This is a genomic window from Halocatena marina (genome assembly GCF_023276375.1).
Lineage (GTDB): Archaea > Halobacteriota > Halobacteria > Halobacteriales > Haloarculaceae > Halocatena > Halocatena marina.
Genome location: NZ_JALLPK010000001.1, coordinates 1267004 through 1382346 on the forward strand (window position 1 = coordinate 1267004; position 115343 = coordinate 1382346).

Annotated in this window: 101 protein-coding genes (2 of these 101 running past the window's edge); 54 read left to right on the forward strand and 47 right to left on the reverse strand. The window is 51.5% G+C overall.

The window, feature by feature from the left end; translation table 11 throughout:
• Positions 1-749, forward strand: partial view of a dipeptide ABC transporter ATP-binding protein gene (locus MW898_RS05870; RefSeq protein WP_248905423.1) — the 3' end only. Its footprint begins 1336 nt before the window's first position; only the last 749 of its 2085 coding nucleotides appear in the window; its start codon lies beyond the left edge, outside the window; it ends in the stop codon at positions 747-749.
• Positions 750-876: 127 nt separating this feature from the next.
• Here the strand turns inward: MW898_RS05870 and MW898_RS05875 are convergent, their stop codons facing one another.
• Entirely contained in the window at positions 877-1431 is a 555-nt protein-coding gene (locus tag MW898_RS05875; protein WP_248905425.1) for a PH domain-containing protein, read from the reverse strand.
• A gap of 632 nt (positions 1432-2063) precedes the next feature.
• On the opposite strand from MW898_RS05875, the gene MW898_RS05880 reads away from it, so the two are divergent.
• Positions 2064-3515 carry a sulfatase-like hydrolase/transferase gene (locus tag MW898_RS05880; RefSeq protein ID WP_248905427.1) on the forward strand — a complete coding sequence of 484 codons (1452 nt, stop codon included), beginning with the start codon at positions 2064-2066 and terminating at the stop codon, positions 3513-3515.
• A 54-nt stretch (positions 3516-3569) separates the two neighbouring features.
• On the opposite strand, the gene MW898_RS05885 is transcribed toward MW898_RS05880, so the two are convergent.
• Positions 3570-5816 (reverse strand): ArnT family glycosyltransferase, encoded by a 2247-nt coding sequence (locus MW898_RS05885; RefSeq protein ID WP_248905429.1) that lies wholly within the window; start codon positions 5814-5816, stop codon positions 3570-3572.
• Between the two features lie 2877 nt (positions 5817-8693).
• On the opposite strand from MW898_RS05885, the gene MW898_RS05890 reads away from it, so the two are divergent.
• Positions 8694-9104: a universal stress protein gene (locus MW898_RS05890; protein WP_248905431.1), complete on the forward strand. Its 411-nt coding sequence runs from the start codon at positions 8694-8696 to the stop codon at positions 9102-9104.
• A 212-nt stretch (positions 9105-9316) separates the two neighbouring features.
• Here the strand turns inward: MW898_RS05890 and MW898_RS05895 are convergent, their stop codons facing one another.
• A complete protein-coding gene (locus tag MW898_RS05895; protein ID WP_248905433.1) occupies positions 9317-9631 on the reverse strand; it encodes a VanZ family protein in 315 nt (104 codons plus the stop codon).
• A 287-nt stretch (positions 9632-9918) separates the two neighbouring features.
• On the reverse strand, positions 9919-10419 hold the full coding sequence (locus tag MW898_RS05900) for a DUF6789 family protein (RefSeq protein WP_248905435.1): 501 nt from the start codon (positions 10417-10419) through the stop codon (positions 9919-9921).
• Positions 10420-10637: 218 nt separating this feature from the next.
• On the opposite strand from MW898_RS05900, the gene MW898_RS05905 reads away from it, so the two are divergent.
• From MW898_RS05905 to MW898_RS05920, 4 genes are all read left to right on the forward strand, one after another.
• The gene (locus MW898_RS05905) at positions 10638-11057 is read left to right on the forward strand and encodes a universal stress protein (protein WP_248905437.1); all 420 of its coding nucleotides are present in this window, start codon (positions 10638-10640) and stop codon (positions 11055-11057) included.
• A 693-nt stretch (positions 11058-11750) separates the two neighbouring features.
• Positions 11751-12197 carry a universal stress protein gene (locus MW898_RS05910; RefSeq protein ID WP_248905438.1) on the forward strand — a complete coding sequence of 149 codons (447 nt, stop codon included), beginning with the start codon at positions 11751-11753 and terminating at the stop codon, positions 12195-12197.
• Positions 12198-12520: 323 nt separating this feature from the next.
• Positions 12521-13684: a CBS domain-containing protein gene (locus MW898_RS05915; protein ID WP_248905440.1), complete on the forward strand. Its 1164-nt coding sequence runs from the start codon at positions 12521-12523 to the stop codon at positions 13682-13684.
• Between the two features lie 252 nt (positions 13685-13936).
• Positions 13937-14467 carry a phosphopantetheine adenylyltransferase gene (locus tag MW898_RS05920; protein ID WP_248905441.1) on the forward strand — a complete coding sequence of 177 codons (531 nt, stop codon included), beginning with the start codon at positions 13937-13939 and terminating at the stop codon, positions 14465-14467.
• A gap of 598 nt (positions 14468-15065) precedes the next feature.
• Here the strand turns inward: MW898_RS05920 and MW898_RS05925 are convergent.
• Positions 15066-16235 carry a mechanosensitive ion channel family protein gene (locus MW898_RS05925; RefSeq protein WP_248905442.1) on the reverse strand — a complete coding sequence of 390 codons (1170 nt, stop codon included), beginning with the start codon at positions 16233-16235 and terminating at the stop codon, positions 15066-15068.
• Between the two features lie 803 nt (positions 16236-17038).
• Between MW898_RS05925 and MW898_RS05930 the strand changes: the two genes are divergently transcribed.
• The 4 genes from MW898_RS05930 to MW898_RS05945 all read left to right on the forward strand — a co-directional run bounded on the left by MW898_RS05930 (position 17039) and on the right by MW898_RS05945 (position 21760).
• Positions 17039-17818 carry an Lrp/AsnC family transcriptional regulator gene (locus MW898_RS05930; protein ID WP_248905443.1) on the forward strand — a complete coding sequence of 260 codons (780 nt, stop codon included), beginning with the start codon at positions 17039-17041 and terminating at the stop codon, positions 17816-17818.
• A 163-nt stretch (positions 17819-17981) separates the two neighbouring features.
• Positions 17982-18398, forward strand: a complete 417-nt coding sequence (locus MW898_RS05935; protein ID WP_248905444.1) for a universal stress protein — start codon at positions 17982-17984, stop codon at positions 18396-18398.
• Positions 18398-20662 carry an amino acid permease gene (locus MW898_RS05940; RefSeq protein WP_248905445.1) on the forward strand — a complete coding sequence of 755 codons (2265 nt, stop codon included), beginning with the start codon at positions 18398-18400 and terminating at the stop codon, positions 20660-20662. The genes MW898_RS05935 and MW898_RS05940 overlap by 1 nt, the downstream gene beginning before the upstream one ends.
• Positions 20663-20935: 273 nt before the next feature.
• On the forward strand, positions 20936-21760 hold the full coding sequence (locus MW898_RS05945; protein WP_248905446.1) for a nucleotidyltransferase domain-containing protein: 825 nt from the start codon (positions 20936-20938) through the stop codon (positions 21758-21760).
• 598 nt (positions 21761-22358) lie between these two features.
• Here MW898_RS05945 and MW898_RS05950 read toward each other — a convergent pair.
• Positions 22359-23216 carry an MBL fold metallo-hydrolase gene (locus MW898_RS05950; protein ID WP_248905447.1) on the reverse strand — a complete coding sequence of 286 codons (858 nt, stop codon included), beginning with the start codon at positions 23214-23216 and terminating at the stop codon, positions 22359-22361.
• Positions 23217-23630: 414 nt separating this feature from the next.
• On the opposite strand from MW898_RS05950, the gene pdhA reads away from it, so the two are divergent.
• Positions 23631-24734 carry a pyruvate dehydrogenase (acetyl-transferring) E1 component subunit alpha gene (pdhA, locus tag MW898_RS05955; RefSeq protein WP_248905449.1) on the forward strand — a complete coding sequence of 368 codons (1104 nt, stop codon included), beginning with the start codon at positions 23631-23633 and terminating at the stop codon, positions 24732-24734.
• A 560-nt stretch (positions 24735-25294) separates the two neighbouring features.
• On the opposite strand, the gene MW898_RS05960 is transcribed toward pdhA, so the two are convergent.
• Positions 25295-26047: an IclR family transcriptional regulator gene (locus MW898_RS05960; RefSeq protein WP_248905452.1), complete on the reverse strand. Its 753-nt coding sequence runs from the start codon at positions 26045-26047 to the stop codon at positions 25295-25297.
• A gap of 157 nt (positions 26048-26204) precedes the next feature.
• Between MW898_RS05960 and dgoD the strand changes: the two genes are divergently transcribed.
• Complete coding sequence (dgoD, locus tag MW898_RS05965) at positions 26205-27356, forward strand: galactonate dehydratase (protein ID WP_248905455.1); 1152 nt, start codon at positions 26205-26207, stop codon at positions 27354-27356.
• Between the two features lie 37 nt (positions 27357-27393).
• Here dgoD and MW898_RS05970 read toward each other — a convergent pair whose 3' ends face one another.
• The 4 genes from MW898_RS05970 to MW898_RS05990 form a co-directional block, all read right to left on the reverse strand.
• Positions 27394-28797, reverse strand: a complete 1404-nt coding sequence (locus MW898_RS05970; protein WP_248905456.1) for a PKD domain-containing protein — start codon at positions 28795-28797, stop codon at positions 27394-27396.
• 202 nt (positions 28798-28999) lie between these two features.
• The gene (locus tag MW898_RS25520) at positions 29000-30433 is read right to left on the reverse strand and encodes a PKD domain-containing protein (protein WP_277999761.1); all 1434 of its coding nucleotides are present in this window, start codon (positions 30431-30433) and stop codon (positions 29000-29002) included.
• Between the two features lie 198 nt (positions 30434-30631).
• On the reverse strand, positions 30632-32374 hold the full coding sequence (locus MW898_RS05985) for a glycosyl hydrolase family 18 protein (RefSeq protein ID WP_248905457.1): 1743 nt from the start codon (positions 32372-32374) through the stop codon (positions 30632-30634).
• A gap of 605 nt (positions 32375-32979) precedes the next feature.
• Entirely contained in the window at positions 32980-34911 is a 1932-nt protein-coding gene (locus MW898_RS05990; protein ID WP_248905458.1) for an alkaline phosphatase D family protein, read from the reverse strand.
• Positions 34912-35481: 570 nt separating this feature from the next.
• Here MW898_RS05990 and MW898_RS05995 point away from each other — a divergent pair.
• Complete coding sequence (locus tag MW898_RS05995) at positions 35482-36723, forward strand: carboxylate--amine ligase (protein WP_248905459.1); 1242 nt, start codon at positions 35482-35484, stop codon at positions 36721-36723.
• Between the two features lie 1235 nt (positions 36724-37958).
• On the opposite strand, the gene MW898_RS06000 is transcribed toward MW898_RS05995, so the two are convergent.
• On the reverse strand, positions 37959-38126 hold the full coding sequence (locus MW898_RS06000) for a hypothetical protein (RefSeq protein ID WP_248905460.1): 168 nt from the start codon (positions 38124-38126) through the stop codon (positions 37959-37961).
• A gap of 74 nt (positions 38127-38200) precedes the next feature.
• Positions 38201-38890, reverse strand: coding sequence for an SDR family NAD(P)-dependent oxidoreductase (locus MW898_RS06005; protein WP_248905461.1), 690 nt, complete (start codon positions 38888-38890; stop codon positions 38201-38203).
• 186 nt (positions 38891-39076) lie between these two features.
• Here MW898_RS06005 and MW898_RS06010 point away from each other — a divergent pair, with 186 nt between their 5' ends.
• Together MW898_RS06010 and MW898_RS06015 are read left to right on the forward strand one after the other, a co-directional pair.
• Positions 39077-39853 (forward strand): IclR family transcriptional regulator, encoded by a 777-nt coding sequence (locus MW898_RS06010; protein ID WP_248905462.1) that lies wholly within the window; start codon positions 39077-39079, stop codon positions 39851-39853.
• A 1523-nt stretch (positions 39854-41376) separates the two neighbouring features.
• Positions 41377-42198 (forward strand): IS5 family transposase, encoded by an 822-nt coding sequence (locus MW898_RS06015; protein WP_248905464.1) that lies wholly within the window; start codon positions 41377-41379, stop codon positions 42196-42198.
• 41 nt (positions 42199-42239) lie between these two features.
• Here MW898_RS06015 and MW898_RS06020 read toward each other — a convergent pair whose 3' ends face one another.
• The 5 genes from MW898_RS06020 to MW898_RS06040 all read right to left on the reverse strand — a co-directional run bounded on the left by MW898_RS06020 (position 42240) and on the right by MW898_RS06040 (position 48275).
• Positions 42240-42503: a thioredoxin domain-containing protein gene (locus MW898_RS06020; RefSeq protein WP_248905466.1), complete on the reverse strand. Its 264-nt coding sequence runs from the start codon at positions 42501-42503 to the stop codon at positions 42240-42242.
• 160 nt (positions 42504-42663) lie between these two features.
• Positions 42664-44250, reverse strand: coding sequence for a N,N-dimethylformamidase beta subunit family domain-containing protein (locus MW898_RS06025; protein ID WP_248905468.1), 1587 nt, complete (start codon positions 44248-44250; stop codon positions 42664-42666).
• A gap of 461 nt (positions 44251-44711) precedes the next feature.
• Positions 44712-45491: an SDR family NAD(P)-dependent oxidoreductase gene (locus MW898_RS06030; protein ID WP_248905469.1), complete on the reverse strand. Its 780-nt coding sequence runs from the start codon at positions 45489-45491 to the stop codon at positions 44712-44714.
• Positions 45492-45869: 378 nt separating this feature from the next.
• Complete coding sequence (locus MW898_RS06035) at positions 45870-46772, reverse strand: thermonuclease family protein (protein ID WP_248905470.1); 903 nt, start codon at positions 46770-46772, stop codon at positions 45870-45872.
• Positions 46773-46997: 225 nt separating this feature from the next.
• Positions 46998-48275 (reverse strand): L-lactate MFS transporter, encoded by a 1278-nt coding sequence (locus tag MW898_RS06040; RefSeq protein WP_248905471.1) that lies wholly within the window; start codon positions 48273-48275, stop codon positions 46998-47000.
• A gap of 365 nt (positions 48276-48640) precedes the next feature.
• Here MW898_RS06040 and MW898_RS06045 point away from each other — a divergent pair, with 365 nt between their 5' ends.
• The 3 genes from MW898_RS06045 to MW898_RS06055 all read left to right on the forward strand — a co-directional run bounded on the left by MW898_RS06045 (position 48641) and on the right by MW898_RS06055 (position 51435).
• A complete protein-coding gene (locus MW898_RS06045; protein ID WP_248905472.1) occupies positions 48641-49327 on the forward strand; it encodes a TenA family protein in 687 nt (228 codons plus the stop codon).
• A gap of 192 nt (positions 49328-49519) precedes the next feature.
• Entirely contained in the window at positions 49520-50884 is a 1365-nt protein-coding gene (locus MW898_RS06050; RefSeq protein WP_248905473.1) for an NRAMP family divalent metal transporter, read from the forward strand.
• A complete protein-coding gene (locus MW898_RS06055) occupies positions 50881-51435 on the forward strand; it encodes a P-loop NTPase family protein (RefSeq protein ID WP_248905474.1) in 555 nt (184 codons plus the stop codon). Before MW898_RS06050 ends, MW898_RS06055 begins: the two co-directional genes overlap by 4 nt.
• 93 nt (positions 51436-51528) lie before the next feature.
• On the opposite strand, the gene MW898_RS06060 is transcribed toward MW898_RS06055, so the two are convergent.
• Entirely contained in the window at positions 51529-52428 is a 900-nt protein-coding gene (locus MW898_RS06060; protein ID WP_248905477.1) for a VOC family protein, read from the reverse strand.
• A 1026-nt stretch (positions 52429-53454) separates the two neighbouring features.
• Between MW898_RS06060 and MW898_RS06065 the strand changes: the two genes are divergently transcribed.
• Complete coding sequence (locus MW898_RS06065; protein ID WP_248905479.1) at positions 53455-54150, forward strand: hypothetical protein; 696 nt, start codon at positions 53455-53457, stop codon at positions 54148-54150.
• A 481-nt stretch (positions 54151-54631) separates the two neighbouring features.
• Here the strand turns inward: MW898_RS06065 and MW898_RS06070 are convergent, their stop codons facing one another.
• From MW898_RS06070 to MW898_RS06080, 3 genes are read right to left on the reverse strand one after another with little or no spacing between them, the layout of a single operon-like run.
• Entirely contained in the window at positions 54632-55240 is a 609-nt protein-coding gene (locus MW898_RS06070) for a J domain-containing protein (protein ID WP_248905481.1), read from the reverse strand.
• Complete coding sequence (locus tag MW898_RS06075; protein WP_248905483.1) at positions 55230-55847, reverse strand: hypothetical protein; 618 nt, start codon at positions 55845-55847, stop codon at positions 55230-55232. Before MW898_RS06075 ends, MW898_RS06070 begins: the two co-directional genes overlap by 11 nt.
• 46 nt (positions 55848-55893) lie before the next feature.
• Positions 55894-56226 (reverse strand): helix-turn-helix domain-containing protein, encoded by a 333-nt coding sequence (locus MW898_RS06080; RefSeq protein ID WP_248905485.1) that lies wholly within the window; start codon positions 56224-56226, stop codon positions 55894-55896.
• 390 nt (positions 56227-56616) lie between these two features.
• On the opposite strand from MW898_RS06080, the gene MW898_RS06085 reads away from it, so the two are divergent.
• Positions 56617-56940: a hypothetical protein gene (locus tag MW898_RS06085; RefSeq protein WP_248905487.1), complete on the forward strand. Its 324-nt coding sequence runs from the start codon at positions 56617-56619 to the stop codon at positions 56938-56940.
• A gap of 321 nt (positions 56941-57261) precedes the next feature.
• On the opposite strand, the gene MW898_RS06090 is transcribed toward MW898_RS06085, so the two are convergent.
• Positions 57262-57789, reverse strand: coding sequence for a hypothetical protein (locus tag MW898_RS06090; protein ID WP_248905488.1), 528 nt, complete (start codon positions 57787-57789; stop codon positions 57262-57264).
• A 136-nt stretch (positions 57790-57925) separates the two neighbouring features.
• Here MW898_RS06090 and MW898_RS06095 point away from each other — a divergent pair, with 136 nt between their 5' ends.
• From MW898_RS06095 to MW898_RS06105, 3 genes are all read left to right on the forward strand, one after another.
• Complete coding sequence (locus tag MW898_RS06095) at positions 57926-58318, forward strand: hypothetical protein (RefSeq protein ID WP_248905489.1); 393 nt, start codon at positions 57926-57928, stop codon at positions 58316-58318.
• Between the two features lie 93 nt (positions 58319-58411).
• Positions 58412-58645, forward strand: coding sequence for a DUF4177 domain-containing protein (locus MW898_RS06100; RefSeq protein ID WP_248905490.1), 234 nt, complete (start codon positions 58412-58414; stop codon positions 58643-58645).
• Complete coding sequence (locus MW898_RS06105; RefSeq protein ID WP_248905491.1) at positions 58642-59685, forward strand: DUF7972 family membrane protein; 1044 nt, start codon at positions 58642-58644, stop codon at positions 59683-59685. Before MW898_RS06100 ends, MW898_RS06105 begins: the two co-directional genes overlap by 4 nt.
• Before the next feature lie 215 nt (positions 59686-59900).
• Here MW898_RS06105 and gvpO read toward each other — a convergent pair whose 3' ends face one another.
• Both gvpO and gvpA read right to left on the reverse strand, forming a co-directional pair.
• Complete coding sequence (gene gvpO / locus MW898_RS06110) at positions 59901-60434, reverse strand: gas vesicle protein GvpO (RefSeq protein WP_248905492.1); 534 nt, start codon at positions 60432-60434, stop codon at positions 59901-59903.
• A 172-nt stretch (positions 60435-60606) separates the two neighbouring features.
• The gene (gvpA, locus tag MW898_RS06115; RefSeq protein ID WP_248905493.1) at positions 60607-60885 is read right to left on the reverse strand and encodes a gas vesicle protein GvpA; all 279 of its coding nucleotides are present in this window, start codon (positions 60883-60885) and stop codon (positions 60607-60609) included.
• 182 nt (positions 60886-61067) lie between these two features.
• Between gvpA and MW898_RS06120 the strand changes: the two genes are divergently transcribed.
• Genes MW898_RS06120 through gvpM form a run of 10 tightly spaced genes read left to right on the forward strand, consistent with a single transcriptional unit; the run spans position 61068 to position 66287 of the window.
• On the forward strand, positions 61068-61697 hold the full coding sequence (locus MW898_RS06120; protein ID WP_248905494.1) for a GvpL/GvpF family gas vesicle protein: 630 nt from the start codon (positions 61068-61070) through the stop codon (positions 61695-61697).
• Positions 61697-61948 (forward strand): gas vesicle protein GvpG, encoded by a 252-nt coding sequence (gene gvpG / locus MW898_RS06125; RefSeq protein ID WP_248905495.1) that lies wholly within the window; start codon positions 61697-61699, stop codon positions 61946-61948. The genes MW898_RS06120 and gvpG overlap by 1 nt, the downstream gene beginning before the upstream one ends.
• On the forward strand, positions 61945-62397 hold the full coding sequence (gene gvpH, locus MW898_RS06130; protein WP_248905496.1) for a gas vesicle protein GvpH: 453 nt from the start codon (positions 61945-61947) through the stop codon (positions 62395-62397). Before gvpG ends, gvpH begins: the two co-directional genes overlap by 4 nt.
• Positions 62394-62975 carry a hypothetical protein gene (locus tag MW898_RS06135; protein WP_248905498.1) on the forward strand — a complete coding sequence of 194 codons (582 nt, stop codon included), beginning with the start codon at positions 62394-62396 and terminating at the stop codon, positions 62973-62975. The genes gvpH and MW898_RS06135 overlap by 4 nt, the downstream gene beginning before the upstream one ends.
• A gap of 2 nt (positions 62976-62977) precedes the next feature.
• Positions 62978-63442, forward strand: coding sequence for a hypothetical protein (locus MW898_RS06140; RefSeq protein ID WP_248905500.1), 465 nt, complete (start codon positions 62978-62980; stop codon positions 63440-63442).
• Between the two features lie 5 nt (positions 63443-63447).
• Positions 63448-64437, forward strand: coding sequence for a hypothetical protein (locus MW898_RS06145; RefSeq protein WP_248905501.1), 990 nt, complete (start codon positions 63448-63450; stop codon positions 64435-64437).
• Positions 64427-64900 (forward strand): gas vesicle protein GvpJ, encoded by a 474-nt coding sequence (gene gvpJ, locus MW898_RS06150; RefSeq protein WP_373689876.1) that lies wholly within the window; start codon positions 64427-64429, stop codon positions 64898-64900. Before MW898_RS06145 ends, gvpJ begins: the two co-directional genes overlap by 11 nt.
• Complete coding sequence (locus tag MW898_RS06155; protein WP_248905505.1) at positions 64887-65216, forward strand: gas vesicle protein K; 330 nt, start codon at positions 64887-64889, stop codon at positions 65214-65216. The genes gvpJ and MW898_RS06155 overlap by 14 nt, the downstream gene beginning before the upstream one ends.
• Positions 65209-66027 carry a gas vesicle protein GvpL gene (gene gvpL, locus MW898_RS06160; RefSeq protein ID WP_248905507.1) on the forward strand — a complete coding sequence of 273 codons (819 nt, stop codon included), beginning with the start codon at positions 65209-65211 and terminating at the stop codon, positions 66025-66027. Before MW898_RS06155 ends, gvpL begins: the two co-directional genes overlap by 8 nt.
• A 17-nt stretch (positions 66028-66044) precedes the next feature.
• Positions 66045-66287, forward strand: coding sequence for a gas vesicle protein GvpM (gene gvpM, locus MW898_RS06165; protein WP_248905509.1), 243 nt, complete (start codon positions 66045-66047; stop codon positions 66285-66287).
• Between the two features lie 910 nt (positions 66288-67197).
• Here gvpM and MW898_RS06170 read toward each other — a convergent pair.
• Positions 67198-68040: a DUF2071 domain-containing protein gene (locus MW898_RS06170; protein ID WP_248905510.1), complete on the reverse strand. Its 843-nt coding sequence runs from the start codon at positions 68038-68040 to the stop codon at positions 67198-67200.
• Between the two features lie 328 nt (positions 68041-68368).
• On the opposite strand from MW898_RS06170, the gene MW898_RS06175 reads away from it, so the two are divergent.
• Both MW898_RS06175 and MW898_RS06180 read left to right on the forward strand, forming a co-directional pair.
• A complete protein-coding gene (locus tag MW898_RS06175; protein ID WP_248905511.1) occupies positions 68369-69919 on the forward strand; it encodes an oligosaccharide flippase family protein in 1551 nt (516 codons plus the stop codon).
• A gap of 283 nt (positions 69920-70202) precedes the next feature.
• Positions 70203-71468 (forward strand): MFS transporter, encoded by a 1266-nt coding sequence (locus tag MW898_RS06180; RefSeq protein ID WP_248905512.1) that lies wholly within the window; start codon positions 70203-70205, stop codon positions 71466-71468.
• Between the two features lie 247 nt (positions 71469-71715).
• Here the strand turns inward: MW898_RS06180 and MW898_RS06185 are convergent, their stop codons facing one another.
• Positions 71716-72057: a hypothetical protein gene (locus MW898_RS06185; RefSeq protein ID WP_248905513.1), complete on the reverse strand. Its 342-nt coding sequence runs from the start codon at positions 72055-72057 to the stop codon at positions 71716-71718.
• 437 nt (positions 72058-72494) lie between these two features.
• On the opposite strand from MW898_RS06185, the gene MW898_RS06190 reads away from it, so the two are divergent.
• The 3 genes from MW898_RS06190 to MW898_RS06200 all read left to right on the forward strand — a co-directional run bounded on the left by MW898_RS06190 (position 72495) and on the right by MW898_RS06200 (position 74209).
• The gene (locus MW898_RS06190; protein WP_248905514.1) at positions 72495-73154 is read left to right on the forward strand and encodes a TetR/AcrR family transcriptional regulator; all 660 of its coding nucleotides are present in this window, start codon (positions 72495-72497) and stop codon (positions 73152-73154) included.
• A gap of 396 nt (positions 73155-73550) precedes the next feature.
• Positions 73551-73937: a VOC family protein gene (locus MW898_RS06195; protein ID WP_248905515.1), complete on the forward strand. Its 387-nt coding sequence runs from the start codon at positions 73551-73553 to the stop codon at positions 73935-73937.
• A gap of 11 nt (positions 73938-73948) precedes the next feature.
• On the forward strand, positions 73949-74209 hold the full coding sequence (locus tag MW898_RS06200) for an amidohydrolase family protein (protein ID WP_248905516.1): 261 nt from the start codon (positions 73949-73951) through the stop codon (positions 74207-74209).
• A gap of 538 nt (positions 74210-74747) precedes the next feature.
• Here the strand turns inward: MW898_RS06200 and MW898_RS06205 are convergent.
• Positions 74748-75299 carry a hypothetical protein gene (locus MW898_RS06205; protein WP_248905517.1) on the reverse strand — a complete coding sequence of 184 codons (552 nt, stop codon included), beginning with the start codon at positions 75297-75299 and terminating at the stop codon, positions 74748-74750.
• Positions 75274-75456: a hypothetical protein gene (locus tag MW898_RS06210; protein ID WP_248905518.1), complete on the reverse strand. Its 183-nt coding sequence runs from the start codon at positions 75454-75456 to the stop codon at positions 75274-75276. Before MW898_RS06210 ends, MW898_RS06205 begins: the two co-directional genes overlap by 26 nt.
• 582 nt (positions 75457-76038) lie before the next feature.
• Between MW898_RS06210 and MW898_RS06215 the strand changes: the two genes are divergently transcribed.
• The 8 genes from MW898_RS06215 (at position 76039) to MW898_RS06250 (ending at position 86142) form a co-directional block, all read left to right on the forward strand.
• Positions 76039-77358 (forward strand): polysaccharide deacetylase family protein, encoded by a 1320-nt coding sequence (locus MW898_RS06215; RefSeq protein WP_248905519.1) that lies wholly within the window; start codon positions 76039-76041, stop codon positions 77356-77358.
• Positions 77359-77947: 589 nt separating this feature from the next.
• Positions 77948-78307, forward strand: coding sequence for a PadR family transcriptional regulator (locus tag MW898_RS06220; RefSeq protein ID WP_248909719.1), 360 nt, complete (start codon positions 77948-77950; stop codon positions 78305-78307).
• Positions 78308-78761: 454 nt separating this feature from the next.
• The gene (locus tag MW898_RS06225) at positions 78762-80099 is read left to right on the forward strand and encodes a polysaccharide deacetylase family protein (RefSeq protein WP_248905520.1); all 1338 of its coding nucleotides are present in this window, start codon (positions 78762-78764) and stop codon (positions 80097-80099) included.
• Between the two features lie 314 nt (positions 80100-80413).
• Complete coding sequence (locus tag MW898_RS06230) at positions 80414-80983, forward strand: metal-dependent hydrolase (RefSeq protein WP_248905521.1); 570 nt, start codon at positions 80414-80416, stop codon at positions 80981-80983.
• Positions 80984-81044: 61 nt separating this feature from the next.
• Positions 81045-81932, forward strand: coding sequence for an isocitrate lyase/PEP mutase family protein (locus MW898_RS06235; RefSeq protein ID WP_248905522.1), 888 nt, complete (start codon positions 81045-81047; stop codon positions 81930-81932).
• 114 nt (positions 81933-82046) lie between these two features.
• Entirely contained in the window at positions 82047-82346 is a 300-nt protein-coding gene (locus MW898_RS06240; RefSeq protein ID WP_248905524.1) for a DUF7968 family protein, read from the forward strand.
• A gap of 802 nt (positions 82347-83148) precedes the next feature.
• On the forward strand, positions 83149-83778 hold the full coding sequence (locus tag MW898_RS06245; protein ID WP_248905525.1) for a DUF8127 domain-containing protein: 630 nt from the start codon (positions 83149-83151) through the stop codon (positions 83776-83778).
• A 405-nt stretch (positions 83779-84183) separates the two neighbouring features.
• Complete coding sequence (locus MW898_RS06250; protein WP_373689877.1) at positions 84184-86142, forward strand: AMP-dependent synthetase/ligase; 1959 nt, start codon at positions 84184-84186, stop codon at positions 86140-86142.
• 132 nt (positions 86143-86274) lie between these two features.
• On the opposite strand, the gene MW898_RS06255 is transcribed toward MW898_RS06250, so the two are convergent.
• The 5 genes from MW898_RS06255 to MW898_RS06275 all read right to left on the reverse strand — a co-directional run bounded on the left by MW898_RS06255 (position 86275) and on the right by MW898_RS06275 (position 92976).
• Positions 86275-87633: a bifunctional metallophosphatase/5'-nucleotidase gene (locus MW898_RS06255; RefSeq protein WP_248905527.1), complete on the reverse strand. Its 1359-nt coding sequence runs from the start codon at positions 87631-87633 to the stop codon at positions 86275-86277.
• A 237-nt stretch (positions 87634-87870) separates the two neighbouring features.
• The gene (locus MW898_RS06260; RefSeq protein ID WP_248905528.1) at positions 87871-88245 is read right to left on the reverse strand and encodes a CBS domain-containing protein; all 375 of its coding nucleotides are present in this window, start codon (positions 88243-88245) and stop codon (positions 87871-87873) included.
• Between the two features lie 207 nt (positions 88246-88452).
• Positions 88453-88590 carry a hypothetical protein gene (locus tag MW898_RS25975; protein ID WP_248905529.1) on the reverse strand — a complete coding sequence of 46 codons (138 nt, stop codon included), beginning with the start codon at positions 88588-88590 and terminating at the stop codon, positions 88453-88455.
• A gap of 265 nt (positions 88591-88855) precedes the next feature.
• Positions 88856-89176, reverse strand: a complete 321-nt coding sequence (locus MW898_RS06270) for an alcohol dehydrogenase catalytic domain-containing protein (RefSeq protein ID WP_248905530.1) — start codon at positions 89174-89176, stop codon at positions 88856-88858.
• 2411 nt (positions 89177-91587) lie between these two features.
• Complete coding sequence (locus MW898_RS06275; RefSeq protein WP_248905531.1) at positions 91588-92976, reverse strand: hypothetical protein; 1389 nt, start codon at positions 92974-92976, stop codon at positions 91588-91590.
• 826 nt (positions 92977-93802) lie between these two features.
• Between MW898_RS06275 and MW898_RS06280 the strand changes: the two genes are divergently transcribed.
• Positions 93803-94162: a PadR family transcriptional regulator gene (locus MW898_RS06280; RefSeq protein ID WP_248905532.1), complete on the forward strand. Its 360-nt coding sequence runs from the start codon at positions 93803-93805 to the stop codon at positions 94160-94162.
• 317 nt (positions 94163-94479) lie between these two features.
• Here MW898_RS06280 and MW898_RS06285 read toward each other — a convergent pair whose 3' ends face one another.
• Complete coding sequence (locus MW898_RS06285) at positions 94480-94788, reverse strand: helix-turn-helix transcriptional regulator (RefSeq protein WP_248905533.1); 309 nt, start codon at positions 94786-94788, stop codon at positions 94480-94482.
• Between the two features lie 349 nt (positions 94789-95137).
• Here MW898_RS06285 and MW898_RS06290 point away from each other — a divergent pair, with 349 nt between their 5' ends.
• Positions 95138-96649 carry a carboxypeptidase M32 gene (locus MW898_RS06290; RefSeq protein WP_248905534.1) on the forward strand — a complete coding sequence of 504 codons (1512 nt, stop codon included), beginning with the start codon at positions 95138-95140 and terminating at the stop codon, positions 96647-96649.
• A gap of 43 nt (positions 96650-96692) precedes the next feature.
• On the opposite strand, the gene MW898_RS06295 is transcribed toward MW898_RS06290, so the two are convergent.
• Entirely contained in the window at positions 96693-97520 is an 828-nt protein-coding gene (locus MW898_RS06295) for a class I SAM-dependent methyltransferase (protein WP_248905535.1), read from the reverse strand.
• 355 nt (positions 97521-97875) lie between these two features.
• Entirely contained in the window at positions 97876-98598 is a 723-nt protein-coding gene (locus tag MW898_RS06300) for a glycosyltransferase family 2 protein (RefSeq protein WP_248905536.1), read from the reverse strand.
• 131 nt (positions 98599-98729) lie between these two features.
• Here MW898_RS06300 and MW898_RS06305 point away from each other — a divergent pair, with 131 nt between their 5' ends.
• Positions 98730-99089, forward strand: a complete 360-nt coding sequence (locus tag MW898_RS06305; RefSeq protein ID WP_248905537.1) for a DUF7475 family protein — start codon at positions 98730-98732, stop codon at positions 99087-99089.
• Positions 99090-99150: 61 nt separating this feature from the next.
• On the opposite strand, the gene MW898_RS06310 is transcribed toward MW898_RS06305, so the two are convergent.
• The 6 genes from MW898_RS06310 to MW898_RS06335 all read right to left on the reverse strand — a co-directional run bounded on the left by MW898_RS06310 (position 99151) and on the right by MW898_RS06335 (position 105191).
• On the reverse strand, positions 99151-99702 hold the full coding sequence (locus MW898_RS06310) for a metal-dependent hydrolase (protein ID WP_248905538.1): 552 nt from the start codon (positions 99700-99702) through the stop codon (positions 99151-99153).
• A complete protein-coding gene (locus MW898_RS06315) occupies positions 99702-100559 on the reverse strand; it encodes a class I SAM-dependent methyltransferase (RefSeq protein ID WP_248905540.1) in 858 nt (285 codons plus the stop codon). Before MW898_RS06315 ends, MW898_RS06310 begins: the two co-directional genes overlap by 1 nt.
• On the reverse strand, positions 100526-100945 hold the full coding sequence (locus tag MW898_RS06320) for a 6-pyruvoyl trahydropterin synthase family protein (RefSeq protein ID WP_248905541.1): 420 nt from the start codon (positions 100943-100945) through the stop codon (positions 100526-100528). The genes MW898_RS06315 and MW898_RS06320 overlap by 34 nt, the downstream gene beginning before the upstream one ends.
• Positions 100942-101943, reverse strand: coding sequence for a zinc-dependent alcohol dehydrogenase (locus MW898_RS06325; protein WP_248905542.1), 1002 nt, complete (start codon positions 101941-101943; stop codon positions 100942-100944). The genes MW898_RS06320 and MW898_RS06325 overlap by 4 nt, the downstream gene beginning before the upstream one ends.
• A 513-nt stretch (positions 101944-102456) precedes the next feature.
• The gene (locus MW898_RS06330) at positions 102457-103215 is read right to left on the reverse strand and encodes a CDP-alcohol phosphatidyltransferase family protein (RefSeq protein WP_248905543.1); all 759 of its coding nucleotides are present in this window, start codon (positions 103213-103215) and stop codon (positions 102457-102459) included.
• A 2-nt stretch (positions 103216-103217) separates the two neighbouring features.
• On the reverse strand, positions 103218-105191 hold the full coding sequence (locus MW898_RS06335; protein ID WP_248909720.1) for an aldo/keto reductase: 1974 nt from the start codon (positions 105189-105191) through the stop codon (positions 103218-103220).
• 74 nt (positions 105192-105265) lie between these two features.
• On the opposite strand from MW898_RS06335, the gene MW898_RS06340 reads away from it, so the two are divergent.
• Together MW898_RS06340 and MW898_RS25530 are read left to right on the forward strand one after the other, a co-directional pair.
• Entirely contained in the window at positions 105266-106381 is a 1116-nt protein-coding gene (locus tag MW898_RS06340; protein WP_248905544.1) for a glycosyltransferase, read from the forward strand.
• 283 nt (positions 106382-106664) lie between these two features.
• On the forward strand, positions 106665-106796 hold the full coding sequence (locus tag MW898_RS25530; protein ID WP_264383120.1) for a DUF7503 family protein: 132 nt from the start codon (positions 106665-106667) through the stop codon (positions 106794-106796).
• Between the two features lie 19 nt (positions 106797-106815).
• Here the strand turns inward: MW898_RS25530 and MW898_RS06345 are convergent, their stop codons facing one another.
• Together MW898_RS06345 and MW898_RS06350 are read right to left on the reverse strand one after the other, a co-directional pair.
• Positions 106816-109011, reverse strand: coding sequence for a CHAT domain-containing protein (locus MW898_RS06345; protein WP_248905545.1), 2196 nt, complete (start codon positions 109009-109011; stop codon positions 106816-106818).
• Positions 109008-109724 carry a DUF7504 family protein gene (locus MW898_RS06350; RefSeq protein WP_248905546.1) on the reverse strand — a complete coding sequence of 239 codons (717 nt, stop codon included), beginning with the start codon at positions 109722-109724 and terminating at the stop codon, positions 109008-109010. The genes MW898_RS06345 and MW898_RS06350 overlap by 4 nt, the downstream gene beginning before the upstream one ends.
• A gap of 322 nt (positions 109725-110046) precedes the next feature.
• On the opposite strand from MW898_RS06350, the gene MW898_RS06355 reads away from it, so the two are divergent.
• Together MW898_RS06355 and MW898_RS06360 are read left to right on the forward strand one after the other, a co-directional pair.
• Positions 110047-111501 (forward strand): ribonuclease H-like domain-containing protein, encoded by a 1455-nt coding sequence (locus MW898_RS06355; protein WP_248905547.1) that lies wholly within the window; start codon positions 110047-110049, stop codon positions 111499-111501.
• A gap of 11 nt (positions 111502-111512) precedes the next feature.
• Positions 111513-114122 (forward strand): DEAD/DEAH box helicase, encoded by a 2610-nt coding sequence (locus MW898_RS06360; protein ID WP_248905548.1) that lies wholly within the window; start codon positions 111513-111515, stop codon positions 114120-114122.
• A gap of 377 nt (positions 114123-114499) precedes the next feature.
• Here MW898_RS06360 and MW898_RS06365 read toward each other — a convergent pair whose 3' ends face one another.
• Together MW898_RS06365 and MW898_RS06370 are read right to left on the reverse strand one after the other, a co-directional pair.
• Positions 114500-114802: a hypothetical protein gene (locus MW898_RS06365; RefSeq protein WP_248905550.1), complete on the reverse strand. Its 303-nt coding sequence runs from the start codon at positions 114800-114802 to the stop codon at positions 114500-114502.
• 539 nt (positions 114803-115341) lie between these two features.
• A protein-coding gene (locus MW898_RS06370) for a helix-turn-helix domain-containing protein (protein ID WP_248905552.1) crosses the window boundary here: on the reverse strand, positions 115342-115343 show a 2-nt sliver of it. It continues 643 nt past the right edge of the window; just 2 of its 645 coding nucleotides fall inside the window; its start codon lies beyond the right edge, outside the window; the stop codon is cut by the window's right edge — 2 of its three bases fall inside, at positions 115342-115343.

The window sequence follows — 115343 nt, forward strand, 5'->3', positions numbered from 1 at the left end:
TCTTCCAGGATCCCTACGACTCGCTGAACCCCAGACAGAAGGTCCGTGATCTTGTCGGCGAGCCGCTCGTGATTCACGACTATCGAACTGAAAAGCGTGAACAGACCGTTATCAATACCCTCGAACAGGTCGGACTCACACCCGGCACGGCGTTTCTCGATGCGTACCCTCACGAGCTCTCAGGCGGTCAGCGTCAACGCGTCGCCATCGCCCGCGCGCTTGTACTCGATCCAGACTTCTTGATCTGTGACGAGCCAGCATCGATGCTCGACGTCTCGCTGAAAGTCAACCTCCTCAACCTCCTGCGAAATCTCGCAAACGAAACCGACATCGGCATCATCTACATCTCTCACGACCTTGCCAGTCTCACGCAGGTCTCGGACCGTCTTGCTATCATGTATCTTGGACGAATTGTAGAGATGGGTGAGACCGCTTCAGTTGTCGCGGATCCGAAACACCCGTACACGAACTCGCTGCTGGCGGCATCTCCGGAGAAGGATCCGTCTGTCGACCGTAATCGGATTCTTCTCGACGGTGAACCACCGGACCCGGTTGCGCTTCCCTCGGGCTGCAAATTCGAACCTCGGTGTCCGAAAGCTCGCGAACAATGCCATCAATCAGAACCAACGCTGGAGGAAGCTACTGAGGAGGGGCAGGCGGCGGCCTGTTACTTCCCGGAAGACGAAGCACAGTATTCGTCTGTCGATGACGAAGCTTCCGCTGAGCACGGGGAATCAGCCAGCGACTAATCCCTCTCTGCCCGAGGATATTATCCGATTCAGTGTCATAGCGGCCATCTGTACGAAAAATCTTCCCGTTGCTTGCTGTCAATCAGCAACGTTCTGATGAGGGCACAGAAAAGAACCACTTCGCGTGTTAGTACGCGTGTGGTTGTGCGGTAACCGTTCTATTTGAGGTTCGCTCGTTGGTTCTTGGCTTCGTAGCTCCGTGCTCGGTGAGGAGGGCGCTCGTATACTCGGGGTCCGAGACGTTTGCAAGACGAAAGCCAGACGCGTTTCCACCAGCTGTCTCGATATCAATTGTCCCGTACGACAGGATGCGCTCTCGGACGGTTTGGGTGATGGTGGTGTGCTGGATTCGGGAAAGCCAAATCGTACGGACTGTACAGGAGAGCAATCCTGATTTCTTGTATACTTTTTCGGACGTGAGGACATATTGGACGCTCCTGCGGTGGAGAAGCAACCCGACGATACCGACGGTTCCGATTCCGATTAACACGACCGAGAGTGCGTTGATGAGCGCCTCTCCTCGGCTGAATGCAATCATGATTCCTCCAACCCCAAATCCTACGAGGAGCAGACTTATCACGAGTGATCCGGCGGCTGCTCGGAGGCTCGGGGACCCGTTCCATACGACCCGTTCGTTCGACGCGAGTGTTACCCACGATGGGCCGCTAGTCGTTTCCGACATATTTGAGCATTTATTCTGAAACGGTATATACTTTGTCGTGTTATTCAGATTTTATCGGTTATTATTGGGCAATCTAGGTGAAAGAAGCTCACTTATGTGCAAAGGTTGTTTTGTCGTACTCCACCTGTTCTGGTTGTTGCTCCCGACGTTTGCTTCTTGAAGACGCTCAGTTCTACTGACGACTCGTGTATGTGAACGAAAAACGATCGGCCTCCCGCGAGCAATAAAGCTGATGTGAATGAGTGTGTTAGAAGATTACGTTTAGATGTTGTTGGAGGATAAAAAGTGAAAAAGTAACATTCGAAGCAGATCTGGTTGTGCAGAGCACAGGCGAAGAAATGTTAATATAAAATACAAAATTCATCGGACTATCATAGAATATATTGGAAAATAGAAATATAATTGTAGTATAATACCTATTGGAAATAGGTCTCATGCCGGCTAAAGGTGCCAATGTCGCTGATTCAGCAATGGTATAAAAATTGTTATTAAATAAATACTCGTGATTTGCATTACTCATAAGTAACCTCTTGCCATATGTCATTCTGATGGATTCGTTCCATAACATGTCAGTCAAATTTATCTCGATAGGCAGAGATCGAGTGAGAGTCACTGAAGGAGGGCTGTAACGAATGCGGAATGTTGTACTTATCGTTCTCGACACGGTTCGAAAGGACACGTTCGACGAGAGCGCACCACGACTCCGGGAGGCGTCGGGAACCTCGTTCGAGCAGGCTCGTGCTGCAAGCTCGTGGAGTGTGCCGAGCCATACGAGTATTTTCACTGGGCAATTGCCCCACCAGCACGGTATCCACGCAGAGAGCTTCGACTCGTCATTTAGCTTCTCGACGATCGATGAGAACGACACGTTCCTCGGCGATCTTTCAGGTTATCGAAAGATCGGATTAAGTGCGAACTCGTATCTGAATCGGGTGTTCGGCTTCGACTCGTTCTTCGACGAGTACGAAGATTTCTCGATCGGTTCGCATGTTCACGAAAGTCTGTTCACAGATGGGTTGGTGATTCGGGAGTTCTTGGCAGAGTCCGACGAGCCAAACGCCGCAAAACGATATTTGGATTTTCTTCGAGCTTGCTTCGACCACGACAAACCGCTGAAGAGCGTCGCTAACGGTGTTTGGTCACAGATCGGTCCAACGGTGAAACGGCTGCCCGTCCCCGAGGTTGTCGACGACGGTGCAAAGAACATCGCGCGCACAGCACACGATCGAGCGACAGAAGACAGCGAGCCATTCTTCCTATTTGCGAACATGATGGACGCCCATACGCCGCTTCGGAATCTGATCCAGTTCGATCAATCGCTGCACTCGGTTCCGAACGACTGGAGTTCGAACGAGTTCGACAAATGGGAGTTGAACAAGGATGGCGCGGCGACAGATGAGTACACACGCAATTACCGACAGCTGTACGCTGCTGCCGTTGAGTATCTCGATCGTGTGATATCCGGATTAATCGACGATATTCAACGATCTACGGCCCGCGAAACAACGTTCGTTATCATCTCCGATCACGGACACAATCTCGGTTACGACAGCGACGATGAGCTCTTTCATCACACTGGGAGCATGACCGAAGGCATCATGCACACGCCGTGTGAGATTATTAACCCACCGGATGGGTATCCAGAAACCGTCACCGAGTACTTCTCGCATCTTCAACTGAGCGAGCTCATCGTTAGACTCGCTCACGAAGAGCCATTCGATGACGCGCTCACGGCCGAGTGGATTCCCGCCGAAACGATCGGATTGCTTGGGACGGATCCCACGTGGGGGAAAGAATTCACCGATGATGAGTTCACGTACTGGAACCGAATGATCCGGTGTGTCTACCACGACGATACGAAAATTGAGTGGAACTCACTGGGTGAGTGCTATGAGTACGAACTCGATTCGAACCGACCATCACGCCAGCAGTTACTCACGGACGATATAGCACCGAAATCGGAAGCGACAGCACTCTTCGAGGAAAGTCTGGTGGAGTACAAACAACAGGCGGCTGCTGACGAACAAGACCTCGCGTTCGATGAATCGGTCGAAAATCAGCTTCGTGAACTGGGATACCTCTGACCAGTTTTACACACAAAGACCAACGACAGCGGGCCGATAGGCGAACGATATCGACTACGCTGTAATGGCCGACGCCCGTTCTTTCGGTTCTAATTCAGACTCTGACTCTGGGCTAACACTATTGGTGCCTTGTTTCCCCTCTGTTTGTATGGTTGTATTCATACTGACTTCTGGAGGATACGTCCCCCCTGGCACGTACATTCCTTCACGCCCACACGAGTGCGAGCCTCTACAGACCTTCGTCGGGCCAGGCCAGAGGAATCGGGCACTCTCGTTGTTCGCATCAATAGCGAGTCCCTGACTGTACGTAACGGGATCACCGTCGTCTTTTCTGAAGGTGATCGCTAACGTGGCGTAGACTGGTCCTTCGACGGCAATTGCATCGGCATGTGTCTGTTCTGCAGTTGGGTGTGGAGTGACACGACCGGTTGGCAGAGTCCGCTGGGTGGTGTTGGTAGTGTTACTCATTGCTCCTTGCGCCCCTTGAATATCCGCTAGCCTTACGTGCGTTCCATTGACATCCCAGCGTACCGTGACCGGTTTCTCTTTGCTCGCGTCTGAACCACGATGATAACTAACGATCTCTGTTTTATTTACCGAGAGGCGAACCGATGATAGTCGTCCGAGATCACCAACGGTTGTCGTGAATCGGTGATGAGAGCCGTTGCGGATATCGAGTGATTGTAGATGTGGGGTGATTTGCTGTCCTTTCCCACTATCCCACAGCCCCCTGTACGTGAATCGGTAGGGTGTTCGATTGGGGTACGCATCGATGGTAGCGAATTGCTTGGTTGGACCGAGATTTTGTGCATAAAGGGTTGAGCCCTCATTGAGCGAGCCGCCGTTGCGGAGCGACTGGAACGGGTGACCCAACCACTCCTCGTGCGGCGTTGGCAGGAAGACAAGCGCGTGATCGAACGTCTGTTTCTCGAATGGGGCGTATACCTCTGCATACTGGTCGGTATACTCCATATTTCGCTCAACCACTGGTTCAATCCTGTTGTATTCTGCGCCTGCAATAATTGGTGCCGAGACGATAATGAGCACGATAACGACTAGTCGTGCTGTCTCCGCTGAGGTGTGTTTCGCGGCCGTCGATCTGATCGTTCGTCCGAGCCAAAGCGCGCCTGCACTAGCGAACACGGACAGTGGGAGTATGAGATCGAGATGATAGTACGGACCAAGTTTCGAGATGAAGCCGTCTGTGGTATCTGTGACCGCTCCAAGAATGTTGAACGTTCCCCAGAAGTAAATATTTCCAACGATGACGGAAACGAACACTGCTGAAAGAATCATTCGAAGCTCCCAATCAGGAAGTGACGTTTCATTGTTACTTTCATGCTGGTGGAGTACGACTGGAATGAGGCCGAGTACAGCGAGTATCGAACCAATCGGTGCAGCAAATGTCCATTGAGAGAGGAGTTCGATGACGAGCTGTGTGTTCGCTTGCAGCGCGAGGTCAATCGTATACCAGAGTCCCGGCCCGGTGAGTCTCCGAAATCCGAATCCTAGTCCATCCAACGGCGCGAATACCTGATAGGGAAAGAGGAACGGGTTACCTGTCACGATACCGTTGTACGCGAGGGCGAGGCTAACTCCGCCCAGTCCGAAGAGGGCGACGACTGCCTCTCGTTCCATCAGTGGTTGCCAGTCGTTCTGATTGCGGATGGCAACAAACGCCACACTGAGTGCGTGAACAACGAACGGGGTCGCAAAGAGAACGGCTGAATACGGGCGGGAGAAAAACGACAGCCCAATCGCTCCTCCGGCGAGCATAGCATATCGCCGACGCCGCTGTCGATGCATCCGGATGTATCCGAACGCAAACATGAGGTTCAACAGCATCGTTGGTGCATACGACATGAATGTCGCGGAGATAAACAGGAAAAACGGTGTCAAAAGAGTAATCCCGGCGGCGAGGACACCTGTCGGTCGGTCGAACACCTCACGCCCGATAAGACCGACGAACGCGACGTTGCCAGCCGCGATCACCGAGAGCGCCAACCGAGGAATGCCAAGCGCAAGCCCAGGGGTGAACAGCCCCGCAGCCACCGGCGTATACTTCGGATAGAGACGCTTTCCATCCCGTATGAAGAACCACGGCTGAAAGACCTTTGAAAGATCAGCCGTGAGCCATAGTTTCCCTTGAAGAAGTAGATTCGCCTGCTGGAGATATACCCCTTCATCGTGATTTACCGAGAGATACGGAAACACTTCGTGGCCAATAACGTACACCACGATTCCAGCGAGCACCGCGAAAACGGCGATTGCAGTTCGAAATCGATTCTCAGTCCAGCTCATTTTCCTCGTTATTGGAATACTCTCTCTGAGTGTAGTCGTGATTGTCGATCCGTTCTCGAACGTGATTGTGTGAGCAGGTGATCACGTTGCAACTGTCACGTTCGCGCCTCGATTGTGGCTGTGTACTCGTTTTTTCTTCTATTAGATCTGATTGCCTTGTTAGAACCATATCTCTCCGAATTTTTCCATACAGTATGAATGCGCCCACACGCTCACAGACTCATTCTCAATGCTGTCTGCACTCTTTCCGTGATCTCTCGGCTCTGTCATTTCTGTACTGCCAGCCATAACGCCATCGCTGATAGAACGACTTTCATTTCGTGCCGATTGCAAGCCAACCTCAGTATAGTGGTGAAGAAAGATAGCGATCAAGAAGTCACTACGACTTCTTGTGATTCTGTAACCTGTCGTCGGTTCCATGACCGAGCAAGAACTAGCATAAGGGATAGTGTTTGTGTCCTACGATGGATTTCACAATGATTACCACACAACTCTTGGGTATTTGGTCTCATTCTACAGATTTTTCCTGCTCGTGTCTACTGCTCTCTGTTTGGATTCGTTGTAAATCCTAAAATCGATTGGGAAATGCTTGATATAGACTGAACAGAGTGTATCGGCCGGTGAATTGTGTGATGAATGCGATAAATTATATGCCGATATACGAAGGCCGGATAGTGGACGTTGGGAACGTTAGCTCCAACACAGGGATTTCCCTGGTTATTCTAGCGCTGCTGGCCTCCTTCGTCTACTACTATAATTTCCAGTGACTGAATCAGGCGCTCAACAACTGCATTCCTCTCAAGAGGGATACAAACAACTGACTAGACAATGCTTCATGATTTATTCGGTCGAAAAATTGAAACAAGGTTGATCGAATCTGACCAAATATTTCTATTAGTCAGCTTTGAACTCGTCACAGTCTTCGTATCGAAAGAAGACCTTTCGCTCTCGTTCCTTGGCACAGTATTTGCACCGATAGATCGTCTTGGGTCGTCCTTCATACACTTTTCTAATTGGCATAATCACATGGGGACCAACCGTCTGAGTTTGGTTTTGTCTCATATATCGACTTATTTTGCCAAGTATGTACACACCTCCAAAAATGGTTGTTAAAATCAGAACTATACCAAGGACGACGTCTCCAGGCACATCAACCTCAGATGCCAACACTAGGCTACACTGGCGTGGACAATGGAACTGGATCATTCATAGTAAGTTACTGATATGTATCTAATTACTGTGTCGGTTGATAATACTCGCCGTGATCGCTGTTATTGTGGGGACCGATTATTTCTGGGCTTACGGTGTTTACTAATGTATGACGACAGTGTTATCCACAAGAGCGTATGCAGGTATCCCTCGGGTCAGGCATCCGCGATCATCACCAACAGATGAATAGATTGCATTTTTCTAAAATTTAGGTACACAATACGAACCCTTCGTCTATGACACTGAGACTGAGCACTATCAGCAATTAACTGATGGTGAGCCACATTGGAGTCCAAATGCACCAGCTATCTGGGGTTCGGCTAGCGAGGCGTTGTATTTCCAGACTGGTGAGCACGGATACGATCTTCAAGAGATTCATCGCCTCGGCCTCGACGGAACGATCGAACGTATCACAACACTGGGAGATGGTTGGGGACTCCTGTGGGTGTTTTCCCGACTGGAACGTGGTTATTATAAACACATCGTTGACAATACACAGCGTGTGTTTGGGCACGATATTACAACTGACAAGCGCATTCAACTGAGTGGTCCGGTCCCTCTCGTTTCGATTCAGGAATAGAATCTGAGTACGAAGAACTGGATACTGGGAACTCACGGTAATATCGATGAACAAACAACTTCAAAACGATGGGAGTTGATCACAGCATTCCTCAATTGACGGTTCTGACAAACGAATATCCAGCAGCAGCTGAACCTAACTAAACACATTATATCAAAAATATAGTATTAATATTTACTAGATATAATTTCGGCCCTCGGCGTCTCAACATCTTGTTGAAATTTTCATATCAAATATTCAATATAATGGTATTACTGTTACATATGTATAAATGATGTCGAAGCTGTTTGTGGATGTTGGACTAGAGTAACTGCATCGTAGTTCCAGCTTCTCGGTAAAGATTCGCGCCGGATAACTTCATTTTAGATAATGCATGAGATGTATCATTTATTCTAAGTGAAAAAAGGTTTTTCATCCCCAATATTCATAGTATATAACTGACTTGTTCGAATTATCACCTCTAGTTATCATTCTCTAGTGGTGCTAAACAGCACTCCAACCACACGTCAGAAATAATCCATTCTCGATAAATATCGAACTTATTATGTATTTCTGAAAGGACCGTTGATAGGACCAATGGTGTAAGATAGGTTTGAGTAGCGCTCTATACACGGTAGACACGTTAACTGACTGTCATGATATCTTCGAAGAGAAGCGTGGTTACTAAAAATCGATATATGAGTCAACAGGCGTGACAATCAGAGAATTACTTGATTTGAGCATCGTGGATCAGTCTAACTTCTTGTATTTCGAAAGCGAACGTGATCTGAGTTCGTACACTTGTTTGGAATACGTGATTATATGAGTGGAGAAAATCGCCTGTTCGATACTGATAACACGGGACCAGTCCACTGAGTCGTTATCTATCGATCTGTATTCTGTTAAGACGGACCGCATACGACAACCGGATCGGTACAGCGGGCTGTCACCACGGTCTGTGATGAACGAGCTGATGTCGAGAGTTGGCTACATTCTGAAAGAGGGTCAGCAACCGCTTGATACTATCATTCGGCGACTACTGATAGACGACGATCGCTGCTGTTGGCGAGCCGGAAAGAAATAAGTCAGCCACCGTCTGACTAGACTTCATGGTGGGGATACTGCTTGCCACGGATGGGAGTGAGTGTGCGAAACGAGCGGGTGATCACGCCATCAATATTGCAAATGACAGAGAGGTGCCACTCCACGTACTCTGTGTCGTTGACTGTCGAGAGTTCGATGAGACGGCACTCAGCTCAAGCGAATTGGCGTGTATTCAAGCTGAAGATCATGGTCACGAATGTGTTGCTGATGTCGCTGACGAAGCAAGAGCCGCTGGTCTCAATGTTGTAACTGACGTTCGCCATGGTATCCCAGAACAATCAATCATCGCGTACGCTGATAAAATCAGCGCAAATATCATCGTCATGGGCGAACACGGGGATCACACCGAACACCTTAGTGGCGTTGGGCGTCGTGTGAAAGCTGATAGTGGACGGAAAACGATTGTCATCACATAGGAACGTTACTCCAAGATCGTGATCTCTGCTCTTCTCTCAACGCCTTCATGAGGTCGAGAGACTCCACCAGCGCAGACTACGATAGTGAACGCCTATCGAGTCGAGGTAAGGACCGTCACCGCCAGACTTTGTACTGATCGACACTGACGAAACAGGTAACCGCGATCCTCGTGATCTTCAAGGTCATCGCTCTTGCACTCTGTTCGTGTGGCTTATCCCGTCTGTCTGGGATGAGGACGAGCCAATATGTACTGCCAGAACCAGACTCCTGCCACTGATCCGAGAAAGCCAGCAACGACATCGGCGTACTCGGGTTTCCGTCCTGGAATCCACTGCTGAAGGGAGTTGGTGATAACACCGTGGATGGTCGAACTGCCGACGGCAAGGACTGGCGCAGTACGTCTGCTACATTTGGCTTCGAGTGCCTTCACGAGCGTTGTCGAAAGCCCAGCGTGACCTACAAAATGAAGGAATTTGTCCGGACCGAAGCGCCCGAACTTTCGATAGCGGAAGGGGGATGGCACCATTGACCCGACGAATAGAATAACAGCAATGATTATTACTGGAATCCAACAGGATTGTGACGGGCTGTTCAGTGGTTTTTTCATGAGTATCCTACAATCGGTAGCAACTTGGTGTTCTGGCCTCATTGCAGTTTGTGAAAATAATTTCTAATCAACACATCATATGCCGCGCTGACCGGCGCTGTCGTCTGTCGCCAACACCAAGAATTCACTCGGAGAATGGCACAGTGGTGTCTCTACCTGATTGGAGTCAAAAGAGCACTCTTCCCCCGAAAGAGTGCTGTTGTCGATCATCCCATCGTTTCTCTGTCTGTTCGACGTGTTAGGAACGTTCGGTGTCCAGCAAAGTGATCGTAGACGCCACCGAGGACAAGTCCATAGACTAGATACGCGAACAGCGTGATGATCAAGAGCGGAAGATCTTCAGCAAATGTCTCACCACCGGCCCAAATACCGTAGAGAACAGTGACGACGTATCCTATCCAGAGAATGAAACCAAAGACGGCTCCATGAGTAAGCCCCGACTCACCAGGAAGTCCCCACGTAAAGCCTCCAAAGAGGAGTGGCCATCCGAGAGCGAACAAGATAATAAACCAAAAAAATGTCAACCCCGCCGCTGTGAGGCTTCCCGCTTCACAGTATGGTGGACCTCCAATGGCACACAAACTCGTGAACGTGGCAAAGACGAAGATTTTGGTGCCGCTGAGAAGGAAGTCCGTGATGAGCAAAAACACCGCCAGAACGACTGTGGCAACGATTCCGCCGCCGATACTACTTCGGGCGGGGTTCATACGCTGTCTACGGTTTCAACGATGAAAAAACTAGCACAAATGCCTCATAATTGGAATCAACGTAAGTGTATGACCGATCAATCCCTTCTGAATACAGATCGAGGTAAAATGTATGGGTTGTGCGTGCCACAGGCGGGTTCAGGTGCTATACTCGATGACAATGACTTTTGAACCAAACTTTTTGACGCTTGATGACGTATCAAAGCGAGTGGTGCAACATGTACGACACCGTACTTGTTCCGGTGGACGGAAGTAATTCAGCGAACCGGGCAGTCGAACGAGCACTCGGAATCGCACAGAAGTTCGACGCAACTGTGCACACAATATTTGTTGTTGATACGACGAGGTATGGCGAATCAACACTCAGTAGCTCAGACCTCGTACTCAACGATTTAGAGACCCACGGTGCTTCGCTGCTCGAAGAGGTTGTAGATTCTGGTGACGATATGGGCATCGAGATAGTTCAACAGATCCGTCACGGTGCTCCCCATCAGGAGATCATTACCTATGCTGACGAAATCGGCGCTGACGCCATTGTCCTTGGATATCAAGGACAGTCACACGAGCTTGCGGGCCATATCGGTAGCGTTGCTGACCGCGTCGTCAGGACTGCAGGCCGACCGGTGATGATCGTATGATGGCGTCTGTGTATCTGGAAAGGCTTTTTCAGTGGATCCATCATTGGTTGGGAAGACGGAAATCACGCCCACCTCAAACAATATCAAAGGAACAAACGATCAACCACAGTTAGAGTCCACCGGCATAAGCGATGTTTGATCACCAATGACCTGTTCGGTTATTCACAACCAACATTACACAATTACAGCTGTAAATGCAAGGGTTTCCCTCAAACCAGATTGAATCCGTGCGTGGAATAGTGTGTTTTTTGTTGAACTGAATGTTGTAAGTATTATCGCTATTACAGGATCTGGACAGCGTAGTCGCCCCACGAGCCATCTCGGGTGTGTCATTGGAAATATGGCTACTATTATATATTAAAATCGAGCTTGCCAGAGTAAGCCTATCAATGTCTACTCTGATCGTGTAATGAGCTGTTGGCGTTCCTCGTCGTCTGCCGCGCATATCGTCAGCTTACGGATGAAGGTGTTGGCATGGCCTTGCCGAGATTCAGCCGTCACACAAGGACGTAGCGGCCGAGACGATACGAAGTATGCTGCAATCGATCGTGGAAGTCCCGTTCATACAATTGACAGGAGGACTTATTCTATTCGGCACTAATTAATGAGTGGTGGAAGCAGAGATAAGGATCTCAGGTTTCCACGGACAAACAGAGACATAGTAGAACACAGCTTGATTAGGTAATTACAACAATGACAGAAAACGTTCTCATTCCAGTCGATGGGTCGCCACTGTCGTTCAGAGCGCTTCGTCACGCATTGCGAGAGTATCCAGACGCCTCGATCACTGTGCTACACGTAGTCGATCTCTTCGAACCCGGCTACGGAGCACAATTTGACTTTGAGTCTGCCTACGAACCTTTGACTGGCTCTGAAGAGTGGTACAAACGATCTGAAGAGATCACAGAACAGCTCTTCGATGAAGTCAAAGAACACGCGGACGAGTACGGTCGTGACGTTTCCACCGTGTCTGAAATCGGCGATCCGAAACGAATCATCGTCGACTACGCCGATGAAACAGAGATTGATCATATTGTCATTGGGGCCCACGGGCGCTCCGACGAAGAGCGACCCCTATTTGGAAGTGTCGCTGAATTGGTCGCGCGACGCGCAGCGGTCCCCGTGACACTCATTCGATAACAGTGTGATCTTTCTTTGAATGGCCTCGCAGTGCTCATAAACTGATTTGGTAGACGAGTGATTGATTGTCAAATATACAATCGCTATCGGTCGAGTACCTGTGATCAGCCCAATATAGGACATACCCTAACGCAAATTCTCATCGATATCCATCAATTCGTGGTACGTTACGGTGGTGTAAATCAGTTAATCACCTCTTGTAGACAGTCTTCATTCACTGACACAGCTACGCTTGCCTCGGACGGCTACTCTATGCGCGGTGAATAGTTCTGTCGAGAGAAAGCTTTGATAAACGTTGTATGATTGGCTGTGCTAGATCAGTTATGCGACGATTTCGACTGGGATCGGTATTCGGCATTCCGATTGAACTCGATATTACGTTTTTACTCATCATTCCGATCTTCGCCTACCTTATCGGATCGCAAGTAGTACCGACAGCCAACCTTCTCAATATGGTTTGGGACGCTCAGATTGCCCCTCAAGCGTTAGCATCGGGTTCAACACCGTGGATTCTCGGCACCATAGCAGCGCTTGGATTGTTCGTCGGCGTCGTTCTTCACGAACTTGGCCACTCTCTCGTCGCGCTTCATTTCGGCTACGCGATTGAGTCAATCACACTGTGGATCCTCGGCGGCATCGCCTCCATCACCGATATGCCCGAGGATTGGCGTCAAGAACTCTTGATCGCTGTTGCCGGACCGTTCGTGAGCATCCTTCTCGGAGTTGGTTGTTATCTTATCTTTCTTGTACTCCCCGAGACCTTCTATGCCGGTCGTTTCGTCCTCGGGTATTTGGCAATTCTGAACGTCGCGCTCGCTGCATTCAATTTGCTACCGGGATTTCCAATGGACGGCGGACGGGTCCTGCGCGCGCTCCTCGCTCGCACACGGTCGCACCGGCGCGCCACCCAGATCGCTGTGACCGTCGGTAAGGGATTTGCCCTCTTCCTCGGATTTATCGGTCTCCTTGGATTCAATATCATCCTTATCGGAATTGCTTTATTTATTTATGTTGGTGCATCGAGTGAAATGCAACAACAGTTACTCGAGGATGCGTTCAAAGGCGTTTCTGTACGAAAGATTATGACGCCAGCGGAAGATCTCGATACTGTTGCCGCAGGAACGAGCATTTCAGAGCTACTCGAACAGATGTTTAGACAGCGCCACGTCGGCTATCCTGTCGTTGATGATGGCACTGTTGTCGGCATGATTACGTTAGACGACATCAGTTCTGTGCCCCCCGTCGAACGCGACGCTATTACTGCCGCCGATATGATGGAAACCGATCTCAAGACGATTGCAACCACGGCCGACATCATTGATGCACTGTCTGAACTCCAGCGCAACAAAATCGGCCGGCTACTCGTTATGGATACTGATGACGAACTCACCGGTATGATCACTCGAACAGATCTCACACGAGCGCTATCGATTGCTAATCAGATTGAATCAACTGACTATGCGAATAGCAGACAGAGAAACTCTTGAGCCGTCTCTCAGATGCACCGGCGAGAGTCGCGCCACAATCGCAGACCGGAATTCACGCAAATGATCGTATCTACATGAATCGGCGCACGGACGATCACAGCCAGATCTCCGATGAAACGTGAAACTGGACTCCAGCAGCACGACCGGGATCATGTGATTTTCTGTTTATATGGCGCACGGAAATGTTACAGAAACGAGCGTACTTGTGCAGACTCCGGTACACATAGGACGTTCGAACTCAATTGTGCACGTATGGCTCATTCCGAACGGATTGCTATTCTCGGTGGTACGTTCACACCAATTCATAGTGGTCACCGTGCCCTCTTACACAAAGCTTTCCAAACCGCAGATCGTCTTGAGGGGAGCGACGGCCACGTTATCGTTGGTCTCGTTTCGACTACTCTTGCCAAGCAGACACGAAGTGATCCATCCCACGCCGAACTGCTCGGTTCCTTTCAAGACCGACGGGAAAATCTCGATGCCGAACTTAATCGGATGTCCGATGCTTACACTGCAACCTACGAGATCATTCAGTTAGAAGATACTTTGGGCCCTGCTGCAACACGTGAAGATGTGGATGCGCTTGTCATTTCTCCAGAGACAAAAGCTCAACGTCGTGCTCACGAACTCAACCAACGCCGCATTGATACCGGCCTCCAGCCGCTTGAAGTTCATACATCTCCATTTGTTATCGCAGAAGACGGCGTCCGAATCAGCAGTACCCGCATTCGAAATGGAGAAATCGATGTTCACGGACGTGTGTTGGATTCCTCTGAAGAATAGTTAAGGCTGATAAACACATCATGTCGTGTATCGATTCTATAACATTGTTTATTTATTATGTACTAGAATTTTATATGTGGGAGATAATCTAATGATTATCGATGATCTTTGAATAACAACTATAGTCACATTTTCTGAGTAAGATGTGATCGCACGTACGCACCATCAATTCACTATCATTATATGGGCGATACTCTTTGGACAATCCTTTTAGTGGCCGCTATACAAATTCGGCGGCAAACGCTATCAAAGCTAGAATAAACAGTATATTCATTCGGAGCTAGTCCAAGTAATAACATAAAAATTACAGACATATTATTTGTACTGTCAAATCATTTCTTATTTATGACTGAACATTCTACCGCGTGTATAGTTCAGCGTATACAAAACCGTAGAGTTCATTAAGTATTGATTGCTGATACATCATCGAATATATTGTATTCTAAATAATAGGCTCGACCACTGATCGAACGATGAATGGAGAAGTGGTACACAAGTGAATCAAAATTTCACTCCGTATCGTCGTCCCCGAATCGATTTTTGAACCATCCACTGTCGATGATCTCCAAACACGGGAATATACGGCGTCGCTATCAGATTAGACGGTATCGTTGTTCTCAACCGCTTTCACTCCGGAATCGCTGTCTCCATTCGAAGAAATGCTCTCGTCGGTTGAGGTTGACACAGCTTTTGCGTCGGTCGAATCCTCCGTTGTCACACGCACATCTCGTTGCGGGAACGGGATTTCGATACCGACATCCATCAGTCGCTTGTAGATCGTCCGATTGAGTTTGTGGTGGACTTTGACAGCCTGCGTCGGTGCGCGCACCCAACAAAAGAGTTCGTATTGGAGCGCCGAGTCTCCAAACTGACGGAACCGCATACGTGGCTTCGGGTTGTCGAGGACAAGCGTTTCATCGCTTGCTATCTCTATAATAAGCTCTTCAAATGTGTCGATGTTAGTGCCGTACGCAACCCCAATTGGAACTCGAAGCCGCTTTCTCGTCTCTGGTGCTGACTGATTGATCACTTTCGCAGCGTTGAGAATCGAATTCGGAACGGTGATGAGTACCTCATCACGCGTCATAAGCGTCGTCGATCGCACCCCGACGTTGACAACGGTCCCCGCCTCTCCGGTGTCCAATTTAATGTAATCGCCAAGCTTGTACGTGTCGTCGAAGTAGAGCGCTATACCGCCGAAGAAGTTTGCGACGGTATCTCTTGCAGCGAAACCAACTGCCATGCCAGCGATTCCCGCAGCGCCCAACAGTGGTGAGATGCTGTAACCCCACACAGAGAGTAACGTCGCTATAGTGCCAGCAGAGACAACGAGCGTCCAGATATTCGAAAAAATGGGAGCAAAGTCGAACCGAGAATCTTTTCCTTTCACCTCGTCGACAATTCGATTGACGATGCGATTTGCCGCGAAGGCCCATGCAAGCAAGATGACCGACAACGATGGTCTCCCGAAGAAATTATTTATTTGTCCATCTGTTAGAATTACATTATCAACTACTGATGGAATCTGTGTCAGCAAAAACACTCCTGTCAGTGCGGCTGTGAGGACGATCGGAATCCGGAGTTCCTCGACGAGAATATGATCGTACTTTGTCTCCGTACGCTTTGTGTATCGCAACAGCGACCTGAGCACGATAAATTCGAGAACCACTGCAACACCAATAGAAATTCCAAGCAATAGCACCGTCGCCTGCCACACACCAATTTCTCCAAGCAACTCGGTCAAACTTCTGCTAACGACATTACCCATTACTCGCTACAGGAATAGCCCCAAATTAAGAGTTCCTACCCTGGTGCAGTCGATCGATTTTTCCAATAACCACGCCGATTACCACTCAAGTCTATCCGTGCCATGGGTGGGAAAATCGTTTCTACCATCTGTTCGATCACTTTGTGAACCTCGACAATGTGGAGCAAAGAATGGCACCTGTACCACTCGCGAAACGTATTAGATGGTTCAGAAGGGATAATATCTATAGTCTTAAGTGCACTGAATTATTGGTCTCTGGGGTAGAATTGATTAGTTTAGTATTCGCTGTTGCACTCGGATATATGGCAATCTCTGATGAAGTAGTCACTCTAAACCTATTTAGTTGTCCTCAGTGTTGTACTGTTGCCCGGTTTGGCGTTCGAACGTCGCCATATTGATTGGACGTAGCGGAGAGAACTGTTTGGACACATTCTATAAGAGTATTGGTATTTAGTACTAGTGTGGTCGTTGTCGAGCACTGATCGTGCTTTCGGTACCCTGCACTGTGAACTTCCCTCCTCTCAATGTAGTCTATACACGCGTGAGCACGTCTATTATGAGCTCCGTGTAGAGTGAATTTCCTATACGAGACGAGAGAAAAGGGCGCTGAACAGGTCTAGATAGTTGTGGGTGACAAGAAAGAGAGCTTTCTGTTACGTTCACGACGGCAATCGGGTGTACGGACTCCATTCGAACAGATATGTACTACTGGAAATTTTTACAATCGAAATTTAGAGCCACTATAGAAACTATTAAGTGAGTAATGAACGGTTCTATTTGTATATTCGAAATCAACCGTGACCATGCCAGAACCAGAAACTGACTATCGGCTCGACGACATTGATCGTCGTATCCTTTATGCACTCATGCAAGACGGGCGTAATACGACCGCCGCCTCGATTGCTGATACAGTTAATGTGTCGGGGGCGACCGTTCGAAACAGGATCCAGAACCTCGAAGAACGGGGCATCCTCCGTGGGTACACCGCACACGTTGACTTCGAACGGGCCGGTGGAAAGCTCGTGAATCTCTACTTGTGTAACGTTCCAATTCCAGAACGCGAAGCACTCGCTCACAGATCCCGCGCGATTCCCGGTGTCGTCAACGTCCGAACGCTGATGACAGGTCGTGAAAATCTTCATGTCGTTGCGATTGGTGAGCATACCAAAGATCTGCAACGAGTCTCTCGAAATCTCTCGCAACTCGGCATCGAAATCGAGGATGAAGATTTGATTGAAGACGAATTCTTCAGCCCGTATACACCGTTTGGCCCGGATGACGACCAACAAACCGATGAACCAGACGACTTCATCAGCCTCACGGGGCAAGCTAACATCATTCAACTGACCGTCCGATCGAAGGCTCCGATCGCAGGCCATAGCCTCGAAGAAGCGAGTGATCAAGGTATTCTCGACAACAATACGCTCGTCATCGGTATCGAGCGAGATGACCAAGAACTCACACCTCACGGCAACACGGTCGTTCATCCAGATGACATCGTTACCGTGCTCTCACGGAAGAACACTGACGGAACAGCACTAGAGATCTTCCGCGGATCCAACGCTGAGCCAGCTGAGCGATGACACGACTACCGTGGAACGGAACTCATGTTCGACGCTGGTTCGTTCGTAATACAGTTTACCACGAGTATCAGAACCGCGGAATCAATTTCATCTCCGACCCCGAGATCGAGTCGCGTCCAAACGACACTGTGGACAAACAGCAGCTCCGGTCTACTATAAATCGATGAGCAAGTCACTTACCGAATCGATAATCGTTCCGATCGCTAACCAAGAAGACGCCCAAGCAACGGCGACAGCCCTCGAACCGTACGATGTCGGTGATATTACCATCTTGTATGTCGTCGAGAAAGGCGAAGGAGTCCCCGATAAAACTCCGGTTGAACAGTCCAAACAAGTTGCTAGTGAGTCGTTCGATATCTTCAAAGAGACGTTCCCCGAGGCCAAAACGGAAACCACATATCAACGTAACGTAGTCGCGGGAATCATTGAGGCTGCACGAGACGTTGATGCGAGCGCGATCGCTTTCCGACCTCGGGGTGGTGCCCGAATCCGCCAGTTCCTCGCTGGGGACCGCTCTCTCCGTCTGATTACCGAGGCGGAACGACCAGTTATTGCCCTCTCCGTGGAGGTGGATGAGTAATGACTGAAACCAACGAAGAACTTGCGAAAGATCTCGGGCTACTCTCGGTACTGACGATCGGTGTCGGGACGATGGTCGGTGCAGGCATCTTCGTGCTGCCGGGTGAAGCGGCTGTGGCAGCCGGGCCGGCCGTTGCACTCTCGTTCATTGTTGGAGGTGTTATTTCGCTGTTCACAGCGCTCTCTGCCTCTGAACTGGGAACAGCGATGCCAAAGGCCGGTGGAAGCTATTACTACGTAAACCACGCCTTAGGACCACTGTTCGGCTCGGTTGCTGGCTGGGGCAACTGGATGGGACTTGCCTTCGCCTCTGCGTTCTACACCCTCGGGTTCGGCGAGTATCTGGCCACGTTCCTTCCACTCCCTAACCTTATGTTCGGGTCTGTCGGTTTGACTTCGTTTCAGGTTGGTGCGCTCTTAGCAGGTGCTGCGTTCATCGCCATCAACTACATCGGCGCGAAAGAGACCGGCAGTGTCCAGATCGTAATTGTTACGATCCTTGTCGCTATCCTTACAGTCTTCTCGATTCTCGGTCTCTTTCAGGCGGATATCTCGACACTTCGGCCGTTTTTCCCGGCAGAAGCGGGAGGCGCTGCCGCTATCCTCCCCGCAACAGGTCTCGTATTCGTCTCATTCCTCGGATTCGCAAAAATCACGACTGTCGCCGAGGAGCTGAAAAATCCTGGACGGAACCTACCGCTGGCCGTCGTCGGCAGCGTGGTGATTGTGACGGTGATGTACGGTATCATCATGGTGGTACTGATGGGTGTGGTTAACTGGCAGCAGCTTGGCCCATCGTTCACTACAACCCCCGTTTTGGATGTCGCCGAAATCGCCTTCGGAACGTTCGGTCTCGCGGGTATCGGTGTTGGCATGTTGACGTTTGCGGGACTGTTAGCAACCGCCTCCAGCGCGAATGCGAGTATCCTCGCTTCTTCGAGAATTAACTTTGCGATGGGACGAGACAAGCTCATCTCAGACAAACTCAACGCGATCCATCCCAATTTCGCTACCCCGTATCGGAGCATCGCGGTTACGGGTGCGCTCATCCTCCTGTTCATTATTGTGGGTGACGTGAAGACGCTCGCAAAAGCCGGTAGCGTCCTCCACCTCATCGTCTACGGACTACTCAACATCGCACTCATCGTGATGCGTCAGGCCGACGTCGAGGAGTACCAGCCCGAATTCGAGGTGCCGTTATACCCGGTGGTGCCGATCGTCGGCGCTGTTACATCGTTTGGACTAATCGCGTTCATGGAACCGATTGAGATTGCGCTTTCACTGGTGTTCGTCGCCGGCGGACTCATTTGGTATTTCGTCTATGCTCGAGGGATAGCCGAAAAGAAAGGGATCCTGAGCCAGTATATTCTCGACCGATCGGAGGAAATGCCGCCGGCTGCGGTTTCGGCTGCGAGTACGGTTCAACCCGATGGTGGCGAGTTTCGGGTAATGGTTCCACTTGCAAACCCACAGACAGAGAAAGATCTCATCACGCTAGCGAGCGCTGCCGCAAAGCAGCGAGGTGGAACCGTCGATGCGGTCCATGTCGTCACAGCGCCCGACCAAACTGCGCTTCAATACGCCGCCGATCACGTCGATGAGCTTGAAGAAGATTATCACGCGATACTCGACGAAGCGAAACAGGACGCCGAAACATTCGGCGTCGACGTTGAAACCCACACGGTCCTCTCACACCGGCTGTTCAAAGGGATCTTCGACGCAGCCGAGTCACATCAAGCGTCGCTCGTTGTCATGGGATGGAATGAAGAGACGCATGGCCTCTCAGGACGGGTTGAAGGCACTTTCGACGAGCTGACCGATGAGTTGCCGTGTGATTTCTTGGTTCTCAAAGATCGTGGGTTTGACCCTGATAAGATTCTCGTGCCGACAGCAGGCGGACCGGATTCGGACCTCTCTGCTGAAGTTGCAAAACTGTTACAGACTGAGTACGATTCAGATGTCACGCTCCTTCACGTCGCTGACTCGAAGGAAGAGGGAACCGTCTTCCTTGAGGACTGGGCAGACACTCACGGCTTCGCGGACGCGACGTTACAAGTCGAAACCGGAGATATCGAGTCCGAAATTGAGCGAGCAGCTGACAGCAGCACGATGGTGATCATCGGTGCGACTGAGCGCGGACTTCTCTCGCGGTTAGTCCGTGGCAGCTTGGTGTTGGATGTCGTCGACGATGTCGAGTGTTCTGTGCTCCTCGCCGAACGACCACGAACAAAGACACTGATCGATCGACTAATCGGAGATAAATAACAGACCGTACGCGTCTGCTGCTAACTGCGGCTATTATCTATCTCGTTTGCGCTCGTGATTGTCGATAATTCCATCATCCAATGGGCGGACGAGTCGGTAACAGTAGCAATTCACGATGACCTGTTTGGTGGGACCATGCTGGCTGCTCGGACGGGCTCTTGTCTCTCCGCACACGAGCCGCCGATTGGATCCCGTGACTCTCGATTACCGACACGAGTGTCAGCAGATTCAAACGAAACTATGAGATATGCTCGATCACGGAGGAAACAACACATGACAACAGATGATCTAGATCTGCAGTACAGTGACGAAGAGATCAGGGATTTCATCGGGAAAGCGGTCGCTCAAGCCAGCACTCACCAGCAGCAACCGCGTTTTTATGCGGTGACAGGCAGTCACGTCTACGGCTTTGAGAGTCCCAATAGCGATATCGACGTTCGTGGCGTTCACGTCACCCCGGCTGAGAAGTACGCGTATCTTCAGACACCAGTTGACGAAGTGACTGTCAACATGGACGGGACAACCGAAGGTTTTGAAGCCTACGCCGAGATAGACCTCCGTAGTTACGAACTCAAAAAATTTGGATCCTTACTAGCGAAAGCTAACTACAATGTCATCGAGCTGGTGTTCGAAGCGCCGACGGTGATGAACGGACTATCATTAGAGATGGATGCCCTAGAAGCGCTCATCCGGAAGCATCTCCCGATGAATGTTTCTCATGCCTATCTTGGGATGGCAAAATCGAACTATTATAAGCATCTAGATCCCGAAAAAGCGAAGAGCTACGATCCGCGGCCGAAGAAATTTCTCTACGTCTACCGAGGACTTCTCGGCGCACAGTACGTCCTTGGGCATGAGGACATCGAGGCGAATATCCACACGTTGGCCACCGAGGTCGACGGTGGTGACCCGGCGCTTGTCACAGATCTGATCGATCACAAACGGGAGGCAAACGATCCGTTCGTCTCCGATGCGCTCGAAGAGCGAGCACGAACAGCCATCGTCGAGCAGTTCAACGCACTCGATGCGTTGCCTAAGCCCCAGAAAGTTGGTTACAGAGAGGAGATCGACAAATGGATGCACAACGTTAGGATCTGAATCTGTTGATGGATCATCTCTGTCCATTGATTGCTCCTGTCGGCTGCTTTTGCTACCTAGTCAAAAATTAAAACATACTATTTGACTACATCCACACATTGATATTTAGATACGAATGCAAAAATCTGGGTGACATCACCAAATATATCTGAAAACAATATTAATATAATATGAGCCATTATCTTTGAGAGTCAAAAACAGGTGTCTCGTATGATAATCTAGAAAATAGAGAATTTCAAAGCAGATAGCACGTCGTCAGAGGTTCTCTAACTGATCAGATCGCGCATCTACATTCCTTACTACTGTTATGATATTTACTACGGACAATCATAGAACGCAATCGTTGTTATATCCATCTTTAGTATTTTTGTTCAGTATTCACGCACGTATCTTTGAATCTATTGGAGAGGATATTTCAGAAAATAATATAGCATACACTGTATATCACTATACTGTTAGGTATTAGAAAGTAACAAAATTGTATTACTCAAAACCGTCTATCGAAACAGATTAATAAAACGTATATTGAGTGTTTGTCATCCCTTGATACTATACAACTCGAAAGAGTATCCTCGACCGCTTTCGTCGAGAAAAACCATCATTCGGCCCACTCAGGTGGAACGATGCCTGGCTGTTTGATATCGAGTCGATCTCCAACACGCACCATTTCGATAACGTTCGGATACCGAAAGGAAACCGCGTGGTCATGGAGGACTTTCGGGTCAGTTTCGAAACCCTTCCAGAGGTTGTAATGGGTGGGAACGAGCCGTTCGACGCCCAGCGCAACTGCCGCTTTAATCATCTCATTTCCGTCCATGTACCATCGGGTCGGCTTGACCCTCACCTCGTCAGGTGGAGTGAACGGCCCAACAGTACCGAACGCAAACGCAGCGAGTGTGATATCAAATCGCTCACCGATAGCGATGAATTGATCAGTATACTTCGTATCTCCACCGTGGTAGAACGTCCCCGATGCGTGTTCGATGACGAATGAGACCGGTTCGACCGCATCAGTATCGTTCGCGGCGAACACGTACATGGTGAGGTCACCGACCTCGAATGTGTCACCGGGTTTCACCGTCGATCGCTGGGGTGGCGGGATCCGGAGTGGTCCATCGTAATCCGGATTTATGAAACACGTCTCCGGAGCATGTATCGTAGCGTCGAGGCTCTCTCCCAGAGGAATATACGACGGAGGGTGCATGTGGTCGACGTGCTCGTGAGTAATGAGGATTGCATCGCACAGCGTCGCGTCGCTTGGATCCATAGGTATTGGGCATATTCGAACTGCATCCGAGCGGTGTTCTCCGATTCCGAAATATGGATCGATATACATGGTTGTGGTTGCGGTTCGGATAATGAAGCCTGTCGCGCCGAGATACCAGATTGATAGTCCACCAATCACTGCGTTCTCTACCTCCTCGATGAACCATTCATCCCACGTCGACCGAATCATGGCTTGAAGTACACCCTATCGCTACATCAAATTATTGCCCTTCTGTAAATTGAAATTCGATGTTACTCTGATTGAGATCCATAAGCTACGAACAGCAGACACAGAATGTCTACTCCCGTCGTCTGTGGGTGTAATCTCGGAGGTATTTCCTATTGAATTTCCAACAAAGCAAGCCAAATGATTTGGTATTTAGCCCACATGCTTCAGGGCTGAATCAACTAGCAGTGGAAGATAGTAGGTGGTAATCCGCTTTGATACTAAAGCCAGTGATTCAGTATACCCTAAGGGAAGGATCGATACCTCCATCTGAATCGTGTGCATCTTCTTGCGACTAGCGCTGTAGTTTCTCGTCTGCTCTTTGTCGTTGGATGGCGGCAGCGTTTTTACACCCCTCATCCATTGTACTGGTAGCATATGTCATATGATGTATTCGATTGGGGACGTGACGATCCTGTGCAGGTGCTTGATCCAGACGGTCGCGTCGTCTCCTCAGAACTACTTCCAGAACTCGAAGACGAGACGTTAACAGCAATGTACCGTGACATGCGCTTTTGCCGACGGTTCGACGAGCGCATGATCAGTCTGCAGCGTCAGGGGCGGATCGGGACGTACTCCTCACTGGCTGGTCAGGAGGGATCGCAGATCGGATCAACGTACGCCCTGCGCGATGAGGATACGCTCTTCTATCAGTACCGCGAACACGGTGCTCTCGTCGCTCGTGAACTTCCGTGGGAGTATCTGATATACTGGATGGGAAACGAAGATGGCAACGCGGCCCTAGCGGATGTAAACGTCTTTCCACTCAATATCACGATTGGAGACCATCTTCCCCACGCTGTCGGATGGGCGTGGGCATCAAAACTGAACGGCGACGATCGGGCGACTGTCGTCCATTTCGGTGACGGTGCCACCTCCGAAGGAGATTTTCACGAAGGAATGAACTTCGCCGGGGTATTCGACACACCCACAATATTCATTTGTAACAACAATCAGTGGGCAATCTCGGTACCGCGCCATCGACAGACAGCGTCCAAAACACTGTCTCAGAAGGCAACAGCGTATGGATTTGAAGGAATTCAGGTCGACGGAATGGACCCACTCGCAATGTACGTGGTGACGAAGGCCGCTCGTGAGAAGGCTGTTGAAGGTAACGGATCCCGGCCCACACTGATTGAGGCGATCCAATACCGCTTTGGTGCCCACACGACTGCTGATGATCCTTCAGCGTATCGCGACGAGGAAGAAGTCGAACGGTGGCGCGAGCGTGACCCACTCGATCGATTTGAGGCTTTTCTTTCCCATCAAGGAATCATCGATACTGAGTGGCTTGCGAAAATGGAGGACGAAATAGAGGAGACAATCACTGCACTCGTAGATCGGGCCGAGGAGTACAGGGCTGATCCAGACAGTATTTTCACGGATGTCTACGCCGAACGACCCGATCGACTCGAAGAGCAACGGAAGTATCTGTATCGACTCCGTGAACAGTATGGTGACGATGCGTTGTTGACAGATTAGCGTTCTTTTGCCTAAATGAGGAATATGTATGCATTATAGATTTTCAAAGAGGTAGGACACGGACACATCGCCATCTGTGTAGGTACCAAAGATCATCAACCTCGTGTGATTGCTCTCGTGTTCGTGCTCAAGGATATCATGGGAATTGCCAAGGACAAATGACCACTCAGGAATTGAGTTCGTCATCGATCATCGTTGGAGTCCACAACGATGTAGGATATCGTATCAGTACCTTTCGATCACGTATTTTTATTCCAGGTGATATTTTCCTCATCTCACTAAACCAGCTCCCACCAAAACGTCGATAGCAGAGCTGTAAACCTCTACGACTGGGTATTACACGTGTACCGTTGTAATTATCGGTGCCAATCGCTGCTGTCGATCGGGGTATATTCAAGCTTTGATTGACAGCTCTGGACATCATTCCAACCGGTGAGTCTCAAATCTGAGCACTACTATGAGCCAGAATCATTCGAACACGCCACTAAATCATGTAGTATTCATCTACGGTAATAAGAATATATCCGTTGCCTTCGTGTTCACAACATCGAAACAGTGGGTCACATATCAGTGACGAATCGGTTGACCGTGCTAATAATGATTCCGGGAATATCTTCTTCGAATCGTTTGCTCTTCATTCGATTGCCGTTCCCTGCGACGTAAACGGCACCGATCACACGTTCATCATGTTTGATAGGGACTGCCACAGCTCGGTGACCGAGCCGTTGTTCACCACGTTCGAACGCAATTCCCCGATCTGCGATTTGGGTGAGTCGCTCCTGTAGCTTCGTTCGGGTTGTTAACGTTCGATCTGTCTTCGGAGGAAGGCCGGTTTGTTCGATTATCTTGTCAACTCTATCATCGGGTAACTCTGCGAGGATCGCCTTTCCAGGTGCACTACAGTGTAGATACCGAGAATTCGTACGGTCGTCTGTAGGACGGTTGGAGGGCCACGCACGGTAGAGGTCAATAGCGTATCCCTTCCTTTCGATCAGTATTCCCGCTGTCTGGTCAGTCACTTCTGCGAGGATATCAATATGTGGCTTTGCCATAACGTACTCAGTGTTACCGATCCGGGCGGCTTCACCGAGACCGGCGAAACTAATTCCTAATTCGTATTTACGATTCTTTTTGCGTACATAACCGAGCTCACACAGCGTATTGAGGTGCTTGTGCGTTGTGCTTTTCGGAAGATCAAGGCTGTTGGCTAACTCTGTAACCCCAATGGGACTCTCACCCTCTGCGAGTGCCTCGACGATTGTAAAACTTGTTTGTGTTGCGTTTACCGTCTGTTGATGGTCTGAATCAGTCATTGTAATTATCATTACTCTTGGAAACTAAAAGTTTTGTTCATATGTGATGAACGGAGTGTAGATGACATCGAACACGGTCCGTCTGCGGGCCAACAAAAGCAACAACGCAGGTTGCAGTGCCCGATAGATATATTTGAGTACAGGAAATTCACTCTATATGAACATCACGGACTTTGAACTGTATGAAGTCCCACCACGCTGGGTATTTTTGGCAATCCGAACCGACACCGGTCTCACGGGCTGGGGAGAGCCTATCATCGAGGGTCGGGCCAAAACGGTGTGTACTGCGGTGACAGAACTGATGGAGAACTACTTCCTCGGAAAAGATCCACTTCGGATCAAGGACCACTGGGAAGCAATGTACCGAAACAACTTCTACCGGGGTGGGCCGATCCTGATGAGTGCCATTGCAGGGGTCGATCAGGCGTTGTGGGACATCAAGGGTCAACACTATGATGTACCGGTATACGAGCTGTTGGGTGGACGCTGCCGCGATCAAGTCCAAGTGTATCAGTGGATCGGAGGGGACCGGCCCTCTGAAATCGCTGACGAGGCCAAACAGTTGGTTGAGGCTGGTTATTCAGCTATCAAGATGGACGCCGTCGAGCGAATGCGGCCGATCGACTCCCCCGAAACAGTCACAACAGTCGCAAATCGAGTCGAGAACGTCCGCCAAGCGGTCGGCGAGAATGTCGACATCATCGTCGATTTCAGGGGTCGAGCTTCGACACCAATGGCAACGCGGCTCATCCACGCGATCGAACCGTTCGAACCGATGTTCATCGAAGAGCCGGTGTTACCGGAGTACAACGATAATCTCGGATCGATTGCCAATACGACAACCACTCCGTTGGCGACCGGTGAACGAATGTATTCTCGATGGGATTTCAAGACACTGCTCGAATCGGGTTCTGTCGACGTCGTTCAGCCGGATATTTCACACGCAGGCGGCATCACAGAGGTCACGAGGATCGCGTCTATGGCCCACCCATACGACGTGTCGGTGGCGCTCAACTGCCCGATCGGACCGATTGCGCTTGCTGCTTCCATGCAGGTGTGCGCCTCGATCCCGAATCTTCTCATTCAAGATCATGGATTTGCCTTCTCCGAAGCGACCACTGGGCAACCATACGAATATCTCTGTGATCCAGACGTGTTCGAGTTCGAATCAGGATTCTTGTCATTGCTCTCTGAACCAGGACTTGGTCTCACGATTGACGAGGACGCTGTTAGAGAGAAAGCTGGACAGAATATCGACTGGCACAATCCAGTCTGGCGACACGATGACGGAAGTATTGCCGAATGGTAACGGTACTATCGGGTGGGTAGCGAGCTACTCGAATCTTCTACTCATCATCCTCGAACTGATAGAAGACCTCTGATTGTGCCACGGAGCTGGACTTGTACAGCGCCCAGAACGTGAGAAGGCCAACGTCCTGCTGTTCGGCCCAGTCGACGACGGCCTGAGCCGTATCAGTTGTGAATCCGGATTCACCGACGTTCGGTGTGATCCCAAGCATTTCCCAGCGCTCCTGAACTGATTTATTCGGGTAAATCTGGCCGAGCCACTCGACAGTGCCTTCACCCGCAGAACGGATGATATCGGCTGTCGTCGGGTTGAAGTTCATAGTCATTATGTTTACGTACTCGAGGTCGACGCCTGCATCGACAGCATCGCTGACCATGTCTCTGGCAGGCGAGTAGTTCCGGTTCTCGATACCGTTTCGGCCAGCCGGAACAGTGTAGGAAACCTTGATCTCCGGACGCTCCGCTTGGAGCATTGCGAGAGCTTCGTTCCGAATCTGGTAGACGCTAGCGGGTCGTCCGTTTTGTGCGTTCTCGTCGTCAATATCGATGTGCGTGACGCCAAGCGTATCGATGATCTCCTCGTAACCCTGTTTCGCCTCGGCTGCGGTGCTCGCATCACGGGCGACGGTCCGTCCGTGCCAGCCACCGATGGCGACCCACACGTCGATCCCCTGATTCTGTAGCGTCTGGATCTCGTCTGTGAAATCAGTGAGTGGACGCTGGCCGGCCGAGGTGAGCCAGCCAGGATTCACACCATCCCCGGACGTTGCATCCCCAACGAACGAGGCGATCACGCGGTCGGTGCTCGCGGCTTGTGTGTTTCCGACGAGATCGCCCCACGTCCCCTCATACGGTGCGAATACGTCGTCTTCTTTGGCACTACCACCGGTGCCGACGGAAACGGTCGTAGCACCGGTCGCAGTCGCGCCTGCGTCGTCGGTGACGGTGAGCGTCGCTGTGTAGTCCCCGACAGTAGCGTAGGTATGGGTGGCCGTCCGGCCCGTCGCTGTTGTCTCGTCACCGAACGCCCACTCGTAAGACTGGAGCGTTCCATCAGCGTCCGACGAACTCGATGCGTCGAATGTCACTTGTTGACCTGGTTCGGGCGAGGAGGGAGAAAGGGTGAATGCTGCGGTCGGTGACTCGTTGCCTCCACCGCTCCCACAATCGCCGATCTTCACCCAGACGCTATCGCTTTCTTCCGGTTCGTTGGCCTGTGTCCACCACTGCGCTTCCCAGAGTGCGTCGTTGTACACAACCTGTTCGCCCTCCGTGTAGGCGACGTCCGATTGCCACTGCGTGATTCCGCTGCAGTCTGCTGCCGCTGCGAATCCACTCGTTCCGAGTGTCAATGCTGGAAGTGTCGATGCCTTGCGTAGTATGCTGCGTCGTGTGAATCTCATCGCTTTTAGTTTCTTCTCTTCGTTTTCTATTTTCTCCACATTCTTCGTCCCTGACTACTTCGGCTCTCTTCGGGGGTGGAATACCCAACTGATCCGGTGGCAGAGACTGTGTGGGAAGCCTGTCGGAGCAATTCGTGGACAGCCCGACTATCGCCGGGAACGGCTTCATTGAATTTCTCATCGCCCCATAGTAGCTTCCTCTGTTGCTCTGATTGTATTTCTCCAAACGCTCAACTCTACTCTACTGTACTTGGTTGTAGATGTGCGAGAACTCGTAGGGGTCCTGTGAGATTCCACTACAGGTGGCAGATACGGAACCGTCCGGACAGCCGCCGTTGTCCCGATCGAGGGACCAGAGCGATACAAACCCGATGCCCTTGTTCTGGGCGAACGAAGCGACTTCCTGTGCGTCCGCCAGCTCGTGGGTCCCTCCGACATTATTGACACCAATCATCGGCGTAATTCCGATCATGCCCCAGATCTCGGACGATGATTTGTTCGGAAAGATAGACGTTAGATCTGAGTGAGTCCCGGTAGCTGAGTCTTTGATCGTGCTCGCATTTGGCGGGACCCAACCGTAGTTCATTGTCATGATATTGATTGTTTCGAGATCGACTCCGTGGCTCTTTGCGTTTTCGACGACATACTGGCCGTGACTGGTGAGTCCAGTTGTCTGACATCGTAAGGTGTAGGAGACGTGTACTGTGTTTTCGGCTTGAAGTTCAGCTAACGCCTGATTGCGCCGATCGACCGCTGCTTCGTCGGCTGATTCGATGTCGAAATCGAGATGAGTTACGCCGTAGGTGTCGATGACCCTCTGGTACTCACGTTTGATCTTCGCGATGTCAGTCGTGTCCTGGGCGATCATCGTCCCGACTGCACCGCCGAAAGAAACGATGACGCTGCCACCCTGATCTTGATAGGCCTGAATCTCCGACACCAATCCAGCCTCCCCAACGAGCATATCTGCTGCACCGTCCCATGCAGCGTTGCCGTTACCGTCAGAGAGGACGAACGCTGCCGCAACAGCGTCGTTGCCAGCTTGTTGATAGTGATCGATTAGGTTGGTCTCTGGATTCGTCGTCATGTGATCGAACGGTGCGAACATCGAATCACCAGTAGTGCCGCCACCGTCAGCCTGAACGGTGATTGTGGTGGAACTCGCTGCGGTTGCGCCTGCGTCGTCCGTGACAGTGAGCGTCACCAGATAGTCGCCAGCGGTGGTGTAGGTGTGGGTGGCCGTCTGTTCGGTGGCGTCGGTAGTGCCGTCGCTGGTGAAATCCCATTCGTAGCTGTTGATCGAGCCGTCGGCATCAGAGGAGCCTGATGCGTCGAATGATACCTGTTGCTCCGGTGCTGGTGTTGCTGGTGAGGTAGTAAACGATGCAGTTGGGGCTTCATTATCTCCACCTCCACTGCCACAGTCGCCGACGTAGTTCCAGTAGGCGCTGTCCCGAGACGGTTCTGCGTTTCGGGACTCAAGTTCGGCCTCCCAGAGCACTTCGATTCCATTCTGATCTGAGTGGTGGACTCGATCACCTACGGCATAGAGCGTCGCGGCATCCCATGTCGGGGACGAACTACAGTCCGCTGCCGCTGCGAATCCACTCGCTCCGAGTGTCAGTGCTGGAAGTGTCGATGCCTTGCGTAGTATGCTGCGTCGTGTGAGCTTCATTGATGTGTTGTATTCGTATTCGCTGTTTGCTGAGCGATGCTGCTGCGAAACAGCACCGGTGGATGATCTAGATACCCGCCAGTTCTCTCACGATTCGATCGTTCTTGCCCGCTCAGTGTGTCTATCGAATTTCCATCCCATCTCGACCTCTGATTTCGATCGGCACGCGTGGAGTGATTTTCTGTCGCGCGTCACCGATCACAGCAGTGTGTTGTTGAGCCTCGTCAGTAGGGTGTGATCGACCGTATCGTGTGAGAGTGCCCAGATCATCGTGCCGCCGTAGTTGCTGTCCGAGAGCCATGTCATCTTCTCCTCGATCGTTTGGGGTGTCTCGTGACTGAGCACGAGAGACTGATCCGTGTTGTAACTCCACGCGCTAACGGCAGTGTCGTCGTACATGGTCTCCCACCCTGGCTGTGAGAGATCAACCTGACTCGTTGCGCGCTCTCCACCAGATGTTGCGATGTCCCAGTAGTCGTAGATACCGCTCGTTTCCGTGTCCGGGGGGAACGACCCGCTCCCAGTTCCACTAAACGGTTGGTACAGTCCGTCGTTGGTGCTATTCCCCGAGCCGTCTGGAGCTTGGACGCTAGCAAAGCTTCGGCCGTAGAACGGCGTGGCCATGTTGAGTTGAGATGGATCCCAGCCGTTGTCGACGTAGTACTGTAAACCAGACTCGATGTTCCAATCCGCAGCGTTCTCGTTCGGATTGTTCGGGTTCTGGTGCAGTGGTGACTGATGGGCCGAATAGTCGTCCCATGCGCCCGCGTAATCGAACGTCATGATGGAGGCAAAATCGAGCAGGTTCGAGAGCTGCCCGTGTTCGAGTCCGTCGTTCCCCTCGTGGATCCCCTCAGCAGTCAAAGGATCTGCCGTCAGGGCCACACTGAGATGATAGTCTTTTCCATCGTCTGCACCGGCCGCATCTAGCGCAGAGCGACACTCTTCGAGCAAGAGCGTAAAGCGGTGCTGATCACCAGCTCTCACTGTATTGCCTGATTTGCCACCTCCCCCAGGGTACTCCCAATCGATATCGACTCCGTCGACACCGGCCTCTCGGATGATGCGAACGCACTCATCAGCGAACGTTTTGCGGCTCGATTGGGTGTTTGCGGCGTCAGAGAAGTTCCCCGAATCGTTCCATCCACCGATTGAGATGAGACACGTGACGTCCGTGTTTGAGGCGATGTCTCCAAAGGATGTCACGTCATGGTAGGACTGTGGAAACAAGAATCGCTGAGCGTAGGTATCGCCCAATCCCGAGATGCTCCCATCTGATTCGGGTTTCATGAACGCATACTGCAGGTGGGTGACCTTGTCTGTTGGAATATCCGCCGGTACGTAGTCACGCGCGTATTGTGCCCACTGCATCCAGTAGCCCACGACCCGGTTACTAGTTGTCCCCCCACCGCCGTCGGTCTGCACGGAGACCGTGGCTGAGTTCGATGCAGTTGCGCCTGCATCGTCCGTGACAGTGAGCGTCACCAGATAGTCGCCGGCAGTGGTGTAGGTGTGGGTGGCCGTCTGTCCGGTGGTGTCGGTAGTGCCGTCACTGGTGAAATCCCATTCGTAGCTGTTGACCAAGCCGTCGGCATCAGAGGAGCCTGATGCGTCGAATGATACCTGTTGCTCCGGTGCTGGTGATGCTGGCGAGGTAGTGAACGATGCAGTTGGGGCTTCATTATCTCCACCTCCACTGCCACAATCGCCGATCTTCACCCAAACACTATCACTGGTGTCCGGTTCGTTGGCCTGTGTCCACCACTGCGCTTCCCAGAGTGCGTCGTTGTACACAACCTGTTCGCCCTCCGTGTAGGCGACGTCTGACTGCCACTGCGTGATTCCGCTGCAGTCTGCTGCCGCTGCGAATCCACTCGTTCCGAGTGTCAATGCTGGAAGTGTCGATGCCTTGCGTAGTATGCTGCGTCGTGTGAGCTTCATTGTGTTTTGTTTGTCTGTCGTCGGGCACTGATCTCTGTTAGTGCGTGCCTCATACGTCGTCTCTCGACTGCTGATAGCGGTTGCTACGGCTGACCGCTATTGATGGCGGTGGTTGTCGTTTCACTACGACTTTTGCTGAATTGCGTACGATACTCTCTCTTCTAGAGAGTTACTCTAATACAATATATTACCACCATATAATAATTTCTGAAGTTTATAGACTATTTTCTAAGAGGCAGTTTTAGGAACAAAACTCAACGCACCGATATCGTCGTGGATCGTACCCCCATCAATAATTTCCGTGTCGTTCCACCAGTGGTGCGGGGAGTAGATCGAATCTCTCTGGTCGTCGTTGATTCGATTACTGTCAGTAACCATTATTTACATGTGGTAGTTAGTATGAATATGATGCAGATTTCAATGTCAGATACAACAGACAGAGAGGTTGCAGACGGAGCGTATCTAACTGATGAGATGGATGGTGGTAAAATGACAACGGCAGGTTGACAGCGGCAGCACGTCTGTGTGCTGGTTAGCAGCCAGACGTATCGAGTCTGGCGACACAGCCAGTGGCTTGCGACGGACAACTATTGGAACGTGTGAATTCAGCTCGGTGGGTACGTCTCCTGATCGAGGATAACTTTCTCATCATTGGCGATGACAACTGTATCCGGATTGCTATTGTTGAGAACTGCGCCGGTAAATCCGGTGTAGACGGTTGTGTGGGTGTCTTCGCCGCTTCCATTTCGGACAGTGATTGTCGCATCCGGCCCGAGAGCAATGTCGCTGAATGTGTAGTTCTGTCCATGTCCTCCTTCGAAGCTGAGAATGAACTCCGAAAGATCGATTTCTGTATCACCAGTGTTCTGTAGTGTGATGAACTCTCCGTTGAGATTCTCTCCGTCACTTCCTGGTGCGTTTGCTTGAATTTCAGTGATTTCGATGGCTTCCCCTTCGGGTCGTTCGGAAATCAGTTGCGCCCCCGGATTTCCGGCTTCAGTCATAAAGGACGCAAGGGTGTTCACCGGGGCATTTGGATACGTGACAGCAGAGACAACGCGGTAGTCGGTCTGCCACTGCTCTGGTGTGAGCGTACAGCGCACGTATCCTCGATTGTTGTTGAAGAACCGACGATGCGGCTCGTTTGGAGTACCACCATAGTCGGTTATCCCGGAGCCGTCCCCAGAGGAGCTGATTGAGGTGCCAACGTACTCGGTACCGACGATTTCTGAGTCAGGATTCGAGAAGTCGGCTTTGATATTATACACGTAGTTCCGGTGGACATCGCCGGTGATCACGATGGGATTCAGATCTGACTGTTGGGCCATGAAATCACGAACAGTGTCTCGATCGGCTCGATAGCCATCCCATTTATCTCCAGCTCCGAAATTCTCAACGTCCGGGTCGGGATTTTCATCCGTTGCCGAGAACGGGACCTGTTGTGCCAGGACATTCCATTGAGACTCGGAACGAGCGAGTCCATCAATCAACCAGTCCTCTTGAACATTTCCAAGAAGTGTCCGATTTGGATCGCTCGCTTCCTCAGTGGATGACGTTTGATCGGAGCGGTACTGGCGAGTGTCAAGGACATTGAATTCGACGAGATCTCCGAACGTGAATCGCCGATAGAGTGGGAGATCGGGTCCCGTCGGCATTCTCGAAGGACGTAGCGGCATGTGTTCGAAGTACGCTTGGTAGGCGTTTGCACGCCGCTCTAGAAAATGCTCTGGTGGAACGTCGTTCTCTGAAACCTCATCAGCGTAGTTGTTTTCGACTTCGTGATCGTCCCACGTGACGAGCCACGGGAACGCGGCGTGAGCATCTTGAAGGTTTTCATCGGTCTTATAGAGCGCGTGGCGGAGACGATACTGTTCGAGTGTATTGGTCTCTGTATTGAATCGACGAGGAATCTCTGTGCTGCGCTCGCCAGTGCTCGGTGAAATCGGATACTCGTAGATGTAGTCTCCGAGATGAATCACCAGATCGAGGTCGTCTGCTGCCATGTGCTCATAGGCAGTGTAGTAGCCGGACGGCCACGACTGACACGACGCGAATGCGAAACTAAAACTATCTGGACTCGTTTCAGGTGCGGGTGCAGTCTTCGTTTGTCCGATAGGGCTGTATTTATTTCCGGCTTGGAATTGATAGTAATACTCTGTGTTATCTTCGAGTCCTTCAACGTCGACGTGGACCGAATGCGCCCATTGTGGGGTGGCGAACGTCACTCCACGCGTGACGACATTGTTCATCCCCTCGTCGGTAGCGATCTCATAGAGTACCGGTACAGGGAGATCGGGCATCCCTCCATTGGGTTCGAGCGGTTCTGGCGCGAGTCGAGTCCAGAGGACGACTGAATCAGGGAGCGGATCTCCCGAGGCGATTCCCAGTGTAAACGGGTCATCACTAAACCGCTTTGGTGCCCGATTAGCTGCTTTCGCTCGGTCACTGAGTGCGATCCCAGAAGCGCCGAGTGTGGCCATTCCACCGAGTGCACGGAGGAAGGTGCGTCGTTTCGTAGTTGGCAGATCTGTTGTCATGCTGTTTGCTTCACTAGTTGACTGGGCGCTAACAACATAATTTCATCCTCTGTAGAATATATTAGTTAATGTATTGCATTTAGATTGATATACTGGATCTGGATGATTGGTTTTTATACTTCTGTGACGAAAGGGGAATAATCACTCCGAGAGAAACAGGCAGATCAATGGTATCGGATCAGATCAAATCAATTAGTTATTCGTCTGCGTTCGAAAAATGATGCGTACATAACACAGCCCGTGATTGACGTGGGAGCACGCTCGAAACACCATCCGGTCAAGTCCCATTCTGGTGGATGCGGATACACACTCATCTGATTCTTCGTCGGCTGTGTGTCTCCTACGGTCGGCTTTCGATTGGTCATCAGCGTCGGTAGGGTGAATCAATAATTCCTTGCTCAAGGTCGTTTCTTCGTGCGGTATGCTATGTCCAGTCAGGAGTAATCTCTCTATTACAAAGTTGCATCCCGGACAACACATTGCGTTACCAGGAGAGGTCGTACCGAGAGTAATTCACGAGCGAACAGCGAGTGATCGCGGCCAAATCCGGAAAAATAAGGGTTACCACTCATGAATGGTGTTCTTGTCCTCGACAGCAATGGGCAGTCGGCCCTCAGTATCGTTCGGTCGCTTGGCAGACACGGCGTCCGTGTCACTGCCGGAGCGGATCGGCGGTTTGCGCTCGGGCCGATGTCGAAGTATGCGACGGACGTGTACATCCACCCAGACCCGGATGACGACTGTTATGCCTTTATCGACCATCTCCGAGCGTACTTGGCTGATAATGACTACTTCGCAGTCGTTCCGGTCACGGACAAAACGACGGCGCTATTGTCTCGGCATAAAGCCGAACTCGAACGAACGGGCACAATTGTTGCCGCCGAGGACTGGGAGACGTTCTCGCTTGTGTATAACAAGGCGAACACGTTCGATCTTGCTGCGGAGCTCGATGTTCCGACCCCCACGACATTCACGCTGGAGTCGCCGGCTAAGATCGATCACATTAGGGATGATCTGACGTATCCTGCGGTGATTAAATCACGGAGCAAGAGCATATGGACTGCAAATGGGACCCACAAGCTGAGTCGCGTCGGTGAGTCCCATTACGTCCGCTCGCCGGATGAACTTCTATCGACCTACAAGACACTCCACGCATCGAACGACGCGTTTGAGGAGAATCCACCGATAGTTCAAGAATATGTCCCTGGGGAGACTCAGACGACTGTTGTCTTGGCTGACGAGGGCGAAATCCTTGCACATTTCCAGGAACGACGGCTGCGGACTGATCCGCCAAGCGGGGGGAACTCGACGCTTCTCGATGGAGTCCAGAACCAGCGAATGTACGGATATGCACAATCACTAATTGAGTTACTGGGATGGACCGGGCCAGCACAGGTCGAGTTCATGAAACAACCTGATGGCGAATTCCAGCTCATTGAAATAAATGGTCGCTACTGGGGATCGCTCCCACTCGCGATGAACAGCGGCGTTGACTTCCCGTGGCTTCACTACCGACTGTTGCGTGGCGAGCGCCCAGAGCCGGTGGAAAGCTATCGAACGGATATTGTTCAGCGTCGCCTGCTGTACGGGGATCTTAACTGGCTCCATCACCGGCTCGTGGAAGGTGACTTTCGTGCGTTCGGGCCATTTTTCCGGTCATTTATTGGCCCAAAGCACACGTTCGTTTCCATTGATGACCCGCAACCTACCGCTGTCGCGCTCTTGCAAGCAGTCGAGCTTGGAGCTGGACAACTGATCGATACACTTCGACTGAAGACACGAATACGGCGGAACCTAATAAATCCGACGTGACCACCACACAGAAGACAAAACAACGCATTGTGTGCAACTGATTTCACGGTATCCATCTGCAAGGGAGATGATGACCGTCCATATGTCTGTACGGATGTCCTACTCGGACTGTATTTTATATTGTGAGCAGTCGTTTTGACCGGTCAATCAGAGCCCTGTCGGTCACAGAGTGTCAGGGAAGATATTTTCATCGTCTAATTACCGAAACTCGAGAGTCGTCGCCTTGATACCACCTATTGATCATTTCTATCGACATGGTTCACACTGACGGTAAGCATCCAACTGTTACACTCGATTATGTTGTCGATGAATAAGATAAGCCTATTTTCGACGTACGAAGAGCACATTCTTTTCATACACTAGAAACACATGTGAATGAGTACTGTGGTTACTGATTGCGTGTTCAGGATGCCGAGACTGAACAATATCTCGACGATGCAACAACATCTCGAATCAGATTTACAAGAGCCGACACGCATGCCGAAGTATGGGTTGTAAACTGTAAGTCAGATTTCCAACTTACATCTGAAATGGAAATATATAGAAGTAAATACTCATTACTGCTGAAAATCGACCACATTGGCATTAATTCTGTGTTCTAGCGTAGTCGCTTCTGCGAGCAATCCAATACTCTCAAGACTCCTATAGACGACGAACTCCCATACCTTCTGATGTGTGGAAATCACCACACTCCGCAATCATCGAAGCGATTCATCGATGAAACAAGCAGTATCAACATCAACTGGAATCGTCTCCGTTTAGTCTTGTTTTGATGGTGGTCTCTAAATGTGTCCGTACGAACCGTGCCAACTGCTTGTAACAGCCCAGTATGACACATCCGTCGTCAAACCTCTTGAATACGGCTGTTTTCCGATCTCAGGTGGTGACTCGTAGTGATTTGGACTCACCGATTACGAACGAACGTTAGTAGAGCTACCCTTGAGTTGTTATGGACCAACAATAATGAGCGGATATTTCTGCTCTATTACCAATACTATTGAACATTTGATATGATGTATGGTTTCATAGACACGAGGTTTGTAGTGGCCAACTCCAATCTTGACTTTGGTCAAAATACGGTGAATCTCGCTATTGCGATGTTTGGAACTGACGATCAGCCATTTTGGTATCTATGACGATGGTATCAATTCACAGCAACTGTGTTGTGGTGTCTCAGAGGAGACGCTCGTCTCGGGTCCCGTTACGGTGTTCTGCTGAGTGATTGCAATCAACTTCTAACCGTTCGCCGTAAGGTGGACAGCGTCGTGGGCGCCGTGTGGTTCGATGAGCACAACCTCTGCCTCGAACGGTGGATCATCGCTCCCGATAACAAAGTGGTCAGGATGTTTCAGGGCACAATGGATGCCAGTGGAGTTTGCACGAAAGCGGCCAAAGCGATTCACAATTAGAACGTCACGAAATATTCAGCACCCCCGCTGAAAGGATAGTGGTTCGTAATGGAAGTGTGACTGTTCTCTCAGGCTGTCGCTCCTCCATCAATATGGATAATCTCTCCAGATACATATTCCGACACGTCCGATGCGAGAAACAACGCCACGTTACTCACATCATCCAAGGTTCCCAATCGATCGAGTGGGATGTTCTCCGCCCGATCCGTGACCCACGATGGGTCCTCTTCTCGGACCGTCTCGTTCATCGATGTTTTCGTCGTCCCTGGAGCGATCGCGTTTACGGACACACCGTGAGGTCCATACTCGACGGCGAGTTGCTTAACGAGCGTGTTAACGCCACCTTTGCTTGCACAGTACGCGGGTAGATTCTCAACCCCACGAGATCCTGCTTCTGATGTAATGTGGACGAGCGAACCCCCAGTTTCCATCAGAGACGGAAGCACTGCCTTGCTCAGGCGAAGTGACCCGAGGAGATTGACGTCGACGACGGCCTTCAAGTCCCGCTCGGACGCTTTGTGAAGTGGTCCTCGCGTGAGTACTCCTGCGCTGTTTACCACGACATCAAGATCGTCGAACTCACCGGTCGCAGTAGCGACGGCCTCTTCAATCGAGTCTATATCACGGACATCGCACTCAATTGGAAGGCAGTTCTCGCCTCGGTTCGTGGCGATTTCTTCGAGATCATCCTTCGAGCGCGCCGCGATAGCGACATCAGCGCCGTTATCGAGGTAGGTGTTGGCGATCGAGCGTCCCATACCTCTGCTTGCACCCACGATCAGTGCATGCGTATTCGATAAGTTACACTGCATTACAGTCGGGTTGACTGTACCGACGCTCATAACTGTGGGTGGTCGTCATCACGACACCTCACTCGCACACTGTGTGACGATGAGTGAGTCGAGAGCCTACCAATATATTATTCAGCAGTAGCATTCACAAACATGGACAAAATTTCAACAAATGACGATTCAGGGAATTCGATCAAATCTGTTGAAACAGGATTCAAAATAATTGAATACCTCCATGACGTCGAAGTGGCAACCGCGACAGAGGTAAGCAACGAGCTTGACCTACCTCTCAGCACAGCTCACGTTTATCTGAAAACATTAGAGCAAATCGGATACGTCGTCTGCGAGAGCCAGAACTACCGAATTGGACTTCGATTTCTGCATCACGGCGGAGTCGCCCGACACAAACTCCGGATCTACCAAATAGCAAAGCACGAAATCTCTGATCTCTCTGAAAAAACACAAGAAGTCGCCAATCTGGGAGTCGAGGAGAATGGACAACGGGTCCTTTTACAGAAAGCCGAAGCTCCCGAGGGGGTATACGACAACCCACCGATCGGACAATTTACGAATATGCACTGGACAGCCCTCGGAAAAGCGATGTTGTCGACGATGTCGCCTGAACAAGTGGAGAAGATCGTAAGCGTACACGGTCTTCCCAAAGCGACAGAAAACACAATCACGACACTCGATACCCTCGTTGAGGAGCTGGATAGAACTCGTGAGCGTGGATACTCGATCGAGGACGAAGAGCGACGGCGAAGAATTCGGGCTATTGGCATCCCGATAGAGATATCTGACGGCGTGTCATCCACAAGCGCTATATCGGTTTCAGGACCTCGCAGTCGAATCCAGAAGAAAGAAGACGAGATAATTGATGCGTTGTACAACACTGCTAACGTGATAGGACTCAAATGCAATCATTATTGAGGTAAGTTCAATGCTTTTGGAGTCAACGAATGGGTTGTCTAAATTACGAATGTACGCCTGTAATCGACATTTGCAGTTTCAGCAGGAGAGACGTCAGAACAGCCCACCGAAGCAGCAGTACAGAACGGATGGATTGTATTGTTGATAACGTTTGCGTGCTCGCCACGTGAACAATCATTAATTACTATGTTTTGGTAGGCCCACATGCATCGCAAGTGGCGTATATCCACACATGATTAGAAGCAGTGAACTTCTAATTGTTTTCATCTATTGGAAGAATACAGTTCGACGACACTGAGTGATTTCCCTTGATTCAGTCCTCGTTCGATAGACTCTGAATCGATATCAAAGAGTTTTAACAGTCAACGAGGACAGATATTACAATCGTACCTTCGTAATGGTTCGGAAAACTGGAACTCTTCACGAAGAGACAGTTGTCGCCACGACAGCTGTTTCTATCAATCTGACTATATCATTCACACGCTCTATTGTAGATAATAAGTAAAAGTATCTACTCGACACGGGAGAAACCACGACTAACACCACAATGGAAATTCTACTGCGCAGAGTTTCCTCTGTCAGCGAAAGCGCTCACTGTACCAACTATTAGCGTCGGTTTCGACCACTGACAATGACTCAACTCCGGCTGCTGCATGGCACTTTCACGGAGGATACGTGGTCGATCGATATCCATCTCCCTCGAAGTAATTTTCCGTGTGAGCAGACGTAGTAATGTATGAATCAGTCCGAATCCCAGTCTATTGCTATTCTTGATCGTTAGCTGTAAGATACGAGTTTGATATAAGTCCAGATCCGACTAATTCGTCATCGGGTGGTTGTCGGTGGATTCGTATCTAATGGATTTCTTGAGAATATTGTGACTGAACGACGCGTACGATAATCGATTTATCGAACCATGCTAGACACGAGAATAGATGGAGAGAAGGGTAGTTGCCTGCCTGAAGATGAGTGATCACTTCTATCCCTCACGATACTAATGATTAGATATTTTCATTCTATACTTCGATCTACCATCTCATATTTTTCTATTCGGGATTAAAAGAACAGACTATAATCATTAATGAGGCGTCACGAAGGTTGTAGATCTTGTGCTAGAGCCTTGTTCCGTGTGAACTCGTGAATTCTCAAGGAAGATCGGACGCTGCTGATCGATCAGGCGATAAACGGTCTGTATCCCCTGTGAGTACCGGGAACGTAGTTGAAAGTAGTTTAAATGAATCTTGATATAGTGAACGGAATTCACAAATGGTCTCACTGTGCAACATCACTCGAAACACTGAGTGAACGCTATAGCACCGGCGAGATTATAGCAAGTGACTGGGCAGAGAGATGTACTCGTGACCGAACGTACTCTGACAGCGTCGCCAACAAGACTATGTTAGCCACCGCTCTCGCGGGAGCTTCTTTTGAGTACAGCGGTCGAGCCTATCGACAGCTTTTGATTATAGTAGACTCTGTTGAAATCCTTAGTGAGTTACAGGTTCAGTCGGTAGTTTGAGTAGATGCAGACCCTCCCAAAGTCTCGGTTGCTCCGGTTTGTCGAGGAAGCATTTCAGTTAGCGCAACGTGCCGTAGCTCGATACTCCTCGAAGTTCTCGAAGCAACGCTACACGCTCCATCAGCACATCGTTCTCCTCTGTCTCAAGGTTCGGAAGAACACGACCTATCGTATACTCCTCGACGAACTCATTGAAATGCCCCGTATTCGGAACGCGATCAATCTCACTGAACTGCCTGCCCCATCAACACTGTGCAAAGCGTTCGATAGACTCGATATGGCTGTCTGGCGAGTGCTGCTCAAACTCTCTGTTTCACTGCTCCCGACCAACGGCGTTGCGGGGATTGATGCTTCGGGATTCGACCGCAGTCACGCCTCGAAACACTACACGAAACGAGCCAAACTCACGATTCAGCAACTCAAAGTAACACTGTTAGTCGATTCCAAAGTGAATGCTGTCCTTGATTTACACGTGACGACGACACGAAAACACGATAGCCAGATCGCTCCGTCGTTGATCAAACGAAACCCTGAGACTATCGACATCCTGCTCGGGGACAAAGGGTACGACGACCAGAAAATCAGACGGCTTGCCCGTCAACACGAGATACGTCCACTAATTAAGCATCGTGAGTTCACATCGCTTCACAAGGCATGGAACGCACGCTTAGACGCCGACCTCTACGGCCAACGGAGTCAATCAGAGACAGTCAACTCAACGCTCAAGCGGAAGTACGGCGCGTTCGTCCGTTCACGACGCTGGTGGAAACAGTTCCGTGAACTCGCTCTTGCGTGTATCGTCCACAATCTTGACCAAGCAATCTAACGACCAGTGCAGGTGGTGGAGGTAGCGTTCTATGTGGTCCGTTAAACGAGAGCACTCAACTGTTCCTCTATGGTTTCTTTTTGCTGGAATCCAGTCATCTGTGTCTGTACTTCACCATTACCCAGAATGACCAGTGTCGGGACGGCCTGTACGCTATACTCGTTCACAGTTTCAGTCTCCTCTTCTATATCGACGTGCGAGAACTCTACATCCTCGTATTCTTCATCAAGTTCGTCCAAAATTGGACGCAGTTGTTTGCACGGGCCACACCACTCTGCACGGAAACCAATTACTTCGACAGACATTCAGATTACACCTTTTACAGCGAGTCCGAAGTACTTTTTCAATTGTAACACTGGTACGTCAACTGAATGATTGCTAAGTTCGCACGTGGAGTGTACAGTAGATTCACGTGAATAAATCTCTAAAGAAGAGGATTTCAACAGAGCCTTATAGTATTATTCTTCAGTTCGGCTTCTGAAGGTCGTTAAGGACGTTTCGGGTGAACGCTTGGAGCCGCTTATCTGGTGTGAGCACTTCCGGCTTGTATTCCTTGATGTCTGAGAGTGGCCAGATTGTACTCGCCCACGAGGGATCTGGATCAAGTCGCCAGTTATAGCCGAGTGATCCTGTGCTGAATACGTGCGCGCCCGATGATGCCTCGTACGCCACCGCGTCGGCATTGGCGTCGCGGTGAACAGATGTCGGCAGAAGATCCTCGTCAGCAGTCCCTTCCTCGTAGTGGAAAAACGTCGTCAGTTCGCTCGGGGCACAATCCTCACGGATGTAGTCCCATTCGTGGCCAATGCAGCCAACGACTGTGTCGCCGGCTTTGAATCCTGTGTTGCGCATCCACGGGTGATCGAGCGCATCCTCAACGACAGTGTAATTAGGAGCCGCCTCACGTCCCGCCCCGGTCCCCATGACCCCAAGCAGTTCACACTCGGGCCGTGGATCAGGAAGATCTCGGAACAAGCCCGTTTCATCTTGCGTGTCAGCCATTGGATCGTCCTCTACGTTCTCTTTGTAACCAACGATCGTCCGATCGTCCTCGTAGCGAATCTGCCAGAGGGCAGTGTTTGCTGCAAGAAACGCAACGTTTGTTCCCGCATCCCGAGCTGCCTCGAACCCGTCGCGTTGGGCCCTGCTCCAGTACTCGTCGTGGCCTGAACTGATGATAAGATCGTGCCTTTGGAGCATCTCTGGATTGCGGTGGACATCGCTGTCCATGACGTACGAGACGTCATACCCCTCACGTTCGAGAAATCGAAGCGCGTGGATAGCGTAGCTCATGTGGAGTCTCGGTGCCTGTCGCGGACGGTCGTACGAAACGACATCCGCCGATTCCGTCCCGTTGTCGGTGTCCTCGTCAGTACTCGTGAATCCGTAGAGACTCTTTCCACCCCATCCATTGTACGCCTGTGAGGTGGCGTAGGGTAACTGAACGAGCAGCTTCGAGGGCTGTGCATCGTCCCGGGGACGGACTGCAAACGCGTGTGCCGTTGAGTCGCCTTTGTGTTTGCCACCAGTGCGAACGAACTTCGCCAAGTACAGTCCCGTCGTCCATTGCTTCGTCGTCTCAGCTCTGTCTGTGACCGGCCAGTTGCATTGAACTTTCCCCAATTGATCGGGATCAGGGATCGGCTGGACCGTGCCCCTCGACTCGGGAAGGCAGGCTACTAACCGTCCACCATCGCCGCCGTACCAGCCCAATCGATAGATCTCAACGCGGTACGATGACGGTGGGTCCGTGCTGACGTGAAATTCGACGGCTTCGCCAGATGTGATACTCGTCTGTGAGGTGTATCCCTCTATCCGGTGGGTTATTCGCCACGGCCGCGATCGAATCGGTAACGACGGAAACCAACGAGCGTCACCAGACTTTCTGTTCTCCACTGTGATAGGGTTCGCTTTCACTGTCCCAGCGGACGCCGTTGCACCAGCCACTGAAAGGGCCGCTGCCCCGGCAACTGTTCGCAGATAGCCCCGTCGGGAGACGTTCCCGTCTGATACACCGTCGCCGGTGCTATCCGCAAACTTGTCGTCGGACATGACACTCCCCAAGATGGCTCAATCAATAAAGATTTCTATTGTGAATGTCGGAAATCGCCCTGCTTAGGCCTTCATTCCCGTGAATTCGGCATGGTATACTGCTGCACTGTATCGCTTTCTTCGTGTAATTTCTCATGGAGGTATGAGTACTGATCCCCTCATTTCTTGAACAATCGTCATCTAATTCCACATATTCTACATCAAACACAATTAGTTTGTAATAAAACTTACAGTAGATAAAAACCGAACCTACGCATCATACTTCTTATACAATTTCTTGTTCAAGATGAATTGTCTGGTGAGAAATTGGGTGTTTTGGATGGACTCGGCGTTGATTACAGCGACTTCGAAAGATATGTTGTGGTCTGCACGATTGGTCAATCAAGCTCGCTCCAAACGGGTCGTCGTTGACACTCTGTCGTAGTGCAATTAGCAGTCGTCGATCGAGCCTGCATTCGGCATCACTCTCGGAACGTACTCGCCGAGAACCCGCCGTCGACAGTGAGTATCTCTCCTGTGGTGTAACTGGCTGCGTCACTAGCGAGATAGATGACTGCGCCCGCTATCTCTTCGGGACCTCCCATCCGCCCACCGACCGTTCGCTGCTCGATCGTCTCGTGGCGTGGTGTTCCTTCGGTGTAGGTTCCTGTGGTCTGCTCAGAGACGATGAATCCTGGTCTGACTGCATTCACTCGAATTTCGGGACCGAGTTCCTCAGCGGCGACTCGGGTGAACGCATCGATACTTCCCTTAGCTGCAGAATACGCTGCAAGGTTCGGGATAGCCAGTCTCGCCGACAACGATGCAATATTGATAACAGATCCAGTGTCCATCGCATTGGCGAACACCTGCGTCGCCCGGTACGTGCCGTCTATCTGGAGATCAAACACGTCCGCCCAGTCCTCCTCAGAGGCTTCAAGGACGTCTGTGCGTGCGATGTAGCTCGCAGAGTTGACAAGTATATCGACCCCACCGAACACGTCGAACGCATCGTGCTGTAGTCGCTCGACGGACTCCCGATCGGTCACATCGCAAGTCAGCTCGGCCGTGTCGGCTCCGAGTTCTCGGAGCGACGCTGCCGTGTTCGCTACCTTCTCTTCGGTCCGACTCGCGGCGATCACGTCGGCTCCATCGGCCGCGAATGCCTTGGCGACTGCTTGTCCAATGCCGCTCGTACCGCCAATCACGACAGCTCGCTTGTTCTCGACGGTCACTGGTGTATGCGTAAAATCGTCATTCATGACAGGATAACCGCAAAGCACCGACTTAGTGATTGTGGTGAGCCAAGCGTCGTTCGGAGAATGGTTTGAGTGCTTCTTTTCGACGATCGATCGACGCGGCGCGGGAGGTACATAAGAGACGGTGTCGATTGTCATCTGATTCGTCGAACTACTAACTGGGTCAGCTCCTATTGCTCTCGAATTCGAGTCTCGTTCAGTGCGCTCCCGTGCGTACAGGTGCGTACTGTGCTCGATATTCGATAGAGGCTACGTGAAGACGAACCATGAAACAGTATCGTTCATAGCCCATTCGTAGGTTAGCAGTATCGAACCGATGGAAATCATCCGACGGGTTATTTTTTAAAACGCTCTCTGACTTTTCATCACTGTTGAGATAGTCTAATCGAGATCACTACGTGGCGAATGGGACTGTGTCTGGGCAGATGTCGATCGGTTCTCAAAGCCCCACAAGCCGCGGCTATCTACTCGTGCGTCGGCTTCGATCGTTCCGAACGTCTCCCGAAGAGTGAACTCCGAATCGTCATACCGACGGGCGTACCCCCGCTCAAGCAACGCACGATTGAAATTCGTCTCGCCCTTGTAGACGTACACGACGAGTCGCCCGTGGGTGTCGCGTCTATCAGTGTCTGGGTCCGTAACAATGCGAACCTGCTCTCCAACCAGTTCGGTACGGGTGAATGTAGTTGCTCTATCTCCCCACAGCAAGAGCCAATTGCGACCCCGGGGTGTGTCAGGAATCCCGTATTCGTCGGGGGTCTCATAGGCGGTGTTGGTTTCCGGGGTGTCGACTCCAAGCAGGCGAACAAGATCGATCTTGCCATCCGAATACGCAACTTCAACTGTATCTCCATCGATGGCGCGCGTGACTGTTACCGATCGTTCTATCCCATCGTCAGTCGGGTTATCTGGTCTCGGAATGGGCGTCGGTGGTGGCTCAGATGTCAGTGTCGCTGTCGAAGTGACTGTGGGCGTCGCTGGTTGTGTTGTGGATGGTGAGGCTGTTCGTTCGGGGCCGACCGTGGAGGGGGATAAAGTGTCTGTCGCTGTTCCTGTCTGTATCTGTGTCTGTGTCTGTGTCCCCGAACTAGTTGCGATCAAGTGAATCGGTGTCGATGCTGGAGTCGACGCACGCGTGGTGGATGTCTGTGATACTGTTGCTGTCGGAGAGGACGTTTCCGTGGATTCGGGCGTCAATGAGGCTGGCTCATTATTGCTCCCGCATCCAGCAAGGGGGACGACAAGCAAGAGCACAAGTAACAGCACACGTATCTTGCTGGTCATTGCTGCTCCGCTAGCGGAGGTAATATGAAATAAGCTTTCTGTGTCTGCGGCCATTGGACACAATCAGAGTAACTGGGAGTCTATCCTCCATGCTTAGTGTTTTCTCCTGTGTGGTGAGGTGGTTTCTAACCGTTTCGTCACGTTGTTCATCACGTCTGGAACCACCGCGTCGTGTGTCTGAATTCAGGTTTCTCCCGATTTTGTTCGCTGAGCTGATCAGCCGATTCAATCGAGTGGGCTGGTTGTTGGGGTCTCCTGTGCCGATCGTACACTCTGAATCCGCCACCGCAAGAGACCAACGCAGACCAACCCAACAATCAATGCAATATTAATAATATAGAGCGCGGTCGTGTAACTCCCCGTCGTCTCAAGAATTGTCGACGCCAATGTCGGTCCTGCAACACCTGCAACACCCCAGGCAGTAAGGCTGTAGCCGTGAATCGCTCCGAGTTCCTTCGTGCCGAACAGATCACCGATGTATGCAGGAAGACAGGCGAATCCCCCGCCATAGCACGTGATAATCAAGAATAGGAGTCCTGCGAGAATCCACGCTCCCGAGATCTGTGGCATGAGGAAAAAGACGAGGATTTGAATAGCGAAGAAGATTGCGTACGTCGTTGTTCGACCAATATAATCCGATATACTGGCCCAAAAGATCCGGCCACCACCATTGAAGAGGCCAATATAACCAACAATAAACGCTGCAGTTGTCGCAGTCGCACCGCCGATCGACTGGAGCATCGGTGACGCGAAGGCTAGTAACATAATTCCTGCAGATACGTTTATGAAAATGATGAGCCAGAGCAGATAAAATCGTGGTGTTTTCCGTGCTTCCCTCGCTGTCAACTCTTCGAGGTCAGTCGAGGCACTGACGCCATCTGAACTCTCTTCTTCGAGATCTGTTTCATCCATACTATCCGGAAGCCATCCGTCGGGCGGCTTCTGAAGATAACTCGCGCCCGCAGACATCAAGACGAAGTATCCGATTCCGAGGACGTAGAAGGCGACAGGGATACTGAACGTCTGTATCAGATAGTTCCCGACAGGGCCAGTCACCAATGCCCCAGCACCAAAGCCCATGACAGCCAATCCTGTTGCCATTCCACGCCGATCAGGAAACCACTCAACGAGGGTGGAAATTGGGGAGATATACCCAATCCCGAGACCCATTCCTCCAATTACACCATAGGTCCCAAGGAACAGAACGAGGCTTTCCATCTGTACACTAATGCCAGCTCCAACCGTTCCGAGCCCATACAAACTGGCTGCTGTGAGGCCAGATCGTCTTGGACCGTACTTCTCAACGAAAATTCCCAGAAAGGCAGCAGTTAGCCCGAGAACGAAAATCGCAATTGTGAATGCGAGCGTTACATCGGATACTGCCCATCCGACAGTTGAGTGTAGTGGATTCTGGTAAATACTGTACGCGTACACTCCACCAATTGAAAGGTGGATTGCAACAGCCGAAAGCGCGATTAGCCAACGATTTTTATCGGTTTCCATAAGTTACATTCCCTAACAACAAGCGCTATCCGATATAATAAATTATTGTTGTAGGAAGATATTTCTTAATCTAAACTATATTATATGAATTGTCGAGTGAGATGATCAAATATTCGATGATGGCTGATGTTGGTTGTTGGGGGACGTATTCGTGAACAACCGCTAAATCGCCTCGTGGATGATTGAATCTCTCCTCATTCTACGAATCATCGTTTGACACCACTGATCACATACTGGAAGCGATACCTTATCATCGATATCCCAACTAAACACGAACGTGACCATTACTACGAACTGTTGCACACGTCAGCACGTTACGACCACCCGGTTTATAATGTCGCGCGGCGACAGGAGAGGTGGGATGTATGACAGCTGAGACGTTTGAAACGTATGCGGCTGCCCGAACGGACGCACGCTTTACCGAGTGGCTGCGTGAACGCTCCGAACCGGACTGGGCCGATGCCACTGAGCACCGGTTCGTGCGTGAACTCGGTGACGGGACCCTCGATGACGCACTCTTCCGGCGCTATCTCGTGCAGGATTATGCATTCGTCGGAACTCTTACGAGCGCCTTCGGCTATGCAGTCGGTCAGGCACCGACAATGGAAGCAAAAGGGAGATTGTCGGAATTTCTAGGGATACTAACCGACGAGGAGGACAACTACTTCGAGCGCTCGTTCGACGAGTTAGACGTTCCTGACAGCGACAGAATAGATCCATCGAAGGCAGACGTCACCGAAGCGTTTGAGGATCTATTGATTCGAGCCGCAGTTCAGGGAGGCTACGAGGAGGCACTCGCAGTGCTCGTTCCCGCGGAGTGGGTTTATCTGACGTGGGCGACTGCACCATCAAAACCTCCTGAGACGTTCTATTTTCGAGAATGGATCGAGATCCACAACACGCCAGCGTTCGAGACGTTTGTCGAGTGGCTACGATGCGAACTCGATAAGTACGGACCGAGTCTCAGCGAGCATCGACAGCGTCGCATCGAGCGTCTCTTCTGCCGGACCGTAGCGCTCGAAGTTGAGTTCTTCGATGCGGCTTACGAATAAGGTGAAACAGTGATCAGGGGTGGTACTCATTCGTGTATTGCTCGTTGGTCGTTATCAGTTCAGCCGTGTGTTCTCCGACTTCGATTATGTCCTTCCATGGATCAAATGACATCGATAGTATCACAAAGAAAATTATCCAGTGATATTATAATGTGGTAAGACTTTTGCACACTGACCCAAGAGCACGGTGATATGTGTCCGAACGAGACGAGATTCGATGTATCGTCGGTGACGGAAGGTAGCTGGCGGACGTATCTTTCCAAGATGGGTCCTTCGTGGATCGCTGGTGCTATCGCCGCCGGCCCTGCAACGATGGCGAGTGTGATCACAGCCGGTGCAACGTTCGGCTATACCCTACTGTGGGTCGTGATTCTCTCCGCGATACTCGGGGCAACCGCTCAGTATCTTGCAATGCGACTCGGCCTGCTAACCGAATCAGGAATCGTCTCTGTTGTCGAACAGCATCTCGGTGAGGGGTGGGCATGGGTGCTGGTTATTGACACCGTTCTCGCAGCGGGACTCGCCCAGCTGGTGATCATGAAAGGCGTGGCGGATATCAGTGCAACCGTCACGGGGAGTGATGCACGGATTTGGGGCGTCACGTGGGCCATCATTCTTGCTCTTGGATTGGCTGGTCACGGCTACAGGTTCATCGAACTCTTAGCAAAATTCCTCGTCATCGCTGTCGTCATCGCTTTCTTCGCATCCCTATTTTTCGTCCCTATCGACGCGTCTGGTGTTGCAGCGGGACTCATCCCTCAGATTCCAGCAGGCGTCGACGGTGCGCTCGTTGCGGCTGGAATCCTTGGTGGTGCCGTCCACATCACACTCATCACGATGCACTCCTACACGATGCACTCTAAGGGCTGGACGTCACGCGAGTATGGACTTGCAACGTTCGATGTCGGCACATCGATGCTTATTGCCTTTGGCATCTACAGCTTTGCAATCTTTATCGTTGCTGCGGGCGTCCTGCACTCGCCTACTGTGGCTGCGGCGGAACTCTCCGCAGTGGCTGCTGCTCAGGCGCTTGGCCCATTAGTCGGAACAAACGCCAAGTGGCTATTTCTCCTCGGGTTGTGGGGTGCAGCCGTCTCTACACTTGGCGGTAACACCATCGTTCCTCCGTATCTGATCGCCGATAAGCTAGGGTGGCGAACAGAGGTCTCCGACATTCGATACCGTGTGCTCTTGGCCGTCGTGGCACTGCTCTCGGGGCTAGGCGCGTTCGTCGGAGGATCCTTTTTTCCGCTACTGGTGCTTGTGCTGGCGTTCGGTCTTATCGGAACACCATTTGCCATCGTCGTCGTACTGTATCTTCTCAATAGCGAGGCGGTCCCGGAATCGAACTCGACGCTCGCAAATCTCGGCGGGATTATTCTCCTTGCAGTCACTACTATTCTCGCCGCTAACTTCGTCCGCACCCGAGTGCTTGGAAACCTCTCTGAACCTGTACCCTTGTTCGTCGCAGTCTTCGCTGCGGTGCTCGGAATCATCACCGTCGCTCTGATCGGTAAGTTTGTTCGTGAAGCTCTCGCTAGCTCCGTAATACAATGACGGATTTCCCATTCGAGCTGTCGGGGTCAACGCTCATCACAGGACCCTCAAACGTCGGCAAGACTCGACTGACGGCCCGTGCTCTCGACACGTGGGTGATGCGCCACGGGCCTGACGGTGTCGTTGTCTTCGAATTTGGACCCGAGTTCGAACACGAGGGACGTATCCTCGGCCGACACCTCTCGCGGTTTGGAACACTCCCAGACGATGTGTGGCTGGGCGGTTTTGATGCTTATGCGCCTCGTGCTGAGGGAGCGACGAATGAGGAATCTCAAAAGCTTGCTGCGGAAAACGCCGACCGAGCAAAGCGCATCATCGAGTCTGCACCAACCGATCCACAAGCAGTGTTTGTCAATGATGCATCAATACCGTTTCAACACGAACGGAGTCTCCCGAAGAGCCTCATCGAGTACTGTGATGGCTCAGATGCAGTAGTGGTGAACGCGTTTGAAAGCGACGAACTCGGGTCAGAGGATGACGTCTCTCAGCAAGAACGTGAGGCGCTTTCTGTCTTTCAAGCGTGGGCCGATCGAGTGATACGACTGGAGTGAGACCGACCTCGTGTTTTCATCAACGGAGAACAGCGCTGTGAGCCGCTCGAATCAAAAACTGCTTCTATTCAGTAGCACAGCTCGAGTAACTCTCTACTGTGCGTGGGCCTCGCGCAATCCGTTGATATCGATTTTCTCCATCTGGAGCAGTGCTTCCGTGACTTGTGCTGAGGTTTCGGCGTCTTCTTCTAAGATGTCGGAGAGGACTGCTGGCACAATTTGCCACGATACGCCGTACGGGTCCTCCAGCCAGCCGCACTGTCCTTTCACCCCACCATTTTCTGTGAGGCCGTCCCAGAAGTAGTCAACTTCTTCCTGATCCTGACAGTCGACAATGAAGGAAATTGCCTCGCTGAAGCCGTAGTCGTGTTCTCTTGCGCTATCCATTGTCACAAAACGCTGTCCTTCGATCGTAATATCGGCAAACATGACCGTTCCTTCCTCGTCAGGTCCTTCATTTGGGCCGTACCGGGTGATTTCTCCGACGTCTGATTCACTGAATATCGACGTGTAGAAGGAAATCGCTTCCGCTGCGTTACCACACTGATCGCCGACGAACATCAGTGACGGGACGATCTTCTGCTCAGGTCTGTCGTCATCGAACATCAACTGCCATGAGACGCCATACTTGTCTTCGGTCCAGCCGTATCTATCGCTAAATGGGTATGTATCGAGTGGCATATGCTCTCTCCCCCCATCCGACAATTCTGCCCAGAGTTGGTCTACTTCTTCTTTCGTGTGGCAGTTAACGATGAATGACACAGCGGGCGTAAATCTGAACTGTGGTCCGCCATTGAGAGCCACAAATTCCTGCCCTTCCAGCTCAAATGCCACAGTCATGACGCTCCCTTCTGGTTGGTCGGAGACAGCGGCTGATGCTGGATCGTACTGAGTGACTGTCCCAAGAGTCGAATTGTCAAAGACTGAGACGTAAAACTTCGCAGCTTCTTCGGCTTCTGTATCGAACCACAAGTTTGGTGTGAGTTTTTGCATGGTTTTGCTCTGTTCCATCTTCTACTGACTGGAATCGTTCCGCTCGCATTTTTGCTTCTGCATCTATTCGATATTTGATACCACTTCCATCGTGATTTGGCTCTTCCTGTTGCTTACGTTTCATCGGCTCTATTCAGAGCATTCCACAGAACGGTATGATGCTATCAAATCTCCCTAGTGTATGATTTTTCAGAGGTGAGTTATCCAGTGGGGTATAGGCCTTCAAAGAAGAAATAGACATGCCGAGTGGGGTGAAAGTGTAACTAACTCACAGATATTCATACGATACCTGTGATGGAAATGAGTGTACAATCAAGGGTCTCGTCAGTGGTCATTTCCGGCTCTGAAATAGTGAGTTGTACCCATTGACGGTTCTTTGATCAATATGGTGACTGTTTGAAGCAACAATGAGTACCCACTATTGGCTGAAGCACGTTGTGGCGACGGATCTGAAGTACGTCGTTGGTGAGATATTCAGCGTTTTTAGCAGATCATGGTGAGCCAACATTTCCTTTAAGTGGTTCTGGCGACAAGGTGAAGATATAGACGAGGTTCTGAACGGAGCTATATTTCTCTACACCTTCCAAGTGAGATCTATCGGTGATTCACTGGTTAATGGACATTACCAGATTGTTTAGTAAATCTACTCTGATCCCAGTATTTTATATTATTCACCACCGAATATTAGGGTAATAAGCGACTCTAATGCTGATCATAAACCCTGTCTGCTGGCACGCATCTCGGTCATGGAGAGATGACTCATTCGTACCCTTGCTTCACGAGTCGCAACCGAGGCGTTGGCTCACTCATAAAGCGCCACCAACATTCTGGAACGACCTCTTGCTATACAGTGGAAGATCGATCAATTCCCAATCACCGAAGTCCAGTATCAACGCCTATGTCCGATATTTGCAGTGCGCAGTTTTGCCTGAGAATTGCTATCCGCTCTCCTGTGCGCACCGACCGTCTGATCACTCACGACGAGACCGTCAACAATGAGCGACGTCAACCGCGGGGATAATCGAAATGCCTGATCGGCGCACCCGTCGTGGGGACCGCTCTCGTCCCCGAGATAGTCGCCGTCAACAGCCACCTGCTCATCATCCGTGGATTGAAAGCATTCTCATTTGTCACTCTTATCTCATTCTCACCGTGACCTGTGTCGGTCAAATTCTCCACGAATACGCCCATAAACGTGCGTGTGAGTACCTAGATGTCACGGTAGAGGATGTCTGCTACTTTCGGTTTGCCGTCCCACCTGGCTACGTCAGCTATCGGACACCACGATACTACAGGGACCGAGTCGGCATTGCTCTGGCCCCGATTTTCAGTAACACGTTGATCGCGGCTGTCCTGCTCTGTGGCATGATCGGTGGGCTTGATCGGTGGGGAATTCCGCCGCTTTCAGCGGACTTCTTCAGAGCTTGGATTGGATTTATTGGCACTGGCTGGCTCGGATTCGCCTGTGCGATGCATGCCGTCCCAAGTCGCGATGACGCCAATCTAGCATGGGAGGCCACCGTCGAACAGTTCCCCGCGATCGGCACAGTTCTTGCGCTCCCACTCGTCGTACTTGTGTACACGCTCTCACGGCTCGATTGGATTGGTATCGACTATCTCTACACGGCTGCGCTCTTTTCTGGGGTGTTTTCGCTCTATCACTCTGTGCCACTTCTCCAAATGACTGTTCAGACTTTACTTCAACTTCTGAGTGGCGTGTGACCGCTTTCGCCGTGCTACTTCAATAAGACAGAACAGTTCTTTCACTCAGATGACGGAAATGATACTTCGGTGAATATACAATCAAAAGATAATCGGGCGCTCTTGTCAAATAGCCCAAGTAGCGACGCGAGAAGAGACACAGGAGAGATCTATCACCGATTTACCAATAGGAGTTCTCGTCATTCACGCAGAGCCAGAGAGAAGGTGGGCCGTCATGTGAGCGAGGGCCCAGTCGAGGGTCCTCGCCCGGAGACCGACGGACAGCACCACCCGAGACCGAATGCGTTCCCCCATGCTCACCGACCATGAATGGGTAGCATGCCCTCCAAATAACTACCCATATTGACCACTTGTGGTGACATTATTGAGGCCCTGGCTTGCACTAGCAGGCATATCCTCAATTGTACAACTCTGTTGCCAGATCAGCCAGCGAGTCTCTGTGTCTCCTCTTCGTCGTTGGATCCGCTAGTAATCCTGAAAATCACGTCAACAGTGCTTCCTTTGCCTCACAGACACGCCGAAACTCCTCTTCGGAACCACCGTTGTCCGGATGGGCGGCTTTTACTAGCCGTCGGAACGCATCCCGAACAGTTGATGGATCAGCATCCGGCGGAATGCCGAGAATCACATGCGGTGGATGATCTGGCGAAGAATCACTCACATCCTCTGCCGGTGGAAGTCGGACGTTGGCGAATTCGCTTTCTCCGGTTTGTACCGGCTGGTTCTCCATCTTCCGCTTTTCACGGATGTAAAGAGACAGCGTCCGGATATTGTCTCGAAGACGTGCGTACGAATCACACGCTACAGCGTACTGGTCTTCATCTCGTGACCACCGAACCACTGCGCCAGGATCTGCGGGATTGGCGTCCGTATACGGGTACTGCGGGTTCGCCTTCTGATGTTCTGCAGCCGTCGAGAGATGCCACTCATCGACACCGATGCGCTCTAGCTCACCTGCCAAGGTGTCGATTGACTGCCGGATCGACGTCTCAAATGGAGTGTCCTGTGTCCGTTCGTGCGACGGCGTTCGGTCCCAGCCAACTGGCCAGTCGAGAGTGTTGCTGTCCGTTCTCGAAGACTTACTCGGCATCGTCACCAGCCCTGGGATGTGCATCCATGTAGTGCTGCCACTGTCTGCAGGCAGTCGCACCGTCCATTCCTTCTGCTAGTAGCGTGACGTTCTGCTCTTCGGTGAGTACAAGCGCATACGGCTCAGTTTCCTCCGAGAGCTCGTCCCACGCTGCTGAATCTTTGAGGATACTCAGACGGGTATCGTCAGCCGAGTTCGATGCATCGACGCTTCGATTTGAAACGGTGTTCGGAGAGAGCTTCCAGCCCGCACCGAGCAACGCGTGTACGTCTCGGAACGAATTCTCTGACGGATTCGGTGGCACTGAGGCGACGTGCTCGAATCCCACATGTTCGAACACGCGCAGGCTCTTCTCAATGTCGTCTGTCGAAATCAGGTATTCGGACGGTGTTCTGTTTCCAGTCGCTTCACCTGGAACGAGGCCCAGAAAATCACCGTCAGCAATGGACGTGATAGTAACACGGCAGCTATCCGACCCACCCATCTCTCGACGTAGTTCGTACAGCGGCCGGTCGCCGTCGTATAATTCCATATACGTCGCGTACTCGAGTTCCTCGTAGGCAGGGTGGGTGGCAAGCTTTGAAGACAAACTCTGACACTTACTCATCAGGACCCTCCACAGAACCTATCTCCGAACCTATTGTCGTATTTAATCATGTATACAGATAATCCTCTTTGTACACTACGTCACCCACGATAATCGTTGCATCAAGCTCTTGGCTCAGTCGCTTGCGGGTCCTCGCAGTATCAGTTGTTTCGTCGGTCCGCCACCAGACGATTCGTCCCGCTGACTTGCGCCGCTCAATCCGACCCCCCCGGTGTAACTCGGTGAGTTTCTCTCGTGCCGTCTCGGGCGTACAACCGAGCGAATCAGCCACATCTGAGGATGTGATCGCCGGCCCAGCCATGGTATCAAAGACGCCAACCACAGCATCAAGGGTAACTGTCTCAATAAAGTCTCCCGTTTCACCATGCTTTCGAGGCATATCGATACGACAAAACACACCGAAATAAGACTTTTCTGTATCGCGATATGTCGTGACAATATGCTAAGAACTATCGCAGTAATGATTATACCGATGGCTGAAATCACGATGGACTGTTTTTAACTGATAGTTGTTTTCATGATAGGAGGATATTTATTCTGTATAAATTATAGTATGTTCACAATATCCGTCTACAATGGCAGAAGTTATCGCAATTGGAGTTCTATTATATCTATATTATTACTGCTATTTCGAGTTATACCTAAGTGTAGAGATAGCCTTTATACGCTGGGTGTGCACGTGTAGAAATGTGCTGGGATGGTGCCACCTCAACCGTCGACATGATGTCATGGGGAAGGTGAGTTCGCACCCAGTGAATGACAACTAACAATGAGACGAACTATTCAGCTTTCAGTGACCGCACTCATGCTCGTGAGTCTACTCGCAGGGGCCTGCGCTGGGTCTGCCGGCGCAACGTCGTATGCCAAAAAAGTCGATGTCGATAAACGAGTAAACGATAACGCGGATAATAACGCGGATACGACAACGAACAATCCTGTGATTGGGATTAATAACGAGAACAACAACACGAACGGCAACAATCTCGAGAACACCAACACCAACAGCAACGCGAATAGCGCTAACGCGAACGCGGACGCCAACAGTAGCGGTCTCGGTCTCGACGTGAGTGTTGGTGGACTTACGGATGGATAACGCTGCTATTCACAGCAAGACACACAAGCGATTGCTCGATCGCTTCAGACAGCAGTGATCGCCAGCGGAGCGCTGTCGAACGCCACAGCGCTCGGCAATAATCAATATATAATCTTCCACGCATCTAACACATTGGATAGTGACAACAACAAGAGGGAGTGTCATTTGATATATGGCCAACAGAACATCCAATGAAGCGCAGCAGACGCGCGATTCGAAACGCGTCGAGTTCACGAACACCACTGTCCTCGCCACAAGTAATATCTGAATTAATCGTCCCGAACGACGGAAGTCGAGATCAAATCACAGAAGAATATACGATTAGTAATCAGTTGATTCCTCCGTGACTTCGATAGCTGTATCTGTGTCCATATTCCAGGTCTCAGTCGCTTCGCTGCCGATGCCAGGAAGGTAGTCGCGGAGACCGCTCTCTTGTGCTGCTGTGGTAATCTCGGTTGCCAGTCGGTCGAGTTCTTCACCATCAGTGAGTGTGCTCACCCGATCGGCGACGGCGTCGGGATCACCGTATTCGATGAACGCCTCCACTGCTGCCTCTCCGAGTTTCTCACCGATGACGTTCCCGACTGCTGTTTCGATGAGCTGGCCGAGTGGGAGATAGCTCGTCAGTTCAGTCGCAACACGTCGGCCGATAAGCCGACCGATAACTTTACCAGCTTCTTCAGTATCGACGGCCTCATCCTCTATGTCCTCAAACTCACCGTCAAGTAGCTCTTCTATCTCGATGGCTTCGAGCAGACTATGGACGGCATCTGCTGTGAAGTACGTCTCTAGCCCTGTCGCTATCGCATCGCGTGTACTATCTGGAATTGTCTCTGATTCAGTGTCCATCATCTAAAATATCAGTCGCGCATCGGATAAGGCTGATCCATGATACATCCAGTGACGGTTCAACGTTGGGATGTGGACCTGTATTTGTAGAGTATGAATAGAACCATTTTTTATGCTAGTACTTGGATGTGAATATATGGCTGCGATATCCTCACGAAACGTTCTTTTGACCATCGTCGTCTTCGGGCTGATGTTCAGTGGTTGTCTTACACTCAGTCCGTCAGTTACGACAGAGACGAGCGAATCTTCCGTGTTCAAAAGCCTTTCAACCGATGAGCCGTGGGCTGGCCAACACGTCAGAGTAACTGCAACCCTCCGGTCAACTCCAGCAGCAGGGAACGTAACAACGATTACTATCATCGATGACAGCGGACAACCGTACGACACAATCAGTGTCGAATCTGGACAAACTACTGTCATTCTCTGGGTGCCCACCGATCAGACGTCGACGCTCGTCGCAAGTAATAGTGTCAATTCAACATCTATTGGTACGCTGAATGTCACTAGTAGCGGGAACCGCGTGTTATAATAGGTGACTGTCCAGTGTATCAAGAGAGCTAGAACGTTCTTGGACGCAAATAGTATGGAGTGGATTTTTACTGCTATTGAATGTGGGTAGTATATGGAGAAATCTGAACCCACCGATTCGAGCTGGGAGTACACGACGCTGCGGCCACCCAGAGGCGATACGAAAAAAGAAGCAGAGGATCCAACGGACGAGATGAACGAGCTAGCTGCTAAGGGATGGCGACTTATCGAGACCATCGATTATACGGGTGGTGGAACCAAATTTCTCGTGTTTGAGCGTCCCGCCTCGTCGGCTGCCGACCGGTCCCAAAATAAGAGACAATCATGAGCTCCGAGATCGATGAATCAACCGTTGATACCGACGTTGACGTCAGCACGGCGAATACGATGCGTGAACGGGCCGGTGAAAGTCGGCTCAAACTCTGGTTACTATTGCGTGCCAATCGTCTCGTCGTCACTGCTGTGTTGGCACTTGCAATCTTCGTCGTCTTCATCGTATCCGTGACGGTACTTCCACCACCGCTTGTTCCACAGCTCAACGCCGACGATACGATCGAGACGATGTTTTCGACGATGATCAGCGCAGTCATCACCGGTACCACGCTCGTCGTCACCATTGGGCAACTGGTACTCTCGCAGGAAAATGGTCCACTCGGCGACCAACGCGCACGGATGGAGGATTCGATGGATTTTCGAGATTACACAGAAGAACTCGTCGGAACGCCAAGTCCCGCGGATCCGTCTGCATTTCTCCGGAGTCTCGTCGATGTCTCACAAGACCGAGCTGAGGCAGTACGGGATGGACTCAGTGAGATCGACAGCGACCAACTGCAATGGGAAGTTGATGAATTCACGAACAGTCTCATTGGGAACTCTGAAACGGTAAGCGAGCAACTCGATGGCGCGAAATTCGGTACGTTCGATGTCCTATTTGCTGCCCTGAACTACAACTACGGTTGGAAGATCTTTCAGGTCGAACGGCTCCTGCACGACCATCAGGAGGACCTCGGTCAGCCCGAAAACGAGCTCTTAAACGAGTTGAAAATAGCGTTGTCGATGTTCGGGCCAGCACGCGAGCACGTGAAAACGCTGTATTTCGAGTGGGCCCTCGTCACACTCTCACAGTTGATTCTCTATGCGTCGATTCCAGCGCTCGCCGTCGCGGGCATCATGCTCACCGTCGTTGATGCAGGCACGCTCTCTGGGAGTACACTTGGTATTGAGAATATGACGTGGATGATTGGGGCTGCCTTTACTGTGACGCTGATTCCGTTCTTGCTGTTCGCGTCGTATGTTTTGCGGATTGTGACAGTCGCCAAGCGGACACTCGCAATTGAGCCCCTCATTCTCCGGGATTCACAACGCTAAAGCTCAGGTAACTCTGTGAATGGATACACGACCACGACTTTCGATCACTAATCAGCACCTGCCGAGAAAATCATACGCGACTATATAATCATATCTTGATCGTTATAGCCACTGTCTGTGTTTTTGTGGATAAAGCGAGATCTACCCCAGTTTTTAATAACGCATCCACGACTTACCAGATGTTATCGCTTTGTTTCAGATACCGCTTTGCCTATTCACTCCATCGAGGTCGTATCACCCCGTCGATAACGTTTGAGACATCGGTAGCCATGAATCTGACCGCTCGTATCGAGGAGTATCTCGTATCGTCCAAGAATGTCCTGCGTATCCGGAATCGCGCGGCGTTCAACGAACTCCCCAACTGCTTTCCACCCATCATCAGTCTGTTCCACTTCGGTAATACCATCGAGAGGACGGTTGATCAGTTCCGGCGTATGTTCATGGATCTGTTTTTGAATCTCTACGATGGAACTGCTCCCGTCGTTGGTTTCTGATTCCTCCATCCCTTCGAGACTGCGTTCGATCGCTTCCCGTGTCTCTTTGAGCGAATCGTCATCCTCATCGCTGTCAGTACTGTTCTCAAGCTCTTCGAATCGAACTTCGATGGCCTCTTTTGCCCCTTTTCGGTCCTGGCTCTCAGTCTCGGCCTCGTAAATCTCCTCGAGCGTTTCGGGATCGTCGATCGATTCGATTTCGTCCGTTAGCTCATCTATCGTACGAGTGCTTGGGTCTACGTCTGACTCAGCCATAGAGGTGTCTTCCAGCGATCGATTTCGAATTGTCCGATGGCGGTGCGGGCGACGTATCTATCGTCAAAACAGAACAACGGTCCGCAAACGCTCTCCGTTCATAGGGACAGCGATGCGGACTGTACTCTACAGACGAATCCCTGAATTGGGTCATTGTATTGTGTTGGAGTGTTCATGCCCCCGAATCTGGTTCTACCATCGGAGAAGTACCGATATCAAGCTCTTTGAGGTCTTGTAGGTCCTCCGATTGACTTGCTTGCTCAAGCTTCGTTATTGCTTCGGCATAATGCAAGAATGTATCGACGGACGCGACGACGATGCGTGCCTCGATGGTGAGAACTTCGATTCCGACGACCGATACCCGTGCCCAGATATCGATAACGATCCCTTTGTCTAGGATCCGATCCAGTACCTCTGCAAGACTGGCTGTGCTTGGACGTTCATTTGCCATTGGATATACAAACTAGCCAAGTCGGTGTTAGTGTCTTGCCTGCCCATGCAAGGCAAATAGACAAACACACTAGAAGTCTTCTTATTACACACGGTAGTAATGTGTATCCATAGGCGCAACGCCAATGACACTGCGCACAGGGGACGAACCACGTCACGTCCACTATCCGGTGTGTGATTCTAATGAGTGATGAGTATCTGTACGCGTACGGGATAATCGAAAACGAAGAGATAGATGCCAGCATCGAGGGCGTCGAAGGAGCAACACGAGCCTACACGATCGATCACCGGACCCTCTCGGCAGTCGTTTCGGATATAGAGACGATGGACCCAGAGCAAACGGACGAAAACGTTCGAGCACACGACGATGTTCTTCAGACAATTATGTTCTGGGAGGGAGGTCGAACCGTCGTCCCGATGCAGTTTGGGATGACATTCAAAAGTGCACGTCCACTGAAAAGCATCCTGAGAGGCGGACGACGGGCGTTTGTGCGCGCACTTCAAGACATGGATGGAATGATCGAACTCGGGGTGAAACTCCTCATCGATGAGGATGCAACGGTTGATCGGGACGCTGTACGCGAGTTCACGGTGGAACAGCTCGCCGCTGCGAGTGAACAGGAAGCAAAAAACGATCTATTCAGTGATCGACTCATCATCAACCGTTCGTACCTCGTTGATCGGGAAGAGCAGGCTGCGTTCGAGACGGCTGTCGACGCCATCACCGAAGAATACGGTGACACTGTAACCGTCCAGTATACCGGTCCCTGGGCACCGTACAATTTCATCGACATCGAAATCAGCTCCCAATAATGTTCCTGCTCGATGACCTCCTCTTCAGGCCGTTCGTGTCTGTGATCTCGGTTATTCAGACGCTGGCAGTCGAGGAGATCTATGATCGAACAGAGATCAAAAACGACCTGAAAGAAAATCGTCTCCTGTTCGAGATCGGGGACCGATCTCGCGCGGAGTACGAACGTCGTCAAGAGGAATTACAGACACAACTCGATGTGGCAGAGCAGGCCCACGAAACACTGAGCGGCAAGATACAGGTAAAACGATGACGAACAAGAGCAACAGAGAAAATGGTGGAATCGTCCAGACCCTTCGAGAGATTCTCGAAACGATCGTTGCTGCCGAAGAGGAACGCCAACGCCACGGGAAAGGATCGACCACCCTCGGTAAAACACGACTCGGCTATGAGTTCTCGATCGATACTGGAACTCTCTCTGACCTCGGTCCCGATTCCCGTACAACAAACTCGTCGGATCGGGCAACAGCCGTCCGGTATGTAGACGGAAACGTGCTAGTCACGATAGATATCCCCGAAGTGGATCCGGAAACAGTGTCTGCTGGCGTCGATAATAGAACGGGCGAACTCCTGCTCGGTATCGATGGGACGATTGAAGAACGTATCCCGCTCCGACAGAAAGGGCTCAAGATCGTTACCGCCTCCGTCACCAACGGCATCCTCGAATTTCACCTGCAGCCAATTGAGGCGATCAAAGAATGATCGACGTGACCAATCTGAAAAAGGTACGTGAGCAAAGGCAAAGACAGACGACTCACACGGGAGAGATGCCTCACGATGATGCGAGTTCAGTCATACTCCTAACTGATGGTGGTGATGAAGCTGAGAACAATGAGAACGACAGAACTGAAGACAACGAGAGCGATGGAACTGAGAATACTACTGAGGATAACGGAACTGAGAGCGATGGCGAGACGCAGGTTCTCTATCTCGACCTAGAGGGTCTGTTTCTCGATCTTCTCGGTCTTGAAGTTGACCTCAACGAGGTCATTCTCGATGTTTCAGCTGTTCGGGGGTCGGGGAATCTTCTCGGGAATCTTCTGTCGGAGGTCGCTGGGTTGCTCGATACCGATCTATCTGATATACTTGACGGAATCCTGCCGGATGACATACTCTCAGGCGTCCTTCCGGACGAGTTGCTCAGTGAGATGGATCTTGACGATCGAATACCATCACTTTCCGACGTTATGTTTGGAGTAGTGAATCTATTGCTGGATATGGTTCTGGATGCTCTCGAAGACGGGGAATCGACCGACGAATCATCGTCCGACACCCAATAATCATGAGCCAAAAAGAAGAAACAGTACAGAAGCTCTCACAGTTGCGATCGAAGCTGACCAGTGAGACGGACAGCGGAGGTCTCCGTGAGAAAATCGAGCCCGATCTCGATCAAGAGGCACTGCCATACAAGAACAGTATCGGTGAGATAGTCGGACGGCAACTCGGAGAGATGCTTGGTCGCCGAGTGGGTGAACAACTCGGTCGTGGCTTCGATGAGCGCTTCGGTAGTGAGACGATTCTATCGTCGATCAGTGATGGACTTTCGAACGAGATTGAGAACAACAAAGAGACGGAGACAGAAGAGTCCGAGGAATCAACGCAATCAGATGACTCGACAGAGGATGACTCGACCGGTTCCGACGATGATGACTCCGAAGAAGACCTCGATGAGATGTCGACAGAAGAACTCCAATCGTTGGCCAATCAGTTGATGGACGAACTTCAGCAACGGAGCGAAACAGAGTAATCGTTATGAGTAATTTCGAACACAGCACAGACTCGATCGAACCTATTGAAGAAACAGTTGGACGGCTGTCAGAGATCGTCGGGGAAACGAATATCAGTAAAAGCGAACAATCTGGTGGAACGGTAACAGACGATGCCCCAGCTAACGCAGAAGCACTGAACACGAGTGTGACTGAGTTATTAGAGCGAGCTGATGGGGCGGTCGAATCATTGCTCGTGGCGTTCAGCAGAGGGGCTGTAGAGAATGCCCTCGATGATTTCAACGATCTACGAGGTGTTATCGAAGAGACCGTCGAACTGCTCGAGACGGTCGATTTGACCGAAGTGGCGAGCGCTATCGACTACGACAATATCGATGAAGCGATCGATCCGAGCAGCATTACAGACGCGCTCAGCGAGGGTGACGTAGATGAAGCGATTCGATACAGCAAGCTACTGATGCTAATCGAATTCGATGAGTTGCTCAGTACGGTCGATATCCGGGACTTCAGGCAAAATAAGGACGAGCTTGAGGCGGCCGTAAACGAATTCGTCGACGATCGCAACGAAGACAGTGGTTGGATCGTGTTCGATGCGCTCAAATGGATCGTCGATACGATTGTTAGCGACAACGGAGAGAGCGAGGGGGTAGTCGACTCGATGGACGTTGACGTTAGTGATGCGACCGAGATAGCTTCGGGCGGACAGATGAAACAGGTGGCCATGCAGTCTAAACTGCGCGATGCGGTAGAAGAGTTCCGCGAGGGGCTCTTCGAGGCACACGAACGCATGAAAACAATGCGTGAGCAGGCCAGCGAGGAGATGCCCGAGACCGCCGGTGGTACTGAACAGCCGTCATCACGGAATCCAACGGCCTACTCGACGATGCCTCCCCGGAGGAGTCATCTCAGGACACAGTTCTCGACTGTTCCAAAAGATTCGCTCTACTCGAATGTATCGAATCCACCGCGGGTTTATGGCTCACGATTCGACACATTGAGGGATGATGATGAGTAGCGCTGGACCCACGCGTCAGAGCGATAGTCTCGCTGATGTGGTGGAACTCGTATTGGACAAAGGTGTCGTCATTAACGCTGACATCGCCGTTTCTATCGGTGACACGAAGTTGTTAGGAATACAACTCCGTGCTGCCTTAGCCTCCTTCGATACTGCCGCCAAGTATGGGCTCGAATTTCCTGAAGGAACGGATATGCAACGGGTCGCAGCAGCCGCTGGCGTTGACGAAATACCAGCAAACGAGACGCAAGCCAATGAGATAGATGAAGCGGACACTCCAACTGTTCAGACAGCGATCAGCCAAGTGAACGAAGGAGGCATTGAGCTGGATACTGAGGATTCACCTGACTCGGAGTCTGACACTGACAAGCAGTCCACTTCGGAACAGATTCAGCAGTCGACGAAGTCGTCCGAGAGTGATTCTGAGAGCGATCCGAACGAGGAGGACGATGACACAGATTGATATCGATGGTGAGAGCGCACGCGATGGGTTGATGACTCTCGTGATGACGGTCGTTGAACTGTTGGTCGAAGTCATGGAACAAGAGGCGATCCGCCGTATGGAATCTGGGGATCTCACCGATGAAGAGATTGAGCGGGTTGGAGCTCAATTCGCAGCGCTCGAAGCCGAAATAGAAGCGATCAAAGAAGACGAGCAGATCGATGAACCGGTCGATCAGCTCCGTGAACGACTCGATAATCTCGTTTCGGATGCTGTAATGACCATGGACGAACCTCCCCAACAGGGATACAGTTACAACCCAATCGAAGATGACTGAGCCTTCGTTCGAGACCGGTCGGTATCTCTACTGTGTCGTACAGCTTCCTGAGACAGAGTCAGTCGAGTTCTCAACGGTTGGCGTCGATGACGAGCAGGCGTATTTACTGACAGCAGGGACGATCGGCATCGTCGTTCACGACTGTGATACACTCTATGACTCATCGAATATCGATCTGGTGAGGAAATGGCTGTTAGCCCATCAGAACGTTATTGACACTGCAGGGGAGCAATTCGGCACGCCCGTACCGTTTCAGTTCGACACGATCCTTCGAGGTGACGATGAGCGCGTCCGAACGTGGCTCGAAAGCGAACGAAACACGTTCGCATCCCACCTCGACGCGATGGCGGGATGTTGGGAATACCGCATCGACGTTCTCCGTGATGAAGCCATCGTAGAAGAAGAATTGAGCGATGACGAGCAGTTAGTCGAAATCGATGACCGTATCGCTGAGTCTGCGTCGGGCACGAGTCATCTCCTCGAGAAAAAGTATGAGCAGCGACTCAAGACGTTGAAACAAGAGCAACGTACCGATCGAACAGCCGGTCTTACAGAGCAGCTCAGTACAATCGTGCACGATTTGCAGGATCTCGGTCAAAAACAGACGACGCTCAATACAGATGCCGATATCGACGAAGCGCTGATCAGAGAAGCACGACTTGCGATCCTCGCTCACGAAGAGCGACAAGATGAGATTGGTGATTTGCTCGATGACGTCGCAGCTGAACCGGGCGTCGAAATACGCTTCACCGGTCCATGGCCTCCATATACGTTCACACCAACCATCGAGAATGACAGCTCTGAAAATTAACGTAAAAATTGAAACAAATGGAACCTAAACGATCCGAGGATGGAATCGTCGATCTCGTCGACGTCATTCTCCGAGACGGAGCGGTTATTCAAGCTGATGTCATCATCACTGTTGCTGACGTCCCACTCGTTGGACTCAAGCTCCGGGCAGCACTTGCTGGCATGGATACCATGACGGACTATGGGTTGTTTGAGGCGTGGGATACGCGCCAGCGTGATCGACACCGGGAGCGACAGGAATCATCCAACATTGAGCAGTAAATGCGGACAGACGGTGTCAGTGATCACAGCTTGATCGAGAAGCGATAACCGAGCGGTACGATAGACAACCAGATAATACTACTGTGAAGTTGTGACCGATGGATGCCAGTATAACTAACTACTGGATGATGGCTCTCTAGTACTGTAGACCTAAACTTGTGTTGTCGTCTCGATCAGTAGTAGCTGTCTTGAGTGATTGTGGTTCAATCCAGCGAGGAAGGAGATCTGTAGAGTTCCCAACCGATCGGTCGTAGCGTGTTGTCTGCCTACTCAATGTCTACTGCCACGTGATTGTTTGTCCGGGTGATGAGGGGCACAGAAATGGGATGGTCGAATTCGATAACTCGATCGGAGTAAGAAGCTCAGCCGGATCTGAGAGCGTCTCGATTGTCTGGAACCCAAGTATTTGTCGATCCATGTTAGACTTATACACTACTTGTTGTTACGAGCATACGTTTGTAATGGGTATTTCATCGGTCATCGTGCTCCCCATCATTTACAGCGCCAATGAGTATCTTCGATCTTGTTTTATTCTACACGTGAATACCTGTGCAGACTACTATCCGAAACGTCATTATGGGCGAAAATGAATAACCGGTAACCTTATCAAGATGAGGATATCCTTTAACCAAATCTGTAGATATCATACTACGGTCACGATAGAGAATGAGAACTCGAGGTCGGTCTTACTAACCTATATTGTGGTATATGATGCATTTTATTTTGTAAATTATCCAAAGGCGAGATAATCAGGAGTTTACAGCGTCATATCGCAAGGAATCGCTCGTGACCTGCTGAGAGATCGGTGGCCGTCAGGGTGAACGAACTCGTCGTCTCACTGATCATTGTTGATCATCGTTAGTCCACGGAAGTCGAATTATTGTTCAGAATACCCTACATATTTGGGTACTCAGTCAGCTGCGGGAACTGGAGAGTTTCCACGTGATCCTGTGACCGTCTTGGCAGGATCATACAGCCAGGCGCGTTTCCAGGTCTGATCGACGTCTCCCATGTAGAGCGCGCAGTCCAGAGTCAGGTCTATGTCATAGGACTCGACGAGATAGTCGATAAGCGATGAGTCAAGCGAGAACTCATGACAGAACGAAACATCCCAGTTTGGGTAGTCAATGTCTTGGAACGAAAGTTGATTGCGGGCAAAATTATAGCCACAGCTCCCATCGAGTTCGAGCACAAAGTCCGTCGCTTCCTCGACATCCTGAAAGACTGTCGACTCCGGTGGTTCGTTGTTCACGGTGTCTATCGACGCAGTAAGTTCCGCGTCACACAGCGAGTCATTGGCTTGACAGCGAAGTTCGTACGTCTCACCGTCGTCGAGCCGATCAAACGATGAAGTCGCTTTGCGGAAGTGTGAGAAGTAGCCTCCACACAGACCTAGTACGCGAGAAGAGGTGTCCGAGCGGAGCGTGTAATAGGCCCGGCGTCGCTGTCCGTCCTTCGTAACTGTAACGCTGATACGACAGAGCATCTCGTTCGTGTGAATTCGTGGTACGGGAACGGGTCCAAGCTTCGTCACCGAAAAATCACACGCACACATACTGAGCATTCCATCGCCTGTGTCACGAATTTCCTCAGGAGTCACACACGAGGGGAGGAGTCGCTCAAGCTGTTCTAGTGGCACTCGATAGTTCACCGTGACCCGCTTGTTGGTCCACGATTCAACGTCGATCGGTTGGTGATACACCCGCCCGAGACGCTCTTGCAGCGACCGGGTGCGTTGCGTATATTTTTCCACAGAATAAAAATCATGTAGCCTTAACAAATAGTTTTGGGAAGAAATAGAATGGATCATAACTATTCATCCCAAAATGGTTAAAAATATTTATGTTCTGATCAGGTGATCGTAGTGAATCGAGTTATTCATCTCTCTACTAACACTCTCCGACTGAGTGTGTCTCAGTAGTAAGATCTCGTGCCCATACACATACAGATCCAAATGTCTTCTCAACTCGTATTGAGACCACCTGCCGTCGTAGTGTAAACGGTATTGTAACGATGTTTATTTATCGCATTTCAACATGCATCCTAAAGTAATTCGAAGCACTACTACCACTTATCCTCCTGTGAATCGAAATCTGGTCACGGCGTTCGGGGCAATCGCCAGCTCACGTCTCGCTATCGTACTCATTTCGGTGGCATTTGCACCGCTCCTCGTACGGCTTCTCGGATTCGAGAGTTATGGCGCGTACGCCGCAGTGATCGCGCTGTTTGACCTCTTAATGATTCCCGTCAGCTCGGGCGTTATCAGTGGCTGTCGCAAGTATATCGCCGAAGATCGCGACACAGCCGAGTGGCATAGTTATATTTTCGCCTACTACTTTCGGCGTGCAGCCCTGTTGGCGCTCATCGCGATGATTTCTCTCGTTGCTGCCGTCGAGACAGGGCTTGTCGGTCATATTTACCCGCACGCGTATACCCCCTATTTCGTTCTGCTGGCTGGGTTGGTTATCGCAGCCCAGTTTCGTGAGTATACGCGACGCGCGCTGATGGGGCTCAAACTTGAGCACATTGGCGAGCCGCTGAATGTCGTGTATCGAGGTGTGTTTGCGTGTCTCGCGCTTGCGCTCGCGGCACTTGGTTTTGGCGTCGCCGGTGTACTCGTCGCCCAGATCGTCGCCAGCCTACTCGGAGTTGTCCTCGCACTTATCATCCTCACACGACATCTTTCTCTGACGCATCTACTCAAACGGATTCCAGACTCCTACCCAACAACGGCGATGCGCTCGTTCAACTATCAGTCGGTCGTTTACATCTTCTTATTAGCATCTTTGTACAAAGTTGATCAGGTCCTGCTTGGGACCTTCGCTAGCGGCGATCAAGTGGGATACTATCGGGCAGCGCTGGTGCTCGTCCAGTTTCTGTGGTTCGTTCCTCGCTCACTGCAGTCGTTGCTTCTCCAATCAACGTCTGACCTCTGGGCCAACGGACGGACTGACGTCATTGAGGCGTTGGCGACGCGCGCTGCTCGCTATGTGCTCTTACTGACGATGCTCTTAGCGCTCGGATTAGGAGCGCTTGCGCCCGTCTTCGTCCCGTTGTACTACGGGACCGCTGCGACTCCAGCGATTCAGGTGCTGTGGATCCTCCTGCCGGGCACAGTTGGGGTCGCCGTCACACGGCCGCTGCTGACGATCACGCACGCGAACGGTGATATGACCGTGCTCATTGCGGCGACGGGAGCAGCTGCTGTCATCAATCTCGTGGGCAATATGGTGCTGATCCCGCCGTTCGGACCAAGCGGGGCGGCGATAGCCACCACGCTCGGATACGGAGCACTTCCTCTGTTTCAAGTATGGGGTGCGCGCTCAGTTGGCTATCGGCCCTTCAAGAACGCACGACTGCTCCAGATCGGGATCACAACCTTGTTTAGTGGTATTGGAATTGTGGGTTTGGCAGTTATACTCGGTACAACGACCTTTGAGACTCTCGGCAGCCCCGTTGTGTGGGGGCTTCACCGTACGCCGCTCGCGCTCGTGGTTGTCCCTCCTGTTGGGTTCCTCCTTTACTCCGGGCTCGCCATCGCAACAGGGGCGATCACCGTCGGAGAGTTGCACGAGATCCTCGACCGTGTGCCCAGACCACTTGGATCACCGATTCGGTCGTTCCTCCCGTGATATACTAAAGACGAGGCGGTTGCTCCTGAGAATTGAGTATTCCGAAGCATCCATAGGATCCGAACGAGTTCAACTAACTAGTTAGTATGACTTCATCGCAAGCGACACATGAAACCACTCTTCTCGACCGTTTGTTCATTCATTATACGGCCACTCTGCCTACACGGATACTCCATCATCTGCTGTGGGTGGTAGCCGAAATCCGTCAGGCTGGTGGCCTACAACACAGAGTCACCATTAACAAGCGCCACGCTTGGTTGGAGAGCGTCCGAGCCGAACATAGATGAGCCGGTGGTTCGGCGGTGAGGAGCCAAGCGTTCGGTATGTCGTCGGGAGCCTGATCGCCGGCGTCTTTTTCGGCGGACTCGGCGGCGGGGTCGCTTTTCCAACACTGCCGACGCTCGGTCCCCTGCTCGGTATCTCTCCGGTTGCAGTCGGAGTTATCCTCTCAATTAACCGATTTACTCGATTGCTGATAAATACACCAGCAGGACAAGTACTCGATACGATTGGGACGCGACGACCAATGATCTGTGGATTCGTCGTTCAAGGACTGGTCCCCTTTGGATACATATTGGGATTACACCCAGAACTCGTTCCGTTCGATAGTACAACGATCTTCTTGATGTCTCGTGCTTGCTGGGGGATCGGATCAGCGTTCGTGTTCGTGGGTGCGTTTAGTACGATTACACACGTGACGACCCCTGAAAACCGCGGAAAATGGGTGGGTTACATGCGAGGTGGTCAGAGCCTCGGCTTTCCAGCAGGGCTCGTTGTCGGCGGACTCATAACAGATGCATTCGGGTACTCGGCTGCGTTTCTGGTGGCAGGCTGTGCCGGCCTGCTCGCCGCGTTTGTCGCCGTATTGGTTCTTCCAGACATGAACGCCGACGTCAACACAACGAGTTCACTGCGCGACATTCCGGCGTTCGTACGGGCAGATATCCGCATCTTCAGCGTCGGAATCGTCAATTTCACCGTTCGATTTCTCTTTGCGGGTGTACTGCTTTCGACAGTGGTGCTGTACGCACAAGAGAACGGGATTACGATCGGGGTGCTCTCTGGGATCGGCGTAAGCGGTGTCGTGATGGCTGTTTGTGTCCTCGGATCGAGTATCACAACGCTGCTTGTCGGACGGTACTCTGATCAACTTTCGAACCGTGCAGCATTGACGATTCCCGCACTGGGCGTCCTTGCGAGCGGATTTGCCCTGTTAGCACTCGTTCCATCGCTTGTGGCCACGCTTATCGGTGTCGTACTCATCGGAATCGGTGTTGGGGGTTCGAATCCGCCGTTACTCGCGTACCTCGGTGACATCAGTCCGGCAGACGATGTCGGAAAACTCGGGGGTGTCTACAACGTCTTCGGTGACTTAGGATCGACGCTCGGGCCGCTCGTCGCACTCCCGTTGGTCACGATCGTCGGGGTTCGAATCGAATATCTAGCTTGTGGAGGATTGGTAATCCTCGTCAGCATTCTTGTTGCTCGAACGCTCTACGGCGAGCGTGCAACCGTTCCACAGTCTGTGGTTCGAGCGGACGATGACTGAGTGACGACACTCATTACAGACTGATACAAAATTCGAGGGAAATCTCACGGAGTCATGAGAGTTAGTGATCAGTCGCGTAGTACGCTTCGAAGTGGACTGTTACAAATATACTCGAACAGCTGATGAGTGGATCAATTCGACCCTGATACTATTCCAATAGGTGTAGCGTTGGGCACCGTACAATACTTACAGTGGTTGGTGCCCAACGGACCGCAAATCGGATCGTTTGTCGTTTTCGACAGGATCGTTACAGAACTTCACCGAGACCGACACCAACATCGATACCGCTACTGGCAGAACTCGCGTTTGCGTTTGCGCTGTTTGCGTTGGTGTTGGTGTTGGTGTTCTCGAGATTGTTACCGTTCGTGTTGTTGTTCACGTTATTAATGCCAATCTCGGGATTGTTGGTCGTTTCGTCGGCGTTATTATCCGAATTCTTGTTTACTTTTTTCGTAACGTCGACTTTTTTGACTTTCTTTTTCCGATCGTGTTTTTTGTCGTACGATGCCGCTGCTGCGGGCCCGCATGCGCCAGCGATTAGCCCGACAACCATGAACGCGGTCAACGCGAACTGGATGCTTCGTCTCATAGTTGGTAAGTGGTTACTGGAAATGATGTCCCTACCAAACGGCTACTGAGAACCCAGTGTAGGGAACATCTTCCCAGCACATTTCCACACTGAAATCGCCATTGTATAAAAAGTATCTCTTCATTTAACTATATGTGGAAGTATAGTAGATATTATGTGAGGGGTTAAGCGTTCAATCGCTATACAGACAGCAATTCAGTCGATAACCAAATCTATTCTATCAGAATTATGTATGTGACTTATCTTCGTCAAGAATTGAAATAACACATCTAAAATGATTGATTCACACAGTTCCTCCAACCGCTATCTATATGTCAAGATATTTTCATGCCAGTATGTAATTTCCAGTCACTAACTGTAACTGGACTAGAGCATCGTTGTAGTCTGAATGATACGATCCACGAGCATAAGAGGCGTGCAGTTCTACACGACGATATATGCCATCTTCGGACGAGTCGGACTCTTCTGTGGATACCCGCGAAGCAATCATGGAAGCTACGTTTCGCGCTCTTAGTAAACACGGCTACTCCGATCTTCGTATGCGTGACATCGGTGAAGAACTCGATATGAGTCGGACACTCATCCACTACCACTACGACGGAAAACACGATCTCATCTCCGCATTCTTAGAGTATATTGTTGATAAGTACGAAGGAAACGTCGAAGTCACAGAAGAGACCGATCCGTGGTCGGAACTTGACCGCCGGATCGACCAGTGCTTGTTCGGAACTGAACTCGACGATGAGTTCGGTCATTGGGAGCGCATGCGTGTCTACCACGATCTCTTCTCGCAGGCACAGCACAACGAACTCTATCAGGAAATTCTCTCTGAACACTACGAGCGACTCCGAGAGAGCATCATACAGGTTTTAGAACGAGGAATTGAGGAGGAAGTGTTTCACAAAGTGGATGCCGAGGAGATGTCCCAACTCATCACAGACATCATCCATGTCGCTCGTGAACGTCGGATTTCCTTGGGACGGGAGAGTGCTCCAAAGCAAGCACGGAGTGCTATAGACGATTATATCCTCTCCTCGCTGGTCAAGCCCGAGTTCGTTATCTCGTCGATAAAGCAATCAAGTAACGATGGGAACTGATATCTCTATCATGAAGGTACTGAACTACCAGATACCATTACTTATTAGGATTCACCTCACATGTCCGATCGTCGACTCCTCCAATTGATCGATTCACTCTGGGTGTATATGGAAAAACAATCCGAGAGAATTGACCAAATGGTAAATGATATCGATATCCGTTGACTCGGTTATGTCTGAATATGATATTTAGGACGTTTACGCTACACTCAGATCACAGGTGAACTGTGGCTCTGAGCCAAGTTATGAGGTGACATCAGTCGATCTGAAAAGCGGACGCTTGGTCTTGGAAACTTGATTCGAATAAAGGGTGAGCTACGAGGTAGGAGACATTAGAGTAGAGTTCAGCGTAACGATCCGCCCTATGATTTTTATATCTTGACCATATGGTCAACAGTGTCGATATCATGGGAGATCAACAGGCTACACCACATAACGGCGTTCGCGAGCGATCCACAAGAGAACCTTGACTTTTTCCGGAACGTACTCGGAATGCGATTTATTAAACGGACGGTTCGATTCGATATTCCCGAGAAGATTTTTCATCTCTACTACGGGGACGAGGTCGGAACCACCAGTTCGATTGTCACGTTCTTTCCCATCGAAGATATGCCCAAAGGGAAGGTTGGTAAAGGCCAGATCAGTGGGTGTGGACTAGTCATCCCAGCGAAGTCAGTCGACTATTGGGAGAACCGATTCGAAGAGCACAAAATCGAGTATACGACGACAGAGCGGGACTTTCTGACGATCAGCTTGTGCTTTCGCACGCCGATCGAAAGGTAGCTCCGTGCGTGATGGAAACGACAGATTGCTACCTGAGCTATACGGTGAGCTATCCGTGGCTGCTCGGAGTGACGCCACAGGACGTTGTCGCGGTCATTGACGAGTATGGTCCAGATCGTGTCTTGATAGAGACAGACAGCGCAGGAATCCTCAGGAGCGATGTGTTCGCGTTCAAGAGAACTATCTTTGAACTCTATCGGTTGGACCTTGATCTTGCCACAATTAGACAGGTCGTCGACGAGAACCCACGAAAGGTCTTGAACGACAAATAGTCGTACACTTGTTGACGGTGCCGGGAGACTGATATCCAAGACAAGTTCATTCTGCCATCCACTGCTGTTATCACATATAGAGAATAGAGTGGGTCAGCTCTGTTGTCTTCTATACATCATAGTCGCCTGAATATCATCAACGTCGGTTGCAACGTGATTTTCCTATCTGACATCTCTCGTGTGGATGAGAACAGTTTGTGGAATTCTTCAACGCTGAGGTTCAGCGTGGCATTCACAGCGATGATCAACACACGCCAATTTCCGCACTCGCAATCACATTCGTGCTCCGCCAGTGTTTCCGAAATAGCAGCATTGCAGTACTCTGGATATCATCACTATATGATCTCTGACTGATTCAACAAGTTGGATATTAAGTCCTGCAAGGGAAGATGGCACGATTGTGATTGAAGATTCATTTTCATGTCCGATCATATCATGAGTAGTCAAAAACGCCTGCGCCCGGTCGAGACTCTTGACTTCGACTATAAGTGCAACGAATCTGTCGCTTCTCTGTGGAATGAGTCGTACGCCCGATCCATCAGAGAACCCCCACCGGTTGGAAGTTGTTTCGGCGATTGGTGAAAAAATCATTCCACCTACTTCGAGCTGTGTCGACGTTTTGTGTGCCAATTACGACATCTCGAAGACCAACAACTCCTAACGGACCGCCTTCACGTTCGCGGAGCGAGCAATGTGCCTCCGCACGCTTAAAGTTTTCAGCAAACTTAGAGTCATAGTTCACCAAAAAGATCATCCCACGTGGGAACACACGATTCAGGAAGGGGCTACTATCCCTATCGTTTGGACGCGAGAGCAAACGCTCTGGGAGGAGCTTTGTCGCTGCAAAAAACGCTTTTTGCCAGCGGGTTTCACCGAGAAGGCCACCGACGTAGAGAGTAACCCAGAGATGTTGAGGAGCACCGTCTTCGTCTCGACGAACATAGGGCACTACTGCACTGTGAGAGAGGTCACGTCGCTTTAGTTCACCTTGGCTCTTCGTAAGCGTTGCTGTCGTCGGGTCGAAGGCGAGACCGTAGAGACGAGCATTTGGTTGCTCGCTCGGCTCACCGAACGAGTTCGAGATCGACATTCCCGAACGAGACACCAACGCTGGCAAATGCTGGATGATTTGAGAGTGGCCACGGAGAAGGTAATCCGAGCACATCAGTAAGCGTTGAGAAGAGCGGTTCAGGACGTTCGACACGGACAAGAACATGGTCAATATGCGAGATAACTGATCCGGGCATGTGAGTGGCTCCTCTTGGAGAGTGAATAGATCTATTCTTCGCGCTGATACACACTTTTTGTTTAACTATCGGTTTCACTACTGAGTGCCACGATCGTTTCAACGTCTCAACGTTGTCCTCGGCGATACCGTAACGAGATCTGAGTAGTAGAACGTGTCTGATCGTGGGTACTAGAAACTCGAGATGGCTGTTGCAGCTCTACGTCATGTTTATCAAGTCATTCACAATCAGAAATCAGTCATAGTAGGAAAGCCACCGTGTCACTTCATCATCAATCGATAGCTAGTTGTCATCAGTCGACGGCCGGCAGACGAAAAACCCCCGTTCAGTGCGGCTGGATAGCTTTTTGTCGATCCATCTGGGCCCAACGATCCAAACTGATCATGGACTGTAATCTATGTCATATGTTTGTCTATTGTACGAATACGTGACGTATTTTCAAGACAACACAAATATCCGACTGAGTCGAATTTCCAACCCATTCATTGTAAATATATAGAATTCTCTGTCTTTTTGTGTGAATCGAATGTATCGAATTACCCAAAAAGCATATGACAATATCCATGTAATATTCTTACAAGCATGCAGAATCAAACGACCCGTCGAATGTTTCTCGCAGCGGTCGGTGCCACCGGGGCAGTATCACTTGCCGGATGTTCGAGTATTCCCGGCAACGGCGGCGGCGGTAGTGAGCCAAAACAGCCCTCAAATACGACCGGGAGTGAGAAACCCAGCACCACCGAGCCAGGGGGCGACAGCACCGCAACAGAGAAGGGGGGGAAGGATACATCATCAAATCGTGGATCAGTGGTCGACGACTTCGAGGGCGATGTCGACTCACGCTGGGGAATCAATAATGGCAAATACAAAGTAACAAAGAAGGACGCGTTTCAGGGCAGCCAGTCGCTCGTTCTGGAACCGAAGAAGAACGCAAAAAAGCCAGTCGCCAAGATCTTCAAGTCGTTTTATCCGAAGGCACTCGATCTCAGCAAACACGATCTATCGCTCGCGGTGAAGGTGAACAAGCCAAAGGATATCAAGGTATCTGCAGAAGTCATCGCGCCCGCTGAGAGCTCCATGCTCACGGCGACCCGATATATCCCGTTGGAGTTAGACGGTTGGGTGCGGTTCGATCTCGGGTACACCGCCATAACAGGCAACCCCACCATGGACAAGGTCTCTCAAGTGAACCTCCAGATCGGACCGTTATCAAAGGGACAAGACTTTCAAATACTGATTGATGATCTCCGAAAATATCCAAAACCAAAGAAAGGAAAGGTGATGTTCCAGTTCGACGATGGACACATCACGACCTACAAAAAGGCATATCCGATTCTAAAAAAGAAGGGCTGGCCCGGCTCGGTCGGAATTATTCCCGATGCAATCAATGGAGATAAACGGATGACTGACCAGATGATGCAAGAGATGGGCAAGTCAGGATGGGATATGATGGCACATGCCAGTGAGCTGCTTCCAAAGCTTCCAGAGTCAAAACAACGGCAAATCCTCCAGCAAGCCAATCAGTATCTCAATCTGAAGGGCTTCAAAAAGGGTGCGCGCCATTTTGTGGCCCCATACAATCGAGTGAACCAAACGACGCTTGATCTGATCGATGAGCTCTTCGAGACAGGCTATCTGTTTGGCGCCTGTCCCAACAATGCACAGCACCCGAGCAACCCGAGTTTCATCTCTCGGGTGGAAGGGCCCTCTGTCCGGGGTGCCCGCCGGGCGATCAACGTCGCCGAGAAGACCAATCAGTTGGTCGTTATTGCATACCACGCAATCGGGAACGGTAACAATGCCACGTCAGAGAAGGCATTCAAACGGATCGTCAACCACGTCGAGAAGAAGAACGTGGACGTTATCACACCCTCGCAACTCGTTGATGGAAAAAACTGGTAGATACTGCAACGTCGAAATAGTCACTTGAGTCACGTGTGCTGCCAATTGGTCTGATGACGTTTTTCGTATTGCTTGGCGCTCTCACTGCTACGAGGAGTTTCAATCCAGTGTGTCACTGGGACGAGAATCTATAACAGAAGGGCACTACGTTACAGAGGCGGGATCTTACTGTTGTATTCAGTGTGATTTACAAATCAGAACTCGACTCATTCAGTGTCTTACCCCGAGGCCAGTCAAATGGTAACGTTCGAACCTCTACTGGAGAGATCCTCGGTTCGTTTCCAGTACCTCGATCAGATCTCCTTCTACTGCAAGATTGTACGGTGAGCGATTTGAGCGACAGACAGTGATGGAACGTTCAAGTGCCACACTAGTTCGTCGAATGACCTTCGAGTGGGCCACACGAAGTCTCAGGAGGGACCCGCCGTTATATCGGTTGTGTTGCTCTGCCAGCTGATGCCCACTTACTGATGATGTAGCTCACCTTCTGATGATAGCAGTACCAGACTCGACATTCATTCACAGGTTGAATAAATACTTATATGATGAATATCTAGTTCCAGTCGTGACATTATCACCAACAGACAGCCTGTCGACGCTACAGTCAGATACAAACGAATTGAGCATCGTATCCGAATTGTCCGCTTTCCAGCGCCAGATTCTCGCTATCCTCGCAGAGGAGGCTCGCTACGGACTCGCGATCAAGAGCGAACTAGAAGCGTACTATGGTTCTGAGGTCAATCACGGCCGGCTCTACCCGAACCTCGATGAACTCGTCGAACTGGGTCTCGTCGAGAAAAGCGAACTCGATAAGCGAACCAACGAGTACGCGCTCACCGAGGCCGGCCACGACGCTATCTTGACTCAACTGTCGTGGATCTTCTCGCGCTTTGTCACCGATGAAGACCGCGCAGCGGAGATAAGAGGCCTCGTCGACGGCGTCCAGTAGCGGAGGTCTTTCCTCTCGCTGGTCCACAGCACGATCCCGATCGTGCTGTTCTTCCATGGATGCAATTTTTTGGGAGGTCTCTTCGCATCAGTAATCGCATTGCTATGATTTTTCGATCCTGTCGGTGCATCTCCGCAGCGGTGTCGTCGCGGATTGAGTATCTGCCTGCTGCACGAGGATGAGCGTCGTTCTTTGGGGGAATCCTCCATTCTTCCCCGACAAGAGATTCGTGCGCTCCGGTCAGCCATTGACCAGCATAGGACTGCTGAGCACCAATGCAAGCACGAACATTCCTGCAGATTTAATTCATTTGATGGTTGTCGGATTTGTAAAATTGTCATTCAAAGAATCGGATTATGGGAAATTCACCCTCATTCAAACGAATACCATAGTTTCGGGGCGGTAGGTGGGCTATAACTAATGATGGACCGTGGCTACGCGCCCGATAACCAGTATGTTACGGAGAAAATTTGTCGGAAGTATTATTGCTGCCGTTGGCATCTCAGGATGCTTGGAATGGGGCAACGCTCCTCGCAACACTGAGCAATCGGAAGCTACGGATTGGAACAGTACGAAACGAACGCCGCATAGCCCGACAGAGACGTCGGTTCCGACCTCTCCGAACCGGATTGACTCAGAACCGACTTCAACTTCGACCCCCGCGGATCAGAGCGATTCAGAAATAAATCCGGTCCCACCTTATCAGGGACAGTTCATCGACAGCGGCCGCAAACTGGACAACTTTGAGGACGTATCGCATTGGAGCGGTGATATCAGGCAAGACACCGACCGCTCCTTCAGCGGATCGCAGTCACTCCAGCTTCACTCGACGTCTGGCGAGGCAACAGCGATCGCTGATTATTCTGACGATCCGCTGGATCTTCGGGAAGCTGATCTCTCGTTCGCCTGCTATCAAGACCTTCCCGACGGACAGCCGTCGATGTTCGTCGACCTCTTTGCGCCCGATGCTGACAACCGTCTACAGTTCAAGTGGGTGTACCATGGGTACAAGGATCTCGGGTGGCAACGAGTCGATATCGCCCCGTTCGAAACAGTTGGGAACCCAGATCTGTCTGCGGTCGAAAAAGTGCGGATCACCCTAAACGCATCCAAGATTCGAGTGTGGATCGACGACTTCCGGGCGCATCCCGCGCCGGACGCAGGAAAGATCATCCTCCGGTTCGACGATGCACACGAACATCATTACACCGACTACTTTCCGCTGCTTTCAGAATACGGATATCCAGGGATCGAAGCCGTTGTTCTGAACAGCGTTGGACAACGTGACCGACTGTCGGTAGCACAGATGCAAGAGATGCAGTCGGACGGTTGGGAAATGCTCAGTCACACAGTAGGGCACGATGATGTAACTAAGCTTTCAGAGGTCGAACTCCGAAAAAATCAGGAGACAATGAAGGAATGGCTGACCGAGAACGGCTTTGAACGCTCATCAGCGTATTTCGTCTATCCGTTTAACCACTATGATGGCAAATCGCTCTCCGTACTCAACGACTATGTCGATCTCGGTTTCGCTGGCGGTGGTTTAGGGAACGTCGCGGTGACGAATCCACTGACGATCGCCTCAGTGGACGCAGAAGAGTCTACTGCCAGACCGCTCGAAGCTATCGATCGAGCGGCGAAACACCGCCAGCTGCTCGTTCTGATGTTCCACACGATCGACACTGGTCAGCTAAAAAAGATCCTCGATCACATACGAGACAAGGGAGACCGACTGGACGTGATCAACGCCTCGCAGCTACAGGAGGAGTTCTCTCGCCTCCATTCCCAATAGTTCATCTGTGTGCTGGCGGTGTCGATTTGAAGGGGTCAGCGCGATATGAGGAAGGAATGATCAACGCTTTTCTCTGATGCTATTGATCCTGTGGTAAAGATGTACAATACGGATCACGAGTGGCCACACGCCATTCTTCAGCAGTTTCTCCAGCAACGTCATCATGACAATTACACTATTTTGTTCAAACGGTTGCATATCCCCCAGATTGGAATCAGATCCGTAATTGCGGACGAGACGGGCATCGACGGTCAGCGAGGAGTTCGAGAGCGATCGGAGTATTCACCCTCTGTTGTTGAGTCTCGGTGGTGGTCATGAAACGCCGCGGCCATCAGGGGGTTGTTCTCTTGGCAGTAGCCGGAATCATCTACGCCTTTGGTCTTTCCCGGCCGCTTCTATCGACCGTAGCAATCGTTGGGATCTGGTGGCTCGAACCGTTACCAGACAAAGACCATCGTATCGGTTGGCTTGCGCACCGTAAGACGAGCCATTCTCTCGTGGCAGTTGGATTATCGGGGGTGTTCTTCGGCGGGTTGGGATGGCTGATCGGCCGGTACGCTGTCGAGCCGATAGTTGCGACCTTGTTTGCAGAGCCAGTCAGTGCTGGGGACGGAGTGCTATCGTGGTGGACTGCCCGCTTTGTAGCCCTCGATGCTCCGACACTCGCTGTGGCAGGCATGTGGATTGGGATTTGGGCGATCGTGATCCACCTCCTTGGCGATGTGATCACAAAGGGAGGTCTCCAGCCTCTCTTGCCGTTTTCGCGGTGGAAACTCCGTTTTTCTCCACTTGCATACGACAACAGAGTGGCAAACAATGGACTGTTTGTTCTCGGTGCTCTTGCGGTTGTAGCGTCTCTCGCGTCTATTTTCGGCCTGCTTTGATCCTCTGAGCGTACTTGTGTTACTGTCGTTATTTATTATTGACCATCACTAACTCATAGCCATGGTACTACGTGACTTGATCGAACAACCGAAGTTGTTGCTGGCGATCGGTGCGTGGGATGCACTCACAGCGAGTCTAGCGAATCAGGCTGGGGCAGAAGCGATCTATCTCTCTGGTTCGTGCGTCGCCTCGTCGGTGACCGCCGGTCCAGATATCGGACTGATCACGATGACTGAACTGGTACGGCGCGCACGGCAGACCTCGAGAGTAATTGACATCCCCCTTATTGCCGACGCTGACACAGGGTATGGAAACGAGATCAACGTGCGCCGCACCGTCGATGAATACGAGCGAGCGGGCGTCGATGCTATCCAGATCGAGGACCAACTCTTTCCCAAAAAATGTGGCCACTTCGAGAGGAAACAGCTCATCCCCGCTTCAGACTTTGCTGTGAAGGTTGAGGCAGCCGTCGACGTTCGTGAGAGCGACAGTTTTCTTGTCATCGCACGCACGGACGCCATCGCCACCGATGGTATCGAAGCGGCGATTCGGCGGGCTAAACTCTATAAACGGGCGGGTGCGGACGTCCTTTTCATCGAGGCACCGACACAGCGTGAGGAGATGGAACGCATCACCGAGGAGGTACCCGGGCCTCTGCTCGTGAATATGGCCGCGAAAGGGAAAACTCCACAAATGTCGGCTGAATCCCTCGAACAAATCGGCTACGACATGGCAATCTATCCAACAGACGCATTTATGTCCGCACTGAAGACGATTCGAGAGACCTACGAAACGCTGCTCAAGACGGGAAGTCAGGAGCGTATCGTTGACGGAATGGTCGAGTGGGAAACGCGCAACAGAATAACGGAGCTCAACGATATCACGGCTCTGGAGGATCACTACAGCGAATCTGCGGATCGCTATGCCGAAATCTATGACTCACTCTGATTCGATCATTGTCGATATTACGTTGTTGCTGAATCTTCGTCGCTGGCAGGGAGACACACTCAGAGCAAAATTCAAGCCCAAGACCCAACACCGACGCTCACTAACGTGTCCCTGATGCTAACTCGTGTCATACTTTCACATTCCGAGGAACTGAGTAACTGGGGACGCTTCCAAATCGATCAAAAACACTTTCGCGCGTGGCTTGTCCGATCTCACGCGTCGTTTACAGAGGGTGAACGGTTCGAGGAGTTCGTTGATACGGGATGTTGTGGGGGTGCTCATTACATTGAATTCGTCGTTGTGAGCGTTGAGGGGAGCGGTCCCGTAACGAGCGAAACTGAAATTGAGTACACCGAACATCCTGGGTGTGATCTCGATGGCGGATGGGGAACACAACACGAAGCCAGACCATGATGTGCCGGGAGATCTGTGCATTTGAAAAAGACAACAGTCCATCGACAGATACAATCTGACATTAACAAACATCACACCGTTTACAGTAGAAAGAACTTGTCAATAATGTTCTACACTGACCAAACGTCTTACCGCTTCGAGATTTTGGCATCGTCGTCTGTGTAGAGAAATACTAGATATGCTGGTCATTGGATACTGACTGTGTCGTGTATACTATGCCCAACTCTATTCTCTGCTGAAGCTGTTACGGACTCAACGCTAGAGACAAATACCACCTAATTAGAGCACCACTTGCTATCCATCATGGACATATCTCAGACGGACACCTTTCCATATAGGAATCCAGAATCGTAAATCTCCATGAATCAACCATATCTAGTGATACATGTATAATTGATCTTTATCCTTAGCTACAGTGTCTTAGATCCAATCCGAGATCTCAATTTCAACCCATCTGGTCCTACAATCCACGCAGCCTATGCGTTCACTTCGATCTCCTCAGATGTAGCACGAAGTATGGAAGAGGCATCTATTACCCGTCCGACCAAGCAACGCACCACTGCGGATAGTAGATTTACTATTGTGCCATTCGGTTTAAGCATATAGTTACATTTTGGTGAGCGTAATTGAAGACCTCTGATGGCTGCAACTGTTTTCTCTCCATTGAACTGTATCGACTGTCCGAACCGATCAGCCGACAGATCTGATACCTCCAACTCATACGAGGACATCAGGCCATGCCCCTGCCAGATCACGACCGACAATCAACACGTTCATGTTAGAAACCGTCCAGTAATCTGCCATGCGATCGTTTCACGCTCTCTTTGCTTTCCTTATTGGATTTGCTCCCCTCATACAACCGGTTGTTGGTAATGGTCTTGGTTCAGATACACAATACACCTACGAGATAACGCCGGTCAATATCTCTGATACTGAGTCGGTTGAATCAATGTACCACCTGTCGGCGGTGGTCTATGGGACGGACTCACAAGTTGGCATGACTCGAGCGGCGGCGAGCACTACGGTGTCTCGGCCGAAAGAGACGATCAGTCCTGCTCTTAGCGGATTGATCGACGTGCAGTTTCTCGTGGACGATACCAAGGATCAGTACTACCGCGTTGACGCACGCATCGTCGATGATGAGTTCCGTCTCGGTGCTACTCCGGTATCGGCACGGACGGTCGCGGAAGAATTGGCTGTCGCTCCTGATACTACACCGACGACGATACGAGAGATACTAAATGGCGAGCCGGCGCATTTTTATCGGATATCTCCGACGCTGGTAGCGAAGGACGATCGCTTTCTATTGGTAGAACCAGCTAACACTGAATGTGTCGCAGATCCGTTGGCAGTGCCGAAACTGATCAGCTACGCATTCGGCGCGGCGCTGATGGTCTGGTCTATTGGAGTGAAAGCATATTTCGGGCAATGAATGGCGGACGCTTGTTTGCCTATCAACCGCCGCTACACATCACGATGTAGTACGATCCGGGATCAGTGGCGCGAAAATGGTTGTGCACCGCGTTCTACGTGAGAATTAAGGCGCATAACACTCTGTTTATTTGTTAATCTATAACACTATCCGACTAATTGACTTATATGATATAATAATGATCTAGAAAACAACCCAGTATACAGGAGTCCGAGGATTATTACGCCGTAACACTTCTACCCAATCGAAATATAATATAACTTCTTAATATTTTCCATATGGTTGTCCGTTCCGTAGCGTGTATTCAAGCTATTTCAATATAATGGCCGGAGCATTCACAAAACACTGATCTTTCGTCAGACGGATACGACAACGAGAATGGCTTCTACAGATGATGATCCCATGTTGGGCTGGCGTGAGGCAGAACAAAAACGCAGAAATGAGGACGACCCAGTCCTTGAGATGTCTACAATCGGCCGGTTATTCGAAGGAAGCACCAGCCGTAATCGCAATCAAGAGGCCCAACTCTACAAGGGAGGCGTGTACGATCGCTCATTAGTGTCAGAGGGTGTGATTGATCCCTCACCTCCCGAACGATATTCATCGATTACCTACAACGTGATGCAGCACATCGTTCACAATCTCGCGGCGGGATTCCGTGATCTTGGCATTGAGCCGGGGGATCGGGTCGGTATTTTTTCGAGTACGCGTATGGAATGGGCGCAGGTCGACTTTGCACTGCAGGTCTGTGGTGCCGTTGTGACGACAGTGTACGCTGGTTCTTCCCCAGAGCAGGCACAGTATCTTCTCGACGATCCTAACGCCACAGCGGTTATTGTCGAAAACGAGACGCTCTTAGAGCGCGTGATGGCTGTCGAAGACGAACTTGATCTCTCATTTATCGCATCGATAGATGAGCTCACTCTGTATGATGACAGAGAAGACATCACCACTCTTGGAAAGGTTCACAAAAGAGGCGAAGAGATCTCGTGGCCGCTGAAGCTCGAACGGTGGCTTAGCTCACGGGATGTCGACGATCTTGCGAGCATTATCTACACGTCCGGAACGACAGGCAAACCGAAAGGCGTCGAGCTCACGCACCGGCAGTTCAGATCGAACGTCAACCAAATCAGAAAGCGTCTCGGGCCACGACCAGACAAACCGGATGATCTGCCCGTCTTCGACCCAAGCATGACATCGGTCTCGTTTCTGCCATTAGCTCACGTGTTCGAACGCACTGCCGGTCATTATCTCATGTTTGCATCCGGGGTGTCTGTTGCGTATGCCGAATCGGCTGACACTGTAGCCAACGACCTCGGTATCGTTCAACCGGATCTAGCAACGAGCGTTCCCCGGGTCTACGAACGTATCTACGATAGCATGCAAGAGCAGGCGGGTGAATCTCCGATCAAAAAACGGATCTTCGATTGGGCGGTCGGTATTGCCCGCGAAGAAGCCCGATCCGATACCCATGGGCGTATTCACCGAATCAAGCACTCGATTGCCGATCGATTGGTGTACAGCAACGTGAAAGAGCAGCTGGGCGGGAATATCGACATGTTCATCAGTGGTGGGGGAAGCCTCTCGAAAGATCTCGCTGAACTGTTCATGGGAATGGGTCTCCCAATCGCAGAGGGATACGGCCTCACCGAAGCCGCTCCTGTCGTGAGTGTGAATCCAATCGAAGATATCCGTCCCGGGACACTCGGACCGCCGTTGACCGGAATAGATGTCACGTTCGATGATACCTCGATCGATGATGAACGAAAGCGCCGTGCCTCGGGTAAAATCGGGGAGTTGCTGGTTCGTGGACCGAATGTGACGGAGAAGTATTGGAATAATCCAGAAGCCACAGAGAAAGCGTTCACCGGCGACTGGATTCACACAGGAGACATCGTCGAACAGACAAGTGACGGCTACCTCATCTTCCACGATCGACTCAAACAGATTCTTGTTCTTTCGACCGGGAAGAATGTCACGCCTGTCCCGATTGAGGATGCCTTCTCCACCAGTAATCGAGTTGAGCAGATCATGGTCATTGGGGACAACGAGAAGTTCGTCAGCGCGCTCATAGTCCCGAATTTCGACGCGATCGAACGGTGGAGAGGAGAAAAGAGCATTTCCCTGCCCGAAAGTCGTGCTGCTATCTGTCAGAACGATCGCGTTGGTGAGTGGATTCTCGAAGATGTCAATACGATCAACGAGCAGTTCGAAGCCGAAGAGCAGATCAAGATGTTCGAACTCGTTCCCGAGGAATGGACACCCGAAAATGATATGCTTACACCATCAATGAAGAAAAAGCGCAGAAATATTCTCGAAAAGTACGCGGGACAGGTCGATCGGATATACGAAAGGGCCGGATAATACGATCACGAAACGCTAACTGTCAAACTGAAACGAATTTTAATTACTTTACGATCGCCGGCTGTGTGAGTGGTTTGTCACTTACTACTCAGTAGATGTATGGTCAGTTGGCTGTTGGTTGTGATGTTGAATCTACGTCCGTTTGATTCGACCTTCGAGTTCTGGGTCGAGTCCGTTTTCTCGGACGTATTCCGCGAGTACTTCGTGCTGTCGCCCAAACGATTGTGCTTCGTTTGAAGGGCAGTCGAACGAACAAAAGAAATTTTCGGGGGCTGCAACGGTATACTGAGTCGAGGGATCAACTGCAACGCCACCGACTGTGGCTTCTTTCACTCGTCGCTGAGTATCGTCGAACGTGACTGTACAGCCGCTCACGTGAAGGTGCCAATAGTTCGGATTCGAGGGATAGACGATCTCACCTCCGGAGGCGAGCATGTTGTACAGCGTCGTACCGGATACTGTTGTCCGCACGACAGCCATATCGAACGGCAATAGACTCACGAGATCAGCCACTTCCACAACTCCCTGAAGCGTTGTTCCCCGTATTCCCGAGCTGTGTTGTAACCCAACATCGCTGTTCGTCTTCCACCGGTATGCATCGGTAATGGCGTTTCCAAGCCGTGACTCACCCAGATACCGAGTCTCTGTCGATTGAACGATTGGATCAGATATCGTGGCGACGACTTCGTTCAATCCAGCGCGTTCGTGCAGCTCGTGAAACCGCCGTTCGATAGTCCGATCGATCGTGCAATGAGTGACCGGATGATGCTTGACAGTCCATTCGCCAGTAAAGCGCAGTTCAGAGAGATCTTTTCCTTCACCAGTTGTTCGCACGAGTAATGTCTCGGCTAGTCGATCGATTCGTGGGGCACCGTGTTCGTGTCCACCGAGGATCACGTCGATATCGACTGCTCGGGCGAGATCATCGTCGTCGCTGAACGAGCGTCCTTTCGATTTACCGAGGTGAGAGACACAGATGATCAGATCGACTGCCTCGTTTTTGAGGGCTTTGACGGCCTCCTTGGCTGCCGCGATCGGATCGGTGAACGACAACGATCGTGCCTCGGGCGAACTCATATCTGTGTTTGGATGAGCGAGTCCGAACAGCCCGAGACGATAACCAGCTCGTTCGATAACTGTCCACGGAACGATTCCAGCATTCCGGCCGAAACGCTTTCCGTGCGCATAGGCGTTCGCGCAGATCCAACGTTGGGGAGCACTATTGATGACAGAAAAGAGTGTCTCCAGTCCATAATCGAAGTCGTGGTTTCCAACGGTATCGATGTCCGGCTCGATCCTGGTGAACAATTCGATAGCCTGATGACCATCTGTGAGGAGTCCGAGTCCGCTGGGAGCAATGTTATCACCGGCCCCAACGATTACAGTGTTCTCATCGCGCAAGACGTCGATCAGACCGGCAAACATTCCAATGCGTTTCGGATCGTCGTACGTATCTTCGAGATCTGCATAATGGAGGATTCGAAGCGTCATTTGCTTCTGTGCTGATCGACATCACGAGGTTAAATGATTGGTTGATCGCAACTGGATAGGCCGATTCAACCACCGTCTGAGTGCTGTCTTCGTCGAGGGATCTCGCCCACGTTATCGCTAACACAATGGGTAAATAAAGGAACATTCCGATTTTGTAACTGACCTTGTTGTGGACAGAGATGCGTACACGAGACAATAACGAAACCAGAGCTTCACTGACCACCAGCTGACTGGTACCTACGACAGATAAGCGGTGATATCTGTCGATGATATCATTCCGATGTAATCGTCCGTGGCGACCGGAAGATGACTAATGCGGAAGTTCTCCATCATCGCCGCTGCTTCTCTGAGTTGCAGATTCGGCGGTACTGTCTCGACGGATTCGGTCATCACATCCGCAACCGCTACCTGTGACGTATCCATCCCCTGAGCGACTGCTTCGAGGATATCTGTACTGGTGACGATCGACGGCGGCGCAGTCGTCACGAGCAATGCGCTAATGTTTTTCTCGCGCATTTTCTCTGCTGCTGTGACCAACGGTGTATCCGCCGAGACCGTCTCGAGCGGAGTCGACATTATGTCTTTGACGAGCGCTTGGTTGTGTGACGTCACATACGTACCACTGTGCAAGGGGATTTTATTTTTTCGTCGCCATCAACGTTCAACCACTCTGTCCACAAAACCACTAATTTTCAACACGTAAGTAAAAATCTAATGTATTTCAGATGTTATTTTGTGGTTCTGTGGCGATCGCCCAATTAACAGATGCGGGAAGCATTGTATTCCAGAGACAAGGAACGATGACCGGCCAATAGAGAGTTAATCTTCAGCCTGTGCGTGATTTCGATTCGACGGTTGCTGTGAAACGCTCACTGTCTCGTCGGCGACCGCCTCTGTTCGGAGAACCGGCTGGCGTTCGAGTTCAACGACGAGTCCGACCGTACATACGACACACATGATCGACGTGGGGAGACCGAGCACCACGAATGACTGGGGTGTGTCGGGTCCTCCGATAATAATAAGAAGCGGAGTGAGCAGTCCGATGAGGACGCCCCAAATGACGCGATCACTAGCCCAGTCGTCAGTGCAATGGTACCCACTCGCCGAAATCCCTCAGTTGTACTCAAGTCCGGTCGTGAACTGTATGATACCGAAGCCAAGTGACACACAGATGTCACCGATGAAGATCACCATGACATGCAATCGACGAATGCGTACCACATCACTGTTGGCACGTTTGGAAGTCCCTCGGCGCGAAAAGATCGCCCTCAGAGATTTGCTGACCAACACCGTCTGTATCGACCTTCTCACCGAGGTTGCTCACTCGATAGATTGCTTTGTGACCGAGGATGTAGTTGCTCAACGGGTGATCGCCACGCCACACGTGTAACTCTGAGTCACAGACGTTCGTTCGCTCGACTTTAGTAACAACAGCGTCTGCCCCTGGTTCCGGAACGGGGTGTTCTCGGAATTCGATATCTTTCGACCCATTAACGTAGACCGGCTGCCCGACCTCGTGGACAGTCGAGTCACGCAGGCTCATACCGTGGTATCCTCTTCCCTTTCCGACTCAGATTGCCGTTCTTTCATCACGATGTCAAGGAACTCACCAATAACTCTAGTGTTGTCAAGTTATACTCTGAACATGATAATTTCGCCATCGTCATTGAACACTATAATATCACATGGCGGAACACCTTCTGCGGACCGGCCTGCACTACTGTATATTTGACAGAGTCGACAGCAGTGCGAAAGTCCTCGATTTGTATGAATGTACTAAATGTACGTATCGAGCGTGTGTCTTGTGGTTTGTGGCCCTGAGAATGCTTCTATCTCCCCAAGATAAAAGACACTCATCATCGATTTTTCGGATGGGACAAACGATGCTGCGATCGGACCTTTACTTTTTCATTGAAGACAAATTAAGCATTCCTGATTATTCTGTATCAACAGTTGGTCTGTGACGTCCTGTGCCTTGTTGATTGTGAGAATAACAATATACTACCAACGATGATTGAGTCAGATCGTTTAATCTGGTGGCGATACCGACGAGATACCTATTTTCATACAATCACTGGCAATGGATAGGATAGATTCAGAATAAAAACATATTTTTAACATTATTACACCAATCGAAATACATTCGTGACTGTTTTGGTTCGTTCCTATTGTTCATAATAGTGAGAGAGATCGATACTGACGTGGAAAATATAGGCCAGAGATGTCTTTTGATAGAACCATTAACCGATCTCAGACGATACTGGTAGAGAAGATCTGTAACTACGTGATTCAATATTTTGATCGGGGAATGTCTTCACCCGTATCTTTGACATCTATCGAACCACACATCGTCAATCACGTAAAATGATGGATTTTCTATAACTGGTTCGATTCAGATACACCGGCGTCGGCGATAGAAAACAGAAAGCTGTCACTGAATTCCTGAGAAAGGAATCATTGAGCCACACTACTATTATATTCACATTATCATCGTTTACGCGGCACTCGGTACTATCACACAAGCGAATTTCCCAGTGATCGCTTACTGCGGGTCCGACTCCGCTCTCGAATGAATCGCTAGGGACCCCAGTACCCAGTGCCCGTACTCTTCTTTCTATCAAAAAATTCGGCTTGCACCAGCGTGCCAGTGGTCGCACTCTAGATCCGTCTGTGAATTGTATATTGGATGTCAGAAAACACATTTGTAATTGCGTGGTGACGATGAATCTTGAGGAATACAATAATACGACCGGTCTGTTTTAGCTCACTGGAAGCTCCAGCACCGATAATCACGGTTGTAATTGAATTGTAATAGATAGTTCATATACGACAGTAAACATATATAATACCCTACTATTACAGTAGTATTCCTGTAATATCCCCTCACACCACCATTGAATATGGCAATATGAATGCTTGTCTGAATTCAGAATTGGAATGCGTCACATAACCGTATCCAGACGACCTGGTTGTTCGGTTCCAGTCAGTGTCAACTCCAAGGTGTCCACCGATCATCTGTGCGTCGATAAATTGTCTCTCGTATCACCAGCCACCTCGTTAGCGATACAAGCAGAATCATCACCGAGATTCGGAGTTGCCTGTATCGATGAGACGTACGTTTTCGGCACTTCGACGAGCGATACGCGCTGGCAAATTGCCGCTTACCCACGTGAACCCCGGATCGCCTTGTTTTCCGTGGGGAATCTCCGTCGCGTCTTCAGGGTCGTGAACACGGACGGTGAGGGCGTTCGTGTCGCCCCTGAGCGTATCACTGACATCGAATACGAATATTTACGATAGAACAGTTTCAACCATCATTATTTCATATGGGTTTTCTTTATTAGGATGGAATTCAGAGCACGATAGCCAATTTTTCACCAGCCAATACGATAAATATACATTAGAAGTGAATGCACATAGTGAATAGAGTCTGCTCGTCCAAGCTATTGCTCAGAAAGCGAGCGCACTGTCCACTCCATTCCAATACGGGGCTCGTGACCTGTCTACGACTCAATCAGAGGTTGATCGTGTGTGATTGTACGACGTGAGGTACGCATTTCTCCGGGAACTGTCCCCTTAACGCTTCTCTGAACGATCCATCTCCGTTCTGGAATAGAGCCAGTTTCTGATTGTAGAGGATAGAGTGATGTGTCTGTAACGGATGATTGCTGTCGTCAGTCCTAAAACGAGACATACAGAATGAAAATACAACCAACTGATAAATTTCGGTGGTATTATTGATAAACGGGCATCCACCGGGTAAAGTTGAGTGAGCATATTTTTTCAATTATTCCTTTTGTTGTGGCATTTTATGAAGTAGGTGTTATAAAATTATATATTGAAATTTTCCATCGGGATAGTAGGTGTATCGGAATTCAACTAATAAAATATCCTCAAAGAACTACAATAATTCGTTACCGAAGTTTAAATCCTTTCAGTCACACCTTCCCCATGTCATTTATCTCTTGAAGACGAGGAGGGTGTGCTGACACAGCTTGGTGAGGACGACCTCGATACCCAGACATTTTTCAACTCTCCAGACGACGACTCGAAAGAGATGGCTTCCCCGCTTACGTTGATGACGCATTTTCGAAGCAGTACATTCTGACAGTTCGAGAATACAATGCCCTGTCGGTCGGATCCAGTTTGTTCGATGTAGCAGTTAGTGAACCGGGTGTTGTCTGCCTCTTCGACGAGAATGGTCGGCCCTTTCGCTGCAGAGCCAGTGATCTGGACGGTGTCCATGCGAAGCCACCGTGGATCTGAGTCCGTACTATTATCGGATTGTGACGTTTTCCCTTCGCGGTAAATCGCGGGCGTCCCATCGTTGTTGTACACGATTTGAGAGTCCGACATGGAAAGCGTCCGGCCACCGGTCCACATAGAGATGGCAGAACCCATGGTTGGATTATCCTGAATAATGACGTCTGTGTTCCGGATCTTCGCGCCAGCATCATCGCGCTGTCCAATGTCGTCGGGAGATTGTTCAACGACAATACCGCGCATTTTGAACGAGTCGTCCTCTCTGGTGTGCGGGCCGGAGTACTTACTCGGGTCGACTTCGACGGTTGCGCCGTCGACGTAGCTGCCTTCGCCCGAAAATCGAATACCGCTGACATTATTATTGCGGTAAGTACCGCCCTCAATTTGGATCGAGCTCAGTGATCGGCTCGCGTAGATGCCGTTGTTGCCGAACTCTTCGAGATGACAGTCGATGATCTTGATCGTTCCCTCGCCACCGTACACCGAGATCCCGACCCGGCCGTCACCGCCTTTGTAATGCGCCCACGCCGAGCCTTTCTTCGCAACGAAGTTTTTGATTGTTCCGGTTGCGTCTGGATCGTTCACGCGGAGTTGCCAACAGCGGGTGACATCGTTGGAATTGGCGGTGCCGCGTCCGATGTGCTCGATGTTCTCGATGTGGAACCCGCACTCAGAGGCGACTCGGATGCCCGTTGCGGTGTTCTCGGATCGGACATCGACATCGAAGTTCTCATACAGTGCTTGTTCACACGAGCCGTTGATGAAGAATTCGTTGTATCCTTCGGGGAATGTGAACAGCACGTCGTCGCTCGTCCCGCGAATCCCGATCCGATCGGTATTGAGCGAGATTGACCCCTCCCAGTGATACGTCCCTGAGGGGAATTCGATGAGCGTTTTCCCATCGAGGGCCGACTTGACCTTGCTTGAGACGTCTGCATTTCCCTTTGGATTACAGCCCAGATCAGCGACCGCATCGACAACGCGATCGAATGTGATCCCGTTACGGGTTGCTGCGCGTGCACGCCCAATCTGCGTTGTACCGACTGCAGAGCCGGTGACAACGGCTCCGATAAGCTTCATATACCCACGTCTGCCTAAATATACGCTCTCCTTATTCTCTCGCTTACTCTTTACATCAGACGACATCGTTGGGTAATGCGGCATTAGCAAAATCTAAATTCTCTCTATACGCGTATTAATTTTATTGTGGTTGTATATGTATAAAATATGGATTCAGTCTTGTTGGTCCGTGGGAGCATCCGTAAGTGTGATTGCCGAAAATAAACAACACGTTCTCTCAATCTATTGGTTGTTTCAGAGCGTTAATTGTTAGCTTAGCTCTTCATCGACTGGATGAATTCAGAACCTCGATACAACGACGTGAATGAACAACAAGACTGGAATATCACCCCAGGAGCTAGGCCGTGGTAACTATCCCGTGGAGAATAGAGCGTGAGTGATCACATTTGCTACCGATATCTATCAACCATAGATGCGTGAATGTACTGCGGAACGCTATCGATTGTTTCATTTCCCCATCTTTGATGGTGATGCCAATCATATCATATAACCACCGCATAATTTGTATGGAGATTATATTCCTGTATTTTTGTTCAAGCACAACATCACATCGATAGTGTCAGAATATCAGATTGGGAAAGTTTATTGATACACTGTTGTCATAGATCAATCGATGATTTTGTTTACGTCGTCTCTGATTCTCTCATAACGCCTTTTCTCCCACGCTGGTGGCGCTATTCATTCACAAATCATCATCACAATCTTGTCCGATTTTCCTACTGAATTGAGCTGCTGCATGTCTGTTAGTTGTTTAGTACCGCGATGGGACAAACACTCGTATGAAGGTTGACGAGTATTAAGTGCGATACTATCATCAACGTAGTGTATGTCGACGACAGTGTCAGGCGACAGCAAATCAAGTATCGCACCAGAACTCACCGCCTTCCAACAGCGCATCCTCGCCATCCTCGCCGAAGAGGCGCGCTACGGCCTCGCCATCAAACGCGAACTCGAACAGTACTACGGCTCGGAGGTCAACCATGGCCGACTCTACCCCAACCTCGACGATCTCGTCGAGATGGGCCTCGTCGAGAAAAGCGAACTCGATAAGCGAACCAACGAGTACGCGCTCACCGAGGACGGCCACGACGCCATCATCACCCAGCTCTCGTGGGTCTTCTCGCGCTTCATCACCGACGACAGCCGCGCCGAAGAAATCAAAGACCTCGTCACCGCCCAGCAGTAAGCAAACTCCGACCACTCAAGGGCGTGTGAGTCTATTGGAGTTATTCCATCGCGTAGTAACCCCGATTGAAGATTGTCTTCATCGGATATCAACAAATCGTATTCATCTGACTATCAAACAGCTGATTCCTGTCTGACGGTCTCACGATAGCCGTGAGCGCCGGTCAGAGTGTTTTCGAATGTTTATCTAACATACACAATTAATGAGTTACGTTGACTACCACGATCAATAGACGGTTTCATGGTCGATGTACTCAATCGACCTCATTCGTTGGTCAACAAATGTGAACAGTAACGAGATGGTACCTGATTATCTCCTCAGCCGTTTGTTTGATCCAAACTCTCTGTGATCCACGTAGAATATGCGTTGATCAGTTGCTCTCCACGGTCAGTGATTGCATAATGATTTGCCCTCCCAGTGAGCTCTGCTTTTTCGATCAGTCCTCGTTCGATCAAATCATTCACATTCGAGTAGAGTCTGCTACGAGAAATTTTGGTGTCCCAGCGTGTCTCAAGATCTGATTTGAGTTCGAGCCCGTACTGTGCGTCGTCGCGTGCCAACACGACGAGCAAATCGCGCTGAAATCCTCGCAGATCGGGACACGGATGAACCGAGTGGTTTATCATGAATCGACCTCCGCTGACTTGATCAGCACTGTACAGTCTGCGTCCGTAACCGAACGAACCAGACGAGCGACTGTCCCCGAATCACGCTCAAACAAGCTCTTTATCACACCCCGATTCAATTTTATGAAGTCCATCATGTCTAGATGAAATAACCACCTCATCAACCATCAACTTGTTGGTGGGACGAATGATGAATCAACTGACAGAGTCAGTTATCCCAGTATTGTGATTGATTTATCAATAGGATCAGCATACAACCAGACTGATCTGAGTAAATAGTCCGGTTCAGACGATCAAATGACGCATCTTTTGCCCCAGAATTGATAAGACAGGCCAGCAAACCTCACTCATGGCAACTCGACAGGATAAATCAACCGACGCTTACGAGGCGTTACTCGACCGATATCAGCGGCTGGCGTACGTACAGGACAGTTCGATGGTTCTCTCGTGGGACCAGCAAGTGATGATGCCCGAAGGCGGGACGCCCGCTCGGGCCAAGCAACTCGCTGCCCTCTCGGCAGTGGTTCATGATCTCATCACTGCCGATGAGTTCGAAGCCGCGCTTCGGGAAGCTGAGGACACACTTGAAGCACTCGATGAGGACCAGACAGCAGTGGTGCGGGAGATTCATCGGAAATACGACCGTCAGGAGAACGTTCCTAACGACCTCGTTGCGACACTCGCAGAAACGAAGACAGAGAGTCAGAGCATTTGGAAGGATGCGAAGGCTGACGACAGCTTCACTGAATTCGCTCCGTCCTTAAAAAAGTTGAAAAGATTACACGTAAAGCGAGCCAAACACATCAATCCCGACAAACCGCCCTATGAAGTGTTGTACGAAGACAGCGAGCCGTATCTTCCACTGGAACAAGTGGAACACATTTTCGAGCGCCTCAAAGACAAACTCATTCCGCTCATTGATCGGATCAGATCGGAAGGACACACTCTCCCGGATCCGTTCGCGGGCAGATCTTACGACAAGGAAAGTCAGCGGGCGCTTTCGGCGGCTGCACTCGACCACATCGATTACGACCGAATGCACGGTCGGCTTGATACGTCCCCACATCCATTCACCTCCGGCAACCAGTTCGACGCTCGGATCACCACCCGGTACAAAGAAGGCGATCCACTGGACGCATTAATGGCCACCGTTCACGAATATGGACACGCGAGCTACATGCTTGGACTTCCTCGCGACGAATACGGGACGCCGCTCGGCGAGTCACTCTCCTCGGGTGTCCACGAATCACAGTCGCGATTCTGGGAGAATCACGTCGCTCGGACGAAACCGTTCTGGGAGCTATTCACTCCAGTCTTGACAGACCATCTTTCAGTCGAGGATCTTGCCGCCGAAGATGCCTATGCCGCGGCTAACCGGATCTATCCGAATAATCACATCCGTGTCGAAGCCGACGAACTCACCTATCATCTCCACATCATCCTCCGATGTGAAATTGACCGTGCGTTCCTCGAAGGAGACATTTCGGTCGACGAAATTCCCGAGATGTGGAACCAGAAGATGGAGACATATCTCGGCGTGACGCCACCGACCGACCGGAAGGGCTGTCTACAAGATATCCACTGGTCGAGCCGATTTGCCGCCTTTCAGGCGTACACAATCGGATCTGTGCTGGCAGCGCAGTTAGATGCTGTGATGCGCGAAGAGATCGACGATGTCGATCACAAGATCCGTAACGGTGAGTTCGGACCACTACGCGAGTGGATGGAGAAAAACGTCCACAGCCACGGTCGGAAGTATCCGACCGACGCATTAATCGAGGAAGCCACTGGCGAGCCTTTGACTGCTGACTACTTCCTCAATTACGTGGACGAGAAATTCACCGACCTCTACAACCTCTGACGTCGTCCGTGGTATTCAGCTGCTCAATTCTCACAGTCCATCATTAGGCGGGGAGCTTCGCTTTCAGCGAGAAGGTGAACGGAAGTGCGTGCTCCAATTCGGGAAGCCACCACCGATCGTCCTCGTCAGGTTCCATAGCATCGAAACGCTGGAAAAACGACCACGGATACTCGTGGAGGAACTCGATTTGTAGTCCTGCATCAGTCAAGGCGGTAACGATCTCACCCATTGGATGGGCAAACCCGTGCGACCGTTTATTCTCCAATCCGAAGTCCCATCCGGCGTAGCTTCCGTCGAACGATTCCGTGATCGCCTCCCTGTTGAAGAACGGGTGGGCAACCCGAAGCTCATCAGCGGTACTCTCGTAGTGAAACGGTCCAGCGAATGGGTGCCCATCAGCGATATAGAAAATCCCACCAGCTTCGAGATGAGTAGCGATCACTTTCGCCCACCGATTCAGGTCGGGAAGCCAATAGATCGTCCCATAAGAGGAAAACACCACATCGAAGGTTTCCTCCAGTATCGCAGGGAGCTCGTAGATATCGCTCTCAACGAACCGTGCTCGATCCGGCGAGAGTCCAACCCGGTCGCGTAACTCGCGTGCGGTCTCGATCGCAGTGGACGCAAAGTCGACACCTGTCGCGTGCGCTACTCCTTCGTCGCGGACCCACGAGAGGGTATCCAACCCGAAGTGACACTGTAGGTGTAGCAGTCGTTTGCCAGCGACAGTTAGCTCCTTACGTTCGAGTCGTCGGAGCGTCGACTCGCCTCCCAGAAATGCCTCGACATCATAGTAGTCGGTGTCTGGGTGGTGTTCTGCGAGTTCGTCCCAATGATCACGATTCTCTTCGATATATTCTCGGTCATTCATACGACTGATGGCGAGGGCGACGATATACCGTTTCGGGAATAGTGTCATACAATATCAAATAGCATTATTAGCTACGTACGACGGCCTGACCTTCCGAGATGACGAGGACATAAGAATCAGAGCGATCAACAGCGTAGCCGAGTAAACGGCGTGACTCAATTCGCGTAGTCGTTTGTGAGCCCCGTGCCACAGGTACGTGTGTCACGTCCGTCGAAGAGGGATTCGACAATCACCGTCGGTAATTTATTGTTATAGATCGTGTTTACAAATATGGTCGCCGTTTGGTCGCTCAAGAACAGGCACACCGAGACAGCCATGCCTCAAAAAACACGCCTCGTTTTGTCTTTGGCGTAATTTAATCTCTGGACGCTGGGTCGTAACAGTCCCCAAAAACTCTCCGACGGAACGCGGCCCGAACCCACTGGAGCGGCTGTGTGATTCCTACCGCTCTGGCCCAGCGGTAGAGTCGGCGGGTCGGCGCCACGTCCAATACTTCGTCGTATCGGTGGGGATACTCACGCTTCAACCGTCGTTCAAGATCTGAATCGAACTGCGTCCTCGGGACGGTCGGATGGCACATCCGAACAGTTTCGCTGTGCTGACAAACTCCTTGAGCGTCTGATTCCATACGCCAGCCAAACTCGACGTCTTCGCGCCATTCTGAGAACGCAGAACGGAATCCACCGACAGAGAGCGCCGCGTCCCGACGAACCGCTAGATTACAGCCAACGTAATGTCGAGGGCCGAAACTCCGACAGCCGCCGTACACAGGTCCTTCGAGACAGACCAGTTTGGGATTGTTGTGAAATTTGCTGTGGATGTTCGCAAGCCAATCTCGCGGCGGACGAGTATCGTCATCTGTCAGCGCGACAATCGACGCTGTTGCCGCACGAAGTCCCCTGTTCCGTGCCTCTGAACGGTCGATGGAGCCGTCGTCGACGACCAACACCTCGTACGACTTCTCAATAGTCTGATCGTCGAGACAGGCCATGGTCGGAGCGTGATCGTACGCTGGTACCGATGGGATTACGACCGAAATCGTAGGACTGTCAGCTTCCTGAGCGTACTCGACTTCCATGCACGAATGGGTCGCCTGTAGAAAGAAAATACGTGTCGATCTAGGCGACCTCGTCCATCTTCTCGTATAATGTAACCACTTTGTGATTTTGGACAGTTCATTTATTACGACATCGGTTGTTACCACGCAACATGAACACCTCTGTCAGTATCGACTCGATCACGCCACTCCAATGGATCGCCGTTGGATGTGCTGTCGTTAGTGGGATAATACACCTAGTTATTGGTATCCAATCCTTCCCCGGGAGTATGCCTATCGCGTTCATCCTCGCTGGTCTCGGGTTCCTTGGTGCAGTACTTCTCTTCTTGCTTGATTACCGACGCCGCATGCTCTATCTGCTCGGAGTCCCATTCGTACTCATCCAGATCGTGCTGTACGTGCTGATCAACCAACGCGCAGATCCGGCGATTTCTCCGGTTGAGGGCATTGATAAAGTCGTTCAGATCCTCCTCGTGGTCATCCTCGTCATTCTCTATCGGCGCAGAGCGTGATCGATCGCGGAACGTCACTCGTTCCCAAGTCGGTTATCGAGATACGCAACTCTGCCCCGGACTACAGAATTTTCTCGAAATATTCAGGCAACCGTTTTCTAAAGACCACGTATGGGATCGCGGTCACAACAGCTGCAACCGCGATCCACCGTGGAGAGCCGTCGAGAGAGACAGCAATCATTGCCGCGAACACGACTGTCAACGCAAGGTCTTCGGGTGCTCCATCGTACCGAACGACGTATCGTGCGGGAAGCCACCGCTCCCGGAGGTGATCGTAGACAGCGTTTGGATTCGTCCGCTCCCACGGTCGAAGCTCCGTCCCGGCACCGAACATGTCGCTCGTAGAGTGAACGGCTGCTGCTACGAGCGCAGCCGAAACCACGACAGCGAGAGACGACGGGACTGCCAGCGTGATCGCACACCCCGCAATCGCGATCGGCCACGACAGCACCGGAAAGTGGAGCGTTCGTCGGTGTTCACCGACGAAAAGATCAATATCGGGGACAATACCACCGATGGCTCCGCCGATGGCGGCGACAGTACCAAATTCGGGAGCGAGAAGTGCCACCGGTAAGGACAGGGCCATCCCGACCGCGATGTGGGTAAGGACCATCACGACTCTGCTGTTCGATAGAGGAAATCGTACTGGTGTGCGACGTAGCTAAGTACGCCATCCTCCAGTTGTTGTCGTCGTATGTGGAGCCAGTCGTCTGCGTCTGGGTGATCACCGACAGCTTCGGCAACGAATTCGAGGATCGTAGCGAGAAAAGCACGCTCATTCGCAGGGTATGCTCCCGCACGCGGGCGAATGATCCAGTCCGAAGGCGCGACCGAAAGTAGGCGTCCACTGCGCTCGCGTAGGTGGTCAAGCACACGTCGCCCAGCGCGTACGTCCCGTCCGGGCAGGCTGTCGATGTGATCGTGATACACTCGTTCGATCTCTCTGTCAGCTGGATGGTCGGGTTGGAAGATTGTTCCGCCGTCGAACGTCAGTGGCGCGTAGATCAGCCCGTCTGATTTGAGAGCGTCATTAAAGGCGTCGAACGCCTCTCGGATGGGGACGAGATCGAGGAAGGATGCCGCAATGAGGAGATCAGCATCCTCGCCCTTGAACACAGAAAGGGCGTCGCCTTGCTCAAATCTGACATTGAGATCAGCAACACGAAAACCGCCATCTATCGGCTCGGCGTTGAGTTCGGCCTCTCGCTGCTCTCGTGCGTATGCGAGCACGCTCTCCGAACGATCGACGCCGCGGTACGTTCCAGCTTCGACGCCCCATTTGTGGAGTCGGGAAACCATTGTGCCCGTCCCACATCCGGCTTCGAGAATACGCGGTTTCTCCGGAAGTTCAGCGAGCAGTCGATCGCGGACGCGCGCTGAGAATGCCCGGGTATCGACAGTCCGTTTCGCTTCGAGATACTGTGGCACGGCGTAGTTCATCGGTCTAGTGTCCGTTGGTGGCTTGCCCATGCCGAATCATCCTCCCAGAGACGGACAACGAGTTCTGTCGGATTCGGATCATCGACCGCGTCTGCAATACGATCTCCGAACAGGTGGGCAAAACGTTCGACACTCGGATTCATCCCTTCGAACTCGGGAAGGTCATTGAGGAGTGTATCCCGGTAACGTTCTTCGAGCGTGTCGAGAGTAGCATTCACAGTATCGATATCGACGAGATAACCGAACTCACCGAGTGTAGGTCCAGCGAACTGTACCTCGACGGTGAAATGGTGGCTGTGGACGTCGCCCTCGGGTCCCGGATTGGGAACCGTGAGTGCGTGCTGTGCAACGAAGTCGCGTGTAACCGTTAGTTCGTACGTCTGGTTATCGATGTCGTTGTTGAGGGTCGTTGTCATGGGTACGTAAGAAGTACTTGCAATGGAGATTGAGATTCATCGAGCAATCGATACGCGGACGGTGCGTCGGCGAACGGAATTTGGTGAGTGATGAGTGACTCGATTGGAAGCGCCTGAAGCCGATCGAGTGCAGTGTTCAGTCGTCGTGTTTTCGTCCAGCGGCCACGAGATTCAGGAGACAGCGTGCTCACCTGACTCGATTCGATGGTGACGCGGTCGCGGTGGAAGTTCGTTCCAAGATCGAGCGTCGGCTGTTTTGTCCCGTACCACGATCCGACGACGACGCGACTATCGTAGCCCGTACTAGAAATCGCATCATCCAGCGCCTCAGGACGACCGGAGAGTTCGTACACGAGGTCAGCGCCATCAGCTGCTCCTTCACAGACGTCGTCCGTCGCTTCATCGGGAGTGATTGCCTCGTCGGCACCCATCCGTAGGGCGTGTTCGCGTCGATCGGTGATCGGGTCAACCGCGACAAGTCGTTCGAGGGGGAAATCCGAGAGCACACCGATGGTGCAGAGTCCGATAACGCCTGCTCCAAAAACGATCACCCGCTCTCCAAGACGGGGTCGACCATCGAGTACGAGCGACGTCGCCGTCTCGGCCGATGAAAGCATCGCTGCTGTTTCAGATGATACATTATCGGGAACAGGAACGAGCGTCGCGGGCTGAGCAGCGAACCGTGATTCATGTGGATTGAACGCGAAGACGCGTTGGCCCCGCCAGTCCTCGGTGACTGCGTTTCCGGTTGCGATGACTTCTCCGACCGCGGCGTAGCCGTATCGGAGCGGGAAGGATAGATCACCATCGAGCGCGTCGATGGTCTCATCTGCTTGTAGGTCAATTGGAGCCTCACCGCGGTGAATAAGTAGTTCAGTCCCAGCATTGACGGCCGAAATTTGTGTCTCGACGATCACCTCATCATCTGCAGGTTCGAACGTTGTTGTCCTCAGTTCGGTCTCTCCCGGCCTGACAAAATAGAGGGATTGTCGATCCATCAGGCATCCTCCACGCTTGCGGCGTCCGTATCCATCCCACAATCGTAGAACGGATCTAACGCGCACTCCAGTCTATTGTTGGACATTTCAATGGATAATTCCGCTGTCCGGAACACGTTCAACGTGCGTTTCACTTCGCTGGATTCGCAGGCAGTCATCCTGTGATCACATCCGACCCAGCGTTAGATTCGAGTAGCTCAACTCAGTCGTTCGGAGAGTGGTTCTCGATGTTCCGTTGGAACCACTTTGTTTTGGATCAGTGCTGGTCGTCTCGGCGAGGTTGCTGTCGGCCCAATCGCCGAACGCGTCATCCCGGGTACGCTGCTCATTCACGAGGCCGGTACTGGCTAAACGCTGTCTGGCCCACAACTGTACAATGGTTCTCGCTGCAGTTCGGGAGAGAGTCTATGATCCATCTCCACCGGTCTAAACGAGCGAGAACGCACACTGGACCAAGTGGCTGGCTGGGATGCTCACACGCATATTACCTCGCAATCAATAACTATCTTTCTGTCAATCAACGTGACCAGCCATAATAAAATAGTCTCGCGCGAACACGACAAGGGAAGGTGTTAGTACGACGGCAGCAAGCACCCGAACCGTCTCTACCGAGAGAAGAGGCGCAAGTGCGACGGTAATGAATACCATTTGTATCCCTGCAAGTGAACGGCGAACTGCACTGGGTGTCAGATCGTTAACTGGCTTCCCCCGAATCCGGCGCAACCCCCGGCCAGCTTTGAATAAGTACCGGGCAAACGAGAGCGAAAGATACCAGAATGGAAGCCGGCCCCAGAACACAGCGACCACGGGCGCAACGAGAAAACCGATCGTGTCGAATGCCATGTCCAGTTTCGCGCCGAGGACCGTGGTCCGCCCGTCGAATCGGGCTGTGAACCCATCTACCCAGTCGAGCGCGCATCCAGTTCCGTAGAGAAGCGCCGGAAGCCACGCGAGGGATGGCGTCGGCTCGACAGCAGCAAAGCCAGCAACCGCTGCGAAGGCACCGCCGCGGATGAGAGTTACCGTGTTCGCAACACCGAGCGTGTCGTACAACCTCACGTTCGCACCTTTGGTGTGGTTTGCGTCGAGGTGCTGTCTGAGGAACCAGAGTTCAAAGGCAGCAACGCCAACCGTCACTACTGCCCAACGTGTTGCCACCGGCGGATCGATGAGCATAGCGACTCCGCCCGCTCCTGTGATGAGCGCAACTGTGAAGCTAATGGTAACGACGGTCCAGTCGCGCTGAAGCCGAGCCAGAGTACTCGTAGCCATGATTATCGATTGAACGCTGGATCTTCGAGCTTCGCGATGCGCGCTGTGTCTTCGTCGGTGAGCTGGAGCCGGGCGGCCGCGAGATTCGCAACGATGTGATCGGGAGTGATACTTGACGGGATGGGGACCACACCGCGTTGGACGTTCCATGCAAGCACGACTGCCGCTTGTGAGACGCCGTGTTTCTCAGCAACAACAGCGAGGTTCCGCTCGTCCAGAATCCCAGACGGAGACAGCGGCGAATGCGCCATCACCCTGATGCCGTAGTCATGACACGCCTGAATGAGCTCGGTTTGTGGATGATAGGGGTGTGATTCGACTTGCACGATGGCCGGCAAGACGCGTGCCGAGGTGATGAGCGTCTCCAACTGATCGAGGGTGACGTTACAAATGCCGAGAGTGCGAACGTCGCTGCGATCATAGAGCTGTTCCATTCGGTGCCACGTCTCGGTCAGTGACGTGTCCACCGTCTTCGGGTCTCCGTTCTCGTCTGTTGGGAACGTCAGTGCCTCCTGCTCGTCTTCTGGCTTCACAGCGAGGTTTCGGAGTGGGCCCTGGTACGCCCACGCTTCGGGCCAGTGGAGCATGTAGCAATCGAGTGTATCCACACCGAGTGCGTCGAGACTCCCCTCACAAGCTTCTACGACGTGCTCGTGGTTCGTGTTCCAGACTTTGCTCACGAGAAACAGTCCATCACGGTCGGGTGTCCCGGACGCATCGAGCAGGTCACCGATTCGCTCTTCGTTGCCGTAGAGTTCTGCAGAGTCGAACAGCCGGTAGCCAGCGTCGAGTGCCGTTGCGATGGAGTCTCGACGGTCGACGTACGCACCCTCTCGGTAGCGTGAGCAGCCGAAGCCGATGGGCGGCAGTCGTATCGAAGCGGTGCGAGCATTCCCATCCGGAGTGGCTGTCTCGGTTTGCACGGGCCGAACGGGCGGCGGAAGAAGGCTCTCGCGTGTGGTGGTGCAACTGTCTATCACGATCGAATTTCCAGACGATGTGGCTGCTTCGATGGCATTACAGACAGCGACGACGTGTGCAGCTCGGCTAGCCGTCGGTCGCTGTCCTCGCTTAACGGCGGCCGCGAGTCGCTCTGGACCGTCGAGATACGACCGTTCGCGCGGAGGGGATGGATGAGGCGCGGGGACGTATGCTTTTCCCACGCCGCCAACGGAGACTGTTTCTACGTTGGCAGCGAGTGCTCCACTGTCTGCGAGATAGAGTGAGCCGTCGTCACCGTGGAGTTCGAGGCTGTTGAACTCGCGGCTCCAGTGGGGCGCGTAGAGACTCGCCGTGAGACGAACCACCGGCCCAGACGCGAACTCGATCGTCGCCTCGACGTGGGTCGGTCGACCGGGAGCATGCGACTCCCGATTGGGCCACACATCGAGTGAATCTGCGGTTCGGACTCGCTCAACTCGACCGAACCACGAGATGAGGAGATTCAACGGATAGACGGCACCGTCGTAGAGCGGTCCCACATCGAGAAATGCGCTGGGATTGTCGTGCCACTCTGTTACGCGCCCGACGTGAGCGTGAGCGTATCCCAGACGAATCTGACCAAAGCGACCGTCTCCGAGCAGAGACCGGGCGTGTTGTTGGGCGTCACACTGATGATTAATCGGCGCACAGCCGAGCGCGAGTTCGCGGTGCTCGGCGATCGAAACGAGGGTAGCCGCTCTGTCAGCATCGAGCGCGAGTGGTTTCTCACTGAAAACGTGTCGATCAGCTGTGAGACAACGCTTCGTAACGGTCGCATGCGCGTCGTGACTCGTGAGGTTCACGACCAATGGCGTTGACTCGACAGCGAGCAGTTCGCCGAGGTCGGTGTACGAGGTAGCTCCGTTGGCTGTCGCAAGCTGGTTAGCTCGATCGGCGACTCGATCACATACTGCGGTCAGTTCAAGCGGGGATTCGGTGAGACTGGCTGCGTACTTCTCGGCGACCGCCCCCGCGCCTACAAACGCACACTCCACGACAGGCCTTTCGTCCGGAAAAGCAAAAATGTGGAGGCCGCGGAGTTCTTGTGAGACGACACCGAACCAACGACATGGCACAGGTTGCGATCCTCCACAACACGCTTGACTTCCACGGTGGAGCTGATGCCGTCTGTCTCGCGGCCTGTGAGGCGCTCCAACTGGAGCACGACGTTACACTTTTCACCATTTCGGAGACGATACCTTCGGATCTCACAGACCGCTTCGATGTCTCAGTTGAGAACGTGAGTGTCAAAATGCCGCGAGGCGCGACGATGATTGCAGGGACGCTCTCGACTGTTGCTCCGTGGATCGGACCGCAACTCGCGTTTCGAAGCGTCGCTCTCCATCGCTTCTTCCAGTCTTCTGCTGCCGCGTTCGATTTCGCAGTGAGCACGGCAAACGAATTCTCGCTTTCACTCCCATCGGTCCAGTATGTCCACTACCCGCAGTTCCGACTCAACCGGCTTTCCGATGGTGCTCCCGGCCGTTTGAATCAGCTGTGGAGCCGGCTGGCAGGACCTGACCGCACCGATCTCACTGGCCACGACACCACCCTTCTCTCGAACTCCTCGTGGACGGGTGCCGTGGTCGAGGAAATCTATGATATCCGACCAACGGTGCTCTATCCTCCTATTGATTCGGTTTCGTGCGATCGTGCGTGGTCTAACCGTGAGAATGGTATCGTCGTGGTCGGACGACTCGCTCCGGACAAACGAGTGCTCGATGCGATCAGCGTGGTCGATCGTATTCGTAAACAGGGCCACGATCTCCACCTTCACATTGTTGGAGCAACCCCGCGAGCGTATCGGAGCTACGTCACGCGGGTTGCTGCTGCGGCCAACGAGCGTCCACACGTCTCACTGGAGCGTGACGTATCTCGAGATCAACTCGAACACCTGCTGTGTACCCACAAATACGGACTGAATATGAAGGAGAATGAACACTTCGGGATGTCCGTTGCCGAGTATCGCGCTGCTGGAATGGTTGCATTTGCCCCGGCGAGTGGCGGTCAACAAGAGATACTCGACAACCGGTCCGATCGTCTGTTCGACGCACTCGATGAGGCCGTCTCTCTCGTGATTCGTGCGGCCGAAATCGACGAACCGCCTACACACTCACCGAACCGATTCGCTACCGAACGCTTTCAGGCATCGCTTCGGGGACACGTGAATCGACTCGTCAGCTAAGACAGCTCGTACCCAGAAGTCGCTCTTTGTCCACCAGCGTCGTTGCGGAAGCTGTGGTGCCGGTTTTTCTAATCGAACAGATAAAGGTAGAGTCGGACACTCGCTGTAATATCTTGTCTACAGTATCGGTATGGGAAAATTTCTCTATCTATATCTGAAAATATTAGAAATATATACTCATTCCCCATAGAAATATTATTTCGATTAATATCTTTTTTCAGTTGAATTTAAAAAGATATATTAGATTAAATTTAACGTATAATGGAATAAATTATATAATGTCATGTCTGATGGCACACTTGCGACGGCCGTGGAAAAACACCCAAAGATGACTAGCGTCCTGTTCGTACTTCTTTTCCTCCTCACGCAGGTGGGGACAGCCGCGGCGACCAACGGCGGTTACTACGGTCCGTAACGACCTGTACAAGTTCTCGTTATCCTTGTGATTCAATATTGGATAAGCCTTCCTCGCCCGTGAGCATATCACTCCACGTAAGAGTACCTTCGTGGCGTACTGGAACACGACCGAGCTCGAGATGTGCCTGAAGCTCTGCCGTTGTTACGGTTTTTGTGACGAGTTGACCACTATTAAGAGAATATTCCTTCTCGTTGCCGAGATACGGCATAGAAAGTGCTCCAAGTGATGTAGAGGGGGCAGGGAACCCATGGATTGAAACCTTGTACTGATCCTTCTCTATGGAGTGAATTTCTGCCAGCGTTGCAGCTGTTCCTTTGCAAGTAGTGATGGTGAGACGTGGATCTCCGACGACCATATACTGATAGCCCGTCACCGACGTGTCTGTGATAATATCCAGCGACCCACCGAGACTGAAGCCTGCGTTCAGCAGACGCGCGACCGTCCGGCCGATGTCCGTCGCTGACGTATTCGCGACACCACTGAGAGTGCACAATCCACCGATGGCACCCGATTCGACGAGGGCCATCCCCTGATCGACGGATCGGCAGCCGTTCAGGATGAACGCCCGCGTTTCGACGTGATCAAGTGTTGCTGCATCGAGCCACCCATCGTCGCACTGGAGCCCCTCGTCAGTAACATGTCCGATGTAATGAATGAGGTCGTACTCTGTCATCAGAATCTCTCGAAGGGCGGTCTGAGAACACTCCTCGTAGACGGTAACATCGAATGCGATGAGATCACGCATTCCGTAGAGATCAGCCACATCCGTTTCGTCGTGCATCTCCGGTGCATTGCTGATGACGGCCACATCGATTGGACCACTGGAGTGTGCATCGAGTCGTCGCTGGCACGCATCAAGCGTCGGTTTTGCACCGGCGATTGGATAGCCGTCGTTGAACCAGAGATGGGTAATGCTCCCTGTCGATGGGGGATTCAACGCACGCGTCCAGCCCCCGTCAGTCGAATCGTCGGATGGACCGCGCTGTTGGATCTGTTGATCAGCCGTCGCCGAGGACTGGCCACGAAAAGAGGGAGCAGTGGTCGACGTTCCCCTGAGGAATTCATTTATCGACGCTGCATATTGGCTACCAGCTCGTGTTGTAACTGAACGCTCTGTCTCTGGTGTACGGATGGAACTAAGGTCAGCAGCAACGTAGGAGAGCACACCGAGATGCGCTGCAGTCGGCGCGATCGTCGTCGTCAGCGGCCACCGGGGAACGATAGAAGCGACTGTCTCGAATGGTACCGTGAGGTAGGTGTTGACCTGCTCGCCCAGTGATTGGTCGTAGAGCGCGGCGAAATCGAGACCAGCCGACTCCTCGATCTGCTCGCGCCCGGCCAATTGAACTGGATAGAAGCCTTCGGTTCGAGTGAGACAATCGAGTGTGAACAGGTGCTTGAGCAGTCGGAAAACGGCTGCGTCGTACCCGTCTTCGTGCTCAATCGGGTGAGCGGTCCCATCGACGAGCAACCGTGGCGAGTCCCCAGGGACGACAGCGGCATTGAGATAATACGCGAGCGAGGCGACAGGATAGATGTATTCGAACGTCGAGGGCACCTCGATCTGGATATCGGTCTCTGCTGGCGTCCGCTCCAGCGTCGCTGGTGCATCAAAGCAGTCGCCGTGTTTGATCTGTGGGGGGTGTCCTCGCATCGACGGAAACGACCGCTCACAGGATGTCGTTTTGAGTGATGCTCCGAAACATGAGAGAGCACGCATCACGTCGGTCGGATCGTCGGTGGTCGTAACGGTCGTCGCTGGCTGGTTATGTAGCGAGCGTACTCCGAGACCGACGGGGTCGGTGTTCTCAACGCTAATCGTCCGTCCGCCGTCCGTGGCTGCTGGAATCCGAAGCTCACTCTGAACCGCAAGGTACGTTTTAACACCGAGTCCACCAATCTCGACTGTATACTGACCCTGACCGAGCGTCTTACTCGTGTTTGGGGGTACATCGGCGACGACCGAACCAACGTGGTCGCGCACACAGACGTTGACGGGCATCGGGATACGAACCGATTCCGTATCAATATCGTAAGCAACGTCGACTGGAAAACAGAACGCCGTTGGTGCACCCGACAACGGAATAACCGGCTCTGTCGTTCCAAGAGAGACGCGTATGCCCTGAATATCATCGATCACCGTGACGCCCTGTGGATCGGTGGTTGGTTCAACCCGTACTTGGTTAAATGGATGATGGCCTGCCAGTGTCATAAGTCACTATTGAGAGGGATCCAACCGGAACAGCAGTCAGCGTCGCGGAGGTACCAGCACTGCTCTGGTGGTAGCCCCTCTCGCTCGCGTAGATGGATGTGGATGGCTGTGTGCTCAGCCAGTGTGGTCGCGATACTGCTCTCCGAGCCGACTGGAAGATGACAGTGCGCGAGGCCACACCGATCGCGCATCTGGTTCTCGACTGTCGTGAGTAATGTTTGAGCGACAGATTGACCGTACTGATCGAGCAGTTCACCCGTGGTAAGGATACCGAGACGAAGCTCTCCGGGTGTGAACGTATCTGTTGTTGGCTCTGTGTCTGCCAGAAGCGAAGCGAGCCGTCGACTGAAAAGAGTACAGTCGATCGGAGAGGTGGTCTGTTCTATGTCTGTGCTGTTCGATGGCGTGATCATCTCGCCACGCAGTCTGGCCCCCGTGATGGACAGAACGTCTGATGTAGTCGTTGTGATCCCGTGTGGCAGATAGGAGCTCAGACGAAGTGCATTGGCACCCGGGTGAATGAGAACACGCTTGTGTGGACGAGAGATCGCTCCAAACAACTGGCGAGAACACGTTGCCCGAACAGTCTCGTCGACAGTTCCGGTAATGAGCGCCAGACAGCCGGTCTGTTCGAGTTCGTCAAGCGCAATGGTGAACTGCTGCGGATCACTGACCGTTGACCGCGGCATTTGATCTACGGTCGTATTATCCATGCTGTTTATGTTTTTCTATTGGCAGTGTTAAATGTATTGGAGGCATGCAGAAATTGGATTGACGCTGTCTTGCGGATCACTTGTCGTGTATTCCTGTTGTCGAACTACAACCACCGATATACATTCGGTATATGATGAAGAAAACACCTTGTAGAAATTTCCTTTGAGCGATCCGCTACTGATGCCGAATGAGAAACGTATGCATCGTCGAGTGGAAACAAGGCAGTTCATCGTGAGCCGACGTGTGTTCGTCAGATACTCACACTCCAGAATCGGTGGATTGCACGAATGCTTATAATCGATTATCGTACACATTCCATACATGGCGGATACCCACGGCGTGTCTCTCCTCGCGCTTCGGTGCGATGCACTTGCTGCGCTGACGAGCGACGCCATCGTGGATATGGTGTCGTATTTCGATCCGGATCTCGTGTACATCATCCGCGAAAAAATGGATATGCGGGTTGTCAGTCAACTGCAGCGTGACTGCAATCAACCGATCTTTCACGCACAGGACGGAACCATTCGGACGGAAACAGTTGGCGGCGTATCGTTTATATTCACTACTTCTGTTGACCGACTTGGTGAGGCGAGGGCTCCCGACGAAGCTATCCCGGAAACTGCAGACGTTGTCGTCTGCGATGAGCTGCAGATGGTTCCCGACGACGTGAACATGGATGCAGGACTCGATGGGATTGATCACATCGCTCGGTATCAGGCTCGAACCGACGGCACGACGACATTTCTTACAGGAGCACTGGAGGCGAGCTACGATTACGTCTGGCGAGCTAACAGCAACAGGACAGTCGTTCGGTTGCCTGTTCGGGGGCTTGCACCACTCCGCCGATCGGGTGCTCCCGAACTCGCGTGTCTCACCTGCGATACGGATGGACGAGTGGCGGTTACATCAGCGCCAACCAATACGTTTGGTCTTCAGGCACTCACCAATGTCGGGACTACGACGGCTCAACGGCTTAAAGAAAACGGGTATACGACACGATCAGATGTCGCAAGCACGACTCGACAAGAACTCCGGGTAATACACGGCATCGGTAACTCGACAGCGAAAACGATACAACAGAGTGCTCAAGCACTCGTCGAAAAATCTGTTCTCAGACAAACTGATGCGACTGTCCCGGCTGCTGATTATTCACCGCTATTCGTCGATATCGAGACCGATGGACTGACCCCGACAATTATCTGGCTCATTGGCGTGTATGATCCCGCACGTGAGGAGTATATCGACTTCGTCGATACGGATCCATCACTCGATGATCTAGGAAAGGCGACTCGAGCGTTCATCAGGTGGCTCGCCGCTGAGTATGATCGTCCGTCGCTTGTCGCGTGGAATGGTCACGCATTCGATTTCAAACACCTCACAACGTTTATCAGCCGTCACGCTCCCGCGTACGCGGACTATTGGAACGAATCTGTGTTCGAGTATGATCTCTACGACTGGGCAGTGCGGAAAGGAAATGCTATCCTCCCTGGTCGAACGAATCGTATCGAAGATGTCGCCGCGGCGCTGGACTGCAACCGGGACGTCTCTGTAGAAGTCATCGACGGAAAAACACTCGCTCGCACGATCCAACGGATGCTACAATCACCAACACAGACCGATACCATAGACTGGAACGTAGCGCGAGCGTACTGTGAAGCAGACGTTCGTGAACTAGCTGCTGTGTATAACGCGATTGCCAACGCGACACCAGGGCGCAAACGTGCGGACGCACCAACAGACGATACGACGACGCAGACTGGTTTACTTGATTTTTGAACATACAGATGGTGAACACGAAAACAGATCGAGAGGCAGCGATCGACACGGAGGCACGTGGAGCAGAGATTACTCCGGAGACGGAAGCACAGACGACGCTAGCAACGGACGGCGGAAAGGATCTCAAAGAGAGTTCTCTCGCGCTGACAGCCGAGGAGTTAGAAACGACGTATCCGACCAGTCGCTACTACGAGCAGGTGCACGAGCAGTTCACGATCCCCGCACGAGACCAACAGTGTGTCCCTGCCACCGAGGCGCTCCCGTCCAAACTCGCATCAGCGCTGGACTTCGATCCATGGATCCATCAGGCAGCCGCTCTGGACGCACTCTCGAACGGTGATAACGTCTCTGTCACAACGAGTACATCCTCGGGGAAGACATATGTGTATGCACTACACATTGCCCGACAGTATCTCGAAGATCCGGAAACGCGGGCGCTTATTATTTATCCGACAAAAGCACTCAGTCGGGATCAAGAGCGGGAACTCAACGAACTGTTTCGTGGGACGTTCGGAGTAGACATCACGGTTGGAGTCTACGACGGTGATACGAAATCCAAAGCAAAAGCCCGGATCCGGGAGAATGCGAACGTCGTCATCACTAACTTCGTCGGATTGAATCAGTATCTCGAAGGACATCACTTGTGGTCGACGTTTCACGCCAACTGTTCGCTGGTCGTCATCGACGAAGCGCATATGTGGACGGGACTGAGTGGGATGCACGTCGCGTGGATTCTTCGACGCGCACAACGCATCATCGAATGGTACGGTGGCGATCCACAGTACGTTCTGACGTCTGCAACCATCGGGAATCCTGCGGATCACGCGCTCGCGCTGACAGGCCACTCCGCGACGGTTATCGACAACGACGGCTCGCCGAGTGGACTTCGACACCTCGTCTTCTGGGATCCGCCGATGAGCGGAGAAGTGGCTGATGGAGCGGACGGTAGCGACGGAAGTGACAGTGGCTGGGACTCGCGATCACAGCGTCCTGCGACTGTGGAAGCGCCGGAAGTGTGGGCGCACCTCTGTTATAACGATGTGCCATCTTTGCTCTTCTGTGGCACGCGAAAGCTCACCGAACTGGCTGTCAATCGAGCAACAGCGTTTGTCCAATCATCAGATCTTTTCTATCGGGGCATTCCCAATGTCGAGGCATACAATGCGGGCTACGGAAAGCGCTCTCGTCGGGCGACTGAAAATCAGCTCAAAGAGGGGTTGCTCGACGGTGTTGCCACGACGAGCGCGCTGGAGGTTGGGATCAACGTTGGTGGCGTCGACGGAACTGTTCTGATGGGATATCCCGGTTCGCGTCAGTCGTTCTGGCAGCAACTCGGGCGTTCTGGCCGGGGAACGAGAGATACACTCTCAGTCTTCGTTCCACGATACTCAACGCTCGATCGATACATTCTCCATCACCCAGAATACGTTCTTGAGGAAGATCCCGAGAGCGCTGTTGTCGATCTAACGAACAATCCAGTCTATCTCCAACACATCAACTGTGCTGCTCAGGAACTACCGCTAACGTATGCAGACACAGAGCGGTTCGGTGGTACAGAGCGTCTCGAACAAGCGGTCGAATACGGCTGTCAGATGGGGAATCTCGAAGGATCGCTCGACGGAGGTGTCACGTATACACACCACGATCGACCACAGAACGCTGTGAGTCTGTACGCCTCTGGTGGGAACGCCTTCGATGTCAGACTTGCGGGCGATGCGTCGTTCGATCATCAGCCGATCGGCCGTGACCGGGCTTATCGTGACTATCACGAAGGTGCAACCGTCTTGTATCAAGGTGAGCAGTATCAAGTGCGTACTCTGCGAGAGGACCGTCCGCAACCGTACGTTGAACTCGAACGGGTAACCGTTGATTATTTCACTCAGTCACAGGGTCAGGTGCAGATCTGTGACACTGAAATTCACGAAACCCGCGATGTCGGGCCGTTTCGGCTGAACTGGGGATATGGGACGGTTTCGATTCACTACGGGACATACCTAAAACGCGAAATAGGATCCGGTGATATCCGTGAAACAGGACTCACAACCGGCGTTCCACCACTCGAGATGCAGACGCAACTGTGTTGGACAGAAGTTCCCAGCGAACTTGAACGAGCGATACACAACAAACACAGCGGGTATCACAATGATGCCTGTATTGACCTCCCACCAGGACTGCACGGCTACCTCGGTGGAATTCACGCTGTCGAACACGCGATGATTGCGGTTTCGCCCCTCGAATTGAAGGTTGACGCAAGCGATATTGGAGGACTCGCAACGAATCAGCTCCCGAATGATCCAGAAACGAGTGGCTGGTTCATCTACGATGGGATTAAGGGGGGTCTTGGTTTTTCACGGAGCATCTACGACGAGTATGAGGCGATTGCACAGCGGGCACACGATCTAATTGCAGACTGCTCGTGTGGTCGTGATGAAGGCTGCCCAGCGTGTACGATGGATGACCGCTGTGGCAATGACAACAAACCGCTCTACTCACCAGCGGCAACCGATCTACTCGCGGCTCTGCTTGGAAATATCGATCAGGACGAACTCGTCGAACACAGTTGTGAAACGGAGACAGATGCCGATCTGATCGACGGACGACCAGCAGCGTCAATCTCGTGAATCTACCAGCCGAGGAATCAAACCAGTTTGGTTCATCATCTCGTTAGAAATAGGTGGTTTTTGAACCAAACTAGTCGAATCATGATTCTGTGTCTACCGTCGGGAGAAAGCGTGCGTCATTGAGTTTCGAGCGGATTGGCTCGACTGGCTGTTACGCTTGCATATCAGTCATATGAGAACCAATCCCGTGTGGTCGTCTGTACTGCTCACACCACACACGAGCACAAAAAATGACGTATCGAGTACTGTCGAGCGGCACAACACTCGACACCACTACTCAACGGCACAGCGTCAGTCTCCACAGTCTTACACGAGTACGGGGCCACCCGTATCAGAAGCTAGCCCTTGTGCTCGTGGATGTCACTTGGCAAGATTCGTTAGACAGGCGATAAATCAACGCCAATATCAACCGTGACACCGCCGGTACTGGCGTTCGCGTCAGCATTAGCAACGTTAGAGTTGACGTTGGTGTTGGTGTTCGAGAGATTGTTGTTGTTTGTATTATTGTTCTCGTTCTCAACCACAATCACGGGATTGTTAGTCGTGGTGTCGGCGTTGTTGTCCGAGTTGTCATTCACTTTTTTATCGTACGATGTCGCAACGGCTGGTCCGACACACGCTCCCGCAATCATGCCCACAAGCATGAGAGCGGTCACTGTTACCTGAATTGTGCGTTTCATAGCTGATGGTTCGCTGGCTCCGGGCCTACCTATCTGACGACTGCTCGCCAAAACGCTAGTCGGTAGGGACCGTCCAGCTCATCTCCCCACTTACAGGGCCATCGTATAAAGACTATCTCTACATTTAGATATAGAAAGAAATAGCAGAAACAGTATGTATTGCATAATGATTTCGATAACGACTACGTCGTCCTATTTTCTATCGATAAAGACCCCATACCACCAGTAATATATAATTAATATACTATTGTAGTAGATATGGTGTTTAGAGTATACTGGAGCAGCAAACTGTGTGTTGGAAACGTGGATTTTCGACGTTGAGATTTCACGAGGGATCTTCGTACAATCAATCTCACATAAGGAACTCCTCGTATTCGAGAGGATACGGACGAGAGATAGCCCTGTTCAGATGCTATCGAGAGATAGACTCTCCCATGAAACATTTGTATTTTGATATTTTATGAGGTGTAAAACCCGTCGTATAGTGATTCTAATGTACGAACGAATTGTTTGGTTATCCGTTCTGTGGAGTTTTCAAGCT

Coding starts and splice junctions, on each gene's coding strand:
- gvpM (WP_248905509.1), top strand. CDS start 66,045: ATGGAACCTAAACGATCCGAGGATGGAATCGTCGATCTCGTCGACGTC.
- MW898_RS06135 (WP_248905498.1), top strand. CDS start 62,394: ATGATCGACGTGACCAATCTGAAAAAGGTACGTGAGCAAAGGCAAAGA.
- MW898_RS06145 (WP_248905501.1), top strand. CDS start 63,448: ATGAGTAATTTCGAACACAGCACAGACTCGATCGAACCTATTGAAGAA.
- MW898_RS06330 (WP_248905543.1), bottom strand. CDS start 103,215: ATGGCTACGAGTACTCTGGCTCGGCTTCAGCGCGACTGGACCGTCGTT.
- MW898_RS06180 (WP_248905512.1), top strand. CDS start 70,203: ATGAGCCGGTGGTTCGGCGGTGAGGAGCCAAGCGTTCGGTATGTCGTC.
- MW898_RS25520 (WP_277999761.1), bottom strand. CDS start 30,433: ATGAAGCTCACACGACGCAGCATACTACGCAAGGCATCGACACTTCCA.
- MW898_RS06120 (WP_248905494.1), top strand. CDS start 61,068: ATGAGTGATGAGTATCTGTACGCGTACGGGATAATCGAAAACGAAGAG.
- MW898_RS06080 (WP_248905485.1), bottom strand. CDS start 56,226: ATGCCTCGAAAGCATGGTGAAACGGGAGACTTTATTGAGACAGTTACC.
- MW898_RS25530 (WP_264383120.1), top strand. CDS start 106,665: ATGTCTGATGGCACACTTGCGACGGCCGTGGAAAAACACCCAAAGATG.
- MW898_RS06355 (WP_248905547.1), top strand. CDS start 110,047: ATGGCGGATACCCACGGCGTGTCTCTCCTCGCGCTTCGGTGCGATGCA.
- MW898_RS06345 (WP_248905545.1), bottom strand. CDS start 109,011: ATGACACTGGCAGGCCATCATCCATTTAACCAAGTACGGGTTGAACCA.
- MW898_RS05995 (WP_248905459.1), top strand. CDS start 35,482: ATGAATGGTGTTCTTGTCCTCGACAGCAATGGGCAGTCGGCCCTCAGT.
- MW898_RS06210 (WP_248905518.1), bottom strand. CDS start 75,456: ATGCCCGGATCAGTTATCTCGCATATTGACCATGTTCTTGTCCGTGTC.
- MW898_RS05890 (WP_248905431.1), top strand. CDS start 8,694: ATGGTGGGGATACTGCTTGCCACGGATGGGAGTGAGTGTGCGAAACGA.
- MW898_RS06270 (WP_248905530.1), bottom strand. CDS start 89,176: ATGAGCCTGCGTGACTCGACTGTCCACGAGGTCGGGCAGCCGGTCTAC.
- MW898_RS06070 (WP_248905481.1), bottom strand. CDS start 55,240: ATGCCGAGTAAGTCTTCGAGAACGGACAGCAACACTCTCGACTGGCCA.
- MW898_RS06275 (WP_248905531.1), bottom strand. CDS start 92,976: ATGAAGCTTATCGGAGCCGTTGTCACCGGCTCTGCAGTCGGTACAACG.
- MW898_RS05915 (WP_248905440.1), top strand. CDS start 12,521: ATGCGACGATTTCGACTGGGATCGGTATTCGGCATTCCGATTGAACTC.
- MW898_RS06045 (WP_248905472.1), top strand. CDS start 48,641: ATGACAGCTGAGACGTTTGAAACGTATGCGGCTGCCCGAACGGACGCA.
- MW898_RS05940 (WP_248905445.1), top strand. CDS start 18,398: ATGACTGAAACCAACGAAGAACTTGCGAAAGATCTCGGGCTACTCTCG.
- MW898_RS05910 (WP_248905438.1), top strand. CDS start 11,751: ATGACAGAAAACGTTCTCATTCCAGTCGATGGGTCGCCACTGTCGTTC.
- MW898_RS06295 (WP_248905535.1), bottom strand. CDS start 97,520: ATGAATGACCGAGAATATATCGAAGAGAATCGTGATCATTGGGACGAA.
- gvpA (WP_248905493.1), bottom strand. CDS start 60,885: ATGGCAAATGAACGTCCAAGCACAGCCAGTCTTGCAGAGGTACTGGAT.
- MW898_RS06020 (WP_248905466.1), bottom strand. CDS start 42,503: ATGTCTGTCGAAGTAATTGGTTTCCGTGCAGAGTGGTGTGGCCCGTGC.
- MW898_RS06035 (WP_248905470.1), bottom strand. CDS start 46,772: ATGACCAGCAAGATACGTGTGCTGTTACTTGTGCTCTTGCTTGTCGTC.
- MW898_RS06315 (WP_248905540.1), bottom strand. CDS start 100,559: ATGGGCAAGCCACCAACGGACACTAGACCGATGAACTACGCCGTGCCA.
- MW898_RS06155 (WP_248905505.1), top strand. CDS start 64,887: ATGACACAGATTGATATCGATGGTGAGAGCGCACGCGATGGGTTGATG.
- MW898_RS06095 (WP_248905489.1), top strand. CDS start 57,926: ATGGCTGCGATATCCTCACGAAACGTTCTTTTGACCATCGTCGTCTTC.
- dgoD (WP_248905455.1), top strand. CDS start 26,205: ATGAACATCACGGACTTTGAACTGTATGAAGTCCCACCACGCTGGGTA.
- MW898_RS05935 (WP_248905444.1), top strand. CDS start 17,982: ATGAGCAAGTCACTTACCGAATCGATAATCGTTCCGATCGCTAACCAA.
- MW898_RS06285 (WP_248905533.1), bottom strand. CDS start 94,788: ATGATAAACCACTCGGTTCATCCGTGTCCCGATCTGCGAGGATTTCAG.
- gvpL (WP_248905507.1), top strand. CDS start 65,209: ATGACTGAGCCTTCGTTCGAGACCGGTCGGTATCTCTACTGTGTCGTA.
- MW898_RS05990 (WP_248905458.1), bottom strand. CDS start 34,911: ATGACAACAGATCTGCCAACTACGAAACGACGCACCTTCCTCCGTGCA.
- MW898_RS06050 (WP_248905473.1), top strand. CDS start 49,520: ATGTGTCCGAACGAGACGAGATTCGATGTATCGTCGGTGACGGAAGGT.
- MW898_RS06100 (WP_248905490.1), top strand. CDS start 58,412: ATGGAGAAATCTGAACCCACCGATTCGAGCTGGGAGTACACGACGCTG.
- MW898_RS06105 (WP_248905491.1), top strand. CDS start 58,642: ATGAGCTCCGAGATCGATGAATCAACCGTTGATACCGACGTTGACGTC.
- MW898_RS06310 (WP_248905538.1), bottom strand. CDS start 99,702: ATGGTCCTTACCCACATCGCGGTCGGGATGGCCCTGTCCTTACCGGTG.
- MW898_RS06065 (WP_248905479.1), top strand. CDS start 53,455: ATGCCTGATCGGCGCACCCGTCGTGGGGACCGCTCTCGTCCCCGAGAT.
- MW898_RS05925 (WP_248905442.1), bottom strand. CDS start 16,235: ATGGGTAATGTCGTTAGCAGAAGTTTGACCGAGTTGCTTGGAGAAATT.
- MW898_RS06290 (WP_248905534.1), top strand. CDS start 95,138: ATGGCAACTCGACAGGATAAATCAACCGACGCTTACGAGGCGTTACTC.
- MW898_RS25975 (WP_248905529.1), bottom strand. CDS start 88,590: ATGTGTGTCGTATGTACGGTCGGACTCGTCGTTGAACTCGAACGCCAG.
- MW898_RS06320 (WP_248905541.1), bottom strand. CDS start 100,945: ATGACAACGACCCTCAACAACGACATCGATAACCAGACGTACGAACTA.
- MW898_RS06245 (WP_248905525.1), top strand. CDS start 83,149: ATGCGATCGTTTCACGCTCTCTTTGCTTTCCTTATTGGATTTGCTCCC.
- MW898_RS06325 (WP_248905542.1), bottom strand. CDS start 101,943: ATGGATCGACAATCCCTCTATTTTGTCAGGCCGGGAGAGACCGAACTG.
- MW898_RS06185 (WP_248905513.1), bottom strand. CDS start 72,057: ATGAGACGAAGCATCCAGTTCGCGTTGACCGCGTTCATGGTTGTCGGG.
- MW898_RS06060 (WP_248905477.1), bottom strand. CDS start 52,428: ATGCAAAAACTCACACCAAACTTGTGGTTCGATACAGAAGCCGAAGAA.
- MW898_RS06090 (WP_248905488.1), bottom strand. CDS start 57,789: ATGGACACTGAATCAGAGACAATTCCAGATAGTACACGCGATGCGATA.
- MW898_RS05985 (WP_248905457.1), bottom strand. CDS start 32,374: ATGAAGCTCACACGACGCAGCATACTACGCAAGGCATCGACACTTCCA.
- MW898_RS05950 (WP_248905447.1), bottom strand. CDS start 23,216: ATGATTCGGTCGACGTGGGATGAATGGTTCATCGAGGAGGTAGAGAAC.
- MW898_RS06005 (WP_248905461.1), bottom strand. CDS start 38,890: ATGGGACGCTCGATCGCCAACACCTACCTCGATAACGGCGCTGATGTC.
- MW898_RS06200 (WP_248905516.1), top strand. CDS start 73,949: ATGGAAACGACAGATTGCTACCTGAGCTATACGGTGAGCTATCCGTGG.
- MW898_RS05895 (WP_248905433.1), bottom strand. CDS start 9,631: ATGGTGCCATCCCCCTTCCGCTATCGAAAGTTCGGGCGCTTCGGTCCG.
- gvpJ (WP_373689876.1), top strand. CDS start 64,427: ATGATGAGTAGCGCTGGACCCACGCGTCAGAGCGATAGTCTCGCTGAT.
- MW898_RS06085 (WP_248905487.1), top strand. CDS start 56,617: ATGAGACGAACTATTCAGCTTTCAGTGACCGCACTCATGCTCGTGAGT.
- MW898_RS05880 (WP_248905427.1), top strand. CDS start 2,064: ATGCGGAATGTTGTACTTATCGTTCTCGACACGGTTCGAAAGGACACG.
- MW898_RS06350 (WP_248905546.1), bottom strand. CDS start 109,724: ATGGATAATACGACCGTAGATCAAATGCCGCGGTCAACGGTCAGTGAT.
- MW898_RS06040 (WP_248905471.1), bottom strand. CDS start 48,275: ATGGAAACCGATAAAAATCGTTGGCTAATCGCGCTTTCGGCTGTTGCA.
- gvpH (WP_248905496.1), top strand. CDS start 61,945: ATGACGAACAAGAGCAACAGAGAAAATGGTGGAATCGTCCAGACCCTT.
- MW898_RS06055 (WP_248905474.1), top strand. CDS start 50,881: ATGACGGATTTCCCATTCGAGCTGTCGGGGTCAACGCTCATCACAGGA.
- MW898_RS06235 (WP_248905522.1), top strand. CDS start 81,045: ATGGTACTACGTGACTTGATCGAACAACCGAAGTTGTTGCTGGCGATC.
- MW898_RS05885 (WP_248905429.1), bottom strand. CDS start 5,816: ATGAGCTGGACTGAGAATCGATTTCGAACTGCAATCGCCGTTTTCGCG.
- MW898_RS05960 (WP_248905452.1), bottom strand. CDS start 26,047: ATGACTGATTCAGACCATCAACAGACGGTAAACGCAACACAAACAAGT.
- MW898_RS06230 (WP_248905521.1), top strand. CDS start 80,414: ATGAAACGCCGCGGCCATCAGGGGGTTGTTCTCTTGGCAGTAGCCGGA.
- MW898_RS06300 (WP_248905536.1), bottom strand. CDS start 98,598: ATGGAAGTCGAGTACGCTCAGGAAGCTGACAGTCCTACGATTTCGGTC.
- MW898_RS06215 (WP_248905519.1), top strand. CDS start 76,039: ATGCAGAATCAAACGACCCGTCGAATGTTTCTCGCAGCGGTCGGTGCC.
- MW898_RS06030 (WP_248905469.1), bottom strand. CDS start 45,491: ATGAATGACGATTTTACGCATACACCAGTGACCGTCGAGAACAAGCGA.
- MW898_RS06140 (WP_248905500.1), top strand. CDS start 62,978: ATGAGCCAAAAAGAAGAAACAGTACAGAAGCTCTCACAGTTGCGATCG.
- MW898_RS05900 (WP_248905435.1), bottom strand. CDS start 10,419: ATGAACCCCGCCCGAAGTAGTATCGGCGGCGGAATCGTTGCCACAGTC.
- MW898_RS06280 (WP_248905532.1), top strand. CDS start 93,803: ATGTCGACGACAGTGTCAGGCGACAGCAAATCAAGTATCGCACCAGAA.
- gvpG (WP_248905495.1), top strand. CDS start 61,697: ATGTTCCTGCTCGATGACCTCCTCTTCAGGCCGTTCGTGTCTGTGATC.
- MW898_RS06340 (WP_248905544.1), top strand. CDS start 105,266: ATGGCACAGGTTGCGATCCTCCACAACACGCTTGACTTCCACGGTGGA.
- MW898_RS06205 (WP_248905517.1), bottom strand. CDS start 75,299: ATGTCGATCTCGAACTCGTTCGGTGAGCCGAGCGAGCAACCAAATGCT.
- MW898_RS06225 (WP_248905520.1), top strand. CDS start 78,762: ATGTTACGGAGAAAATTTGTCGGAAGTATTATTGCTGCCGTTGGCATC.
- MW898_RS05875 (WP_248905425.1), bottom strand. CDS start 1,431: ATGTCGGAAACGACTAGCGGCCCATCGTGGGTAACACTCGCGTCGAAC.
- MW898_RS06255 (WP_248905527.1), bottom strand. CDS start 87,633: ATGACGCTTCGAATCCTCCATTATGCAGATCTCGAAGATACGTACGAC.
- MW898_RS06075 (WP_248905483.1), bottom strand. CDS start 55,847: ATGAGTAAGTGTCAGAGTTTGTCTTCAAAGCTTGCCACCCACCCTGCC.
- MW898_RS05920 (WP_248905441.1), top strand. CDS start 13,937: ATGGCTCATTCCGAACGGATTGCTATTCTCGGTGGTACGTTCACACCA.
- MW898_RS05905 (WP_248905437.1), top strand. CDS start 10,638: ATGTACGACACCGTACTTGTTCCGGTGGACGGAAGTAATTCAGCGAAC.
- MW898_RS06010 (WP_248905462.1), top strand. CDS start 39,077: ATGGACAAAATTTCAACAAATGACGATTCAGGGAATTCGATCAAATCT.
- MW898_RS06190 (WP_248905514.1), top strand. CDS start 72,495: ATGCCATCTTCGGACGAGTCGGACTCTTCTGTGGATACCCGCGAAGCA.
- pdhA (WP_248905449.1), top strand. CDS start 23,631: ATGTCATATGATGTATTCGATTGGGGACGTGACGATCCTGTGCAGGTG.
- MW898_RS06305 (WP_248905537.1), top strand. CDS start 98,730: ATGAACACCTCTGTCAGTATCGACTCGATCACGCCACTCCAATGGATC.
- gvpO (WP_248905492.1), bottom strand. CDS start 60,434: ATGGCTGAGTCAGACGTAGACCCAAGCACTCGTACGATAGATGAGCTA.
- MW898_RS06025 (WP_248905468.1), bottom strand. CDS start 44,250: ATGTCCGACGACAAGTTTGCGGATAGCACCGGCGACGGTGTATCAGAC.
- MW898_RS06240 (WP_248905524.1), top strand. CDS start 82,047: ATGCTAACTCGTGTCATACTTTCACATTCCGAGGAACTGAGTAACTGG.
- MW898_RS06015 (WP_248905464.1), top strand. CDS start 41,377: ATGCAGACCCTCCCAAAGTCTCGGTTGCTCCGGTTTGTCGAGGAAGCA.
- MW898_RS06365 (WP_248905550.1), bottom strand. CDS start 114,802: ATGAAACGCACAATTCAGGTAACAGTGACCGCTCTCATGCTTGTGGGC.
- MW898_RS05930 (WP_248905443.1), top strand. CDS start 17,039: ATGCCAGAACCAGAAACTGACTATCGGCTCGACGACATTGATCGTCGT.
- MW898_RS05945 (WP_248905446.1), top strand. CDS start 20,936: ATGACAACAGATGATCTAGATCTGCAGTACAGTGACGAAGAGATCAGG.